Annotated in this window: 91 protein-coding genes and 1 tRNA gene (1 of these 92 running past the window's edge); 44 read left to right on the top strand and 48 right to left on the bottom strand. The window is 40.4% G+C overall.

What is annotated here, in order from left to right; translation table 11 throughout:
* The 4 genes from H6G28_RS20355 to H6G28_RS20340 all read left to right on the top strand — a co-directional run.
* Window positions 1-3,392, top strand: the 3' portion of a protein-coding gene (locus H6G28_RS20355; protein WP_190673589.1) for a non-ribosomal peptide synthetase. It extends 5,602 nt beyond the left edge of the window; 3,392 of the gene's 8,994 nt are visible here — the last part of the coding sequence; the start codon falls outside the window, past its left edge; its stop codon occupies window positions 3,390-3,392.
* A gap of 12 nt (window positions 3,393-3,404) precedes the next feature.
* On the top strand, window positions 3,405-6,596 hold the full coding sequence (locus H6G28_RS20350; RefSeq protein ID WP_190673587.1) for a non-ribosomal peptide synthetase: 3,192 nt from the start codon (window positions 3,405-3,407) through the stop codon (window positions 6,594-6,596).
* Between the two features lie 109 nt (window positions 6,597-6,705).
* Window positions 6,706-11,109 carry a non-ribosomal peptide synthetase family protein gene (locus H6G28_RS20345; RefSeq protein ID WP_190673584.1) on the top strand — a complete coding sequence of 1,468 codons (4,404 nt, stop codon included), beginning with the start codon at window positions 6,706-6,708 and terminating at the stop codon, window positions 11,107-11,109.
* Window position 11,110: 1 nt separating this feature from the next.
* Window positions 11,111-12,403 (top strand): MFS transporter, encoded by a 1,293-nt coding sequence (locus tag H6G28_RS20340; RefSeq protein ID WP_190673581.1) that lies wholly within the window; start codon window positions 11,111-11,113, stop codon window positions 12,401-12,403.
* A 5-nt stretch (window positions 12,404-12,408) separates the two neighbouring features.
* Here H6G28_RS20340 and H6G28_RS20335 read toward each other — a convergent pair whose 3' ends face one another.
* Window positions 12,409-15,012, bottom strand: a complete 2,604-nt coding sequence (locus tag H6G28_RS20335) for a U32 family peptidase (protein ID WP_190673578.1) — start codon at window positions 15,010-15,012, stop codon at window positions 12,409-12,411.
* A 164-nt stretch (window positions 15,013-15,176) separates the two neighbouring features.
* Between H6G28_RS20335 and H6G28_RS20330 the strand changes: the two genes are divergently transcribed.
* Window positions 15,177-15,791 carry a Uma2 family endonuclease gene (locus H6G28_RS20330; RefSeq protein WP_190673575.1) on the top strand — a complete coding sequence of 205 codons (615 nt, stop codon included), beginning with the start codon at window positions 15,177-15,179 and terminating at the stop codon, window positions 15,789-15,791.
* Between the two features lie 43 nt (window positions 15,792-15,834).
* On the opposite strand, the gene H6G28_RS20325 is transcribed toward H6G28_RS20330, so the two are convergent.
* Both H6G28_RS20325 and infC read right to left on the bottom strand, forming a co-directional pair.
* On the bottom strand, window positions 15,835-18,876 hold the full coding sequence (locus H6G28_RS20325) for an MFS transporter (protein ID WP_190673573.1): 3,042 nt from the start codon (window positions 18,874-18,876) through the stop codon (window positions 15,835-15,837).
* A 211-nt stretch (window positions 18,877-19,087) separates the two neighbouring features.
* Window positions 19,088-19,621: a translation initiation factor IF-3 gene (gene infC / locus H6G28_RS20320; RefSeq protein ID WP_015111888.1), complete on the bottom strand. Its 534-nt coding sequence runs from the start codon at window positions 19,619-19,621 to the stop codon at window positions 19,088-19,090.
* A 464-nt stretch (window positions 19,622-20,085) separates the two neighbouring features.
* Between infC and H6G28_RS20315 the strand changes: the two genes are divergently transcribed.
* Window positions 20,086-21,006 carry an alpha/beta fold hydrolase gene (locus H6G28_RS20315; RefSeq protein WP_190590654.1) on the top strand — a complete coding sequence of 307 codons (921 nt, stop codon included), beginning with the start codon at window positions 20,086-20,088 and terminating at the stop codon, window positions 21,004-21,006.
* A 16-nt stretch (window positions 21,007-21,022) separates the two neighbouring features.
* Here the strand turns inward: H6G28_RS20315 and H6G28_RS20310 are convergent, their stop codons facing one another.
* Window positions 21,023-21,385, bottom strand: coding sequence for a BON domain-containing protein (locus H6G28_RS20310; protein ID WP_190590653.1), 363 nt, complete (start codon window positions 21,383-21,385; stop codon window positions 21,023-21,025).
* 276 nt (window positions 21,386-21,661) lie between these two features.
* Between H6G28_RS20310 and ilvN the strand changes: the two genes are divergently transcribed.
* From ilvN to H6G28_RS20285, 5 genes are all read left to right on the top strand, one after another.
* The gene (ilvN, locus tag H6G28_RS20305) at window positions 21,662-22,180 is read left to right on the top strand and encodes an acetolactate synthase small subunit (RefSeq protein WP_190590652.1); all 519 of its coding nucleotides are present in this window, start codon (window positions 21,662-21,664) and stop codon (window positions 22,178-22,180) included.
* A 763-nt stretch (window positions 22,181-22,943) separates the two neighbouring features.
* Window positions 22,944-23,336, top strand: a complete 393-nt coding sequence (locus H6G28_RS20300) for a hypothetical protein (RefSeq protein WP_190590651.1) — start codon at window positions 22,944-22,946, stop codon at window positions 23,334-23,336.
* 70 nt (window positions 23,337-23,406) lie between these two features.
* Window positions 23,407-24,810, top strand: coding sequence for a hypothetical protein (locus tag H6G28_RS20295; RefSeq protein WP_190673570.1), 1,404 nt, complete (start codon window positions 23,407-23,409; stop codon window positions 24,808-24,810).
* A 262-nt stretch (window positions 24,811-25,072) separates the two neighbouring features.
* Window positions 25,073-25,144: transfer RNA gene (locus H6G28_RS20290), tRNA-Gln, on the top strand.
* A gap of 234 nt (window positions 25,145-25,378) precedes the next feature.
* Complete coding sequence (locus tag H6G28_RS20285; protein ID WP_190590649.1) at window positions 25,379-26,482, top strand: hypothetical protein; 1,104 nt, start codon at window positions 25,379-25,381, stop codon at window positions 26,480-26,482.
* Between the two features lie 322 nt (window positions 26,483-26,804).
* Here the strand turns inward: H6G28_RS20285 and H6G28_RS20280 are convergent, their stop codons facing one another.
* From H6G28_RS20280 to petN, 3 genes are all read right to left on the bottom strand, one after another.
* Window positions 26,805-29,909 (bottom strand): GAF domain-containing sensor histidine kinase, encoded by a 3,105-nt coding sequence (locus tag H6G28_RS20280; RefSeq protein ID WP_190673567.1) that lies wholly within the window; start codon window positions 29,907-29,909, stop codon window positions 26,805-26,807.
* Between the two features lie 630 nt (window positions 29,910-30,539).
* Window positions 30,540-30,701 (bottom strand): hypothetical protein, encoded by a 162-nt coding sequence (locus tag H6G28_RS20275; protein ID WP_190590647.1) that lies wholly within the window; start codon window positions 30,699-30,701, stop codon window positions 30,540-30,542.
* A 7-nt stretch (window positions 30,702-30,708) separates the two neighbouring features.
* Complete coding sequence (gene petN, locus H6G28_RS20270; protein WP_083468698.1) at window positions 30,709-30,798, bottom strand: cytochrome b6-f complex subunit PetN; 90 nt, start codon at window positions 30,796-30,798, stop codon at window positions 30,709-30,711.
* A gap of 134 nt (window positions 30,799-30,932) precedes the next feature.
* Between petN and H6G28_RS20265 the strand changes: the two genes are divergently transcribed.
* The 3 genes from H6G28_RS20265 (at window position 30,933) to H6G28_RS20255 (ending at window position 35,584) form a co-directional block, all read left to right on the top strand.
* Entirely contained in the window at window positions 30,933-31,379 is a 447-nt protein-coding gene (locus tag H6G28_RS20265; protein ID WP_190673552.1) for a hypothetical protein, read from the top strand.
* Between the two features lie 712 nt (window positions 31,380-32,091).
* A complete protein-coding gene (locus H6G28_RS20260) occupies window positions 32,092-34,269 on the top strand; it encodes a GumC family protein (RefSeq protein ID WP_190673549.1) in 2,178 nt (725 codons plus the stop codon).
* Between the two features lie 169 nt (window positions 34,270-34,438).
* The gene (locus tag H6G28_RS20255; RefSeq protein ID WP_190673546.1) at window positions 34,439-35,584 is read left to right on the top strand and encodes a SpoIID/LytB domain-containing protein; all 1,146 of its coding nucleotides are present in this window, start codon (window positions 34,439-34,441) and stop codon (window positions 35,582-35,584) included.
* A gap of 131 nt (window positions 35,585-35,715) precedes the next feature.
* On the opposite strand, the gene H6G28_RS20250 is transcribed toward H6G28_RS20255, so the two are convergent.
* Window positions 35,716-37,023 carry a hypothetical protein gene (locus tag H6G28_RS20250; protein WP_190673543.1) on the bottom strand — a complete coding sequence of 436 codons (1,308 nt, stop codon included), beginning with the start codon at window positions 37,021-37,023 and terminating at the stop codon, window positions 35,716-35,718.
* A gap of 215 nt (window positions 37,024-37,238) precedes the next feature.
* Between H6G28_RS20250 and H6G28_RS20245 the strand changes: the two genes are divergently transcribed.
* Window positions 37,239-37,718 (top strand): hypothetical protein, encoded by a 480-nt coding sequence (locus tag H6G28_RS20245; RefSeq protein WP_190590642.1) that lies wholly within the window; start codon window positions 37,239-37,241, stop codon window positions 37,716-37,718.
* Between the two features lie 61 nt (window positions 37,719-37,779).
* On the opposite strand, the gene H6G28_RS20240 is transcribed toward H6G28_RS20245, so the two are convergent.
* The 9 genes from H6G28_RS20240 to H6G28_RS20200 form a co-directional block, all read right to left on the bottom strand.
* The gene (locus H6G28_RS20240; RefSeq protein ID WP_190590641.1) at window positions 37,780-39,999 is read right to left on the bottom strand and encodes a GumC family protein; all 2,220 of its coding nucleotides are present in this window, start codon (window positions 39,997-39,999) and stop codon (window positions 37,780-37,782) included.
* 424 nt (window positions 40,000-40,423) lie between these two features.
* Entirely contained in the window at window positions 40,424-41,665 is a 1,242-nt protein-coding gene (locus H6G28_RS20235; RefSeq protein WP_190673540.1) for a hypothetical protein, read from the bottom strand.
* Between the two features lie 324 nt (window positions 41,666-41,989).
* Window positions 41,990-42,364 carry a hypothetical protein gene (locus H6G28_RS20230; RefSeq protein ID WP_190590639.1) on the bottom strand — a complete coding sequence of 125 codons (375 nt, stop codon included), beginning with the start codon at window positions 42,362-42,364 and terminating at the stop codon, window positions 41,990-41,992.
* A gap of 112 nt (window positions 42,365-42,476) precedes the next feature.
* The gene (locus H6G28_RS20225; protein ID WP_190590722.1) at window positions 42,477-44,201 is read right to left on the bottom strand and encodes an ABC1 kinase family protein; all 1,725 of its coding nucleotides are present in this window, start codon (window positions 44,199-44,201) and stop codon (window positions 42,477-42,479) included.
* 443 nt (window positions 44,202-44,644) lie between these two features.
* Window positions 44,645-44,785, bottom strand: coding sequence for a hypothetical protein (locus H6G28_RS20220; protein ID WP_190590638.1), 141 nt, complete (start codon window positions 44,783-44,785; stop codon window positions 44,645-44,647).
* Window positions 44,769-45,035: a type II toxin-antitoxin system RelE/ParE family toxin gene (locus H6G28_RS20215; RefSeq protein ID WP_190673537.1), complete on the bottom strand. Its 267-nt coding sequence runs from the start codon at window positions 45,033-45,035 to the stop codon at window positions 44,769-44,771. The genes H6G28_RS20220 and H6G28_RS20215 overlap by 17 nt, the downstream gene beginning before the upstream one ends.
* Before the next feature lie 2 nt (window positions 45,036-45,037).
* Window positions 45,038-45,244: a hypothetical protein gene (locus H6G28_RS20210; protein ID WP_190673534.1), complete on the bottom strand. Its 207-nt coding sequence runs from the start codon at window positions 45,242-45,244 to the stop codon at window positions 45,038-45,040.
* Window positions 45,245-45,380: 136 nt separating this feature from the next.
* Complete coding sequence (locus H6G28_RS20205; protein WP_190673531.1) at window positions 45,381-47,987, bottom strand: M1 family metallopeptidase; 2,607 nt, start codon at window positions 47,985-47,987, stop codon at window positions 45,381-45,383.
* Window positions 47,988-48,056: 69 nt separating this feature from the next.
* Window positions 48,057-48,221, bottom strand: coding sequence for a hypothetical protein (locus H6G28_RS20200; protein WP_190590634.1), 165 nt, complete (start codon window positions 48,219-48,221; stop codon window positions 48,057-48,059).
* Between the two features lie 397 nt (window positions 48,222-48,618).
* Between H6G28_RS20200 and H6G28_RS20195 the strand changes: the two genes are divergently transcribed.
* A complete protein-coding gene (locus H6G28_RS20195) occupies window positions 48,619-50,310 on the top strand; it encodes a DUF3352 domain-containing protein (RefSeq protein WP_190673528.1) in 1,692 nt (563 codons plus the stop codon).
* A 214-nt stretch (window positions 50,311-50,524) separates the two neighbouring features.
* Here H6G28_RS20195 and H6G28_RS20190 read toward each other — a convergent pair whose 3' ends face one another.
* A complete protein-coding gene (locus H6G28_RS20190; RefSeq protein ID WP_190673525.1) occupies window positions 50,525-52,702 on the bottom strand; it encodes an ATP-binding protein in 2,178 nt (725 codons plus the stop codon).
* Between the two features lie 219 nt (window positions 52,703-52,921).
* Between H6G28_RS20190 and H6G28_RS20185 the strand changes: the two genes are divergently transcribed.
* Window positions 52,922-53,242 (top strand): YkvA family protein, encoded by a 321-nt coding sequence (locus H6G28_RS20185; RefSeq protein ID WP_190590631.1) that lies wholly within the window; start codon window positions 52,922-52,924, stop codon window positions 53,240-53,242.
* A 77-nt stretch (window positions 53,243-53,319) separates the two neighbouring features.
* Here the strand turns inward: H6G28_RS20185 and H6G28_RS20180 are convergent, their stop codons facing one another.
* On the bottom strand, window positions 53,320-54,324 hold the full coding sequence (locus tag H6G28_RS20180) for a metallophosphoesterase (protein WP_190673522.1): 1,005 nt from the start codon (window positions 54,322-54,324) through the stop codon (window positions 53,320-53,322).
* Window positions 54,325-54,645: 321 nt separating this feature from the next.
* On the opposite strand from H6G28_RS20180, the gene H6G28_RS20175 reads away from it, so the two are divergent.
* The 5 genes from H6G28_RS20175 to H6G28_RS20155 all read left to right on the top strand — a co-directional run bounded on the left by H6G28_RS20175 (window position 54,646) and on the right by H6G28_RS20155 (window position 59,193).
* On the top strand, window positions 54,646-54,867 hold the full coding sequence (locus H6G28_RS20175) for a hypothetical protein (protein WP_190590629.1): 222 nt from the start codon (window positions 54,646-54,648) through the stop codon (window positions 54,865-54,867).
* A 16-nt stretch (window positions 54,868-54,883) separates the two neighbouring features.
* Complete coding sequence (rppA, locus tag H6G28_RS20170; protein WP_190590628.1) at window positions 54,884-55,564, top strand: two-component system response regulator RppA; 681 nt, start codon at window positions 54,884-54,886, stop codon at window positions 55,562-55,564.
* A 19-nt stretch (window positions 55,565-55,583) separates the two neighbouring features.
* A complete protein-coding gene (locus tag H6G28_RS20165; protein ID WP_190673520.1) occupies window positions 55,584-56,861 on the top strand; it encodes a sensor histidine kinase in 1,278 nt (425 codons plus the stop codon).
* A gap of 295 nt (window positions 56,862-57,156) precedes the next feature.
* Window positions 57,157-58,515, top strand: a complete 1,359-nt coding sequence (locus tag H6G28_RS20160) for an APC family permease (RefSeq protein ID WP_190590626.1) — start codon at window positions 57,157-57,159, stop codon at window positions 58,513-58,515.
* 36 nt (window positions 58,516-58,551) lie between these two features.
* Window positions 58,552-59,193 carry an SAM-dependent methyltransferase gene (locus H6G28_RS20155; protein WP_190673516.1) on the top strand — a complete coding sequence of 214 codons (642 nt, stop codon included), beginning with the start codon at window positions 58,552-58,554 and terminating at the stop codon, window positions 59,191-59,193.
* 567 nt (window positions 59,194-59,760) lie between these two features.
* Here the strand turns inward: H6G28_RS20155 and H6G28_RS20150 are convergent.
* Complete coding sequence (locus H6G28_RS20150) at window positions 59,761-60,705, bottom strand: hypothetical protein (RefSeq protein WP_242054624.1); 945 nt, start codon at window positions 60,703-60,705, stop codon at window positions 59,761-59,763.
* A 371-nt stretch (window positions 60,706-61,076) separates the two neighbouring features.
* Between H6G28_RS20150 and H6G28_RS20145 the strand changes: the two genes are divergently transcribed.
* Together H6G28_RS20145 and H6G28_RS20140 are read left to right on the top strand one after the other, a co-directional pair.
* Entirely contained in the window at window positions 61,077-61,946 is an 870-nt protein-coding gene (locus tag H6G28_RS20145; protein ID WP_190673513.1) for a substrate-binding domain-containing protein, read from the top strand.
* A gap of 17 nt (window positions 61,947-61,963) precedes the next feature.
* On the top strand, window positions 61,964-63,952 hold the full coding sequence (locus H6G28_RS20140) for a sensor histidine kinase (RefSeq protein ID WP_190673510.1): 1,989 nt from the start codon (window positions 61,964-61,966) through the stop codon (window positions 63,950-63,952).
* Between the two features lie 24 nt (window positions 63,953-63,976).
* Here H6G28_RS20140 and H6G28_RS20135 read toward each other — a convergent pair whose 3' ends face one another.
* Window positions 63,977-64,441: a DUF4168 domain-containing protein gene (locus H6G28_RS20135; RefSeq protein ID WP_190590721.1), complete on the bottom strand. Its 465-nt coding sequence runs from the start codon at window positions 64,439-64,441 to the stop codon at window positions 63,977-63,979.
* A gap of 99 nt (window positions 64,442-64,540) precedes the next feature.
* Window positions 64,541-65,542: a DNA polymerase III subunit delta gene (holA, locus tag H6G28_RS20130; protein WP_190590621.1), complete on the bottom strand. Its 1,002-nt coding sequence runs from the start codon at window positions 65,540-65,542 to the stop codon at window positions 64,541-64,543.
* A gap of 215 nt (window positions 65,543-65,757) precedes the next feature.
* On the opposite strand from holA, the gene H6G28_RS20125 reads away from it, so the two are divergent.
* Window positions 65,758-66,546, top strand: a complete 789-nt coding sequence (locus H6G28_RS20125; protein WP_190590620.1) for a DUF1868 domain-containing protein — start codon at window positions 65,758-65,760, stop codon at window positions 66,544-66,546.
* A 450-nt stretch (window positions 66,547-66,996) separates the two neighbouring features.
* On the opposite strand, the gene H6G28_RS20120 is transcribed toward H6G28_RS20125, so the two are convergent.
* The 6 genes from H6G28_RS20120 to H6G28_RS20095 all read right to left on the bottom strand — a co-directional run bounded on the left by H6G28_RS20120 (window position 66,997) and on the right by H6G28_RS20095 (window position 71,204).
* Complete coding sequence (locus H6G28_RS20120) at window positions 66,997-67,371, bottom strand: hypothetical protein (protein WP_190590619.1); 375 nt, start codon at window positions 67,369-67,371, stop codon at window positions 66,997-66,999.
* A 560-nt stretch (window positions 67,372-67,931) separates the two neighbouring features.
* Window positions 67,932-68,324: a GFA family protein gene (locus H6G28_RS20115; RefSeq protein ID WP_190590618.1), complete on the bottom strand. Its 393-nt coding sequence runs from the start codon at window positions 68,322-68,324 to the stop codon at window positions 67,932-67,934.
* Window positions 68,325-68,329: 5 nt separating this feature from the next.
* Entirely contained in the window at window positions 68,330-68,677 is a 348-nt protein-coding gene (locus H6G28_RS20110; protein ID WP_190590617.1) for a hypothetical protein, read from the bottom strand.
* A 253-nt stretch (window positions 68,678-68,930) separates the two neighbouring features.
* Window positions 68,931-70,415 (bottom strand): CIA30 family protein, encoded by a 1,485-nt coding sequence (locus tag H6G28_RS20105; RefSeq protein WP_190590616.1) that lies wholly within the window; start codon window positions 70,413-70,415, stop codon window positions 68,931-68,933.
* 104 nt (window positions 70,416-70,519) lie between these two features.
* Window positions 70,520-70,765 (bottom strand): type II toxin-antitoxin system RelB family anti-toxin transcriptional regulator, encoded by a 246-nt coding sequence (gene relB, locus H6G28_RS20100; RefSeq protein WP_242054623.1) that lies wholly within the window; start codon window positions 70,763-70,765, stop codon window positions 70,520-70,522.
* A 31-nt stretch (window positions 70,766-70,796) separates the two neighbouring features.
* Window positions 70,797-71,204, bottom strand: a complete 408-nt coding sequence (locus tag H6G28_RS20095) for a type II toxin-antitoxin system RelE/ParE family toxin (RefSeq protein WP_190673506.1) — start codon at window positions 71,202-71,204, stop codon at window positions 70,797-70,799.
* A 248-nt stretch (window positions 71,205-71,452) separates the two neighbouring features.
* On the opposite strand from H6G28_RS20095, the gene H6G28_RS20090 reads away from it, so the two are divergent.
* Together H6G28_RS20090 and H6G28_RS20085 are read left to right on the top strand one after the other, a co-directional pair.
* Window positions 71,453-71,950: a HugZ family pyridoxamine 5'-phosphate oxidase gene (locus H6G28_RS20090; protein WP_190590613.1), complete on the top strand. Its 498-nt coding sequence runs from the start codon at window positions 71,453-71,455 to the stop codon at window positions 71,948-71,950.
* Between the two features lie 273 nt (window positions 71,951-72,223).
* Window positions 72,224-73,117, top strand: a complete 894-nt coding sequence (locus H6G28_RS20085; protein WP_190673504.1) for an alpha/beta fold hydrolase — start codon at window positions 72,224-72,226, stop codon at window positions 73,115-73,117.
* On the opposite strand, the gene H6G28_RS20080 is transcribed toward H6G28_RS20085, so the two are convergent.
* Both H6G28_RS20080 and H6G28_RS20075 read right to left on the bottom strand, forming a co-directional pair.
* Window positions 73,103-74,395: a hybrid sensor histidine kinase/response regulator gene (locus tag H6G28_RS20080; RefSeq protein ID WP_190673501.1), complete on the bottom strand. Its 1,293-nt coding sequence runs from the start codon at window positions 74,393-74,395 to the stop codon at window positions 73,103-73,105. The two genes, H6G28_RS20085 and H6G28_RS20080, sit on opposite strands and share 15 nt — an antisense overlap.
* The gene (locus H6G28_RS20075; protein ID WP_190673498.1) at window positions 74,392-76,809 is read right to left on the bottom strand and encodes a hybrid sensor histidine kinase/response regulator; all 2,418 of its coding nucleotides are present in this window, start codon (window positions 76,807-76,809) and stop codon (window positions 74,392-74,394) included. The genes H6G28_RS20080 and H6G28_RS20075 overlap by 4 nt, the downstream gene beginning before the upstream one ends.
* A 701-nt stretch (window positions 76,810-77,510) precedes the next feature.
* Between H6G28_RS20075 and H6G28_RS20070 the strand changes: the two genes are divergently transcribed.
* The 6 genes from H6G28_RS20070 to H6G28_RS20050 all read left to right on the top strand — a co-directional run bounded on the left by H6G28_RS20070 (window position 77,511) and on the right by H6G28_RS20050 (window position 82,014).
* Window positions 77,511-78,461, top strand: a complete 951-nt coding sequence (locus tag H6G28_RS20070) for an AAA family ATPase (RefSeq protein ID WP_190673495.1) — start codon at window positions 77,511-77,513, stop codon at window positions 78,459-78,461.
* A 66-nt stretch (window positions 78,462-78,527) separates the two neighbouring features.
* Window positions 78,528-78,800: a DUF2281 domain-containing protein gene (locus H6G28_RS20065; protein WP_190590610.1), complete on the top strand. Its 273-nt coding sequence runs from the start codon at window positions 78,528-78,530 to the stop codon at window positions 78,798-78,800.
* 2 nt (window positions 78,801-78,802) lie between these two features.
* Window positions 78,803-78,922 carry a type II toxin-antitoxin system VapC family toxin gene (locus H6G28_RS37835; RefSeq protein ID WP_397329878.1) on the top strand — a complete coding sequence of 40 codons (120 nt, stop codon included), beginning with the start codon at window positions 78,803-78,805 and terminating at the stop codon, window positions 78,920-78,922.
* A 9-nt stretch (window positions 78,923-78,931) separates the two neighbouring features.
* The gene (locus tag H6G28_RS20060) at window positions 78,932-79,246 is read left to right on the top strand and encodes a type II toxin-antitoxin system VapC family toxin (protein ID WP_242054622.1); all 315 of its coding nucleotides are present in this window, start codon (window positions 78,932-78,934) and stop codon (window positions 79,244-79,246) included.
* A 46-nt stretch (window positions 79,247-79,292) separates the two neighbouring features.
* Window positions 79,293-80,612 (top strand): DUF58 domain-containing protein, encoded by a 1,320-nt coding sequence (locus H6G28_RS20055; protein WP_190673492.1) that lies wholly within the window; start codon window positions 79,293-79,295, stop codon window positions 80,610-80,612.
* A 163-nt stretch (window positions 80,613-80,775) separates the two neighbouring features.
* The gene (locus H6G28_RS20050) at window positions 80,776-82,014 is read left to right on the top strand and encodes a tetratricopeptide repeat protein (protein WP_190673489.1); all 1,239 of its coding nucleotides are present in this window, start codon (window positions 80,776-80,778) and stop codon (window positions 82,012-82,014) included.
* 51 nt (window positions 82,015-82,065) lie between these two features.
* On the opposite strand, the gene H6G28_RS20045 is transcribed toward H6G28_RS20050, so the two are convergent.
* Together H6G28_RS20045 and H6G28_RS20040 are read right to left on the bottom strand one after the other, a co-directional pair.
* Window positions 82,066-82,584 carry a DUF6174 domain-containing protein gene (locus tag H6G28_RS20045; protein ID WP_242054621.1) on the bottom strand — a complete coding sequence of 173 codons (519 nt, stop codon included), beginning with the start codon at window positions 82,582-82,584 and terminating at the stop codon, window positions 82,066-82,068.
* A 290-nt stretch (window positions 82,585-82,874) separates the two neighbouring features.
* Window positions 82,875-83,057, bottom strand: coding sequence for a hypothetical protein (locus tag H6G28_RS20040; RefSeq protein WP_190590605.1), 183 nt, complete (start codon window positions 83,055-83,057; stop codon window positions 82,875-82,877).
* A gap of 250 nt (window positions 83,058-83,307) precedes the next feature.
* Between H6G28_RS20040 and H6G28_RS20035 the strand changes: the two genes are divergently transcribed.
* Together H6G28_RS20035 and H6G28_RS20030 are read left to right on the top strand one after the other, a co-directional pair.
* Entirely contained in the window at window positions 83,308-84,057 is a 750-nt protein-coding gene (locus H6G28_RS20035) for an SDR family NAD(P)-dependent oxidoreductase (RefSeq protein ID WP_190673486.1), read from the top strand.
* A gap of 34 nt (window positions 84,058-84,091) precedes the next feature.
* Complete coding sequence (locus H6G28_RS20030; protein WP_190673483.1) at window positions 84,092-85,312, top strand: glutathione S-transferase family protein; 1,221 nt, start codon at window positions 84,092-84,094, stop codon at window positions 85,310-85,312.
* Between the two features lie 201 nt (window positions 85,313-85,513).
* Here the strand turns inward: H6G28_RS20030 and H6G28_RS20025 are convergent, their stop codons facing one another.
* Complete coding sequence (locus H6G28_RS20025) at window positions 85,514-86,197, bottom strand: glutathione S-transferase family protein (protein ID WP_190673480.1); 684 nt, start codon at window positions 86,195-86,197, stop codon at window positions 85,514-85,516.
* Window positions 86,198-86,639: 442 nt separating this feature from the next.
* On the opposite strand from H6G28_RS20025, the gene H6G28_RS20020 reads away from it, so the two are divergent.
* The 3 genes from H6G28_RS20020 to H6G28_RS20010 all read left to right on the top strand — a co-directional run bounded on the left by H6G28_RS20020 (window position 86,640) and on the right by H6G28_RS20010 (window position 89,102).
* A complete protein-coding gene (locus tag H6G28_RS20020; RefSeq protein ID WP_190673478.1) occupies window positions 86,640-87,470 on the top strand; it encodes a dienelactone hydrolase family protein in 831 nt (276 codons plus the stop codon).
* A 290-nt stretch (window positions 87,471-87,760) separates the two neighbouring features.
* Complete coding sequence (locus H6G28_RS20015) at window positions 87,761-88,450, top strand: SDR family NAD(P)-dependent oxidoreductase (protein WP_190673475.1); 690 nt, start codon at window positions 87,761-87,763, stop codon at window positions 88,448-88,450.
* A 205-nt stretch (window positions 88,451-88,655) separates the two neighbouring features.
* Window positions 88,656-89,102, top strand: a complete 447-nt coding sequence (locus H6G28_RS20010; protein WP_190590598.1) for a DUF1269 domain-containing protein — start codon at window positions 88,656-88,658, stop codon at window positions 89,100-89,102.
* A gap of 293 nt (window positions 89,103-89,395) precedes the next feature.
* Here the strand turns inward: H6G28_RS20010 and H6G28_RS20005 are convergent, their stop codons facing one another.
* The 4 genes from H6G28_RS20005 to H6G28_RS19990 all read right to left on the bottom strand — a co-directional run bounded on the left by H6G28_RS20005 (window position 89,396) and on the right by H6G28_RS19990 (window position 95,674).
* The gene (locus H6G28_RS20005) at window positions 89,396-91,804 is read right to left on the bottom strand and encodes a cytochrome c family protein (protein ID WP_190673472.1); all 2,409 of its coding nucleotides are present in this window, start codon (window positions 91,802-91,804) and stop codon (window positions 89,396-89,398) included.
* A 1,334-nt stretch (window positions 91,805-93,138) separates the two neighbouring features.
* Window positions 93,139-94,491: a magnesium transporter gene (mgtE, locus tag H6G28_RS20000; protein ID WP_190590596.1), complete on the bottom strand. Its 1,353-nt coding sequence runs from the start codon at window positions 94,489-94,491 to the stop codon at window positions 93,139-93,141.
* Between the two features lie 554 nt (window positions 94,492-95,045).
* Window positions 95,046-95,402 (bottom strand): type II toxin-antitoxin system PemK/MazF family toxin, encoded by a 357-nt coding sequence (locus H6G28_RS19995; RefSeq protein WP_190590595.1) that lies wholly within the window; start codon window positions 95,400-95,402, stop codon window positions 95,046-95,048.
* On the bottom strand, window positions 95,402-95,674 hold the full coding sequence (locus tag H6G28_RS19990; protein WP_190590594.1) for a ribbon-helix-helix domain-containing protein: 273 nt from the start codon (window positions 95,672-95,674) through the stop codon (window positions 95,402-95,404). Before H6G28_RS19990 ends, H6G28_RS19995 begins: the two co-directional genes overlap by 1 nt.
* 555 nt (window positions 95,675-96,229) lie before the next feature.
* Here H6G28_RS19990 and H6G28_RS19985 point away from each other — a divergent pair.
* From H6G28_RS19985 to H6G28_RS19970, 4 genes are all read left to right on the top strand, one after another.
* Window positions 96,230-96,457, top strand: a complete 228-nt coding sequence (locus H6G28_RS19985; protein WP_190673469.1) for a hypothetical protein — start codon at window positions 96,230-96,232, stop codon at window positions 96,455-96,457.
* 9 nt (window positions 96,458-96,466) lie between these two features.
* The gene (locus H6G28_RS19980; RefSeq protein WP_190673466.1) at window positions 96,467-96,661 is read left to right on the top strand and encodes a hypothetical protein; all 195 of its coding nucleotides are present in this window, start codon (window positions 96,467-96,469) and stop codon (window positions 96,659-96,661) included.
* An 11-nt stretch (window positions 96,662-96,672) separates the two neighbouring features.
* On the top strand, window positions 96,673-97,038 hold the full coding sequence (locus H6G28_RS19975) for a hypothetical protein (protein ID WP_190590593.1): 366 nt from the start codon (window positions 96,673-96,675) through the stop codon (window positions 97,036-97,038).
* A 376-nt stretch (window positions 97,039-97,414) separates the two neighbouring features.
* Window positions 97,415-100,630, top strand: coding sequence for a glycoside hydrolase family 15 protein (locus H6G28_RS19970; RefSeq protein WP_190673463.1), 3,216 nt, complete (start codon window positions 97,415-97,417; stop codon window positions 100,628-100,630).
* A 216-nt stretch (window positions 100,631-100,846) separates the two neighbouring features.
* Here the strand turns inward: H6G28_RS19970 and H6G28_RS19965 are convergent, their stop codons facing one another.
* The 11 genes from H6G28_RS19965 to H6G28_RS19910 form a co-directional block, all read right to left on the bottom strand.
* Window positions 100,847-101,029 carry a hypothetical protein gene (locus tag H6G28_RS19965; RefSeq protein WP_190673460.1) on the bottom strand — a complete coding sequence of 61 codons (183 nt, stop codon included), beginning with the start codon at window positions 101,027-101,029 and terminating at the stop codon, window positions 100,847-100,849.
* Between the two features lie 155 nt (window positions 101,030-101,184).
* Window positions 101,185-102,678 (bottom strand): pentapeptide repeat-containing protein, encoded by a 1,494-nt coding sequence (locus H6G28_RS19960; RefSeq protein ID WP_190673458.1) that lies wholly within the window; start codon window positions 102,676-102,678, stop codon window positions 101,185-101,187.
* 290 nt (window positions 102,679-102,968) lie between these two features.
* Window positions 102,969-103,916: a F0F1 ATP synthase subunit gamma gene (locus H6G28_RS19955; RefSeq protein WP_190590588.1), complete on the bottom strand. Its 948-nt coding sequence runs from the start codon at window positions 103,914-103,916 to the stop codon at window positions 102,969-102,971.
* Window positions 103,917-103,996: 80 nt separating this feature from the next.
* Entirely contained in the window at window positions 103,997-105,517 is a 1,521-nt protein-coding gene (gene atpA, locus H6G28_RS19950) for a F0F1 ATP synthase subunit alpha (RefSeq protein WP_190590587.1), read from the bottom strand.
* 149 nt (window positions 105,518-105,666) lie between these two features.
* Window positions 105,667-106,221: an ATP synthase F1 subunit delta gene (atpH, locus tag H6G28_RS19945; RefSeq protein WP_190673456.1), complete on the bottom strand. Its 555-nt coding sequence runs from the start codon at window positions 106,219-106,221 to the stop codon at window positions 105,667-105,669.
* Entirely contained in the window at window positions 106,221-106,790 is a 570-nt protein-coding gene (locus H6G28_RS19940) for a F0F1 ATP synthase subunit B (RefSeq protein WP_190590585.1), read from the bottom strand. Before H6G28_RS19940 ends, atpH begins: the two co-directional genes overlap by 1 nt.
* Before the next feature lie 286 nt (window positions 106,791-107,076).
* Window positions 107,077-107,508, bottom strand: a complete 432-nt coding sequence (locus H6G28_RS19935) for a F0F1 ATP synthase subunit B' (RefSeq protein ID WP_190590584.1) — start codon at window positions 107,506-107,508, stop codon at window positions 107,077-107,079.
* Between the two features lie 178 nt (window positions 107,509-107,686).
* Window positions 107,687-107,932 carry an ATP synthase F0 subunit C gene (atpE, locus tag H6G28_RS19930; RefSeq protein WP_015112744.1) on the bottom strand — a complete coding sequence of 82 codons (246 nt, stop codon included), beginning with the start codon at window positions 107,930-107,932 and terminating at the stop codon, window positions 107,687-107,689.
* 150 nt (window positions 107,933-108,082) lie between these two features.
* A complete protein-coding gene (atpB, locus tag H6G28_RS19925; protein WP_190590583.1) occupies window positions 108,083-108,847 on the bottom strand; it encodes a F0F1 ATP synthase subunit A in 765 nt (254 codons plus the stop codon).
* Between the two features lie 247 nt (window positions 108,848-109,094).
* Window positions 109,095-109,580 (bottom strand): ATP synthase subunit I, encoded by a 486-nt coding sequence (locus tag H6G28_RS19920; protein WP_190590582.1) that lies wholly within the window; start codon window positions 109,578-109,580, stop codon window positions 109,095-109,097.
* A gap of 493 nt (window positions 109,581-110,073) precedes the next feature.
* The gene (locus H6G28_RS19910) at window positions 110,074-112,422 is read right to left on the bottom strand and encodes a bifunctional serine/threonine-protein kinase/ABC transporter substrate-binding protein (RefSeq protein ID WP_190673451.1); all 2,349 of its coding nucleotides are present in this window, start codon (window positions 112,420-112,422) and stop codon (window positions 110,074-110,076) included.
* Between the two features lie 559 nt (window positions 112,423-112,981).
* Between H6G28_RS19910 and H6G28_RS19905 the strand changes: the two genes are divergently transcribed.
* Both H6G28_RS19905 and H6G28_RS19900 read left to right on the top strand, forming a co-directional pair.
* Window positions 112,982-113,434: a hypothetical protein gene (locus H6G28_RS19905; protein WP_190673448.1), complete on the top strand. Its 453-nt coding sequence runs from the start codon at window positions 112,982-112,984 to the stop codon at window positions 113,432-113,434.
* A gap of 374 nt (window positions 113,435-113,808) precedes the next feature.
* A partial coding sequence (locus H6G28_RS19900; protein WP_190673446.1) for a S8 family peptidase occupies window positions 113,809-115,343 on the top strand: 1,535 nt, incomplete at its 3' end.

The raw sequence follows: 115,343 nt of genomic DNA, 5'->3' as shown, positions 1-115,343 counted from the left end.
TTCAGGCTGGGGTGATTTTTCACACTCAGTCTTTGCCTGATGAGCCGATGTACCATGATATTTTTCTGTACAATTTGCAAGTTCATCTAGACGTTGCGTTGTTTCAACAAGCTATACAACAGGTTGTAGAGCGTCATGCTATCTTGCGGACATCCTTCGATCTGACTAACTTTAGTGAACCCTTACAGTTAGTACATCAACAAGTTACTGCGCCTTTTCAGGTTGAAGACTTGCGTGATTTATCACCAAAGCAGCAACAACAAGCACTCGCCACCTGGATAAAAGCTGAAAAACGACGAAATTTTGATTGGTCTTCCCCACCATTGATTCGCTTTTTTATTCATCGCCTCACAGAACAGTCTTTTTATCTCACCTTTAGCTGTCACACTTCTATTCTTGACGGTTGGAGCAAAGCTTGTTTGCTGACGGAATTGCTATATCATTATGATGCTCTGCTCAAGGGTACAAGCAATGCTCTTGAACCAGCCCCAACCATAGCTTATCGAGATTTTGTGGCTTTAGAGCGTGCAACATTGCGATCGCCCGATGCTCAAGATTTCTGGCGGCAAAAATTAGCAGGTTGTGTCACTACCAGATTAGCCCGTTGGGTAGGACTTCATCACAGCACAACTACCCCGGAAATTGGCTTTTTAGATGTCCCCATCTCCCGTGAACTTTCTGCGAAATTGCAAAAACTCGCCCGGTTAGCAGAAGTTCCCCTGAAAAACGTCTTGTTGGCTGCACATATCAGAGTCATGGGTTTGGTAAGTGGCGAGAGTGATATCCTCACAGGGTTAGAGTCTAATGGGCGCGTGGAAGCAGGTGACGGCGAAAAAACTTTGGGAATCCATTTAAATACCGTTCCCTTGCGTTTGCAACTGACTGGGGGAACTTGGTTAGAGTTGGTGCAGCAGGTTTTTGCAGCCGAAAAAGAGTTATTGCCCTTTAGACGTTATCCTTACGCAGATTTACATCAACTGGTTGGTCGTCAGGCTCTCCAACCCTTAGTAGAGACTGTGTTTAATTACACTAACTTTCATGTGTATGAGAGTCTGCAAAATCTCCAAGATGTAGAAGTTTTAGGGGCGAGGGGTTTTGGTGAAACTCATTTTACCTTGCGGTCGGAATTTAATCTCAATCATGCCTCAAATTGCATCCAACTCGATTTAGAGTGTGATTTGACACAGATAAGTCATGCCCAGTTAGAGACGATTGGCAGTTATTTTCAAGAAACTCTGACGGCAATGTCTACACAGCCCTTAGCACGTTATGAGTCGCAATGTCTTTTGGGCGATCGCCAACGTCAAATTTTACTGGAAGAATGGAATCAGACTGGCAGTAAATACCCTCAAGATTGTTGTATTCATCAATACTTTGAGGCTGTGGTAGCAGAAAATCCTGATGCGATCGCGATCGTGTTTGCAGATGAACAACTCAGCTACCAACAGCTAAATCAGCGAGCTAATGCTTTAGCTCATTACTTGCAGCGTCTAGGAGTAACTGCCGATGTGCCGGTGGCTCTGTGTGTCGAGCGTTCTTTAGAGATGATTGTGGGAATTTTGGCAATTCTCAAAGCCGGAGGAGCCTACGTACCTTTAGACCCCACCTATCCCCAAGAAAACCTTGCTTTTATCTTGGAAGATGCTCAAGTGCCAGTTTTATTAACTCAAGCGCGGCTAATTGAAAAGCTACCTAGCCACACAGCCAAGATTGTTTGCTTAGACTCAGATTGGCAGACAATAGCGCGGGAAAACGTCGCCAATCCCAGCAGTACAAGCACCTTAGAAAACCTCGCCTACATTATTTACACATCAGGCTCTACAGGCAAGCCAAAGGGGGTACTCGTTACCCAGCAAAACTTAGCCCATTCCACCTTTGCCCGGATTAGTTATTACCCACAACCCGTTACTAATAGTTCACCAACCCAATATTGCTGTGTAGACCCTGCAAGGGAGCAGGGGAGCAGGGGAGCAGGGGGGAATGAAGGTACTCTCTCCCCTGCCCCTCTGCCCCTCTGCCCCTCTGCCAGCCACCACGCAAAGTTATCTTGGCAGACTACTAGTTTCTTATTGATTCCCTCTTTTGCCTTTGATAGTTCAGTCGCCGTGATTTTTTGGGCTTTATGTCAAGGAAGTCAACTGGTGTTATTAACTGAGGGTTTTCAACGAGATATTTGGCAAATAGCCAAGGTAATTACTCAACATCAAGTTTCACATTGGTTGAGTGTTCCTTCACTTTATAAAACTCTACTGGCTACTATAGACCCAGCACAACTTGTTTCATTACAAACAGTTATTGTTGCTGGAGAATCTTGTCCTACAGAATTAGTGGAACGCCATCGTCAACTACTGCCTGATACATCCTTATTTAATGAGTATGGCCCAACAGAAGCCACCGTTTGGAGCAGTGTATACAATTGTCAAAATCAGGATTTAAATCATTCTGTGCCAATTGGTCGTCCAATTACCAATACTCAAATTTATTTACTAGATACTCATCTGCAACCAGTACCAATTGGTGTGGCTGGAGAAATATATATTGGTGGTTTGGGTGTGGCGCAAGGCTATCTGAATCGACCAGAACTAACCGCCCAAAAATTTATTTCTCATCCATTGAAAAATTCAACATCAGAACGTCTTTATAAAACTGGGGATTTAGGGCGTTATTTGCCAGATGGCAATATTGAGTTTTTGGGACGTATCGACCGTCAGGTAAAGATGCGCGGTTATCGGATTGAACTAACAGCGATTGAGGCAATTTTACTCCAACATCCTGTGGTTCAAGAAGCGATCGCCACAGTTATCGAAGACTCAAATGGCAAACGCTTAATTGCCTACATCGTACTACAACAAAAACCAGCACCTACAACTCAGGAATTTCGTAGTTTCTTGCGGCAGAAGTTACCAGAATATATGCTTCCTAGTACTTTTGTCATCTTAGAAGAATTGCCCTTAACTCCAAGTGGCAAAGTTGACTATCGCCGTTTGCCAACATCCACACAGGTACAATCCGATGAGGAAAAAATTGCTTATATCGCACCCCGCACGGTAGTAGAAGAGATACTAGAAGCAATCTGGAGTCAGGTTTTAGGAATTGAGCAGGTAGGTATCTACAACAACTTTTTAGAGTTGGGAGGAGATTCAATTCAAAGTATTCAAATTGCAGCTAAAGCTTACGAAGCAGGATTGAAATTCAGTATTAATCAGCTATTTGAATATCCCACAATTGCAGAATTAGCCACAGTTGTGGAGATAATTTCCCCTCCCCAGGAAGAAGTAGCGCCCATTGCTAATTTATTGTCCAGCGATACATTAAACTTCAAACCTTCCGACTTTCCAGAAGCTGAATTAACTCAAGAAGAACTAAATCAGCTTTTTTTAAACAATAAGTAGAAAATTCAAGCTATGGAAGCGAAAAACATCGAGGATATCTACACACTCTCACCCACTCAACAGGGTATGCTGTTTCACATTCTCTCGGCTCCAGATGGGAGGATGTATGTAGAGCAAACAGTATGTACATTACACGCAAATCTCAACATCTCAGCTTTTGAGCAGGTTTGGCAACAAATAATAGACCGACATCAGAGTTTAAGAACAGCTTTTGTATTGCAAGGTGTAAATCAGCCAGTCCAGATAGTACACAGACAAGTTAAACTGGCGATCGCGCAATATGATTGGCGTGAGCTTTCCACAACTCAACAACAAGCGCAACTACAAAGTTACCTGGAAGTAGACCAAAAAAGCGGCTTCGATTTGGCTCAACCCCCCTTAATGCGGCTGACTTTAATCCAAACAGATGTAGATACTTACCAATTTATTTGGAGTATTTGTCACTTAGTCGTAGATGCGTGGTGTGTTAATACAATTCTCAAAGAGTTCTTGTCCTGTTACGAGGCACTTTGTCAAGGCCAAATTCTCCAGTTACCACCAAGCCGCCCCTATCGAGACTACATCAGTTGGCTAAAACAGCAAGATTTATCAGAGGCGGAGGTTTTTTGGCGAAAATATCTTCAGGGCTTCACAACACCAACCGCTTTGACAACAGATGGAAACAATCAACAAGAAGGTTTCCATCAACAACAAGTCCAACTTTCGCCAGCCACCACACAAGCACTGAAATCTTTAGCACAACAACATCATTTAACTCTCAATACCTTGATACAAGGGGTTTGGGCGTTGCTGTTGAGTTATTACAGCAATGAAGCAGATGTGGTGTATGGAACTGTTGTCTCTGGACGACCACCAACATTATTGGGGGTTGCTTCAATGGTGGGACTTTTTATCAACACCTTACCAGTGCGCGTATTTGTTTCTGGTGAAGCATCATTGATATCTTGGCTGAAATCACTCCATGCTCAACAACTGAGTTTACTTAAATACGAATGTACCCCCTTAGTTCAAATCCAAAGTTGGAGTCAAGTACCTCCTGGCATACCTTTATTTAATAGTATTTTGGTATTTGAAAACGCCTCAGCCAATCTTGCTAATTTACCTACCAAAAACTTAAAAATTGCTCAAGTTCGCTCTTTTATCAACTCTAACTATCCACTGGTTTTATTAGTTAAACCTTGGTCGCAGTTATCTTTGAATATATTTTATGACTTACGTTACTTCAATCAAATGACAGTAGATAGAATGTTAAGTCATTTAGAAATACTGCTGAATAATATAGTTACAAATTCTGACACAACACTAGCAAAATCAACCCGTAGCATTGTTGATATTGAACAACAAAAACTACTTATTGAATTTAATAATACAAAAATAGATAATGTTAATGATAAGTGTATCCACCAATTAATTGAATCACAGGTAAAACTTACCCCAGAAAACATAGCTGTGGTGTTTAAAAATCAACAACTAACTTATAGAGAACTAAACACCAGAGCCAATCAATTAGCACAATATCTTCAAGCTTTGGGAGTTGCACCCGATGTATTGGTGGGGATTTGTATAGAACGTTCTTGGGAAATGCTAGTAGGGATATTAGCCATTCTCAAAGCTGGAGGAGGATATGTACCAATTGATCCTTTGTATCCTCAACAGCGATTGAATTATATTTTGGCAGATTCCCAAGTATCAATCATCTTGACCCAAGAACGGTTAGTGAAAAATTTACCTGATATTGAAGCGAAGGTACTTTGTTTAGATACTCTTTGGGATGTAATTACTCAAGAAAGTGATGAAAATCCTCAAAATCAAGTAAGGACTGAGAACCTAGCTTACTTAATTTATACTTCTGGCTCTACAGGAAAACCCAAAGGAGTGCAAGTTACTCATCAAAATTTAGTTCACTCGACAACTGCTCGGATGCGTTATTATGAACAATCAATAACAGGTTTTTTGTTAACTTCACCTTTTGCTTTTGATAGTTCTGTTGCTGGGATTTTTTGGACACTTTGTCAAGGTGGTTTTGTATTTATTTTACCTGACAACTGGCAATTAAATATTCAACAGATAATAGAGGCGATCGCTCAACAAGAAATCTCTCATTTATTATGTCTACCATCTCTTTACAAGCTGATTTTAGAGCAAGTACAACCACAAAAACTACTCAGCCTCAAAACCGTAATTGTTGCGGGTGAATCTTGTCCCAAGGAACTTGTTAAGCAGCATCGTGAATTATTGCCTAACGTCGCCTTATTTAATGAATATGGCCCTACAGAAGCCACCGTTTGGAGTAGTGTATATAATTGTCAAAATCATGATTTAAATTATTCTGTTCCCATTGGTCGCCCAATTACAAATACTCAAATTTATGTACTAGATGCTCATCTCCAGCCAGTATCAATTGGAGTTGCTGGAGAAATATATATTGGTGGTTTAGGTGTAGCGAAGGGCTATCTGAATCGTCCAGAACTAACTGCTCAAAAGTTTATTCCCAATCCCTTTAGCGATCAACCAAATGCACGTCTTTATAAAACTGGAGATTTAGGGCGTTATCTTCCAGACGGTAACATTGAATTTCTCGGTCGGATTGATCAGCAAGTAAAGATTCGTGGATATCGAATTGAGCTACCTGAAATTGAAGCTGTTTTGCATCAACACCCAGCCGTACAACAAGCGATCGCGATCGCCCCAGAAGATATCAACACTCACCGACGTTTAACAGCATATATTGTCCCCAAACAAGAGCAAGTACCCACAATTGATGATTTACGTAGCTTCTTAAAAAATTACTTGCCAGATTATATGCTGCCTTCAGTGTTTGTAATGCTAAAAACACTTCCACTAACTCCCAATGGCAAAGTAGATCGTCAAGCCCTTCCCATCCCAGACCAAGCAAGACCAAATCTAGAAGCAGTATTTGTCCCGCCCAGCACTCCCATTGAAGTAGCACTAGCAGAGATTTGGTCACAAGTTCTCAGCATAGAAAAAGTGGGCATTCACGACAACTTTTTAAAGTTAGGCGGAGACTCACTTCGCAGCATTCAAGTATTATCCAGAGCTAATAACCGAGGATTAAATTTTTCTTTACAAGAGTTCATTCAACATCCGACAATTTACGAACTTTCCCAAGTTATTAAAACTAATCAGGAACTACAAATACCTGCCATCAAGCCAGTATCTCGTGACCAATACCGATTGAAATAAAAAACCCTTTCCCCCTCTCTTAGCTTTGCGCCCTACCCTGCGGGAAGCCGCTATCGCGTCTATGCGCTCTTTGTGGTTCGTTTCCTAATTCTTCTATTCCTATCTAAGTATGACAGAAAAACTATTTATTTTTCCTACATCTTTTGCCCAGCAAAGACTGTGGTTTTTGCATCAGCTAGAACCAAATAGTTCAGTATATAACCTGCCTTATGGCTTACGAATCACTGGGAATTTGCAAGTAGAAGCTTTACAACAGGCTTTAGAAAGTATCATCAATCGTCACGAAATTTTGCGTACTAACTTTACCACAGTGGATGGAAATCCAGTGCAAATCATTGTCAAAAGCCAAAGTATAGTTATACCTGTAGTGAATCTGACTCAATGTTCAGAAATAGACCGTACAGCCCAAGTCCAGCAACTAATTACCAAGGAAGCAGAATACTTTTTTGATTTGGCACAGGACTCTTTAGTGCGTGTTACCTTGCTCCAATTAAGCGAAAATGAATATCTCCTGTTGCTAACCCTACATCACATCATCTTTGATGGTTGGTCGATGGGAGTTTTCATCCGCGAATTAATAGCCCTCTACACAGCCTTTTCAACTGGGACTGCTGCACCACTTCCCGAACTGCCCATACAATACGCTGACTATGCTATCTGGCAACGAGAGTGGTTGCAAGGGATGGTACTGCAAACTCATTTAGATTACTGGAAACAACAGTTAGCAGGTTCCTTACCCGTCTTAAAACTGCCCACAGACCGCCCTAGGTTAGCAGTCCAGAACTTTCAAGGTGCAACCGAGTCTTTTTCTTTGTCTGCTGATTTATCCCAGACACTCAAACACATTAGCCAGCAGGTAGGAGTTACCTTGTTTATGACTCTGCTGGCAGCATTTAAAACATTACTCTTCCGCTATACAGGAGAAGGGGACATCATCGTAGGTTCACCTACTGCTAACCGCAACCGCCCGGAAATCGAAGGATTAATCGGGTTTTTTGTTAATACGCTTGTCTTACGTACTTACCTTGGGGATAACCCTAGTTTTCGGCAGTTGCTTTTAAGAGTACAAAAAGTCACTTCCGGGGCATTTGACCATCAAGACTTGCCCTTCGAGAAGCTGGTAGAAGAAATACAGCCAGAACGCAGTCTTAGCCATACGCCACTGTTCCAGGTGATGTTTGTCCTGCAAAACGCCCCGATGCCACCCTTGGAGTTGCCAGAACTGATTTTGAATCCTGTGATAGTGGAGAGCAAGACAGCTAAGGTTGATTTGTCTTTATCGATGACAGATACACCGCAAGGACTAATTGGGAATTTAGAATACAACACTGATTTGTTTGAAGCAGCCACAATTAAGCGAATGGTCGGGCATTTGCAAACTTTGTTGGCAAGTATTGTGGTTAATCCTGACCAGAGTCTCAGCGACTTGCCAATTTTGACAGAAACAGAATTGCAGACTTTATTGGTAAAGTGGAACAGCAAAAAAACAGAAAATTTGCCAGATTTGTGTATTCATGAGTTGTTTGAAGCTCAAGTAGCGCAAACACCGGATGCTGTTGCAGTCATCTTTGGAGAGCAGAAATTAACATATCGACAACTAAACGCCAAGGCAAATCAGTTAGCACGTTACTTACATTCCCTTGGTGTGAAACCAGAAGTGCTGGTGGGTATTTGTGTCGAGCGATCGCTTTCCATGATTATCGGGTTATTGGCCATTCTCAAAGCTGGTGGTGCTTATGTACCCTTAGATCCCACCTATCCCCAAGAGCGATTAACTTGGATGTTATCAGATTCACAAGTATCAGTCCTCTTAACTCAGAGTGATTTGTTGGTAAAACAAGAGTTTGCTGGAATGCACATAGTTTGCTTGGATACTGATTGGCAAGTAATTGCGCTTGAAAGTGAAGAGAATTTCATAAGTAGTGCGACACCAAAAAATCTGGCATATATCATCTATACATCAGGTTCTACAGGCAAACCAAAAGGAGTGATGATTCAACATCAGTCTTTAGTGAATTTCACTCTGGCGGCAATTGTTGAATATGGGTTTACCCAGTCTGACAGTATTCTACAGTTTGCCTCTATTAGCTTTGATACAGCAGTCGAAGAAATTTATCCTTGCCTCATCTGTGGTGGCAAACTGGTGCTACGTAATGAACAGATGTTAATTGATATCCCGAATTTTCTCAAACAATGTCAAGAATGGAAAATTAGAGTATTAGATTTACCTACAGCATATTGGCATCATTTGACTTTTGAATTAACGACGGCAAAACTCAAACTACCTGAATCATTGCGTTTAGTCATTATTGGCGGAGAACAGGCACTACTAGAACAAGTAAAAATGTGGCAAGAATATGTGGGTGATTACCCGCAGTTATACAACGGATATGGGCCTACAGAGTCAACTGTAGTGGCAACAATTTACAAGTTACCAAAAGCTCGATTTTTATCAGAAAGTATATTATCAGGAGTGCCTATTGGTAAGCCTATTAATAATGTTCAAATATACGTCCTAGATAACAACTTACATCCTGTTCCCATTGGCATTCAGGGGGAAATTTATATTGGCGGTGCTGGTTTAGCCAGAGGTTACTTAAATCGTCCAGACTTAACTGAAGAAAAATTTATTCCTAACCCTTTTAAAAATTCAAAATTAGCATCAGAAAGTCTATACAAAACTGGAGATTTAGGGCGTTATCTCGCAGACGGTAACATTGAATTTCTCGGTCGGATTGATCAGCAAGTGAAGATTCGCGGCTTTCGCATCGAGCTTGGCGAAATTGAAGTGATGCTGACTCAACATTCAGAAATTAAGGAAGTTGTAGTCATCGCGCAACAAAATGCTACAGGCGACCAATACTTAGTAGCTTATGTAGTTCCCAAGCAAAATTCGGTTCCCAATAGTCGTGAATTACGTCGCTTTCTCAAGGATAAGTTGCCGGAATATATGCTGCCAAAATTCTTTGTCATGTTAGAGTCACTACCACTTACTCCTAACGGCAAAGTAGACCGTAAAGCATTATCAATAGCTAACGAAAATCCATATAATGATGACACAATTTACGTAGCGCCACGTACATCAACTGAGGATAAATTAACGGCAATTTGGTCTGAGTTACTAGTTCGGAAAAAAGTTGGTATTCACGATAACTTTTTTGAATTGGGTGGTCATTCTTTACTGCTGACTCAGATGATTTTCCGAGTGCGAGAAACCTTTCAAGTAGAGTTACCCTTGCGTAGTCTATTTGAAATGCTGACTGTAGCCAGTCTTGCCGAAAGTATTGAGATGCTGCAAACAACAGGTGGTTCTAATACTATTGTTCGGGAAAATGTTGTGGATCTGCAAGCCGAAGCTGTTCTCGATCGCACAATTTTTCCTGAATCTCTCCCCAGAAATTATACAACCGAACCAGCTAGGATTTTATTAACAGGAGCAACAGGTTTTTTAGGAGCTTTTTTACTTGCTGAACTGCTGCAAAAAACTTCAGCAGATATTTATTGTTTGGTACGTTCTAAGGATGCTGAATCAGGTAAAAACAAGCTCTGCCAAAACTTGGAAATATATTCACTTTGGCAGGAAAATTTTAGTTCTAGAATTATTCCGATTGTGGGAGATTTATCTGAGTCATTTTTTGGACTGGCTCAGGAAGAGTTTTTGCTATTGGCAAATAATATAGATGTGATTTATCACAATGGTGCTTTAGTTAATTTTATTCATCCATACGAGCAGCTAAAGGCAGCTAATGTTCTCGGAACCCAGGAAGTTTTGAGATTAGCAAGTCTCATTAAAATTAAACCAGTGCATTATGTTTCTACCCTTTCTGTGTTTCCCTCACAAAGCGATTCTGAAGTGCAAGTATTTCGAGAACAAGACTATTGGGAACAGGGAGAAATCCTCGAAGGTGGCTATGCTCAGAGTAAATGGGTAGCAGAAAAATTAGTAGCGATCGCACTTTCGAGGGGACTACCTGTGACTATCCACAGACTAGGAAGAATCACAGGAAACAGCAAAACAGGCATCTGGAATACAAGTGATTTTATGTTCAATATGATTAAATGCTGTATCCAGCTTGGTAGTGTGCCGGAAATTACTGGTTTCGTGGATATGACTCCTGTAGACTATGTAAGTCAGGCGATCGTTTATTTATCTCAGCAAAAAGAATCAATTGGTGAAGTTTTTCATTTACTTAATCCCCAACCAATTAAACTGCAAGAACTGATCGATTGGGTATGTTCTTATGGCTATCCACTGCGGTTAGTGACTTATGAACAATGGCGACAAGAATTGATCACGGCTGCAAAACATTCTTCAGATCCAACCTTGTATGCCCTTTTACCTTTGTTTCCAGAAAATAGAGTCAACACAAAAATGGTACAGTTCGATTGCCAAAACACCCTTGATAAACTGGCAGATACTTCTATTGTCTGTCCGGCGATCGATGACGAACTTCTGAAAAACTACTTCTCTTACTTTACTCATCAAGGTTTCCTGAATCACCCACATCTCTAGAATGCGAATATTTACCCTGATTTGGTTTGGGCAACTTGTCTCATTGATTGGCTCTGGGCTGACTCAATTTGCTTTAGGTGTTTGGGTATACCAAAATACGGGGTCAGTCACGCAATTTGCTCTGATTTATTTGTTCACAATATTGCCAAGTATTTTGTTGTCACCCTTGGTTGGTGTGCTGGTAGATCGCTGGAATCGGCGTAATTGTATGATATTGAGTGATGCGGGAGCCGGAGCGAGTACCCTAGCGATCGCGCTGTTGCTGGTAATTGGTAAGCTGGAAATTTGGCACATTTACTTAGCTGTAGCAATCAGTTCCATCTTTAACGCCTTTCAGTGGCCTGCTTATGCGGCTGCAACTACAATGCTTGTCCCCAAGCAACATCTTGGTCGAGCCAGTGGTATGGTGCAACTAGCAGAAGCAACTTCACGGCTACTTGCACCGATGTTAGCAGGTGTGTTGGTTGTAACTATTCAGATTCAAGGCGTAATCTTGATTGACTGCGTTACTTTTCTCGTTTCCCTAGTGACGCTTTTAGTTGTTCGATTTCCTGAACCGAAAACAACCACAGACAATGAAGTCAAGAAAAGTTGGCGCTTGCAGGAGTTCACCTATGGGTGGACATACATCACCGCACGTCCTGGACTTCTGGGATTATTGATTTTTTTTGCTGTGATTAATTTCTTAACGGGAGTTGTCAGCGTACTAGTTACACCACTGGTATTAGCATTTGCCACTGCTAATGTATTGGGTACAGTGCTATCTATTGGTGGAAGCGGGATGCTGGTTGGTGGTTTGGTGATGAGCGTTTGGGGAGGCCCGAAAAACCGCATCCTTGGTGTGTTTGGTTTTAGCCTATCAGGTGCATTGTCCATCATACTTGCAGGGCTGAGACCTGCTGTGCCGGTTTTCTTTGCAGCTGCTTTCATCTACTATTTTGGGGTGTCGATGATTAATGGCTGTGACCAGGCCATCTGGCAGAGAAAAGTTGCACCCACTGTCCAGGGACGTGTGTTTGCCGTGCGAAGTATGCTGGCTTTCGCATCACTACCGCTTGCTTATTTAATTGCAGGGCCTTTAGTAGATGGAGTTTTCGAGCCATTACTTGCCCCTCATGGTTTATTAGCTGGAAGTGTTGGCAAGTTGATTGGTGTCGGTCGAGGATATGGTATTGCTTTTTTGTTTGTTGTCGTCGGAATTTTGAATATGATCGCGATCGCTTTTGGTTATTTGTATCAACCTCTACGACGGCTAAACCAGCAACTACCAGATGCAATTGCTGATATTGTATGAGAAAGTTACAACTTCCTACCGCCGCCGACTGGAGATAAACCCAAGGGGCCACGAGTGACACCCAACTGATTTTGTAATTGCAACTCTCGCCAAAGTTGGGAACCGGAAATTTCGCCTTGGAGTAGCTGACGGTAACGCTGTATAGTTTTTGTCACTTGTTCTGGTGTTTCATTGACAAACTCAATGCGGAAGTGGCGTAAACCCAGTTCTATCAGACGCTGTACGTATTCGGCTCCAGTTTGGGCTGTACCATTAAATACGGTGTTTCGACAACCGGCATCAGCTTGGAGGATATGTTCACTACCAACGCGGTCGCGTAATTTGACTTCATGTTGCTCACAAGGTCTGCCACAGTTGGTATAATCAGTACCTTCAGAAAGAAAGGCACAAAAAACACAATGTTCCATGTGAAACATTGGTATACGCTGGTGAATTGTCACCTCAAACCATTGCGGTGGACAACTGCTCAGTAAGTCTTCTAATTGATGAATATTTAAATCGTAGGATGCAGTTAGTCTTTCTAAACCAAAGTGCTGCTGATAATAATCTGCGGTTAAAGGGTTGGCAACGTTGAGTGAGAAATCGCCAACGCATCTATCTGCACCAAAGAATTGTAACTGATCATAATTCCGCACCAAATAACCATCGGCATTTGCCGCCCGCACTTGTTGTAAAATCCAGTTTTCCCCAGGTTTGGTAATGCGGGGAGGTGCAACCCATATTTGAGGGAGTGGGGAGTGGGGAGTGGGGAGTGGGGAGGGCGTGGGGAGTGGGGAAGTTCTGTGTTGATGTACTAGTTCTACGGCCTGGCGGTAGGTGCGGGGATCTTCAAATTCACAGTAGAGAGTTTCCACACCAGTATTCAAGGCGGCTTGGAGTTGCTTGAGGTTGCGGACTAGAACTATGAGTGCGGGAGATGTGGGAGATGGGGGAGAGATAGCCGGAAGTAAGTTTTGTAAAGATACATCCGGACGTAATTTCCAGGGTTTGGGTTGACTGCGTAACTCTTCTAATTGGGCGACAATTTCTCGACGCATCCGGTTTAACTCACTGACGGGAACCATAACAGCACCCTGGAGATGATTAGTTAAAGTTCCCAGAGAAAAGGGGGTGTTTCCCAGACGACCGAACTGTTCTCGCAAACGGTCTGTGTCTAAAGGTTTAGTGTGTGCCTCCACTAGTGCGATCGCAGATTCTACTTGTACGATATTACCAAGTTCATCGCGGGCGATCGCCATCAATAATTGCCCAACTTCGCCATAAATTTCCAACGATATCGGCCGCTGAAATTGTGGGTTTTCACCAGCAAAACTTTGACGCAGTTGTTTATCCAATTCTGGGTCGCTGGTTTTCCACACCTTATCACCGATATGTACCCGCCGGAAGTTAAGGCTATCTTTGCCAAAAGTGAGTATAACTTCCTGACCTTTGGGTGTCACCGTGTAAACCCGACCGCCTTCTTCCTTCGCCTCTGGATGACCGCAGTCAAATACAATTCCATCTCCTGGTTTGACTGGTGCTTCTAACTTAATCGTTACTTGTTCGTTACGAATGCGAGTAACTTCACCCAAATAAACCCCGCGCTTTTTCCCAAACCGCGCATGAACTAATTCCTGATTATTGATTCCCTTAAACCAGCCAGTATATAGTCCACGGGAAAACGCCATTTCTAAGTTGTATTGTTCTTGTGTTTGACCTTTTTCTGAAGTAGTTTTAATTCCCCCTTCCCTAGTATGGAAGGGGGTTAGGGGGTTAGGTCTTTCCAACTCCGCCATCACCTTATCTAAAGCTTCTCGATAAACGCGGGTGACATTTGCAACATATTCCGGGGCTTTCAACCGCCCTTCAATCTTGAGACTAGTTACCCCAGCCTTCACCAAATCTGGTAATACATCTAACCCTGCCAAATCTTGGGGACTGAGTAAATATTTGCGTTCTTGTAAATCAACAATTTCGCCATCAACGATTAAATTGTATGGCATCCGACAAGCTTGGGCGCATTCACCCCGATTTGCCGAACGTCCACCCAAAGCTTCACTCGTCAAACACTGACCAGAATAGGCGACACACAAAGCGCCGTGAACAAAAACTTCTAATGGTAAAGTTGTGGCTTGTTGAATTTTCTGAATTTCTTTAATCGAACATTCCCGCGCCAAGACTACCAACTGACAGCCAAGAGATTTAGCAAATTCCACACCAGCAGCACTGGTAATAGTCATCTGAGTGGAAGCATGGATAGGAAAATCTGGTGAGAGGTGACGAATTAGACGGCAAATACCAACATCCTGGACAATTACTGCATTTACACCAGCCGCAATAATTGTACGGAGATATTGTTGTGCCTCGGCTAATTCTTGCGGAAAGATGAGAGTATTTAAAGTAACATAGCCTTTTACACCCCGCAGGTGCAGAAACTTCATTAATTGCGGTAAATCAGCTTCAGTAAAATTTTGCGCCCGCATTCTGGCGTTAAACCTATCTAAACCAAAATAAATCGCATCAGCCCCATTTTCAACAGCAGCTTTAGCACATTCCCAGTTACCTGCTGGCGCAAGTAGTTCAGGACGTTGAATAGAAGTTTGTGGGTTTTGTGTGCGATCGCTTTTCATCAGGCTGAGATAGATTTAAATATCACCATAGCGATTCTATCAATAAAAACTTGCAGCGATAGATCCCCAGATTTTGCTGTATTTGGAGGGTTAGCTAGTTTTTATCTTGCGGCACCATCTCGCAGTAGCGATGATAAAGTCAAATATATGTGGAAGTGGGAATTATGACTCAAACCCTACCCAAGTTAGCAACTTTTGAACAATTTATTGATTGGTATCCCTCAAACGGGGTGCAATATGAACTACATCAAGGAGTTATTGTTGAAATGCCGCCCCCAACTGGTGAACACGAAAATGTTGTTGGATTTTTGGCAGCACAGATTACTTTTCAGTTTTTACAAATGGGACTTCCGTTTCGCATTCCCAAAACTGCCTTGATCAAAATTGAGGGCAATAACTCAACCTATTCTCCCGACATTTTAGTATTAAATCACGACAATCTTGTTAATGAACCACTGTGGAGCAAGCAATCGACTGTGATTCAAGCTGCATCTGTACCAATTGTTATCGAAGTCGTTAGCACCAATTGGCGAGATGACTACTACGACAAGTTCAGGGACTATGAGGAATTGGGAATTCCTGAGTATTGGATTGTGGACTATGCTGCACTCGGTGGCAAAAGATTTACTGGTAATCCTAAACAACAAACTATCACCATTTGTAATTTAGTTGATGGAGATTATCAAATGACTGTGTTTAGGGGAGATGATGTGATTATCTCGCCTTTATTCCCCCAACTCAAATTGACAGCACAACAAATTTTTGATTCGGCTTTGTAAGCTGGCGCATCATGCAGACTAATTATATTGTCACGCAAATTGCTCAGTTTTTAGTTACAGTCGCATCCTTGTGACTAGTAGAAGGACGACGAGTCGCGTATTTTTTCATTAATTCTTTGACTTGAGTGGCTACTAATGGATGCGTATCTTGTTGTAATTTTGGCAGGAGTTCTAAAAGCACGCGATGGGAAACTACATTTAAATATGCGATCGCAGCTTCGCGCACAAAGCCTGTAGGATGACGTAAAGCTAGTAAAATTTCGTGACTAGTTAAACGGATGCGGCTAACTTGCGCCAGATGCAAACAGCAGGCAAAACACCAATCAGATAGGAAATTATCTAAACTTAGCATTCTCCGCAATCTTTCACTGACTGGCATTGGTTCATATTTTACCAATTCGGCTTCTACGAGATAATGCAGTTTTTCTTGGTGCGATCGCTTATCTAAAATATTCAACAACAAAGATTTGACGGGCAGTGTCACTGTATGCTCTAAAATTTCTAAACCCCTTGCAATATTCACCCCAGAATTAGACCTTAAATTAAAGGCGGCGGCTTGCATTTTTTCTGCTGAATAAAGCAATTTTAACAGCAACAGTAACCGTTCTCGTCCATCAATTTCTAGTTCTAACAACGCTTTTTGTAATAAATCACAAACAATGGCGGCTCTTTGGGATGTGTCATAATTATCGAGAGTTTGTGGTTTTTGTAAGTCCAAATACGCAGCGTAAATTTCTCCTAAAAACTTCAACTCTTGGTCAATTAAAGTTTCGACTCGCGTTTGATAAAAACGGTCTACTCGGCTGTTAGTTTCTGGTTGTTTTTGGACTTTGAGTAAACTACGCAAAATTTGATATCTCGTCGCACCCCAAGATTTTTCTAAATGTAACCAGAGAACTTCTGTTGCTTGTAGGGTGGGAATTTGGGCAATGGTTCGCCACGCATACATCCGTACTATTTCTGGCTTATAAGTATCCGTCGCCAACTGCAACAGCATATCCAAAGCATCATTTTCCAGTTTGGCTAAGGCACGCATCGCCGTGGTGCGAGTTGATTTATAGTAGAGTGCGGCAATTAAAGCAGAATAGTAATCTTCTAAGCGAGTGGCTGCAATCATTTCCAACACAGCACAGCGCACCCGCAAAGATTCATCCTGCAATAAATTCGGGATATGAATCCGCAAGGCTTGGAGGTATATTGTTTCTCTAAGGGCTTTGACTCCATTAATGCGTTCTCTTTCTTGTTTATGGGTCAACATTCTTTGCAGTGTTTTGGTGGCTGCTACCTTTTGAATTGGCGTTCCCTGACGCAAGATTAAAGCGGCTGCGGTGGCGCGAATTAAAGAATGGTGTCGCGCCTGTAAATATTCTTCTAATTGACTCAAGTTAGGATTGTCTTCCGCCAGCCACACATAACGCAACGCCAAAGCCAGCACTTCTGGATCAATTTTTTCTGGGGGTTGTTCAATTACCAACCGCACATCCCCAGCATAAGCAGGATTCGCCCCACCAATAAACATGACTTCCAAACTTTGGCGCTGCAATTCTGGCGGTAACTTTAACAGCAGTGGGGCTAAAACTTCGGCGGCTCCATGTGGATCAATTTGTGCTAAAAGTTCAATACAAGAATGTTTATCTGTGGTACTGCCTTTTTCGCCTAAAGCTTTGACTACCCCTTGTTTAAAGACACGTAAACCAACATTAGAAGCACTGAGTTCGCCTCGTTCTGCACTTAAAACTAACAAATCAACATAACGCGATCGCAGTACCCAAACTACCCTTAAACAAGTAGCAGCCGCCAATACTGTTTCGCCGACAAACACCCATTCTTGTAATCCAGGGGGAACAAATCGATTACATACAAACAAAGTCGCCAAAATCAGTAATCCCGCCCCACCTGTCGCAATTGCTTCGGCTGTTCCACCTGATAAGGCTTGTGCGTGGCTGCGTAGGCGTTCGGGGATGGGTTGGTATAATACTGGCCCACTACTGACAACAAAGGTGTAGCGCAGCAGTTCATCGCAGAATTTTAACCCCACCAATCCCCAAAAAATGCCATAGGAATGCAAAGCCGGGAATAAATTTAATAAAGCGATCGCACTAGGAACAACGAAACCAACACTAATTGGTAACAGTGCGGCGGTGAAAAATACACCAATTCTTTCAATCAGGCGGCTGGAAACAAACCATTGAGTAGCTAACTCACACAAACCGACGATTCCGCCAAATAGACCTAAAAAACTCGCCAAGTCGCGATCGCCTAAATTAGATTTCAGTTCGCGGAGATATTGAAAGTCAACCAACAATCCTATAACTTGCAACAGCCCCACAAAGGCAAATAACTGCCATGTGTAGCGGCGTAGAGGCGCTTGAATCCGCCGATATCGAGAAGCCTGTTCATGGGGAACTTGACGTTGGGGCGCATCAGGAAAGGCGGCGCGATATTGATTACTTAAATAAGCTAAGATAGCTGACCCTAAAACAATCAATGCACAAGCAATCAGGATCACCTTCTCTAGTTTGATGAATTGCAAAATCCACGGCAAACTAAAGCCACTCATCACATCCGCTACTAATAAGCCACTGCTAACTAGCGGGTAAGTACGTTTAATTTCGCGGATGTTGAAAATTTGGTTAGCAACAATAGAGGTGTTGAGGTCGTTGACTACATAAAGTGCATCGACCCACAGTCGCAGGATGAACACCAAAACTACTGCTAGGTATGAAAGATGTAATCCTTCACGCAATAATACCAAGAGCGTTAGTGGCACAACCATACAAGGTGCGATCGCCACTACCACCCAGCGCAAGGGAAAAATCTTTTGTAACCAAGAATAAACAAAAACTAACCCTGCACCCATCGCCGCACTAGCAATGTACATCCAAGGTAACGGCCCCGCACCATATTGATCTAAAAACAGTGCAACCGTACTATCCTCAGCCCATCGCAACCCAATAGATACAGTTGTGTAAAAGGCAAACATGATCAAAGTCCGTTCGCCTTCCTCCGGCCGCAGATTTACCCACTGTAGCAGTCGTGAAACAACACCTTTATTGACAACCAACGAGTAGTTTTTCAGTTCCATGCAGTTTAGTTTTCTGATATCACCCTGCAACAATTCAATTAAAAATTGCACTCAGCTCTCAGCACTTAAAAAGCAAGAGTCCTGAGCAACTGAGTATTATGTTTCCCACTCAGCTCTCAGGACTATCAATTTTTGATAAACTTATTTGACCTTTAGGTCTTTATGCTGTTTTCAGCAGTTAATTGTCCGTTGTGTTTCGCAAAGTCAAAGGTTACTTTTTCGGCGAAATCAGCATCATCATATTTCTCCCCTCTTTTTTCGGTGCTTGTTGCACTTCACCAAAGGGTTCTAGGTCTGTCGCCATACGTTTGAGTAAATCTTCTGCTAAGTCACTGTGTTGAATTTCCCGACCCCGAAACATGACAGTCGCTTTAACTTTATCACCGTCCTTCAAGAAACGCTCTGCTTGTTTCACACGCACGTTGTAGTCGTGTTCCTCAATTTTGTAGCGCATCTTGACTTCCTTGACATCGGCCGTGTGCTGCTTCTTCCGGGCTTCCCGCGCCTTCTTCTCTTGTTCAAACTTGTATTTCCCGTAGTCCATAATTCGGCAAACTGGCGGGTCGGCCTTATCACTGAGCAGCACTAAATCTAGCTCTTTTTCTTCAGCTAATTGCAGTGCTTCCTGAGGAGTGATAATTCCTAATTGGGAGCCATCAGTATCGATGACTCTAATTTTAGGGAAGCGGATTCTTTCGTTGATTTGGGGCAGATCGCGAGTTCTTTTTTTCTCAATCACAGGCATTATGATTTTTGGAAGCTCTCTTTTTAGAATGTGGTTTGGTTTTGCTTGGTATGCCTCAGAAGCACAATACTTAAAATAACTGAGGACTTAACAACGGGTCTTGGGTAGTAACTAACCTATAGCCTAGTTACTAATGGCTGTATTTGTCATTCTACTCATAATGAAGAGAATTTCTCTGCAATAGTTAACTTAAATTACACAATCAAGCGAAGTGTTATCCATTTTAACAATTATTTTTTCGATTATTGACAAATTGGTATAAATATACATTTGCTAGAGTGAGGGAGTAGGGGCTAGGGGCTAGAGGCTAGAGCATGGCTTAATAAATACAGTTGTCCCATCAATCCTTATACCCTCACACCCTCACACCCCTCCACTCCCCACTCCCCACTCCCCACTCCCCACTCCCCACTCCCTACTCCCTACTCCCTATTCCCCACTCCCTAACATCAATGGAGGTAAACTTGACAACAGCGATACACTGGCAGCAACGAGTTGGTAATCAACGAGATTGGGTTTGGCGAGGTTGGCAAACACGTTATACCTACATCCGTCCTCGTGACACTAACCTTAATTCAACGCCTTTGATTTTGCTACATGGATTTGGAGCTTCCATTGGTCATTGGCGACATAACTTAGAAATTTTAGGTGAATCTCATACAGTTTATGCTTTAGATATGCTAGGTTTTGGCGCTTCCGAAAAAGCCCCAGCCAATTACAGCATCGAACTCTGGGTTGAGCAGGTGTATGAGTTTTGGCAAGCATTTATCAGACAACCTGCTGTATTGATAGGTAATTCTAATGGTTCATTAATTTCTTTGGCGGCGGCGGCGGCGCATCCTGATATGGTCAAGGGAATCGTGATGATGAGTTTACCTGATCCATCATTAGAACAAGAAGCCATACCCCCGATTTTGCGGCCAGTTGTCAAAACCATCAAAAATCTTGTGGCTTCCCCATTGATATTGCAACCAGTTTTTAAGTTTGTGCGTCAACCCAGCGTCTTGCGGCGCTGGGCGAGTTTGGCTTATGCAAATCCCGAAGCCATTACCGATGAACTAATCGAAATTTTGGCAGGGCCTCCCCAAGATAGAGGTTCGGCGCGGGCTTTTAGTGCCTTATTTAAAGCGGCGATCGGTGTGAATTTTAGTCCGAGTGTCAAAGCTGTATTGCCAACATTAACAATTCCAATGCTGTTAATTTGGGGACAAAAAGACCGATTTGTACCGCCTATATTGGCTAGTCAATTTGCTCAATACAACGAAAAACTAGAACTACTCAATTTAGAAAATGTCGGGCATTGTCCCCATGATGAGTGTCCCGAACAAGTCAACCAAGTCATTTTAGATTGGATGACTCGCTGTTTTGGCGATCGCCAGCCATAAAATCCAGGCAGCATATTTAGCCAATTTGTACTTGTGTCGTGTCCACGTTTGTGGCTCCATTCACCGCACGAGCTACAGAAACCATTTTATTCAGAATCTCTTGGCTCGGAACTTTGCCTTTGAGAACCACAGTACCACCAGTCTGAGCCACCCAAAGGGTATTGATATCATCAAGCTGCTTGTCTTGATCAAATGCTAAGGCGACACGCTTGGCTAAACCACTTTGGTCATATTCCCCATTCAAACCAATCCGTTCTGGAGGGATAGATTGAGTGGCTGTTGGTGCAGCATTAGCCGCCTGTGGTACTGGCTGCGGCGCTGGATTCACTTGGGCATTTTGTGGTTTTTCTAAGCCAAATAATCTTTGTAACCAACCCATAAATACTAATCTCCGATGAACATTCCATAACATTATGAAGATAAAGGGTTTTGTTCATCATCTTCATCTGTCAAGAAAAAGATTTGTCTTGCTCAGGCTTGCCACTTTGGGTATGATTTGCCGAAAACTTCTGTGTAGAACGTGTAGTGAGTGCAGGTATAAGTTTAAAATAGAAAATCACACTTATCAAAACATTTAATTTAACAGTACGTGTAGGGTAGCCATTAGCTAGTGTTTGCGTTAGTCATAATGCTACCTGAGCCTGTGTTGGCAAAGATGAAACATACCCTTTCTGTTCTGGTAGAAGACGAAGCGGGTGTTCTTTCCCGCATTTCTAGTTTGTTTGCCCGCCGTGGCTATAACATAGAAAGCCTTGCTGTTGGCCAAGCTGAACAGGGAGGAGTCTCCCGCATTACAATGGTTGTCGCTGGTGACGATCGCATAATCGAGCAGATCACCAAGCAACTATATAAGCTGGTCAACGTCCTCAAAGTTCAGGATATTACGGAAACTCCTTGTGTAGAGCGAGAGTTGATGCTTTTGAAGGTGAATGCTAGTAGCAGCAACCGTTCTGAAGTCATTGAACTGGCTCAGATTTTCCGAGCGCGAGTTGTAGATGTCGCCGAAGATTCCCTCACTTTAGAAGTGGTGGGAGACCCTGGAAAAATGGTAGCAATTGTCCAAGTGCTACAAAAATTTGGTCTCAAGGAAATAGCCCGAACTGGTAAAATCTCCCTGACTCGTGAATCTGGTGTGAATACTGAATTACTCAAGTCTTTGGAAGCCAAGGTCTAATTTTCTGCGATCGCATTGCTGTGTACTTGGTAGCTTAAATAATCAAACTACCCCAAAAATTATCGCAGCTATTACCCCGGCAACTTGGCGGGGTTTTTTCATGGTCTAGGTTAAAAGAGGTATGGGTGCAGGAGGGAAAGAATTAAAAGCCAATGAATTTGTATCAAGATTTTCGTGAAATGGTATTACTTATGAATCTTTTTTAATAGTTGCTCACTGATTTTTTTCGTAAATAGCCTTGTGTTTAAGATAACTTTTTTATAAAAAAAATACTTAAGTCAGTATACTTAAATCAATAACAGCTAGTATTAATACTTAAATCAGTCTTAACATAAACACATAAAGTTCACACAATCAATACAAATTCACGGTAGTCATTGATGAAATTTTCACTAAACTCCGTTTGTAAAGACTGTGATGACGAATGAATCTAAAGCAGTTAAACTGTTTCCCAAGAGATTAGAGATTAGGTAAAGAGCTGAAGTTGTAAGATATCAGCTTTTCAAATAGGGTTAGAGTTCAGTAATCTACATAGAAAACCGTAGCAGTTCCCCTACGGTTTTTTTATTATGTGAAATACTGCGTAAAAAGACTTAATTTGGCTTGATTTCAGATGTATCAAAAAGTCAATTTTACTGCTAAAAATAGCGCGGTTTTGCATATAAATAGATTTATATAAGCAAATTTTCCAGTGATTTTACCGCACCAAAAATCAAGTAAATGTGAATAAAAAAGAATATATAGTTCAACAAATTTACAGCCTATGTTTTTAAAGAGCTTTGGTGGCGTTGTAGTAGCAATGACATTGTTAGTAGGTAATACAGCTATTGCTCAAACTACTGATACCCAGTTAGCGTTTCATATACAAGTAGGCTCTGATAATGATGGTAATCCAATTATTTTAGATGCAGGATCAGTGCAAGGAAGTGAATACACGATTTTACAAAAACAAGGTAATGGTGTAACAAAAACTACTTTTCGTGCGTCTTGTGCTGAGGGACGCTTGTTTTCTGAAACTGCGGCTAACTATAGTGCAGACGGTCAGTTAGTTAGTGAAAAACCCACTAAGCAAGAAATTACACCCCAACCTGGAACTCCCGAAGCTAATTCGATGGAGATTGTTTGTCAAAGCGCCAGTAAAGAAGGTAATCAGTAAGCATCCATAATATGAAACTTTTCCGAGATTTCATCAGTCTGAGGTTTCAAATTCTGTAATAAAAATATCAATGTCATCTTCTAATCAGGGTATTCCTGGATTACCTGATCTGACTCATCCAATAGAACTACTCCAGTTTGGCGACCAACTGCTCAAAGCATCAATTTTATTAGTTTTTTTAGTGATAGCTTTGGGTATTGCGATCGCACTTATGAGTTTCGCCTTGCGTCGCCATCAGCAAGAAAATGTAATTTTTCTTGATCAGTGGGTGGTGCATTACTCCCAAATTTTACGGGGATTACAGCACCTCACCTTGGTATTAGTTCTATTGGTAGTCGGATTTTTTCTTTGTTCAACTTTAGGTAATCGCTATCATCACTGGGAACAAGCCAAGGTTGTGCAAGTTGCTCAAACAGTGGATGGGGATAAATTAGAACAAGTTGCACCCCAAATCCGCTATGTAATTCAAGAGCCATTCACCTATAACAACCAAGTCAACGGCAAAATCGTCAAGGTCAATGATACAAGGGAAGTTACCCGGTTTCTGGCCTTGGCAGGCTCGCAGATTCAAGTCAAACTTGAGCAGAACACAGATGTGCAAGGTCGTAGCGCCGTTTATCGCATAGATTACAGTGCAGATTATAAAGTCGTCAATCGACTCAAAGATAATCAAAGTTTTTTCTTTGAAGCACCACCACCCGACGGCTATTCACTGCTGGCTAACTACAAAGTCGAACGTTCTGGGACTCGACTGGAACCGCCTAACCCTGGAGACTACGCCTTTCCCTTTCGTTTGTCACCAGGAGAAACTGCTAACTTTCGTGTTAGCTATCAAGCTCAAAGTGGGCCGCGCTGGGTTTACAATGCTACGGGACAAATGCTGACTAATTTCCGCCTGACAGCAACGGCGAATTTTGCACCTGTGGAATTTGCCAGTGGGATTGTACCTAATGAAATTAAAGCTGATGGTCGTAGCACTCAGTATAGTTGGATATTCAATGACAATGTTTCGGTAAAAAATCCCTTTGGCGTTTTTACCAACACTGCACCTATCCGTAATACGGGGATTATACCCAGGTTGTTATTATTAGCACCAGCAATATTTCTCTGGTGGATCTTGCTGTTATATTTATCAGTACCCATGAGCTTGAAAAATGTGGCGATCGCATCTGGGATGTTCTTTGCCTGCATTTTAACCTTGACTTACCTAGCTCGCTTCATGAATCCTGAACTAGCCTGGACAATGATTTCCCTGATTTTCCTCACGTTAAGTTGGGGATTAGGCTCAAACCGGATCGCTGCTATTGCAGTTATTATCTGTTCGATTGCTGGGGCGGTGTTACCTGTGTTTGGATTGTTAGTTCCATTTAGTGGTTTAACTTTAAGTGGAGCAGCTTTGTTGTCAGCAGTGTGGTTAGCAGTTCGTCACTGGTATAACTGGTACAGTTTTCCTCTAGAAGACAGAGTGAAGTAAGAGGAAATGGGACTTAGTGAACGAAACAGACAAGGGAGACAAGGGAGACAAAGGGGATGGAAGTTTGTGTGTAGGTGGGTGAATAAAAAATATTAAACCCTTACACCCTCCTACGCCGTTCGGCTGATGCTCATAGCGAAGCCCTTACACCCATTCTTAACACGACTATCTTGGTGTGTCAGTCCTGGTTTTTCCAAAATTTCCCAGCAAAACACTTGACACTCACCCACCTCGGACTGCTATATTAACAGAGGTGAAGCGATGGGGCGTCGCCAAGTGGTAAGGCAGCGGGTTTTGGTCCCGCCATCCCTAGGTTCGAATCCTAGCGCCCCAGTAATTGAAAGGGTAGATTTTTCTACCTTTTTTTATGTTTAAGATTACTGACTAATATTATTTAGGCGACAGCTTGTGGCTGGTGTGATTTTTTCCAGAAACTTTAGCTTTCATACTTTTACCATCAACTGCCCACTAGTCTCCTGTATTTTTAGATATTTTTAACTTGATTCAAATCAGTTCTTAAATATCTGCTGTCATCCTGAGTTTGATTGATCATTCAGGGTGAGAATAGATGATTTGGAAAAAAGTTTTGCTGATGGCGATGGGGATGATAGTAGCAATTGCCCTTGGGACTTTAACAGAGTTGAAAGGAATTGCCCAAACTCCCACTGATTTAGATTTAGCGGCTTATCATGCGCCAATTCACTATCAAGATACGGACAGTACCAAATATAGCGGTGACTATATTACGCGGTTTAACTATGACGGAGATTGGCTCGGAACAAATAATTGGGATAATCTGGCGGCTTATCCCTTAAATGCTTATGCTTACTATTCTGTGGCTGAGACTTGTACTCACAGATTTATCACCTATTCTTTTTTCCATCCCCAAGATTGGACTGATACTCCTTTTGATCAAGAACATGAAAATGATTTAGAAGGTTTACTGGCGATCGTGCGTAAGGATGGTTCTACTTATGGCAAACTCGAAGGTGTTGTCACTGTCTTTCATACCGACTTTTATTCCTTTACGCCCAGTGGTAGTCCTTTAACAAATGGTTCCGAAAGTATTGATGGAAGCCTGACGCTAAGTAGTTATAACGGTTCTCTGCATCCGTTGACGACTCAGGAAGCCAAAGGACATGGCTTGAAAGCTTGGCCTTACGCCGGAAATTTTGATGGAAACAGCAGTGCAGATGGCATTATCTACTATCCTTCTAAAACTACTGCGGAAGTACCCGCATCGGGTAACGATCGCAGTGTACTTTATTCCTTAATTGATGTCTTTGCCTCTGGTGGTTTGTGGCAAAATCAGTTAAATCAAGCCTCTAATTCTACAGGGATAACTTATGCCAACTGGGGAACATTCAGAGGAGATTCTAGCGGTGGTTGTGGTGCTGGTTTACCAACTTGTAGCAATAATTCTGCCAATACACCTTGGGGTTGGGATGATTCCAATGATGGCGCAGTTTATAGAGGTGAAATGGCTTTAGATCCGGCTCACCTAACGGATGTATATTTTAATGGTTTGGGTAACTTTGATACTACTTATATTCGTAATCGCTATATTCAAGATTTACGCGATCGCGGGTACAATTCCAGTAATCTTCCTCTAGGCTGGCCTAGCCAAATCAATCTCAATACCTTGATTGGTAAGCTCAAAACTCAATGTTGATTTGACAGTATGAAACCCAACATGATTAAAAATTTGTTGGGTTCCTACATCTGTATTAGGACTTACGCATCAAAACGAAAAATCAAGGGTTTTGGTGAGGGTGTAGGGGTTCAGGGGTATAGGGGAGCCACTGGCGTGGGCGGGTTTCCCGACTTGAGCCAAGTGGCGTGTGTACTTATTCAAAATTCTTACACCCCAAACCCTTACACCCAATCTCCACGAATAATCTTTGTGCATAAGTCCTGTGTATTTCTCAATTACAAATTAATTACCAATGACAAATGAAGACCATAACTATTTAGCCTAATTTGTACCAAAATACTTACAGAGGAATTTCAATTAACATCTCACAACCCTTTCCTGGTGGAGAAACACACTTGATGTTACCACCATGTTTATCTACAACAATTTGGTAGCTGATGGATAAACCTAAACCTGTACCTTGGCCTGGTTGCTTGGTGGTAAAGAATGGTTCAAAAATGCGCGATCGCAAATTATGGGGAATACCACAACCATTGTCCGCAATTTTGATTTGAATAGTATTTTCTTCTATAACTTTTGTCCGAATCCAAATTTTTGGCTTGTCTATAAGTTTGCCGTTTGTCACCGCATCTTCGAGCGCATCAATCGCATTATTGAGAATATTCATAAAGACTTGATTCATCTGCGCTGCATAGCAAACTACACGGGGTAATTCACTATATTCTTTAATAATTTCAATTCCTGAAGAATTTTCATTTGCTTGCAGGCGATGTTGCAGAATCAACAAAGTGCTTTCAATTCCTTCATGCAAATCTACAGGTTTTTTTTCTGCTTCATCCAATCTGGCAAAGGTGCGTAAAGATAAAACCAATTGCGAAATTCTATCTGCTCCCATTGTCATGGAGTTGAGCATTTTTGGCAAATCATTAGTAATAAAATCTACATCTATTTTTTCACCAAATTCTCTAATTTCGGCTTTGGCTCTGGGATAATGTTTCTGATACATCCCCAGCAAGGTGAGTAAGTCTTCAGTATAGTCGTGTAAATAACTAATATTGCCAAAAATAAAACTAATTGGGTTATTAATTTCGTGGGCTATACCTGCAACTAGTTGCCCTAACCCAGCCATTTTTTCACTTTGAATTAACTGGCTTTGAGTTTGCTGTAATTCTTGGAGAGTTTGCCGGAGTTCTTCTTTTTGCCTTTGAGTTTGTTCTAATAATTCTGCTTGCTGGAGTCCGACACCTAATTGATTACCAATTTGTACTAATAAATCGATTTCATCTTCTTTCCAATTGCGGGCGGCTGTGTTGTGATAAGCCGCTAGTAATCCCCAAAGTTTATCACCTTGGAAAATCGGCACAATCATATAAGAACGCGCTTCCATTAACTGACTCAAAGATATATATTTGTGAGCCTCTTGATTGTTATAAATATCTCTGACTACCAGAGTGTGTCCTTTAGCAAAATCTCCGCCTTGGGTTGTTTGTAAGTAATCATTGGCAATCACACTTAAAAGTTTACGGACTGAAGCCCAGCCTGGGGCGGCTGACTCAGCCACAAATTCACCACTCCAATCAGGACGAAAACGATAAATTGTCACCTGATCTACTTCTAACAATCGCTGCACTTCTTTGGTACTGGTGACAAAAATGGTGTTCAAGTCCAGAGATTGCCGAATTTTTTCGACTGTAGTGGCTAAGGCTTTTTCTCTTTGGGCGGCTTTGCGTTCGCGTTCAGCTGCTTTTGCTAGTTGTTCAGCTTGCAACTGCACTTGTTTTAAAGCTTCTGCTTGCTGTAATGCAACGCCTAACTGTATACCAACCTGCGCGAGTAAGTTGATTTCTTCATCTTGCCAATAACGAGGGTGGGAGTTTTGATAAGCTACCAACAATCCCCATAACTTTTCGCCTTGGGATATTGGCACAAACACTTCATGACGAGGATATTTACCAGCTTGGGTTTCTTTTAATAAGACACGTTCTGTCACTGGCTGGGGTTTAACAACTGGTGTCCAACCATCCACAATTGAATCAGCGACAAATTCACCACTCCAGTCAGGGTAAAAGCGATAAATTGCGACTCTTTCCACATCCAAAAGTCTTCTCACTTCTTGGGTAGTGGTTTTAAAAATTGCGTCAATATCTAGGGATTGGCGAATTTTTTCGACGGTATTTGCCAGCGCCCTTTGACGTTCAGCCGCTTTACTCAGTTCTGCTGCTTGCAGCTGCATTTGTTGTAAAAATTCGGCTTGTTGTAAGGCGACACCTAGTTGAGTACTAACTTGGGTGAGTAAGTAGACTTCATCTTCTTGCCAATCGCGGCGATCGGAGTTTTGATAAACTGCCAATAAACCCCACAGTTTTTGACCGTGGTAAATGGCAATAATCACATAAGCTCTGGCTTGATAGCTTTCTAAAACTTTGATGTAACAGTCGGTGAAGCCATAATCATAAATATCACAACAAATACGATAAACTTCACTTCTAGCAAACATCCCCCCTTCTGTATCTTGTAAATACGTATCCATGACGGGGGTTTCAGCTAAATCTTTGACGCTACACTCGCTGACATTTTCTTTTAATTTTGGTTGATTTGACTGTTCATCAATCAGGGAAATCCAACCTTCGGCTACTGATTCAAAGACAAATTCACCACTCCAATCATGATTAAAGCGATAAATAGCGACGCGATCGGCATTTAGTAACTGTCTGATTTCGACTGTGCTGGTGTGGAAAATGCTGTCTAAATCTAGAGATTGACGAATTTTTTCGACGGTGATGGCAATGGTTTTTTGCCATTCTGCTGCTTTTGCCCTGGCTTGTGCTTGTGCTAGTTGTGTTGATTGTATTTTTACTTGTTCAAGATAATTGGCTTGTTGTAAAGCAACGCCTAAATGTGCGGCGATAAGTTGCACAAACTCAATTTCTGATTCTTCCCATTGGCGAGGGTTACTACATTGATGAATACATAACAATCCCCATAAATCTTTGCCTTTCATTAAAGAGGCTACAATGTTAGCCCGGACTTGGAATCGCTCTAAAATCTGGACATGGCAATCGCTCACACTCGCTTGATAGATATCTGCCATTGCATGAATTCGCCCTTCTTGATACAGTCCAGCAAATTCCGCAGCAAAGCAATGATCGCGTAGTTTAGCCGATAGTGCTGAAACCCATTCGGAACCGACATCTTCATAGATGAATTCTCCCTCCCATCCCAACTCAGGATAAAAACGAAACACACCCACACGATCAGTTTTGAGTAATTGTCTGACTTCTGTAACTGTAATTTTAAATATGGTATCTATGTCTAAAGTTTCTCGAATCCTGGCGATGACTCCAGATAAGGCTTTTTGCTTCTCACTCTGAACTGAGGAGAATGGGTTTTCTGATGAATATTCTGTTTGTTTGGAATCTGATTTTATGGTGTAAGAGTTTTCCATTCCTGGTAGGACTTTAAATATTGAAAGTCTTCTATTGTAGAGTTCCCTAATTTCTTAAAAAGATAACAGTCAAAGACTCAAGTTATTGCTAACTTCATTGATGATGATTTACGTGAATTAAAAGTTACTCAGTAAGAATCAAGTTGCTCATTTTAGCTTTGATTATCCAGTCTGAATATTGCTCAGAATTTTTTCGTGCGTTACAAGTTACTACAACACAGCCGAAAATTTAAGGTTTACTTAATAAATCATCTCTAAGTTGAATTTAATGATAGGACTCTGACTTGATTAATCAAAAAATCTGTATTACCAAAAAGTCATCTTTACAAGTCCTTCATCCTAAACTATACGAATAATTTAAACAATCAAAACAGATTTTAAGAGATTTTATGTCAACTTAACAAATTGATTAATAAGTTATGCAGTTAACCAGTAAAAGAGTAGGTTCACTATAAAAATTAAGATTTGTATTAGTTGATTTTGGTGCTAGTAAAGCAGTTTTGATTACTATCGAAATGGTTCAGGAATTTTGTTGGCGATCGCTATTTACATTGAAATACCTGCAAACAAGACAGGAATGCGATCGCTAATATCGCATTCCTGTAAGAAAATAATTCAACTGCGATCGCATTATCGCTTTTTGGGCGATGCGCGGCGTTGTTCGCGTTTTTCGACTTCCCGAAGACGGCGATCGCGCCAGTCTGCCAAGGTTAAGTAGCCAACGCCACCAGTAACTGCGATTAACAGTACTAACGCCAGTAATGCCAGAATACTCAGAAATGGACTTTCCACGATTCCCCTATAGTCCGTTGCGTCCCCAAACTACCATTGCGATCGACCAAGTGAACACAACTAACAGTGATACCCATCCCAATGTCAAAATTCCCATAGTCTTAAATTTGGCAAATCATTACAAAAGGTCTCTAATATTTATCATACCTGGAACTGGATACGAGGAAGTCTGAAGTGTGAAGTCTGAATCAGATTCTCCCTACTCCCCATTCCCCACTCCCCATTGAGACAATGAACAGAATTTCCGATCCACTACTGATGACTGAACGCTTAGAGTCTCTCAAAGCAGGGATAATTGGCGGTTTAACGTTGGGTGTTATCTGCTTGATGACAAGTTTACTCAACACTCTGGTGTTGGCAAGATATTTTGAGATATTGATTAGTTTACAAGTGAAGTGGGATTGGCAGTTGTTGATCAGTTGGACGATCGCCACGTTCTCTGGTTTACTGTTTGGTGTTACTTACCGTTATATCATTCGCCAAGACCAAAATCTGCAACTCAAAGCTGGTGGGGTGATGGCTTTTGGTTTAGTGCGGGGGTTAGCACAGCTAGAACTTGACTGGAGTTTGGCGGGTGTTGTGTTAGCCGGGGAAAGTGTGCTGTGGTTTATTGTAGCTGCGATCGTTTTAGATCAAGCTATTCAATTAGGCTGGGTTAAAGCTTTTCCATCTACGTAAAGATATCCAAGATTTACGAGCCAAATTTTGTTCATACGCGCTACCTCAGCGTTTACCAGGAAGAATCTTGTAAGTTTATAAATTTTTCACTTAACTCATGAGTCACAATAACTAAAAATTAACTCTTTTTAGCGATCGCTCGTAAAAAATAGAATACACGGTTATTAACTAGTTATATTTTTTCGAGATAATTACTATATTTTTCTATACAAATAATTGTAATTTGCAAATGTTAGTAAAAGATATTTTTACAACATTGAACATCGAATATTTTTGTTTTTTACTTAGCCAAACCAAGTCTGATATTAGATATTAAGCTTATTTTACTCATGTTTGAGTGAGATATATAAGTATTGTTATTTACTCGGCTTAACTCAAATTGACAGCAATATATTTTGCTACTGTAATACCAGCATTATTTATCACTACCAGGATATTGTGATTTAAATTATCTTAGTTGTAGCAAAATTTTCATTAGTAGCATCTAATGAAGATTTAGCGAGAGTATTGACTATTGGCTTTGAATTATTTACGCTCAAAAAATATTTTATTGAATCCATAGATTCATAAGTGTCGAAAACTCTACCAAATTAAATTACATAAGTTGATTTTTTGCTTGATGAGAATCAAACGTTTTTGTAATTACTAAAAATATTCCTGGATTTGATTCTGGTGAATTGATTAAATAAGTAAATATTTCGTAGAGGCTAAGATGATTTTTAATCAACAGCAAATTACTCTAAACTTACCATTCCACAAATTTAATATTAAACAAGTATCTGCTATTTTGCGTCGTCGGCGCTATTTAGTATTAGGTGTTTCTTGTGCGGTGATGTCTGTGATTAGTTTAGTTGCGATTAACACTAAAACTAATTACCAAAGTTCTATGCAGTTGCTTGTGACTGCTGATGCAAATGCAGGTAACACAGCTAATAATATTATGAATCTTGCTGGTAGTGATATTGTGGGATTAAACTCACCAGTTGTAGATTACACAGCACAGATGAAAATGCTGTTGAGTCCCCAACTCATTGCAGAAGCTGTATCTTTACTAAAAGCTGAATATCCAGATATTACAATCGAAGATATTAACGGCAAGCAAGCCAAGCTTTCGATCACAAAGTTAGATGAAAAAACAATCTCTAATAATCTGCCCTTACAAATATTAGAAGTGACCTTCAATGATGAAGATCCAGTTAGAAGCCAGAAAGTTTTACAAGCACTACAGCAAGTTTATCAAAATTATCATATCCAACAACAAAAAGAACGTTTAAATAAAGGTCTGGCTTTTATTAATGTTCGTATACCGCAAATGAAAAAAGAGGTGAATCAAGCAGAAAAAAACTTAGAGCATTTTCGCCGAAAACATAATCTACTTGATCCAGAAGTACAAAGCAAAATTTTAATTGAATCTTTGGCGGCGGTACAACAGCAACTACAAATCACCCGCGCCCAAATTCAAGATGTCCAAGCTCGCTATAATAACTTACAACAAGAAGTTGCTACTTCATCGCGCAAAGCGAGAATGGCGGCTCAACTAAATCAATCAAGTAGCTACCAAACACTATTAGATGATTTTAAAAAGACGGAACTTGCTTTAGCTAGAGAGCAGAAACGTTATACAAATGAGTCTCCCATCATCCAACAACTGAAAGAACAACGCCAAAATCAGTTAGTACTCTTAAAAAGAGAGTCAAATCAATTATTAACAGATATCAGACAATCTACTGATAGTTCAGTACAAACAGAAGGTGCTGATCCGCAATTATTACAAGAGTTAATTCAAGTCCAAACTACAGCTTTAGGACTAATAGCTAACGAAAAAAGTTTAGCTGAAACCGAACAAAAACTCAGATTTGAATTTAGTCAATACCCAAGTTTATTAGCGCAATATAACCGTTTATTGCCAGAAGTACAGGCTAAACGTAAACAACTAGAACAATTATTACAAGCTCAACAATCTTTGGGTTTGAAAATTGCCCAAGGTGGTTTGGGATGGGAAGTATTAGAGGAACCGAGTTTAGGCAAACTAACAGGAATTAACAGATTATCACTGTTGTTAGGAGGTGTCGTACTGAGTCCAATTTTAGGAATTGCGATCGCCTTAAGTTGGGGAATGTTTACCCGCACCATTTATTCTACAAAAGAATTACAGCAGTCAACCAATTTACGGTTACTAGGTTCTGTGCCGAAACTAGCACCCAGAGGCTTGACAAAATGGCTACCAAATATTTCAGGTCATAAACAAAATAATATTGCTTCTACTTTTACCGAAACTGACAGTTGGTTGCCTTGTCATGAAACCTTAGATATTCTCTATCAAAATCTGCAAATATCTAAGTCTCCTTTGCCTTTTAAATCTTTGATGTTTACTTCTGCTTTATCAGGGGAAGGAAAAACGACTGTGTTACTCGGATTGGCGGCTAGTGCAGCCAGAATGCACCGACGCATTCTCTTAATTGATGCCAATTTGCGGTATCCCCATTTACATAAAATGCTGCAATTATCCAATGATTGGGGTTTATCTCTATTATTACTGGATGAAACAAGCAACCACATTCATAATTATATCCAGCCTGTTCACCCGTCAATTGATGTGTTGACGGCTGGGCCAAAACCAGATGATACTATCAGATTACTCAATTCTCAACGAATGAAAGAACTGATCAAGGGATTTGAGCAAAGCTATGACTTAGTGTTAGTTGATGCGCCGCCAATTTTGGGTACAGCCGATGCGAGAATTTTAGCTGGATATTGCCATGAAATTGTTATGGTAGGACGAATGGGTCAACTAACTCAAGGTGATTTAATGCAAGCTCAAGAAATTTTGAGCCATTTAAATTTAATTGGTATTATTGCTAATGGCGTAAGAAGCCACCAGCAGGTTTAATTATATTCATTTACCATTAATTTTCTGCTCTGTGCTTTTTTGGTTGCCTACTAAAAATACATTGCATAATTGATAGGAGGCGGCAACCTCCTATGTTGGAGAACTGTCTCATCTTGAGTGGTAGATGCCAAAAGCGTCAAGCAGATACTAGTGTGATTAGATGATCAGCATGAAATTCCAACTGTTTTTAGGCTCTTTATTTTCTCAGTTTAAATTCCGGCATTGGTGGATGGGTATCCTCTTGTGGATTGTTTTGGTTGCTCCTGCTCAAGCATCAGTGATTTTACGAGTGGCGATTGAGAGGGGAGTTAATCAAGTTAAAGTCGGTAGTTCTACGGCTGCCTTGGTAAAGGATAGTACGGGAAAGACTTTAGGACAATTGCCGGCGATGAGTGCTTATTACGCCCAGTCAGTTCCGGGGGGAGTGGCTTTAGATAAGTGGCAATCTGGTTTATTTTGGATTGAGCCAACTGGTAAAGGATTTGTTTATATTGGCGATCGCTGGTATCGTGGAAGAACCTTAGTTGCCCCCACAGAAAAAGGTTTAACGGCAGTTAACTGGGTAGATGCGGAAGAATACCTCTACAGTGTTCTAGGCGGCGAAATGGATAGCAGCTGGCCCCAGGAAGCTTTGAAAGCCCAAGCGATCGCAGCTCGCACCTACGCTCTCTACGAACGGGAAAAACAACGCAATAACCCCATCTACGATTTAGGTGATAGTCCCGATCGCTGGCAAATTTACAAAGGAGTCATGAGTGAATCTCCTTCTACTTACGCAGCTGTTGATGATACGGCGGGACAAGTCCTAACTTATAACAACAAAATTATTCTCTCGGTTTTCCATGCTTGTTCGGGCGGACATACCGAAAATGTGGAAGATGTCTGGGGAAATACTTTGCCTTACCTGCGGGCTGTGCAGGACTACGATCAAGATGTCAAAGAATGCAATTGGGTAAAAACTTTTTCCCCTGCGGAAATTAGCGCCAGAATTTCTGGTGTCGGCAATGTTAAGGAAATCATTCCCGAAAAATTCTCACCTTTCCGCAGTGTCAAAGCTTTAAAAATTGTGGGCGATAAAGGTACAAAAGTCTTAGAAGGTGAGGCGGTACGTACTACACTAAAGCTAAGAAGTACTCGTTTTAATGTCAGTAAAAGTGCAGATGGTAGTTTTGTGCTGCAAGGCTTAGGCTTTGGTCATGGATTAGGAATGAGCCAATGGGGAGCATACAACCTAGCTCGACGCGGCATTACTCACCTGCAAATTTTGGGTCATTATTATCAAGGTGTAGCCCTCACACCGATTAAAGCGAAGTAATGAGGGAGTAGTTAGTGGGGAGTGGGACAGGACTATTGTCTATGAAGATTGGGTGTAAGGGTGCAAGGGTGTGTGGCGTAATATATATACCCCTATTCCCTATTCCCTACTCCCCACTCCCCATCTTAGCCCTACTCCCTATTCCCGACTCCCGACTCCCCATCTTTAGCAGCTTCGATTTGGGCAGAGTTCTGAATTTCCTGTTCTAATAAGTCGGTTTCGGTGGTGTAGACTAAATCTTTGTTTTCAATGATTTTTTCAGTGGCAAACTGTTGAGCAAAGTCAATTTTTTGCTGTAAATTTCCATCTGGATCGGTTAATAGTCTAGCGCGAGATAAGCGATCGCGGTTACGTGCTGTAATTTTTTGATTACGCCACTGAATCCAGAAATAACGTACTAGTGGTACGCCCAAAAATCCTATACCATAAGCCAACAGCAGCCAATAAATTCCTTGGACAAAAGCAACTAATCCGCCTAATTGTGCAGCCGCAATCCCATCTCTGATTAAATTTCCCAGGATTAAAGCACCGACAAAATTGAGGACTCCTAAGCCAGCACTTAGCATAATTTGTCCAGAATCAGCTTGACTAAAACGCCAAGGTGATTCTTCTAAATAAGGTTGTACTGACTGACGATTTTTTTGACTGGCTTGAACTTGTAATTCGGGAAAATAGTAAATTATTTCCCCTTGGGAACTCACTTTTGGTTCCCCGTTAAAGCGCAACAGTACAGGCAGCATATAATCTTCGTACTCTTGTCTATAACTGGGGCCAAGGTCATCTAAATATGGCGCAATTTGTTCTGCTACCACTGCACCACCCTGACGGCGAATGACAGTGGCTATTTCTTGCCAACGGCGTTCTTCTAATTTGGCATTAGGATTACCATCACCAAATAAAAAGGAAAACACCGCTTCAAAGAAATTCATTTCACTACCTCTACCTTGGCGGCTGTTTTGTCGCCTTTGTTGGTAGGAAGTATCGTAGTAGTTGGGACTAAAATACCAAAATAAATCGGGGAAAAAGAAGAAGCCGCCGCCGCGATCGCTACTACCTCGGTTGTCGTTATCGCGATCGGAATTAGCCGCAGTGATAATTATAATGATGCTAATAGTAATTAGCGCGATCGAAACAACTAAAAATATCCCAAAAGAAATGCGAATCAGGTAGAAAAGAACTTTCCAAATTTTTTGCCACCATTCTTGCAAACGTAACTGAAAATATTTATTCCGTAAAATTGCTCTAAAATTTTGTGGAAATAGGTAAACAATATCACCTGTTTCTGCTACTTGCAAATGTCCACCAGCATCAGTAGCTAAAGCCAATAAACCTTGATTGGCTTCTGCAATTTTTAAGCCTGCTTGGGTGGCAACATCACCAATGGTAACTCGATAACCCAGTTGCTCCACAGCATTCATGATCGCTGGATTTGGAGCCATCGCTCTCCCCTCCTGTTTCAATTTATTCTATCTTTCTCTAGTATAAAGTTTTATTTTTGGAGACTTGAAAGAATACTGATTAACTCCTGATTGATTCACCCAACCAACAACAAGAATAATTAATTTTTCAATCTAAAAGATATTAATCGCCACTTTTACCATGTTAAAATTATTTGCCTTGGCTTGGTTAATCAGCAAATTTTCTGTCCTCAAATATGGTTCAGTACACTCTCGCCCAAAGCCCAGAAATTATCCTTTCCGTTCCTGGCAAAGATTCTGCTAAAGCTCGTGATAAAGCAATGGATCAGTTGATGGAACTGATGGATGCGGGTAAACTCCCCACGGAATTAGAAGAAGGATTCGGCCCGCAACAATTAATTGAGGTCAAAGAATCAACCAGTGACCATAACAATAGTGAAGATGCTATTACTCAAGCAGTCCAAGTGTTAAGTAATTTAGCGACACTCAAGTTAAAAGTGCAAGAATCCCGCACGGAAGCCTTAGAACTTCGCAAAGCTGTTGATATTTTGTTCTCTGATAACTCTGTCACCGAAGAAGAAATTACGCGTCTGAAAGAAGGCTTTAAAGTTCTGAAAAATTTCGCTCAAGCAAATCTGCGTTACCAAGAAGCACGAGCTAAAGCAGAACAGGCGAGGCAAGTCTTAGACCAAGCTTTAAAATCGCCAGATGCGTAAATAGTTGCTGAAGTTGTCATTAGTCATGGGTATGGACAAAGGACTAATGACAACCTTTAATTTAGCGTCGTCTGATGCCTCTAAAAACAGAGTTAGCTTGTTCGTCGCTATTTGGTGTTTCTACTTCGACAATTTCAGCACTGGTACTCTTTTTGTAATATTGCTGATAGTAGTCATGGGAAACAGGTGTGGAATCTTTTGATTTGTTGGCTATCATCCCTAACAGGGGTGTACCAGAAATTTGAATTTCTTCTAATACTTGCTTGAGGGCAGTACGTTTCAAATGACCCAAGCCAGCTACCATAACAATACCATTGGTGTTAGATGCTAACAGGTAAGCATCAGCAAATCCTAGCAATGGGGGAGTGTCATAAATTACTAAATCAAAGTTGCTTTGCAGTTCGTTCATTAAATCCTGCATTTTCTTAGAAGCTAGTAATCTGACAGAATCGGGAGGTGTCGGCCCCGCAGTCATCACAAATAGATTATCTTCTATTGGCGATCGCTCAATCACATTTTCCCAATCTAAATCTTGGGCAATGACATCAGTCAAACCTTGAACATTCAATACACCCAGACGCTGGTGCAAACTAGGACAACGCAGGTTAGAGTCTACTAATAACACTCTCTGACCCATTGCCGCAGCGGCCTGTGCTAAATGTACAGCCACCGTAGATTTACCATCTCCCTGGCCAGCAGAGCTAATTACCAACGAGCGAATCGGGTCATCAGAACCCAATAACATGATATTGGTGTAGAGCGATCGGTAAATTTCAAAGAAAGAAGCTCGATTAGTTTGTTGTAAACCTCTAGATAAAGTTGATTGTGGTGCTGATTCTAGTTCTTTTCTTAAAGGTACAATTCCTAGTAATGGCAACTTAGCACTGTTCTTCAACTCTTGAACAGTGTAGAAAATATTACTCAATTTATCAACAATCAAAGCTGCTCCTATACCCAACACCAACCCTAAAATGCCACCAATAGCTAAGTTTAGCTTGGCATTGTTAGAAATTGCACTTGGTTTATCAACTGATGCTAATTTAGGATCAAGTAATCGCCAAGGTTGTTGTTTTTGAGCTTTTTCAATTTCTAGTGCTTGTTGTTTAGTAGTAAATTGCGTCAGAGAACTGTTAGAAATTTCTAATTGTTGCTGAATATTACTATAGGTACGAGTCAGAGTCGCTAAGTATCTGACATCGTTATTCAGAGTTGTGATTTTGTCATACAAAAATTTATCACGGGCGGAAACAGACCGAATTTGGCTTTGCAATTCTTTTTGCAGACGCATTTCCTCACCAGCCAATAAAGGAAGCAAATAAGCTCTCCTATCTGTTAGCGTCACCATAGCTGGGTTATCTGGTGTATATACTGCTGCCTTTTGGGCAATTTCAATATCAACGGCTTGGATTTGATCTAGTATCTTTTGATAACGCCCATTTTCACTCAGTAAAGAATTACCTGCTTTTTCACCAGGGTTTCTGGCTAATTCTCTTTGTAAATCCTGATATCTGGCGACTAATTGTTCTAGTTGTAGGCGATTTTCGATGCGCTGTTGTCGCAACCCAGCCAGTTGACCAGCTAATTCTTGCGCTCTTTGGGCTGGATCAATTAAATTATTTTCTACTTGTAAATTGCGGAGTTGATTTTGCCAATATTTGACTCTCGCTTCTATTGGCTGTCTTTGTTTATCAACAAACTCAATTGCTTGATCAACATCTAACTGACGTTCTTGTAAACTATAAGCTAAATAAGCATCAGCTAGTAGCTTAGAAACATCACTTACTAGTTGTTTGTCTGGGTGCGTATATTGAACAGTTAAAATGTCTGGTGATTCTGAGCCGATAATTAAGCCAGAAACTAGCAAATTATAATTAATGTATGGATATTTGGGCTTAAGCTTTTCCACAATCGGATCAAGTACTCTGGGACTACGTAAGACTTGAATTGTGGTATTACCGTTGCTTCCACCCTTGCCTGATGATACCGAAACACTAGGAGTTGCGTCTTCATCAGAAATTGTTTGAGGCACACTAGCTATTACCTTAGTTTCACCCGTTACCTGCCTCGTTAAAATATCAAACGAGCCGAGATATACTGGAGGGTCGGTTTCGGCCTTTAACACTGCTGCTGTAGCTACTAAAGCAGTTATTCCAGAAATTAACAGCAATCGACGACGCAAAATGGCAAAAATCTGACCTATATGCAACTCGTCATCATCATTGTTGTTAAACTGAGCAGATTTAGCTTGTGACAGGTAAGGGTGTTTTTCTGACTTCAGCATAGTGTTTGTAAATTAAACGACTGGGTTTTGATGCAGTAAAAACTATTTTCGCAATTGTGGTAAAGATGCTGGGAATGCTTATAAGTTACCTTGTCTGTTGCTATGCCCTGGCAAATTTTGGACTTGACTAACTAACTAATACGTTAGTCAATTTTCAGTACACAGGTATTGTGAAGAACTTAGTTCATACACTTACTATTGTGGTTAAAGTTTTACAAATACAGTTTAGTCAAGGATAACGCAATACAAATACAGTAACATTGCGTAGCATAAATTTGTTAACTTTGGTGAACATTCCTGTTGAGCTATACAAAACTTTTACTGAAACAGCACGAAATTTTTAACTTTCGACTCTATAGAAGTTATCTACGCTTCAAAGTAGAGACTTTGTATACAAAATCTCTACTTCGGCTAAAATTTGGGATTAATTAAACCAAGCTGCGAACTGGAAGAATTGCCCTCGGAACACTTCTAACAACCGCAACCAAGTATTTGTATCTGTGAGTTTACCTAACTCTAAATAAGGTGCAGGGGCAGTTCCTTGCACCCATAAAACTAAATCAAAGGTTTGCGGCTGAGTAAAGACCTTGTTGAGATTAATACCTCTAACTTCGCGTTTTCTCCAGAGTGGGACTAGTTTTTGACCTGTTAATAACGCATCAGTCTCATTTAAAAAATTCAGCCACTCATCAATCATGGGTTTAGTAACGACTGCATTGGGAATTACCCCTTTTTGTTGAGGATTGGGTAGCCATTCCCGGTCATTATCAGTTTCGGCTAAAATCAAATCCCAAGATTGACGACTTAAGGCTGTGACTGTGCGTAAATTTTCCATTGCAGTGGTTAAACGTTCTGGTTCAGCCACGGGAAAATTCATTAAATGAACAAACGCAACGATGTCGGTAATAATATCAAAGTCAAAACTACCAGATGGGCTTCTACCCTCAACCAGAAAGGGATAGGGGGTTTTTGGTTGAGCAAAAATTAGATGAGCCGTGGCATCAAAAAGTTTACTTTCATCGTAAGCTAAAACGATCTGAGCGATCGCAGATAGTAAATTGCAGTATCCCCTTAGCCAAATTACATCACCCGCATCAAAAGCGATCGCTAAATTTTGGGCAGCTTTTTCGCTGGCTGGTATCCCTGTCAATAAGCTAAAAGTCTTCCAGAAAGACTCATCCTCTACTAACTTACCATCTCCGTTGATATCCAACCTTGTTAAACCCAGCCTTAGCGGTAGCTTAACTTGATTATCTTTGATTGGTTCCAGGGTATTCTTGACTTGAGTTAAATCATTGAGTAAGTTCTGTAAAACATTTCTTGTATCTTGATAAGTGACTGGCTCTGGTTTAGGATTTATCGGTACAGGCAGACGTAAAATTGGGAAAAACTGAGTAACAAAATTTTGCTGCACACCATAACGGTAAAGCGACTGGGTTAACCTTTGAGTTGCACCCATCAACTGCACAACGCCCAACTTAAATCGCGTCAAGTCATCATTGTTGTTTTCTTGAAGTTTAGCTGTAAAAGCTGCTTCTCCCTCCTGAAATTGAGCATTTATCAGATATTCCTCAATATCAGAAGAAGGTGTCGCCGATTTTACCAGTGGCGTAAATGAGAATAATAGGCTGAGGACTAGTAAAAGAGAACAAACAAAAAGGCGCATAAGCTTTCACCTCATAAATACATTTGTTTGCGCTACTTTAACCTAAATCATCCTCAAGTCTGCTAAAGAATAGCTAAAAGTCTAGTTTAGACTTCTTCCTAAACTTCCACTGCACCGCAGGCAGAGTGCTTTTTGGATAGGGGCAATGGAGTTTTGGGCTGATTTAGCTCATGATTTAATGCGTTACTTAATGCACAGAAAAAAACGGTGTGTTACGACTAATTTTTACTATCTTAAGTACTGAGTCTTTACATAGCCGTAACACATCTTAAGTGGCAAATATGGTTTACCAACTAATTAATTCTGAATTCTGAGCCAATGTTTCTAAGATAAAGAATCTAAATCAAGGGATTGCATTCCTTGAGTTTTGGCAAAGGTGAGCATACTGCTTAATTGCAACCATACTAATAAGCCAGTCAACAAACTTATTGGTAAACCAACTCCTAATGCCAGAATAGGAGGAAAGCCAAAGATAGCTAAACCTGAATAAAGAAAAAGACTAATACCAAAAGTAATACCGATAAATGGTACTAATAATTGTTGAGAATAAACACGAGATTCGGATTTCTCTGTACTATTTTTTTGCCATTTCTGCACAATAATTTTAAGTGTGCCAGATAAACCAACACCAGAAGTTACAGCAATAAATAAGCCAATAGCTAGAAGAAAATAAGGTGGTTGTTCTGGGAAGTAGTACATGAAAACTCCGAATTATATTAAAAGGTCAGAAAATTTACTGTTTGTAATAATGCGCTATCAAAGTGATAGGAGGTAATTTTACCTCCTGTTATCAGATGGGAGTTTGCAGGTTTTAGTGCGTGATACCTGATGCCGAATCTCCTAAATTAACAAAAGCTGTAGCTCTTGGTAAAATAGCGGCTACTCCTTCTCTAGAAAATTCGGTTAATAAGCGAATGGCGACATCTATTAAACGATTGGGTTTGATGTCATCTTTGACTAAATCCCACAGGCGTTGTACTTCTTCTGTATGCAGACGGTCATCTTCTGTGAGGGCTAATACTAATTGTCGCCGCAGAAATTTACCTTCTTCTGATAACAAAAATTGCAATCCCATTTGGGCTGTAGGTAATACATCAAAGTTACCATCTGTGCGGGCGATCGCAATTAAGTTTTCCAATCGCTGCCACTGGAATTTACCATCTTTAAACAGCACGTTCAGCAACCGTCGCCGCAATTGGGGAGACTCGCCTGTAAGTAAGCGTCGGGCAATGTAAGGATAACCAACCTCCACAATTTTAAAATTGGGGTTAAGGCTGAGGGCAATTCCTTCTTGTGTGACTAATGAGCGAATAATTAACGCAAACTTAGCCGGAACTCGAAAGGGATATTCATACATTAATTCCGAAAATTCATCGGTAATGGTTTTGAAGTTAAAATCCCCAACGTTCTTACCAATTGCATCGCCTAACACAGTTTCTAATGCTGGTACAATTGGCACAATATTTGTGTCGGCAGTCAAAAAACCCAAATTGACAAAATCTGTGGCTAAGTCCAGATAGTCTTTGTTGACCAAATGTACTAAAGCATCAACTAAATTTTCTTTGCTGGTTTCTTCTAACTGATCCATCATGCCAAAGTCGATGTAAGCCATACGACCATCGGGCATAGCAAATAAGTTACCAGGATGGGGGTCAGCGTGGAAGAAGCCGAACTCTAGCAGTTGACGCAAACCAGAAGTGACAGCAATTTGGATAATAGTTTCAGGATCTAAACCAGCAGCACGGATACTTTTTGTATCTGTTAGCTTCAAGCCGTTGATCCATTCTAGGGTTAATACCCGACTGCTAGTGTAACGCCAGTAAATTGCCGGGACTTTTACCTGGGGGTCGTTGCGGAAGTTGTTGGCAAATTTTTCGGCGTTGCGACTTTCGTTGATGTAGTCAATTTCTTCAAATAATTTTGTCCCGAACTCGTCCACAATTAAGGTCAAATCGTGACCGAGATTTAGGGGTAGCAAAGGTGCAAGCCAACTCGCAGCCCAACGCATTAAATAAAGGTCTAAGGTGAGAAGTGGTCGGAGGTTGGGGCGTTGTACTTTGACTGCGACTTCTTCACCACTAATCAAACGTCCCCGATAAACTTGACCTAAACTTGCTGCCGCTACAGGTTCTGGTGATAATTCACTGTAAACTGCTGATATGGGACAATCAAGTTCTTTTTCAATAATTGTGTATGCGATCGCACTATCGAAAGCTGGCAGTTGGTCTTGTAATTTTACCAACTCTTCTAAGAAATCTTTGCGAATCAGGTCAGGCCGGGTGGAGAGGGCTTGACCAACTTTAATGAAGGTGGGGCCTAGGCTTGTTAGTAGTTGACGCAACTGGGTAGCTCGCTTTCCCCGATTCTGCTCTACTTGATTTTGCCATTCATCCCACTTTAGACTCAAAACGAATCCAGCAAAAGACCAAATAATTCTCAGCAAGCGTCCCCATGCTAACCAGGGGCGGTAACGATAGTGACGAGCGATCGCTTCTGGATTATACCGCTTTAGCTGAGCAGGTTGATACTGACCCACGCTTTTTGTTGCCTCTTCAACTGGGAAATCTACACTGTTGTTTTTGTTTTTTGGCATCCCCAAGTACAAGCTGATTGCTCGTTAGGATAACCTTAGCTTTTTATAAAAAACTATTAAACTTTACCTTTTTTCGGGTACACACGCAGCCATAAAAGCTTACCGTGCTTGCCTCTTTTTTTTATCTTTTTCTTAATTATACTTTATAAAAGTACAAATAATCCGCGAAAATCGGTCAAAAACCAATCCGCAATGGTTAAAGAATTGTTAAGAAAAAGCTTTTTCTGGATATATTGTTACTGAGCTTGGATGTGATTATGTTTATCTGCTACAAGTTATCAAGTTTGGCGGATGACTTGTAGCGATCGCACTTGCTCACTAGTGGTTTTTGTCGTCTTTAGATCGGGCTTGGCTGACAAGTTAACAACTGTTCTGCGCTTCTTGTTCTAGTCTGCAAACATCGCGTCTAAGTCGCAGTTACAAGACTTGGTATGGTCTTTAGGGTTTTTATGAATTTCCTCTAGAATGTTATCTGGCAACATGGCTACATCTTCTAATAGTTCGTGCTGCTCAATAAACCTCGTCATAGCTACCGATATCTACAAATACAGCTTTGCCGTCTTCTGTAAAGTAGAACAGTACTCTTTCATCGTAATCTACACTAAAACTCCAAAATTCTTGAAGCTTTCCCGATAGTTTGTGCGTTTTCAAGCTTGGATCAAATGGATCTATAGTGAACTGTTCCAGTTTTTGCCAAAACTTTGCTTCTAAATCTATGTTGCCTTTGATGCGCTTTTTAAAAGCACGTTTAAATGCGGAACTGAAACTAACTTCCACGATTACTCCTCTATCAGTTGTTTTAGTTCATTGATGTTGGAGGAAAACTTCAGTTCACCTTTTTGCTGTTCCATTTTTGCCGACTGAAAATTGTCGTATATTTCTTCACGGCGCTCTTCACGGAGGTATTGCTGCAACAAAAGTTGAAGTTCAAGCTTCTCATCTACGGAGAGACTTTTGATTACTTCGACCACATCATTAAAAGTCATCGATTGCAAGACCTCATTCTACTCACTAATCATTCTAGCTGGCGAGAAACCAAGCTCTCAATATTCAAAAGGTGCGTGACATTTCATTCACGCACCCTACAGGTATAACTAACCGCTAACCCCCAGCCTCTAGCCTCTACTTAGATTTCGCCTCTAAGTTTTCTAAGCGGCTTTTGAGTTCTTGGTTTTGTTTTTTGAGTTGGTCGAGTTCTTCGCGCAATTGACGCAGGGCGGTTTCTGTACCGATATGTTTTTGGACATTGGCAATTTCTTCGTCAGCATAGCGACGCACGCGACCATCGGGGGTTTGTTCAGCAAGCGATCGCAAAATGTCAATTGCTTTGGGTGTTTCCATTTTACCCAAGGCTGTAACTACTGCTACTTGGGTTAAGAAGAAGGTTTCTTTGGCGAGTTCGGCTAATCTATCTAAAATCCGTTCTAAGTTAACTGGTGTTTGACCAACGGAAATTTTACCTAAAGCCTTGATTGTCGCTAACCGCAAGGCTTGGGGAACTCCTTGTTTGGTGTATTCCAGCAACAGATTTAAAGCGGCTTCGGAAGTTTTGAGTTCTGCTAAACCGTTAACTGCACCACTACGAACTACTTCATTCCAACCAGCTTTTTCTTCTAAAACTGATTTCAGTAGCTTGATGACCTTTTCTTCCTTGGGCTTTTCATCCAGATTAGCAGCTGCGATCGCGCCGATGGCTGTAGCGGCTGCGGCTTCTACATAATAACTGCGATCGCCATCTTGCACTCTCTCTTTCACAGCCTTATAACTATCATAGGTTTTGATGGTCGCCAGTGCATTCACAACCGCACGCCGCACATAAGGACTTTTATCTTTTAATCCCACCACTAAACCATCAAAGGCTTGATCTAACTTGACTTCTGCTAGTTGTTTGGCAACTTCCACCCGCACCCCCCAAAATGGTTCTTTTATCAATGCTTTAGATAATGCTTTGGTTGCTTCCAAACCGCCTTTTTTCGCTAAAGCTGTCGCTGCATAAATGCGGGAAATTGGGTCAGGGTCAGATTCTAACTGCGCTTTCAACTCAGGAAGGGGATATTCCAAAGTGACAGTTTTTAAGAAATGATTGCCGACATCAAAGCTAATAAAATCTGGCTTGGCTGATAGTGGGAAGTAGAAGCTTTGTTCTGCTTCATTTACTCGGACTGTAAAAGTGCTGAGTGCTGAGTGCTGAGTGCTGAGTTTTTCTGTGGAGTCTTTTTGGACGTAGCCGAAACCGATGGGGATTTTTAAGTCAAATAAATTTTTACTGCTATTTTTATCAGCTTGAGTTTGGGTAACTGTGACCTTGGCTAAATTTGCATCACCATCCCAAGAGTAAGCCACTTTAAAATCAGGATGACCGCCACGATAAACATATTGGTCAAAGAGGAAAGCTAAATTTCTACCTGTTGCTTTATCAATGGCGCGGAGTAAGTCTACTGTTTCAACAGTTTTATGGGCATTATCCTGCACAAAGGTTTGAATGGCGTGCCAAAATAATTCTTCACCCAATTCCGCCCGAATCATGTGATAAACACAAGACCCTTTTTCGTAGATGTGGCGGTCATACAGTTCAATGGCTTCGCGGTAAACATGAGTCACCATTGGGCGGCGGTAACGGCTGCGATCTTCGCTTAAATAACTCCGCGCTTCTATTAACCGATAGTATGCAGCTTCTTCAGCACTATATTCATGTTCTGTCCACATAACTTCAGAGTAAGAAGCCATACCTTCTTTAATCCAAGCATGAGACCAATGCTTAATTACTAGCAAATCACCAAACCATTGATGCGCCAGTTCATGAACAACTAAACTTTCGGTGTTGCGGTTATCTAAAGCAGCGCGTTCATCTAAAAGACAACGGTCTGTTAATAAGGTGGTGGAAGTATTTTCCATCCCCCCAAAGATAAAGTCATCAACGCAAACTTGGGCATATTTGGGAAAAGGATATGGATAACCATACTTTTCACTCAAAAATTCGACCATACGGGGAGTTTTGCCCATGCTGCGTTTAGCATCTGCTTCCCGGCCTTTTTCCACGTAGTAAGTCACTGGTTTACCTTGCCATTCATCTCGAATTTCGGTAAAGTCAGCCACAGCTAGAGTCATTAGATATGTAGGATGAACTTGCTGCTGTGACCAATGATAAATTTTTTCGGAACCTTCCTCGATGGTTTCGATTAATTCACCGTTAGAAATCGCTACTAATGCTTTGGGAACCCGCACACGAATTTCTGAGGTGGAGAGTTGTCCGGGATAGTCAAAGCAGGGAAACCAAAAACGGGAGTCTTCGTCTTCTCCCTGAGTCCAGACTTGAGTAGGTTTGTGGGGATAGTGTTTGTCTGGTTGGATAAAGTATATACCGCGTTGGGGTTTTTCGGCGGAGTAGGCGATCGCAATTAAAATTCTTTTCCCTTGTTCTGTCGGTTGGTCAAGCTTAATAGCAAGCTGTTCACCGTCGTAGTCAAATTTTTGCACCACCTCATCTACTTGTACAGACTGGATATTTAAGTTGACTGCATCCAGTACTAAACGGTCAATTCCACTACGAATGGGTAATAGGCGAATACTACAGCTACCGTGATAACTTTGCTTGGGGATATCTAAGTGCAGGTCAAGAAAAATATGCTCTACCTGTCCAGGACGATCTGGATTATAGTGTGGTCTGGCTCCCGGTAACTCAAAAGATTTGCGTCCGTTATTTTCTGTATCAAAATATGAATGCGACATTGATGCTGACTGACCCTTTAATCTTAAAAAATTTAAGTAAATTTTCGAGAATCCTGCTATTTGTGATGTTTACTCATCCGAATAGCGGATAGAAAATATGCCATCTTTGCAATTTTGGGGAGATTCCCATGAACCTTTCTCTGCTGCTGTGGGGATGTTCTTGATAATTTTTCCTTGAGTACCAAGACTCGGCAAATTTGCTGATGAGATTAGGATAGCTTGCAAATTTACCACAGGCTATCTCTCAAGATGAATAACCATTTACGGATTTTGCTTTGATTTCATTGAAGTATTTCTTTGGTGTTTTTTTTACTGCTTGTGTGTAGATTTACTAATTTTAACAGTGAAACCCTAAGAAATCGTGAAGTTTATTTAATGGAATTCAGGAGTCTGGAGTCAAAATCCAGTATATAAGCACCTAGTAAATTTCCGTGGCGTGTTTTGTACTAAGCCGCATATAAGTAAATGGGTGAAGTACCATACTCCATCGGATATCTGAAGTAGGCTGCAAAAGGGTGGTGAGGAATTTTCTCCTCATTGATTCTGAATTCTTCTTGAATAATTCCGAGAACTCAACAATGACGTTTTTACTACCCTCGGTAAAAATCTGAGGAAAATGAGGAAAGTAACAATGCCTGAAAGTAAATTAAAGTTTTTAGTACCTGCAATTGGCGCAGTTGTGGCGGTGACAGGAGGTGTAGCAGTCTATACCTATTTGTTCAAAGGGCCATCTGGAGATATTTCCGGGGCTATTGGTAGTGCTAAATTAGTTCCTGAATCAGCCCTGATGACTACTTACATTTCTACTGATGACCAAGTTTGGGCAAAATTACAGCAGTTCGGTACACCAGAAGCCCAAAAATTACTGGTGAAAAGTTTAGAGGATTTCAATAAAAATACTTTTAAAGGTAGTGATATTTCTTACGATAAAGATATTAAACCTTGGATTAGTGGCGTGATGATTGCTGTTTTACCACCAAGTAAAACTCAACCTGCTCAGTTAAAATTTCCCACCAATCGAGCCAATCCACCATTAAAAGTGCAACAAAGCACAAACATGCTAATGGTGATTGGGATCAAAGATAAATTAACTGCTTTGAATTTTGCCAGTAAATTAAAAAATCAAAAAGGAGTGAAAAGTCAAGAAATTGACTATAAAGGTGAGAAGATTACAGAAACTACTGAGGAAAAGGGTAGACCAACATATAGTGTAGTTGTTAATAATAGTCATTTAATTTTATCTCCTGACAAACAAGCTGTAGAAAAAGCAATTGATACCTATAAAGGTCAACCTTCTTTTGCTAGTAAGGAAGGTGCTAATCGTTTACTCAGCCAAAATGTAAATCTGCAAAATACCCTTGTACAAGTTTATGTACCAGACTATTCTGGGATGGTAGAACAATGGGCAATAAACAACACCCAAGGTAAAGCCTTGCCGCCCCAAACCTTGTCACAGTTGAAGCAGGTAAAATCAATGGTGGCTGGTGTGGGTATTGATGATCAGGGAGTGCGGGTAAAAGCGATCGCTAATTTAGATCCGCAACTCAGCAAGTTTCAGTATCAAAACACACCAGCTAAAATATTGTCCCAGTTTCCTGGCGATACCTTTGCATTAATTAGTGGTAACGGTATCAGCCGTGGTTGGCAAACCTTCACAGAACAATCAAAAGATTATCCTGAAGTTCAGCAAACACTCCAACAAATCCGCACTCAGCTAAAATCTGCCGAGATTGACTTAGATAAAGAAGTTTTTGGCTGGATGGATGGCGAATTTGGGATTGGTGCAGTTCCATCTAATCAAGGTGTATTAGCAAGTGTGGGTTTTGGTGGGGCGCTGGTGTTTGATACAAGCGATCGCAAAACCGCAGAAGCCACCTTCACAAAACTTGACAACATAGCCAAAGCCCAAGGAGTTAACATCGCCACCCGCAACATCGGTGGTAAAGATGTCACAGAGTGGCAAATACCTAAACAAGGAGCATTATTATCTCATGCTTGGTTAGACCAAGATACCGTCTTTTTAGCAGTTGGTGAACCTGTAGCCGAGGCCTTAGCTGCTGCTAAAAGCCCATCCCTCGATCAAAGCGATACCTTTAAAAATGTCACAGGTTCATTGCAACAACCGAACGGTGGTTATTTCTATGTAGATATGGATAAAACTGTGACTTTAGTCAACCGCCTTGCAGGTCAAGGTAGACCAATTCCACCTGATGTTAATGCTCTTTTAAGTTCTATTCGTGGTTTTGCTGCTACCGCTACTAGTCCAGATAAATCAACCAGTCAGCTAGAAGTTTTGTTAGCACTGAAGCCGAGTCAGAAGTAGGGATTGGGGAGTGGGTGTGAGGGTATAAGGGTGTAGGGGTGTAAGGGAAATGTCACTAAGAAAATCTGAAACCCTTGTCAGGACTAAGTTTAGAGATATAGGGGGGTGGGGTGTAGGGGAAGAGTACTAATTTATAACTATGTAATGCTCGTTTTTATTCTTTCCCTTATACCCCTACCCACTCACAACTCCCTACTCCCTACTCCCTACTTAACTACTGTTTTACCGGAATTTGAATTTTAAACTCAGTTCCTTCACCGGGAGTAGAGACACAATCTAACTTACCGTGATGCTTTTCGGTAATAATTTGATAACTAATTGCCATACCCATTCCTGTACCTTTACCAACAGGTTTAGTTGTAAAGAAAGGGTCGAAGATGCGATGTTTGACTTGTTCAGACATTCCAGGGCCATTATCTGCGATCGCAATTTCGATCCATTGAGTATCAAAGGCACAAGTGCGGATAGTAATTTGTGGTTTTGCGGCTGTGGAGTTTTGACTATTCAAGAATGACTCTTCTAAAGCATCCATCGCATTGACTAATATATTCATCAACACTTGATTTAGTTGTCCAGCAAAACATTCGACCAAGGGTAAATTACCATAGTCACGAATAACTTCAACTCCTGGATAGTCTGGTTTTTCTTTAAGACGGTATTGCAAAATTAATAATGTACTTTCAATCCCTTCATGAATATCAACTGTTTTAAAATCAGCTTCATCCATGCGGGAAAAGTTTCGCAGTGATAAGACAATATTGCGAATTCTTTCAGTTCCCATTTTCATAGAAGGCAGAATCTTATCTAAATCTGCAATCATAAAATCTAAATCAATTTCTTCAGCTAATGCTTGAATTTCTGGGTCTTCATCAAGATAGCGTTCTTGGTAAAGATGAAGTATTTGCATCAGACTTTGAATATATTCGCTTAGGTGGGTAATATTACCATGAATAAAATTGACAGGATTATTAATTTCATGGGCGACTCCTGCTACTAGTTGACCAAGACTAGACATTTTTTCATTTTGAATAACTTGCGCCTGGGTGCGTTGTAATTCAATTAATGTTGTTTTTAATTCAGCAGTACGTTCTTCTACTCGGTCTTCTAATTCTGTCTTACTCGCTTCTAAAGCACTAAAAGATTGACGCAGTTGTTCAGCCATATAATTAAAAGACTGAGCTAATGTATTGAGTTCTTCTATTTTGCTAATATTTAAAGTTTGTTCTAAATCACCTGATGCCATTGCCTGACTAGCGCGATTGATTCGCAAAATTGGTTGAATGACCCAACCGGAAGTCAAATAACCAATAAGAGTTGCCACTATTAATGCAGCTAAACAGAGAAGAACTGTAATTTGAGTGTTCGTAATAATCTTAGCCATAAAGGCTTTTTCTGGCACACTCATAACTACTAACCAATCTAGTCCATATTGATCACGCCAAGGTGTGACATATACAAACTTCGTCTCTTTTGGCAGTTGCAACTGAATTTTTTTTTGTTCAGTAATTGACTGAAAGCCATTAAATTTATTTTCAATATATTTGGCAATATTTTTAATTACTGGATCTGGACTTTCTGTAGCTTTGATTCGTTGGGCTTCATCCTTAACTATTGCAAAAGTATCTTGCTTAGTAGAACTGGCAATTAACAGACCATTACGTTCGACAATAAACACCTGTCCAAAATTGCTAATATCTAAACGCCGCAAAAATTCACTCAACTTCAACAAATGAATGTCTGCGCCAACCATACCCAATAATCGCTGATTTGCGTCATATATAGGACGACCAGCAGAGGCAGTTATATAAGCACTATCAAGAGAATTCCAGGCGTAAATCCGCGACCAAATTGGTTTACCAGCTTTGATTGGTTCGGTATACCAACTTTCTTTAAAGTTATTGTATTCAAAAGTGTAGTTGGTGCGGATGCGATCGCCATGCGAATCAGTGGTGTAGTTCAGTCCATTGTTGGGTAATTTAGCATTCCAATCATCAATAGTAACTGTTTTACCATCGTAGCGGGCGGCTCCAACTCCCTCACCTGTGGTTAATCCCATACCAATGTAAGTGAGGTCATAAGCCTGCATTTCCTTCCAGAAAAACTTACCAATGGTTTTGCGATCGCGCACATCTAACAATCCCATTGCGATCGCATCTGCATTAATCTGATTTACCTTGTGGGGAATGGATAAATAAGCATCTAAATGCTGTTGTACTATGCTATTCGTTCGATTCATTAACTGATCTGCCAAGTCATTAACTGCTTGTCGTCCATTTTTAAATGACAAGTAGCCGACTAAACCCACCGCACCAAAAATTTGTAATGCAAAAGGAATAATCAACACTAGTTGCAATGGAAAAGCTTTAACTTTGGGAGAGTCAGTCTTACTCATTCAATTTCTTTCTTCCAACCTTGGATAGAGGTAAATTTATACTTTGTGACCTAGTATTCCCACAGGTGATGACTAACTCAACATTTAGGGGCAAAAATTTAGTTTTGTAAATTACGGATGAGAAGATGTAGCATCTTCCAGAATCATCTAGGACGGTTATTCCCACCAGAAATTATCAACAGGATTTGTCAGAATGAAAGGTAATTTGAGGGCTAAAAAATGAAATTTTCCATTGACTCTGTGTACAACTGGTATCGCAATTTAATTCGTAATCCGAAGTATCGCTGGTGGGTAATTTTAGGAACACTAGTTTATTTCATCAGCCCTATTGATATTGTTCCTGATATTTTTCCTATCGTTGGCGAACTTGATGATGTTTTACTGATGACACTATTAGTAACTGAAGTATCTGGGTTAGTCATTGATGGTTGGAAAGCACGTAAAGGTGTAGAGACTACTACTACCAATCCTACCGACAGTTCCAATGATGTTGATTCCTCTGCAAAAACAGTTGATGTTGATGCTGTGTCAGTTAAATAAGTTTTTACAAATAAATAAATCCTCTGTTTGTTCAAGCAAACAGAGGATATTTTTTTACCCTATATCCCGCATTAGAGCTAAATTCCCAAATCCTTCATTACTTGCAACCATTTATCTGGTGTTTGTAGAGTTTGCTGGAGAAATTTGGTTGTCAAATTACTGGCATTAGCTTGATATAGCAGTGTGGCATAAGTAAAACGACTAGCTGGTTTTTTGAAATTATCTTTGCCATAAATAGAAATTAATTCTGCCAGCTTTTCTTCTACTTTTAAGATTGCTTGCGGCGCGAGGTCAAGTAAATTTTGTATCCACTGTTCTTTATGGGCAATAAAAGCTGATAATTCTGGATTTGAGGACTTTCTAAACTCATCACAAATCGCCTGAATTTTTTCCCATTTATAACTACTCCAAGGTTTAGCCATCATCACAGGCAATTGCCATTTAACTATTTCTTCTTGCCAATAGTCTTTCGGTGCTGGCACTTGTACAATTTCAAAATTAGGTAAAATTAGGGCGGTCAATTGTCCACCATGACAAGCGCCTGTGTCGATACCATAAGCTTTTTGTGCAATTATGAGTGGGGAATCGCCAACCACACGATGACCAAAAATTATTGGTTTAATGCCAGTATACAATTGACTCCAGGATATATCTCTATATTTTTTTTCTAGATGCTTTTCACCTGCGGTACAACCACATAAAACTTCTTGTTTTTGTTCTTCAATGGGTATACCATCTTCTACCGCCGCATGAACAAAAATTGCCTGATCTGTTTCGTAATAGTAAGGTAAATTACTAATCCATTCTAAAAATTCGCCATAGCGATCGCCAAATTGTAATTTAACAATTTCCTGGGAGTAAGAAAGAGTTTGCTTCAAATGTTTGCGTTCGTGATTTCCCATTAACACCACTGTGTTGGGGCGATTTCTGAGAAAGTCATATACTTTGACCGAATCAACTCCCCGATCAACAATATCTCCTAAACTGATTAAACAATCTTCCTCTGTAATTTCTACTTTGCTTAATAGCTGAAGCAGTTCTTCATAGCAACCATGAATGTCACCGACTGCAATTGTTCGCATTGTCCCAAATTCAATCGAATAATTTCATTATACTACAAGTATAACTTTTGTAGTATGTAGTCGCATAGGATTTAGAACAGTGGAAGAGTGATACCATTTTGGATTTTAGATTTTGCGAAAAGTTGCGTGGGCGGGTTCCCCGACTTGAGCAAACTTTTCAAGACAGATTTTGGATTGGGTAAGGGTTGATCGGTAAGCTTTTGAGCCATCAATCTGTCGCAATCATTTTTTAATTTGGTATGAGGTTTGAATTTTGACTTCCCAGTAGGAGTGTATCTATCTAAAACCCTTATACCATTTCACTTTAAAAATGATACGGATATGCAAGTAGCGCCTCGACTTCTCCTGACGGAGACGCTGCGCGAACGCTCGGCGACCAGAAGCAGAGTTACAGAGGAAGCGATTTCTATCAGTAATTTCGTGAAATGGTATTACACCCATTCTTTTCAATCCCGACATTGGCTGATGCTCAATTTGGTTAAAAATCTCACTGATGGCAGAAGTTTTACTGAGTCAACTTCTCTAAAATCAGTTATGCAATAACTGAAACTAGCTAACAATGCGAATACTTCTGGTAGAAGATGACACCGCCCAATTAGAACCCTTACAAACAGCATTGTCTCAAGCTGGACATATTGTAGATGGTGTAGAAAATGGTGCGATCGCTCAATGGGCAATTACCCAGCGAGATTATGACTTATTGATATTAGACTGGATGCTACCAGAAATCAGTGGTTTGGATTTATGTCGGCAATATCGCAAAGCAGGTAAAACCGCACCTGTATTGATGTTGACAGCAAAAGATACCACTGGCGAAAAAGTCACAGGTTTAGATGCTGGTGCAGATGATTATTTAGTCAAACCTACAGATTTATTTGAATTATTAGCTAGAGTACGGGCTTTAGGTAGGCGATCGCCTGTTTGGCAAGGTGATAAACTCCAACTGGCGGATCTGCAACTGCACATTTCCACACAGATTGTAGAACGAGGTGCAGCCCAGGTGGAATTATCTACCCGCGAATTTCAACTATTAGAATATTTAATGCGTCACCCTTGTCAAATTTTAAGTCGTAATCAAATTGAACAAGCTTTATGGGAATGGGGTAGTGAACCGGAAAGTAATGCTACAACTACTTTAGTACGCCGTTTGCGCCAGCGTTTACAGTTACTAAATGCAGCAGATTGGCTAGAAACCGTTTATGGTATGGGTTATCGTCTCAATCCTGAACGGCAAAAATAAAGTTTAATTTTTCTGAGTTATGTTCAACCGTAGCCGCCGTAACTTGGCTAGTTGGTTTACTCTCTCAATGGGTAGTATTCTGGTAATTTTTGCTGGGATTCTTTATTATCAAGAATCAGTCCAGCAGCTAGAAGTTGTAGATTTGATTCTCTACAATAAATCTAAAGTAATTACATCTAGTATCAAGTACAAAGATTATCAAGGCGAAAAACAAGTATTTCTGAAAAATTTACCAGTTTTAGGAAATAACCCACCACCAGAAGATAGTGATATTATTTATGCTCGGTGGTATGACACTCAAGGTAATCTCAAGCGTTACTTTGGGCAAATTAACCAGAAAAAATTAACCCAAAGATATGCTTATCGTACATTAAAAATTACCCATAAATCTGATTTAACATCACCAGAAATTTGGGTAAGAGAAATTACTTTACCAGTAGAGTATCAAGATAAGTTAATTGGCTATTTGCAAATGGCAATACCAATGACTCGTGTCCAAGAATTACTTCATAGATTTTTAATTCTACTCATATCCACAGTATTCATTGCTTTAGCAATCACAGGTTTAACAGGATGGTTTCTTAGTGGTATAGCAATGCAACCTATCCAGCTAAGTTACAGACAACTCGAACGTTTTACTGCCCATGCTTCCCATGAATTACGTACTCCCTTAGCGGCAATTTTGAGTAATGCTCAAGTTGGTTTACTCGCGCCAATAGAAGATAGTAATAGTAAACATTTACGCCTAGAAAAAGTCGCGGAAGTTGCCAAATCAATGAATACATTGATTGGCAATTTACTATTTCTGGCACGCCGGACAGGGCGATTAACTCCAGAGTCTTTAAAAGAAGTTGACTTGAGAAACTTACTAGCGGAATTATTCAATTCTCCTTCTGTAAAGACTACCGCTAAAGATTTAAATCTCAAGAGTGATTTACCAAAATCGCCAATTATGGTAAAAGTAGATGCTGATTTAATATGTTTAGCTGTGATGAATTTGCTGGGTAATGCTTGTAAATATACTCCGGCTGGTGGGATGGTAGAGTTACGTTTATTTAGTAGATATAATCAGGCATTCATTGAAGTAGAAGATAATGGAATTGGAATTGCTGCCGCACATTTACCGCATATCTTTGAGCAATTTTATCGGGTAGAACAACATCAGACAAATTCGGCGAGTGGCTTTGGACTGGGATTAGCGATCGCACAACAAATCATTGAAGCACATGGCGGACATCTCAGTGTGAAAAGTGAACAAGGCAAAGGTTCAATCTTTCAAATTAAACTGCCACTTTAAAAGTAAATATAAATCGATAATTTTAGATCCCCGACTTCTTGAAGAAGTCGGGGATCTTTTCATTCACAAAAGATGAACAATGATGATGTTTGTCACTTTTATGTCACATTTATCCTGAATCATAAATAAGTAATTGGTAAGAATTCAGCACTCAGGAGTCAGAATTGAAAAGCAATCTAAAATAATTGAGGCTTCTATTTATCAATTTTTTCTGATTTATCTAGCATTCTGACTTCTGAATTCTTCTTCAATACCCAACATTGCTCATTACACTCAAGACTAAGCAGGAGTCGATGTGAGTAGACATGAAAAGTACAAGTTACTGGAAGGTTTAGCAACTACAGAAACCGCACCTAAGCAATCACTGACATTATCAGATGCTGTGGCGTTGATTGTCGGTATTGTAATTGGTGCAGGCATTTTTGAAACTCCCGCTTTAGTAGCAACCCAAGCAGGTAGTAGTCAAGCAGTATTGCTATTTTGGTTCATCGGTGGTGTGGTTTCTTTGGTGGGTGCATTGTGCTACGCCGAGTTAGCCACGACATATCCCGATGTAGGTGGAGTTTATTATTATCTTAAACGTGCCTTTGGGCGAGAAATTGCCTTTTTATTTGCTTGGGCGCGGATGAGTGTAATTCAAACAGGTTCTATTACCTTGTTGGCATTTGTATTTGGTGATTATGCTTCGCAGATTTGGCAGCTAGGCAACTTTTCACCTTCAATTTATGCCGCAATGGCGATCGCATTTTTAACAGCTTTAAATATTATTGGCTTGCAACAAGGTAAGTGGACACAAAACTTACTCACGGTGGCGAAAGTCCTGGGTTTGTTGCTAGTGGTGTTAATTGGCTTAACCACCACCGCTAATACTCCCACCCCTGTGGAATCTACTTCTACCGGAACTTGGGGACTCGCAATGGTGTTTGTTTTGTTGTCTTATGGCGGTTGGAATGAAGCCGCTTATATTTCCGCCGAAATCCAAAATCGTCAACGCAACATAGTGCGATCGCTTTTGTGGAGTATTGGCACAATTACGGTAATTTACTTACTGATCAATCTGGCTTATCTGCGGGGATTGGGGTTAACAAACATGGCTAATTCCCAAGCTGTCGCCGCCGATTTAATGCGGACATTTTGGGGCGAACCGGGCGCTTTATTCATCAGCTTGTTAATTGCGGTTTCGACTTTGGGCGCACTGAACGCCACTATTTTTACTGGGGCGCGGACGAATTACGCTTTAGGACAAGATTTTGCCATCTTTGGTTTTATGGGAAAGTGGCGGCAACGTCCCAGTACACCTAGCTATGCTTTAGTATTGCAAGCTGCGATCGCCTTAGCATTGGTTTTATTAGGTACGTTCACCCGCAAAGGCTTTGAAACAATGGTGGACTATACCGCCCCCATATTTTGGTTTTTCTTTTTACTTTCAGGCGCATCGCTACTAGTGCTACGTAATCGAGAACCACAAATTCCGCGACCATTCCGCGTGCCATTTTATCCCTTGATACCATTGCTGTTTTGTTCAGTTTGCGGTTATTTGCTTTATTCCAGCTTGGTATATACCGGCGTGGGCGCGGTTGTTGGCGTTGTAGTTGTCGCCGCAGGTATTCCGCTACTGCTGTGGAATCGTTACCGCCAAGTTCCCAGAGGTTAGGGATTTTTTCACCATCTTTGCTTTAGGAGTAGATTCATGTTTCAAAAAATGTTGCTTTTATTAATTACAGGCGTTAGTGTCACCACTTTAGGAATTGCTGGATGCACCGCCCAACAACAAGACTCAGCCGCAGAAGTAAAACCACCTGTTTTAACTGCTCAAACTGAAACACCAACTACCACGACAACTCAACCGCAAGAACGCCCTGGTGATGTTCCTTATGTACCCACACCACAGCCTGTAGTTGATGCAATGTTGCAAGTAGCCAAGGTAGGTAAAAATGATGTACTTTATGACCTTGGTAGTGGTGATGGACGAATCGTAGTCACAGCCGCCCAAAAATATGGTACACGCGGCGTAGGTATAGATATTAGCCCTGAACGTATTCAAGAAGCGAACGCCAACGCCCAAACAGCCGGAGTTACAGACCGTGTAGAATTTCGTCAGCAAGACTTATTCAAAACGGATTTAAGTCAAGCTACTGTAATTACACTTTACCTATTGCCGGAAGTCAACCTCAGACTCCGCCCCGAATTATTAAAACTCAAACCCGGTACAAGAATTGTTTCCCACGCTTTTGATATGGGCGACTGGAAACCACAACAAACACTGCAAGTAGATGGAAAAACTATTTACTATTGGGTAGTTCCACAAGAAATACCAGCAAATTTGCGATAGTATTTAGCACTTAAATAATCAAGGGGTTTTGGGTATGAGAGTGTAAGCATGAAAAACCTTACACCCTCATACCCTTTCATATACCAAGCATGTTGCTTTGGAAACCGAAACTATAGCGACTAACTTAGAAAACCCGCTATTTCAAACAATACCTTTGCCAATTTACAACGCTCAGTCCTGAGTGCTGAGTGCTGAGTGCTGAGTAAGAAGAAAGAGGAAGGAAGTACTTCTGCACTATGGTAAAAGCCCCGCCCGATGTTAAGCGGAATCCTATTACCGAGAGAAGGTTGATACCCCACCCCTTGCGATGCCCTGAGCTTGTCGTTCGCGTAGCGTCTCCGGTAGGAGAAGGGTCGAAGTGTGGGTGGTCTTTTTAACTCAGCACTCAGCACTTTTAACTCAGCACTTTTTATGAAGGTGAGTTTATCTATAAACTCCCATTTCTCCAAGGCTGGGCAAAAACAATAAGTCCTAAAAATTCTTTCAAGGTTTCCCGTAAGCATTTTTTCATATATTGCACGCAGTCTCAAGGGTTTGAGCTTCCTAGCTACTTTGTAAGCTAAACGCTTATGTATGAGTCATTTTGCCGTTTTTGCCAAAATTTTTGTAGGCTCTTATTTTGACAAAGGTATTGTTCAAATACTGGTTATTACAATATTCCAGAGTTTCTTTAACAGCCACAACTTCTACTGTAACTGGTTTGTTGTTAGTACCGTTGATGAGAAATTCACTAGCACCAACATGAGGCTTTTTTGGATTTCCCCAATCGTATGTATAACCTAAACCAGTCCAAGGATAGTATTCTTGTTTGTCATTCTCAAAAGAGTTTTTATAGATGTCGTGCAGCAGAGAATTACTTTTAGGTACAGGAACAGGTAAAACATTACAAGTCGAATCGTTGATTTCTGGGTCAATACATGGTCTACTTAAGTCCTCTGCTTTGACCCACATTTCTACAAAGTGAGTTTTATTAGCACTTTTATTTAAAATTAAACCTAAATACTGCTGTAATCTTAGAGCTAACATTACATTCCCAGGCAAATTAATGCCTGTTCCTTTGCAGTTTTGGCAAAATTCTTGGACTTGGGGAAATGCGGTTAACCAAGTTTGGCGGCTGATTTGTTTTGTACCTACAGGCCAGTCTGTATTGGGATTTGATGAATATAGCCAACTCACCATCAAAAATTCTGTTTTACCGTCCCGTTCTCGTGTTTTAATTTTGGGGTTAGTGACGGATAATGCCCAAAGGTTATTAATAACTTTATCTTGACTTGGCTTTTTGGCATCTTGAATAGATGCGTTTAGTTGCTTTTTCAAAAATTCGTAACTTTCACGTTTATTTTCATCTAAATATTTATATACATAAGGAATAGTTTGGGACTGTGCCAATAATTGCTTTGGTGAATTAGTCGCTTGCTGAAGATTATTTTCAGTGGCGAATAAGCTCGAATAACTGACAGATAAACCAACGGTAGTCAAAGTTAACAATATAGATTTATTAATTTTTCTCATAGCAAATTTCCTGCTATTAAATAGCAATATTGGCATCCACATAAAGATTGAGTCTGATTTTATAGTGGGTTTGGAGAATGCGCCACTAAATTCAAACTTTGTAATTTTATTTACTGGTATAAAAATTTTGCAGTTTGCGGGTAGTGTTCCTGAGAGTTGGGTGAACTACGAAATAGCGATCGCCTGCAAAAATAGATTAGCAAAATCTGAGTATTGAGGATGATACAAAACTTATCAATATTTACAAGTGCTGCTGTTGCAATCACGAATTGTTTACACCGTAATTTCACGATTATTGACTGTTACTTGGCTTAAGTATTTGGGTAATCTAAAATGACAATTATTCTGAACAAAGCATTGGCTGACTCACCATGAAAATTATTACTACTCGAATTCTCTTAGGACTAGTCGTGTTAGGACTTTGTAGTTGTAATTCCGTCAAATCACCTAGTACGACAAATAACAGTCAAATTACTAGTCAAAATAATCCCCAAACCCAGCCACCAATCAAACTAGCTCCTTCTAGTTCATCTGTCACCCTTTTAAAAGTACTCACAGAAGCGTATCAAGCCAATAACAAAACGGACACATTTGAGTTTGTTTCCCAAAGTCAATCAGAAGGAGTGATCGCCGCCCTGAAAAATGGTATTGTCGATATTGCTGGTAGTAGCCACAAACTCAAGCCAGAAGAAGACGACGGTAAAATTCAATATCGAGAAATTGCACAAGATTTGCTTGTCGTTGCTACCCACAACAGCGTTAAAGGTGTAACAAATTTAACAACTGATCAGTTAAAGTCCATTTACGCTGGCAAAATTACTAATTGGAAAGAATTAGGCGGGCCAAATGCTAAAATTGTGGTCTTGGATAGACCAGAAGATGAATCTGCGAAAAAACTACTCAGAAAATACTATCTAGGTCAAGATAAAACTACAACTCAAGCTGTGATTCTCAATAAAGAAGGAGAGTTAATTGATACTATCCAAAGTACTCCTTATTCCATTGGTGCTTTTTCTCTAGCTTATTCCTTAATTAATCAATTACCAGTCAATCACCTCAAGCTGAATGGTAATGCACCAAATAAAGAAAATTTCAATAGTGGTAAATACCAAATGGTACGTCATCTCGGACTAATTTGGCAGAAAACACCTACATCTAATACCCAAAGATTTATCGATTTTGTCTTTAGTTCAGAGGGTACTAAACTACTGCAAGATAAAGGCTTTATTACCAAGAATTAAATAGATTTATAACTGTCATGCGAAGAAATTTTCGCTTTCGTCTTAATCTCAGCCAGAAAATAGTTTTCTCATTTCTGGCTGTATTTTTGAGCATATTTATATTTTGTTTGTTGATTATTGGACATTGGTTTACTAATAGTCTGGAACAGAATCTTCGCCAAGAAGTTGCAATTTTTGCAGCCAGAGTCCATACAGATTTTCTGCATGAACAGGAAGATTTAGAAACTCAAGTGAATTTAATAGCCGGACGTGAAACAATTCACTTAGCTATTGAACAAAAAGATACAGCAAAGCTACTACAAGATTTACTACCAATCAGGACTGCCTTAGAAATTGATTGGATCAAAGTAGTTGATCCTAATAGTGATACCTTAGTTGAAATCAAACATGCAAGTTTGAATAATTCTAAGTTATTGGATAAAGCTATTACTAATCTTGCCAGTAGTGGCTCTATTTTAAATGATTTTGTTGATGTAGAAGGTAGTTCACAAGTATTACAAGTAACCATTTTGCCAATTAAATCTGCTAAAAAAATTATTGGCGGAATTATTATTGGTAATTTAGTAGATGAGTCATTGTTAGAACAAATTGCTATTGGTTCTACTAAACAAATAGTCAGCACAAAAAATGACATAATTATTGCATCAACTATACCCGAAATTAAGCTGGTAACATGGCAACCGCCTTCTCCTGACTCATCCACCAGCAAAGTAGTTATTAATCAACAAGAATATTTCGCTAAAAGTATCTTATTCAAAGGAGGTAGTCAGTCTTTAACTACCACTGTACTTTATCCAATCTTGAAATTAGAAACAACCCAAGATGCGCTGTGGATACGCTTAGAAATTTTGTTTTTCTTAGGAGGAACACTTGTTACATTGATAGGCTATTTCATTAGCCAAAAAATCACTCGTCCTTTGCAGGCTGTGACCAAAATTGCCAAAAAAGTCACAGAAGATGCAGATTTTGACTTACAAGCACCAGTCACTACTCAAGATGAAGTAGGTGTTCTAGCGATTTCTTTAAATCAGCTAATTCAACAAGTCAAGCAGCTTTTAACAGAACAGTATGCCGCTAAGGATAAATTAGAAGCATATAGCCAAAATTTAGAAGAGAAAATCAAAGAACGGACACAAGAAGTTGAACGCAAAAATCGTGATTTAAAAAATACTTTAAATGCGTTAAAGCAAACTCAGGCTCAACTCATTCAAACTGAGAAAATGTCATCTTTAGGACAATTGGTTGCTGGTGTTGCCCATGAAATTAATAATCCCGTGACTTTTATTTATGGTAATGTGGGACACGCGGAAAATTATGTTAACGATATCTTGAACTTAATTCAACTTTATCAGCAATCCTATCCCTACCCAGAGGCTCATATTCAAGATGTCATGGAAGAGGTTGATATTGAATATATCCTCCAAGATTTACCCAAAATCCTAACTTCCATGAAAGTAGGCGCAGAACGTATTCATCAAATCGTTCTTTCTTTGCGAATTTTTTCACGTTTAGATGAAGCTGAATTTAAAAGTGCAAATGTGCATGATGGTATAGATAGCACTTTGTTAATTTTACGCCATCGCCTGAAAGCCCAATCTCATCGTCCCGAAATTCAAGTCATTAAAGATTATTGTGAAATGCCTGAGATTAAATGTTTTGCTGGGCAATTAAATCAGGTATTTATGAATATCTTAGCCAATGCCATTGATGCTGTAGAAGAAGCTTGGGAAAAAAGTCTCTGTTCACAGCCAATAATTCGCATTTCTTCTGAATGTGATCAGGAAAATATTAGGATTCATATTGCTGATAATGGGACAGGAATTCCCCAGGAAATACAAAGACGTTTATTTGATCCCTTTTTTACTACTAAGCCAATTGGCAAGGGAACTGGTTTAGGCTTATCGATTAGTTACCAGATAGTGAATGAAAAGCATCGTGGGTCATTACAATGTATTTCATTACCAGGCACAGGTACAGAATTTGTGATTACAATTCCCATCCGCTAAATTTTGATTTTGCAATTATCAAAATTATTTTTTTTGCAGACGAATCAAGGTGTTGTAAATTTGCCTTTTTAAGTTATCGTCGTTTTGAATTTCTATAGTAATCTTATTAAACTGCTCAATGGTTAAACCATTTTCTTCCACGATTTTTTGGGAGCGATTACAGTAGTTGATGGCAATATTTCTGGCTTTGCGTGGTAGATTGTTAATGCTTTTAGGGTCGTTACAAACAATCTGGGGAATTTCCCCGCCACCGATTAATTTTTTGATTTCGCTAAAGGCTTGTTGACGCGATGGTTCCATTGCTAAGACAGCTTGGGCGTAGCTGACAATTTCATTATTATTGACGGTGGGAGTTTGAGCGTCGGCTTTGGCTGTAAATGTTAATGTGCTGGCTAACAAACTTGCACTAGCCATAACTGTGAAACAAAAGTTTTTAGGTAATAAATTTGCCAGTGTATCTCGGAAAAACAAGTTAGTGATGTTGTTCATCATGTCTGTGACACAGGACTCAATCGTAGGGGTGCTTTATTGATTGTGAATTATTTTGGGAGTGAGAAGTTCCAATCAAGATTTCAGTGTACCGAAATTTTATATGTATTTTCCGTTGCCTTTACATATTTGACAAAGTTCAATTACTTTAGTTTGGAGTGTGGATATTTCTCCAGATCCTTGCTTAAGGCTGACTTCTAACTCCAAGAGTAACGGTAAACACGAAATTAGTTGCTGCACAGACAGAAATTTGACTTCTTGTTGTAAAAAGTAGATACGTTTAGGGTTGTTGACATCAGCAGCTTGAGCGATCGCCTGCGGGTTACGCTCACCGCTATCTGTGACAATTTTGACCCATAACCAAGTGCGAAATTGACCAATTAATGTTGCCACTATCCGCAATCCTGGTTCTGCCGCATTCAGCAAGTCAGTCAACACAGTTAAAGCTTTGCCTGTATCGCCTGTTCTAATTGCTGCTGCTAATTGTAAACTATTTTGCGTAGTATTTCTGACTAATTTACTAACAGTCTCGACATCTAAAGGCTTTTTGTTATCAAGATGATACAGCCGCAATTTTTCTAACTCGTTGTAAAGCAGCCTTGTATCATTACCCACAGCTTCGGCTAACAGTTCGGCAGTTTTCGGCGCGAGTTGCACTCCTACTGTTTGCGCTGCTTGCTGTACAGCTTGCACAATTAATTCGGTTTTCCACGGGGGAATCAGCGAAAATTCCCGAAACTCTGTGGCGGATTGTTTCAGCAATTTGGTAGATTTCAGCCGTTCATCTGGTTTATTGCGACTGGTAAGCAGTAAATAGGAATTTTCGGGAATGACTGGTAAGGTGCGCGTTAACTCCGCCAATACATTTTCAGGACATTGTTGACAAAGGTTAGTATTCATCAGCCAAACCAAACGTCCACCAGCGCCAAAAGCCGGAGTCATGGCTTGATTTAAAGCCGAAATCGCCGCATCAGATTGATCAGGCGCAAAATAAGAATAGTTAAAATCTGTCCACAGGGGATCTAAAATGCGATCGCGCAACGAATTAACCGCTTTTTCCATAACAAAGTCATCTTCACCCCAGTAAACCAAAACCGGCATATATTAACCTCGTATCTGTGAAGGGAATGGGGAGTAGGCAAAAATGAAGAACAGAGCCAAAAATTAGTCCCACTTTCACCCTACACCCTCACACCCATCTCAATATTTTCTCCCCACTCCCTTTCCCAAATCCTCAATACTTTTTAAGTCAACTTAGTCACAACTGGATAATTTTCCCTAAAATCTATCAAGTAAGAACGTGAGGCTATTGAAGATTGGACGACAACTACCAAACTTACCTGAACCGGGTAGCAAGAATGATGCTACCAGAATCATATAAAACCCAAGTTCAGCATATCCAGGAGTCTTCTAAATTCCTACCTGCTTCTGGAACAAGACAAGCAGCGCCTTTTCCTGGTTATACATTAATTACCCCAACCGCAGAGGAAGCGGCGGAAAACGCTGCTTTCTATGCAACCTTAACAACTTACCAACAGCAACTTTTACAGTTACCTGTCAACCAGGATTTGATTGTTCCTGTACCACCTGCCAGCTTTCATTTAACTTTGGCAGATTTAATTTGGGATCATGCTTATCTTGATGCTTGTGAGAAAAATCCCAAGTTTGAGGAAGAATTACACCGTTACATCGGGGAAACATTTCAACAATATCAACAAACCATAACATCAGGAACTAACCCAATTTCCTGGCAAATGTTGGGATTAGTTCTCATGCCAAGAGCTTTGGCGGTTTGTTTAGTCCCCAAAGATGAAAGTTCTTATGAACAGATAATTCAATTCCGCCGCACAATTTATCAAAATCCCCAATTGATTGCATTGGGAATTGAACAACATTATCACCTCACAGCCCATATTACATTGAGCTATTTTGGTGATATAGCGCCAGATTTAGACCGCAATAAATTCAGTGATTTACTTGCGGAGTTAAATCAACAGTGGCTAGGAAATTCGCCAGAGTTTCTGGTTAACCGAGTTGAATTGCGGAAGTTTGATGATATGACACGTTATTATCGTGAACCAGACTGGCCGAGTTTAAATTTTTAAATCAGTTATCAGTTTTTTATGAAGAAGAATTCAGAAATCAGGAGTCAGAATCCAGTATGAATTCTGTATGAAACTTCTCCTGCCGGAGATGCTACGTGAACGGCAAGCTCAGTGCATCGCTGGGTGATGAATATGGGTGGAAAACCTCGTTCCTCGTGGGCGAAATCAAAATAAAACTTTCTTCTTGATTTCAAATCTATTCCTTTATGGTTGGAGTATTCACTAATTCTGAATTCTGAATTCTGTCTTCTGACTCCTTTTTATTGATGACTGTTCACTGTTAAATTTGTATTTCTTAGACTGGAGTTTAAGGCTACACAAACAGCGACTTACTAGCGTCTTAGTGGGTTTTGCCTGTGTAGCCAAGCCAGTATTTTTTTAGTAACTGGCCTGTGACTTCAGTCTTTTAATGGAAGATTTGAGTTTATACACTCCTTGATTGATTAGGAGTCAACGCTCAGATGATTCTTCTCCGAAAAAGATATCATTGACACTGATTACCCAAGGAACGCCTTGGTTAACTGGAGAACTAATACTGATTTTGGCTTGGTTAGCAAATTGCTTTAACTTTTCGGCTAAATGCGGCACAGTCATCATAATGTTCTGATAACTTTCGATATCATGGCAAACCATAATTAATATGAGAATACCGCTATTGATTTTGAAATACCAATGACAACTAGATAATAAAAGACGGACGGTGCGATCGCAAACTGCAAAAAACCTTTGTTTGATTGTCTCTTCTAACTGACTAAGTAATACTTCACTAATTAGTGTTGTTTTATGAGAAGGTAAATCATCGGGAGAAAGATATGGTTGATTCATAGAAATTTTCCCTAATTCTAAAGGGTTAATAACTGATACAAACTGAATAATTTTCCTATACTTGCTTGATGAGATTCCCTTTATTCAGATATATCAGCTTGTAAAACAGGCTAATCAGATATCCATTCACTCCTCGTACAACTTTTATATAATCTCATTTGCCTGTGGTTGGAGTTTCATCATCTTTCTTTAGCAATTGCTCTACAAAAATATATATTTTGTGTTTTTTCTTCAAACAACAATAAATCGCAGATAACTTCTCTGCTCTACTCTAGAGCATACATTAATACTATAGCAGTTATAAATAATTTGTGAAAAATTAGCTCCCCACTTTTTGAATAAATTAGGAATTTAAGCTGATTATTATTTACGTTTCGCAACAATTCAGTAGATATTTATTTCCTATTCCATCTGTTATATTTCTCCGAAATATTCAGGAAGCTGATTTAAATTACAAACACCCATGTAATTACTTACAGCGTTTTTCGGTTGAGTGCAGTACGAAAATTTATTTTCGCGTTCATTTAGTAACAAGTAATAAGTAAATACTCATATTAATGTTAATTAATCAACTTATGAATATTTTCTTCCCAATTCATCCCATCAAAAGGCACAATTTCAAAATTGGAGATAACATCGCCATCTAAGCATCGGACATTAACATCTATGCAATCAGGATGGCTGCGGGGAATATAAAAAGAATGTATTCCGCAAGTCTTACAGAATTTATGTTGAGCAACGCCTGTATTAAACTTGTAAGTTGTTAACTCGGTTTCACCTTGTAATAAAGTAAATTGTTCTCGTGGGACTATTAAATGTAAAAAACCCTTCTTTCGGCAAATCGAACAGTTACAATCATCAACTTTGTGGTTGTTAACAACAACTCGAAAACGTACCGCGCCACAATGACAACCACCCTCGTATGTCATTGCATCTGAAATATTTGCTGTCATATTAATTAACGGGATTCTAACTTAGTAATACGTTGTTCTAGAGTATTTACTTGTTGTTTTAATTCAACCACTAAAGTCGCTAAACGGTCAAACATTTTATCCCGTTCTGCTTGTGATAAATTCCGTCGAGTTGACTGTGGGACGGTAATCGTTGTACGCGAGTTAGGAGACTGGCGAGTGTTTCCGAGTTGAGATTCTATTTGGTTTAACCGCGACTCTATGCGATTAAAATCGGCTTGTAAGTTATTCAGACGAGATTCGACTTGCTGTGATGATGCAGTGTTAGAGAATAAACTAGCCCAGAGGATAATGGCTAAAACCACCGCAATTCCTAATGTTTGAGTGCTTTTCATTGTAAGTTGTTTCACGCTCAGTAACCGGATACTTCGACTACGCTCAGTAACCGGATACTTCGACTACGCTCAGTAACCGGAGGCGTAGAGAGTAAAAAAGGTTGGTTAGGTGGTGCGATCGCACCACCTAACAAAGTATGCTGATATATTGATCAATCTATATAGCAGCCCTAAATGAATTACAAACAAATCTACTCCCTACTCCCAGCTTCAACCAATAATTTAAAAATCAAATAGGATTGCTACAGTTGATTTATTTATCAGGTTGTAAACCAGAAAATAGCGTCTCCCAATTACGAGAGTTAACTTTATTTTCTGTTGCTTTGATTTCAAAAGTGACATTATGCACTTGACTTTGTTCTAACGCTTGTACGCAAAGTTCTGCCACATCCTCACGGCTGATTTTGCCCCGAATGTTATCACCTTGTTCTAAAATTAACTCCTGTCCACCACTTTCTTCAGTTAAGGCACAAGGTCTAATAATTGTGTAAGGAATACCACTAGCTCTTAAACTATCCTCGCCTTTTAATTTCCAGGTTAAAATACCACCTAACTGGTCATTTAATCTGACTGCGGGAGGTTCTTCATCTAAATTAATTCCTGGTCTTCCGGGACGGGTGACACCTGCGGAACTAACCAGCACAAATTTTGGTAAAGTCTTCTCTCCATAAGCTTTAATAGATTCCACCTGCAAACAAAAACCACCAGGGCTAAATTTGGGATTTAACGCCCCATCATATTCAAATTTGCTCAACATCAGTTGAAATGAGCTAATTTTACTATTATTTAATGGTGGAGCATCTTTAACAGTTTTGGCGCGAAATACAGGTGTTAATTCTGTAAAAGGAATGCGAATATTTATCCAAGTATTAGCTACCGTATCAAAAGAATAGCTGTAACCTAAACCATCCCAAGTTGCATCAGGGCGGAGAAAGAGTTTATAACGTTGTCCATCACCTTTAACTCGTAGTTCTACACCTGTGTAACCAGATAAATTAAACGGTGGGTCAAAGTTTTTAGTTCTCACAGATGCAAAACCGCCGGAGTTGGCTGTAGAAACATTACCAGCAAACAAAGCAGCATTGTCTATGAGTTGAATATTACTAGAACTCACTCCACCCATCACCACATCATCTAACGCACCCCAAATATTTTTTAATTCAGCAGAGGGATGAGTAAAATCAAAAATTAGTTTTTCATTTGCGGCGGGGAGATATGTGGCGGCTGCGGCGACTAAGTTTTTCACACCTTGATATTCGACATTTTCGGGAGTGTCGCCAACAATTTCCGGCTGGTAAAATTTCACACCTTGATAATATTTGTCTCTATTGGCGGTGTCGCCTTCCACGGGTTGGACACGCACTGCTGTACAACAAATCACGGCTTGAATATTCGCCATGACTAATGCGGTTAAAGTTTCAGGTTTGGTGATGTCTGCAACTACTAAGTCAACATCATTACCCAAAATTGACCGTGCTTGATCAATATCACGTACTAAACCGCGCACTTGATAACCTCGTTCTCTCAGTCGCCTGACGACTCGCTTACCAAGTCCACCCGTTGCACCTGCTACTAGTATTACACCCACGCTTTTTTCTCCATTAGGTCTATGTTGTGTTTCTTGGGAACGACCTTGGATAAGTTTTTTGATGCAGTTGAGAAAAGGAATAACCTCGAAGTAAGACAGGGTATTGATAAACCTGCCTAAGTCCCATTGATAACGATTTTTGTCATTCACAATTACGTCCTCATTAAAATTTTTTTGAGTGACTAGAGGTGAATAATAGTTTACAAGTTAAATTATAGAAATAACCCGTAAGGAAGTTTTACGAGCCAAAAATTTTAATACAAAACACTGTTTAATCCACGGTTTTTTACTAAGTGCAGTAGCTTAAGAGATGCTCCACTAGGCTTTTTTTGTCCTATTTCCCATTTTTGAACTGTTGAAGGACTTATATTCAAAATACGTGCAAAAACAGCTTGGCTGACTTGAGATGATTCCCGTATTTCTTTAATTTGATTAGGTTCTAGTGGCTCAATAGGAGGTATACATAAGTGTTCAAAGTCGCGCAATGTAGTTTGATTCATTAGTCCAGCTTTGTGTAGGTCTTTTGCTGTCTCATGAACTGCTTCCAGAATTGCTGATTTTTTCTTCCGCATTACAAATCACCTCTATTAACGCATTACTATTTTTTGCCTGTTCAAGCTCTTCTAGTGTATAAGCAAGTAATTGCTTAGATAACATTTTCAGAGCTTCTTCTTCATCTTTGTCAATGTTACTGCGTTCGTTTTTTGAAAAGCCAAAAATAAAAAACCAACGATCTTCATTATTAGTAGCTACTAGTGTCCGAAATCCACCACGTTTACCTTTCCCTGGTTTTGCTATGCGTTTTTTAAACAACCCACCTCCTAAATCAGCATCATAAAGCCCTGCGGCCATTTCGTTTGCAGCGTTACAGAGACTAAGGTTGTTTAACTCTTCCTTCCGCGCCCAACGGTCAAAAGTACGGTTTTTGTAAATTTTCATTTGATAGTCTCTTTGGTTAAAGTATAGCACTAGGTACTATATTTTAGGATGGATATCGTGTAGGCACATCTATGGAATAATGGTTTTTTCAATCTTGCTAATCACTGATAGGATTTTGGCGATGTCTGTAGCTAATTCCGATTTGGTCTTCAAGATGAGGAAGTAGGTACAATAAATTGGTATTTTTGCGATCGCTCAAAACGCTAAAATACTTACCTAAATGTTGTTAATCATACAAAAACTTACTTATGAGCCAACTAGAAAACGCTCAAGCTGAATACGCAAATTTTCTGCAAGAGTTTCAAAGTGTCATTATTAGTACTGTTAATCCAGAGGGTATACCTAATAGTAGTTATGCACCTTTCGTCAGTGATGCAGCCAAAAATATTTATATTTATATCAGTGACTTGGCAGCCCACACCCAAAATATTTATGCTAATCCCCGTGTGAGTATTTTATTTATTGAAGATGAAACAAAAAGTAATAACATTTTTGCTCGTCGTCGTTTAACTTTTGATTGTACTGCGACTTTAATAGAACGAGATACAGAGACTTGGAATAAAATTGTTGACCAACTGCAAGAACGCTTTGGTGAAATGATTGAAGTCTTAAAAAGCTTAGGGGACTTTCGCATTTTTCAACTTATTCCCAGTTCCGGCCGTTTTGTCCTTGGTTTTGGCAATGCTTATAAAATTAGCGGCGACAATTTAAATGAATTAACTCATATTACGAGGGATAATCGTTAGGTTTTTGATCATTTTGTTGGAAGATGAGGATGACAAGGGGGACAAGGGGGACGCGGGGGACAAGGGGGACAAGGGAGACAAGGGGGACAAGGGAGAGAGATGTTTGTAAATTATTTAGGACTATAGGAATCATATTTGATTTTTGAAAAAAATCAGTACACCCATATCAGGCTTCTTTCCTACTCCCCATTCCCTATTCCCTATTCCCTATTCCCTATTCCCTACCTACACCAATAAATTCAGAAATCAAACCGGATTCTTATACTTCATATTATGCTTCAATTTCAACCTCCTGGCTTTGGGCAGAAAGTGATTCATACTTCCTTGGGAGCGATGGTGTATTATACTCAGACATCTGCACCTTGGTTGAATGCTGACAGTGAAGATTTACCGCCACTATTATTTCTGCATAATTTTGGGGGTGGGGCTTCGGCTTATGAATGGTCGAAGGTGTACCCAGCATTCGCGGATAAATATCGCATTTTAGCGCCTGATTTAATTGGTTGGGGTGATTCTGCACACCCGGTACGCGATTATCAAATTAAAGATTATTTGACGACGCTGGCTGAATTTATTACTCAAACTTGTCGCCAACCTGTACAAGTTATTGCATCATCACTGACGGCTGCTTTAACTATTCGTTTGGCTATTACTCAGCCGCAATTATTCCAATCATTATATTTAGTTTGTCCTTCGGGGTTTGATGATTTTGGGCAAGGTGCTGGACGCAGGCTACCACTTTCTGTGATCAATACACCCCTAGTAGATAGTTTAATTTATGGGTTGGGTGCAGAAAATGAATTGGCAGTGCGGAATTTTTTACAAAGTTTTTTGTTTGCTAAACCCGGACGTGTTTCGCCAGAAATGGTCGCTGCTTATTTAACTTCAGCACAACAACCTAATGCGAGGTTTGCCGCCTTGGCATTTTTGCGGGGTGATTTATATTTTGATTTGAGTTTGTATCTGCAACAGTTAACTATCCCAACTGTATTTTTTTGGGGTGAGGAAGCACAATTTACGAGTATTAAATTAGGGCGGAGGTTAGCAAATTTAAATTTAAATGCTGTATCTCAATTTTATGCGATCGCTGATGCTGGAGTCCTCCCTCATTTAGAATTACCCGAAGTCATCATTGGTTTATTACAGCAGCATTTATCTAATAGGTAGCTCAATGACAAACTCTAAACCTTCGCCTAGCTTGGAATTATAATATAATTTGCCATGATGATTGTTAACTACGATTTGGTAAGAAATTGATAGACCCAAACCTGTGCCTTTACCTATGGGTTTTGTGGTGTAGAAAGCATCAAAAATTTTATTTTGTTCAGCTTCACTAATACCTGAGCCATTATCGGCAACTTTGAGAAAAACTTTATCATCAATTGCATCTGTTGTAATATGAATCACACCAGGGTTTTGGGCAATTTCTGGAAAGGTTTTATTTTTTTGATTTTCCTCAATCGCATCGATAGCGTTACAAATCAAATTCATAAAAACCTGATTGATTTCACCAGGGTAGCAATCAACTAATGGTAAATCTCCGTAATCTTTGATTAATTGAATTGCGGGACGATGATTATTTGCTTTCAGTCGATGACCAAGAATTAAGAGTGTACTTTCTAAACCTTCATGGAGATTTGCTGGTTTTTTTCCTGCTTCTCGGTGGCGGGAAAACTTATTTAAGGATGATACAATTTCTGTCACGCGCTCTGTACCAACCTGCATAGATTGGAGAATTTTCGATAAATCATTTAGTAAATAGCTCAGATTAGTTGATTTAATTGCACATTGAATTTCATTGGGCGGTTCAGGCAGATACTTTTGATAAAGTTGGAGTAAAGTAACTATCTCTTGAATATACTGTTCGACAAAACTTAAGTTACCAGCAATAAAATTAATCGGATTATTCACTTCATGGGCAATTCCGGCTGCTAATTGACCTAAAGTTGCTACCTTTTCGGCTTGAATAAGTTGTGTTTGAGTTTTTTGCAGTTCGGCATTTTTGGTCATCAAAGTTTTGGTCAAATTGCGTAATTTTAAATGATGTTCAATCCGCACTAATACTTCTTCATGTTGAAAAGGTTTGGTAATGTAGTCTACAGCGCCTAATCGCAATCCTTTGACTTTATCGGCAGTTTCAGAAAGGGCCGTCATAAAAATTACAGGAATATCCTCGGAACGAGGATCATTTTTCAGATGTTGACAGGTTTCAAAGCCGTCCATACCTGGCATCATCACATCTAGTAAAATTAAATCGGGTAAATTATTATTACTTAATTTTTTTAGGGCTTTCTCGCCACTACGAACTGCCCAAACTTCAAAGCTAGATTCATCCAAAAAGCTAGATAAAACTTGTAAGTTGTTAGGATTATCATCAACAACTAATACAATTCCGCGTGGATGGCGATCGCAAACATATTTCTGTTCTGATATTGTGACTGTCATTTTGACTCTACCTCATATTGATGCAAAAAACTCATCAGGATATCTTCATCAAATTGCCTTGCTAGTTGTCGCAGTTGATTAGCAAAGTTAGCAAACTTTTTATCAGAAGTCTCTAGCTGATCAGCCAACTTGAGAATTCCATTAAAATTGCCTTTATTTGCCAATATGATCAGTTCTTGCAACACTTCCGCAGAGGGAGGAATTAAGACATCGGTTTGATGATTGGCTGTAGCTAAGTTATTAGTTATTGCTGCTTGTGTCTGAGGCAGTTGGTAAATCCATGTCAAACTTAAAAGATGTTCTAATTGATTGAGTAATTCATCTACTTGTACAGGTTTACTGAGAAAATCGTTACCACCAGCTTCGAGGCTGCGATGTTGGTCAGTTTCAAAGACACTGGCAGAAGAAACAATAATTTTGACATCTTGAATCTCTGGGGTTTGGCGCAGGTGTTGAATCAATTCAAACCCGTCCATTTCTGGCATCAGTAAATCTGTAATTACTAAATCTGGTTTTAGTGCAATGGCTTTTGCTAAACCTTCTTTGCCATTAGTGGCTTCGACTACATTAAAACCCAGTGGTTGCAGCAAGTTGGTAATGACTGTGCGGTTTTCCCAGCGATCGTCTACCATCAAAATTGTGCGCGGACTGTTTTCAAAACCAATGATTTGTCCGGCTGATGCAGTTGTCGCTGATTGTACCCATTCATCGGCTTCGGGGATTTCCAACTCAAACCAGAAGGTGCTACCTTCTCCAAGCTGACTTTTAACCTGGATATCCCCACCCATCATCTGTACTAACTGACGAGTAATGGCTAAACCCAGTCCTGTGCCTTCAGTTTGACGCTTTTTCTCGCCTACTTGCTCAAACGGCAGGAAAATTTTGTTAAGTTCGGCTGGTGCTATGCCAATTCCTGTATCTTGAATCCAAAAGCGAACGCAGTAGTTTTTTGTTTGTTGATGATGAGCGATCGCTTCTACTTTAAAACTAACTTGACCTGCATCGGTAAATTTGAGGGCGTTTCCCACCAAATTCAACAATACCTGACGCAACCTTTTAACATCGATATGCACCCCTGTAGGTAAATTAATCGCAGGTTCATAAACAAACAAAATATTTTTTTGTTCGGCTCGAATCTGGCAAATTTCGGCAATTCCTTGAAGAAAAGAAGGAAAATAAACATCATCAGGATGTAGTTCTAGTTTTCTCGCTTCAATTTTTGACAAGTCTAAAATGTCATTAATTAAGGTCAACAAATGGGAACCACATTGTTCAATAATGTTGACGTGATGTTGCTCTTTTTCTGGTAAACCTTTGGAACGTAACAAAATTTGAGCGCAACCTAAAATTCCATTTAAAGGTGTCCGCAGTTCATGACTCATGTTGGCTAAAAATTCGCTTTTAGCCAGGTTTGCTGTCTCCGCCGCCGCTTGAGATTTTTTCAGTTGTGCTTGTTCAAAGGCTTGCACCCGCCACAAAACAGTAATCATCGTGATAGTTAATCCCGCCACAATCAAAGCAATTACATCTAAAAGACGTAAGCGAGATTCAATATTTTCGCGGGGAATCACCAAAGCCAAAGACCAATTAGCTTCATGTAAGGGAAGATATGCAACATATTTTTGAGTACCATCAATTTCTAATAACTCAATTCCCTGTTGTTTGTTAACCATCTGCTTGGCGATCGCACTTAAATTAGGATTTTGCAGCAGACTGGGAGCGGGTTTTTCGACTGTTGACATTAACGCCGCATCAGGATGCACAATTGCTTGTCCTTGGGAATTGATGGCGAAAGCATAGCTATTCTGTCCATAGCGCAGCGAGTTGACAATATTATTAATGCGATCAACTTTGACATTGCCATGAAACACCCCAATTGGTGAATGATTAGCCTGAAAACTGGTATAGATGGGAGTGGCGATCGCAATTAAAGGAATCCCTGTGGAACGGCTAATAAAGGGATCGGAAATATTAGTTTGCCCTGCTATTGCTTTTTGAAAGAAATCTCTATCCTTAATATTCTTGGTTGAGCGACCAACTTTTGTATTAGCAAAAGAACCATCGGGACTAACTATTTGAAAGAAAAAAAATTCATGAATTCGCTGCACTTCTGCTTGTAAATACGGTTCTGCCACAGACCAATCTAGGGAGCGAACCGTTGAAGTATTAGCGATTGTTTGGACTTCGACTTTGCGGACGTGTAACCACTCTTCAATTTCATCAACGCCTCTTTGGACTGTTTGGAAAGCACTTTGTTTTAAATCTGTTAATGCGATATTGCGAGCCGCTATATAGGTGTAATAAGCGCAAATGCTGACCAAAATGGTAGTACTGCCGAGAATAAAGCGGATTATTAAATTGCTGTTAACCGCATATTTCAATGGAATTGAGTCAAACCTTCTCCAACGTTGCATACTTCCAGTAAATATTAGAAAGTTATTTTTAGATTGCCCAATTCATCATTGAGAATCACAGGTATTTTTAACTTAAAAATAAAAAGTCAGTAGAGGGGAGAATATCAAGAAATATTGAGAGAGTTTTGTAAAGTATTCATAATATTTCGGCTGTGTAATTGCTGAAATCATAAACTTGATAACGATTACTTCACAATTAACTTCGCCAGAAGACAAATTGTTAATTTGTAATAATTGACTACACCTCAAATATCCCCTTCTCTTTGTATTCCCACATTGATAGGTAGTTTCGCTACGCAACATCACTTATTTTTTTGGCTAGTTTACGGTTCTTTACCATCCCTTTGATATTTAGACCCTTGTCCGATATTCTTTGGTTCTCAGAGGTTGTTTAAAAAGTACTATTGTTCACATCAAAATCTTAAAAACCTAACCCCCTAGCCCTCTTTACCTACGCTATCCATGAAGCCAAGCATTTCATCAACCTACTGAGAAGCCAATTGTGAAGAAAGATGTTTATAATAGTTAGTTTAAAAAGGGGGCTCATTTTCAGGTTATGCAACTAAAATTTGACGAATTAAAATACTCATCATTTCCCCAGAGTTGACTATAGGTAATACTAGACTCTAGTCACTAACACTTGCATAACCTTGTTATGCTAAATTTTGACTGATAAATTCTGATTTCTATTCATAAAAATTATGAGCCAAAACCATTCTGTCTTAATTACCCTGGAACAAAAACTCAATCAAATTGTAGTGGGACAATCTAGCCTCATCCAGCAGTTGCTAATAGCCTTGTTAGGAGGTGGACACGTAATTTTAGAAGGTGTACCCGGAACAGGTAAAACACTTCTAGTCAAAGTTTTAGCCCAGTTAATTCAAGGTGATTTTCGCCGCATTCAACTTACACCAGATGTTTTACCCTCAGATATTACCGGAACAAATATTTTTGACTTAAATAGTCGCAGTTTTACCCTCAAAAAAGGGCCAGTCTTTACCGAAGTGTTACTAGCAGATGAAATTAACCGCACTCCTCCTAAAACTCAAGCGGCACTGTTAGAAGCAATGGAAGAAATGCAAGTTACTTTAGATGGTGAAAGTTTACCTTTGCCGGATTTATTTTGGGTAATTGCAACACAAAACCCTTTGGAATTTGAAGGGACTTATCCTTTACCAGAAGCGCAGTTAGATAGGTTCTTATTCAAATTATTAGTAGATTATCCTGACCAAGCCGCAGAAAAACAAATGTTACTCAATCGTCAAGCCGGATTTGCCGCGCGACGGATAGATATTTTTAGTTTACAACCAGTAGCAACAGTCGCAGAAATTTTACAAGCACGCCAAGAAGTGAAACAAGTGCAAATATCTGAAAAAATTATCGATTATCTTTTAGCTTTAGTGAGAGCATCACGCCAATTTCCTGATTTAGCTTTGGGTGCGTCACCCCGTGCGGCTGGTGCTTGGTTGCAAACATCTCAAGCCGCCGCATGGTTAGCCGGACGCGATTTTGTCACACCAGATGATGTGAAAGCTGTAGCTTCACCTTTGTTACGTCATCGTTTGCTACTTAAACCAGAAGCTATGTTAGATGGTTTACAAATTGATGCAATTATTGGGTCGGTAATTAATCAAGTTAAAGTCCCCCGATGAAATGTCAATGATAAAAATTGATAAGCTAATCAATATCTTACAATTGGATAAATGATTGAGGTAAAAATGAAAATCAAAGAACAGATTAACCAAGAACTAGAGAAATTGCCTGAACCTTTATTACAGGAAATTTTAGATTTTATTCAGTTTTTGCAAGCCAAACACCAGCTAGAAAATATATCAGTAAATAACCAAGTTTCTCAACCACTCAAAGCAGAACATAATGTTACTAATTCTACTGCCGAAGATTTATTAGAATTTGTCGGGAGTTGGGAAGGTTCAGATATCAGAGAATGTCTGCAATTAGTTCATGAAAATCGAATACAACTTGAATTTTAATCATGTATCTTCTTGATACCAATCATTGTTCCTTCTTGATGGAGGGTGTACCTGGTGTTGCCAATCACCTGCGATCGCTTGGTCAAATACAACTGTCTACTAGTGTTATTGTTGCAGGATAATTACGCTTTATGGCGCAAAATTCCCAACAGAAAGCTGCTAACTTAATCAAAGTTAATGCGGTATTGCAGCGAATTAACTTATATGGAATCGATAAAGAAACTACAGAAATTTACGGTGACTTTAAATCTGAATTAATCAAGCATTTTGGCCCCAAAGAAAAAACTAAACGTAGCACAACTCAATTAAATACTATCGGGATTAGTGAAAATGACCTCTGGATAGCTGCGACAGCCTTACGCCATTCATTGATTATCGTTTCATGCGATAGTGATTTTGAGCGAATGCAGCAAGTAAGAGAAATTGCTTGGGAAAGTTGGGTTTAGATTTCTAAAAAATACTTACAAAAATTAGCAAAAAACTAAATAAAACATGGTTGCTTCTCAAAGAGTTTATTTTTTATTAGGATTAGGAATTGCGATCGCTCCCATCCTATCCTTATTCTTATCCATTCCCGTTAGCATCGCCATCACCTTATTATTTGATGCAGCTGTTCTGGTATTAATGATTGTGGATGGTTTGCGAGTCCGTCCTTTGCGGGTGCGAGTTAAGCGCGAATTACCGCAACGCTTATCGATTGGACGAGATAATCCCGTGATGCTGGCGGTGACAGCAGCCAAGACGGACGCAATTATTCAACTTCGTGATTACTATCCCGCCGAATTTGGCGTATCTACCCCGACACTCACCGCCACTATTCCCGCTAACACTACCCAAGAATTAACCTACACCGCCAACCCCACACAACGAGGGGAATTTCCTTGGGGAAATATTCAAGTGCGACAGTTGGGAACTTGGGGGTTAGCTTGGCATAATTGGCAAATACCGCAAAATGTTGCAGTCAAAGTTTATCCTGATTTAATTGGGTTGCGATCGCTCTCGATTCGCCTCACCTTACAATCATCAGGTTCCATCCGCCAATCTCGCCGCATGGGTATCGGTACAGAGTTTGCAGAACTGCGGAACTATCACACTGGTGATGATTTACGTTTTATTGATTGGAAAGCCACCGCCAGGAGAACTACTGGGAATACTCCACCTTTGGTCAGGGTGTTAGAACCAGAACAAGAACAAACCTTGATTATTTTATTAGACCGTGGTCGGCTAATGACAGCACAAGTCAAAGGCTTACAGCGATTTGATTGGGGTTTAAATGCGACTTTATCATTAGCGTTAGCCGGATTACATCGGGGCGATCGCGTCGGGGTGGGTGTATTCGACCGCCAAATGCACACATGGGTTTCCCCAGAACGCGGACAATCTCATCTGGGTAAATTAATTGATTATCTCACTCCCATTCAGCCAGTTTTACTCGAATCTGATTATTTAGGGGCTGTGACCAATGTAGTACAACGGCAAACTCGCCGCGCCTTAGTAGTTGTCATCACCGATTTAGTTGATGTCACTGCTTCTACTGAATTATTAGCCGCACTTTCCCGGTTAGCGCCCCGTTATTTACCCTTCTGCGTCACTTTGCGAGATCCGCAAGTTGATCATCTAGCGCACACATTTACTCAAGAAGTTACAGCAGCTTACAGTCGTGCTGTGGCTTTAGATTTATTAGCACAACGTCAAGTAGCCTTTGCTCAATTAAAGCAAAAAGGAGTCTTGGTACTCGATGCACCAGCAAATCAAATTACTGACCAGTTGCTTGAAAGATATCTACAACTTAAAGCCAGAAATCAGTTATGAATGGTCATTTGTTATTTGTCATTTGTCATTTGTTGGCGTTTTTCACAACTCAGATAGGATTGCTATATATCGTTTCTTACTCTAGTAAGGTAAACAGAAGAATAATTAACCGCAGATGTAGACGCAAGCCTAACCAATAATTACTGATTGAGACTGAAAAATTATGGGGAGTTCAAATAATCAGGGAATTTGCTGGTGGTTTCTCGCACAGTTTACCCGCTACAGTTTAACTTTATTCCTAAGTGCGGTAATGCTTGCTGATGTTGTGGCGGCGACACCGAAAAACCAAGGGTTGCAGATAGAACAGCAAACCACTCAACAAGATACCACTCGCGCTACTGCGAAACGCCTTTTTCAAGAGGGAATGCAGTTTTATCAACAAGGAACAGCAGAATCACTGCGACAAGCAATTAGTAAATACCAAGCAGCTTTGAAGCTTTGGCAAAAACTTGATGAGCAAAGCCGGGAAGCCGAAACTCTCAATCAACTTGGCTTAATCTACGACGATTTGGGAGAAACACAAGAAGTACTCAAATATTACAACCAAGCTCTACCAATACTCCTTGCAGTGGAGGATAGAACAGGGGAAGCCACCACCCTCAACAATATTGGCAAAGTCTACCTCTCATTAGGAGAAAGGGAAGAAGCACTAAAACACTTCAACCGAGCTTTACTGATCAGCCGTGCAGTGGGGGACAAAAAAGTGGAAGGCCTGACTCTCAACTATCTTGGTGTTATCTACAACTCATTAGAAGAACCGCAACAAGCTCTCAAATACTATAACCAAGCTTTACCAATACTTCGTGCAGTCGGGGATAGAGAACAGGAAGCCAGCACCCTGAAAAATATTAGCTTAGTCTACGCCGCTTTAGGAGAAAAGCAAGCAGCAATCAAATACCTCAACCAAGCTTTATCCATAGGCCGTGCAGTGAAAGACAAAAGAATTGAAGCCCGTACCCTCAATGATATTGGCTTTGTCTACGCCTCATTGGGAGAACCGCAAGAAGCTCTCAAATATTTTGACCAAGCTTTACCCGTACTCCGTGCAGTAGGCGAGAAAAGAAGGGAAGCCACTATCCTCCACAATATTGGCGGTATCCACAAATCATTAGGAGAACAGGAAGAAGCCCTCAAATATTACAACCAAGCTTTATCTATACGTCGTGCAGTGGGGGACAGAAAAGGGGAAATCCTCACCCTCTCTAACATGGCTTCCCTAGAATACAGACGGGGTAATTTACAACCAGCCCAAACACACATTCAAGCAGCTATTGAAATAATTGAAGAGTTACGCGCCAAAATCACTAATGCAGAACTACGTGATGCTTATTCTGCATCAGTGAGAGGCTATTACGAGTTCAACACCTATCTATTGATGGAACTGCAAAAAAAGGATTTATAAATTAGCAGTGAAAGTTAGCGATCGCTCCTATCTTCTCATCAAACGACTTGGTTAAAGTGTTTGGAAATTCTCAATTGTCAAGAACAGTTCCTCGTCAGCTATTTGAAAGCTGTAGTCGATGCTAATTTGGGTGGGATAACCACGCTGACCGTTGTACGTTACCTCAACATTATCTGCTCGACGAGCGATCGCATCTGCAATCACATTAAACAGTTTGGGAATTGTTTTGTATCTTTCAAAAAATTCTGGGTTACTAACTGGCTGACCTGTAGTTGTGGTGATGGATGCTGTAATCCCATTTCTAACAGTAATAATTACAGGCCCTCTAGCTTCAGGCACACAAAAACAACTTTTACTGAGTGTATAGCGATAATTGCGGATATTTTGTTGATTCCACAAACTGCGATTACGTCTTAATTGTTGTAAATCGCTAACTGCTGGTCTTTGTGCTATCTCTACAGTTGATTGAGATATTGCTGGTGTATTGAAACTTAAAGGCATTAATAATGCTGTGCTGATCATAATTGGCCAGCGCAACTGCATCAAGTGAGTTTTGAAATTCCTCGGCATTGGATTATTCCCTGGTGTATTTGCGGTTACAGTGCTTTATATAGCGGCTCTTACTTGCTTGTAATACAGTAGGAACCCCACCCCGCATTTGCTTACGCAAACGCTCCCCTCCCCGCTTGCGGAGAGAAGTTGCGTGCGGGGGTTCCCCCCGTTGAGCAAACTTCGGGGGAGGGGTTGGGGGTGGGGTTGAAATGTACCTCATCCAACCGAGAACCGCTATGTAACACTTAAAAATTTAGGGCTTAATCCTTGACTTGTCAAGTTACTCAGACTACATATCAACTCTTAATTTAGGGCTTTTTCGACACATCCCAAATATCTTGTTTAATTTGCTCTTTTGCAATTAGCAACTGAACTTTAATCGGTAATTTTAAAGCTGGTCGTATAGACCATAATTCTTCATCTAATAATTCTCTTTCTAAATTTATATAAATCATTAATTTATCCTTGATATCGCCAAAATTAGCAAGCAAACATAAAGTCTGCTTTTTGGTAGATGAGTTTTATCAAAAGCCGATAAAACATTTAATAAATACAGCTTATCTATTTATAAAAAATAACTTTGATAATTTATTTTTTATAAAAAACTATAAATCGATAGACAAACCGTATATTATTTAAATAATCTCTCATAGACTGTTCTAAAAATCAAGCTATTAGCAAGACAAGGCAACAATTTATTGATGAGCAATGTAGCCGTGAACTGTTAATTGGGATAAATATATGGCAGGTAAATTAGAAGGAAAAGTAGCAATTATTACTGGGGCTTCTGCGGGGATAGGTGAAGCAACTGCGATCGCCTTAGCCGCAGAGGGAGCGCAAGTAGTAATTGCAGCCAGGCGTTCTGACCGACTAGATGCAGTAGCGCAAAAGATTACTGAAAATGGCGGCAAAGCATTACCGATAGTTACAGATGTTACCGATGAAGCCCAAGTCAAAAATTTGGTAGATAAAGCGATCGCTGCCTGGGGAAGAGTTGATATTTTAGTCAACAATGCCGGGATTGCCGTTATTGGCGAGATTGATGGTGGTAACACCGCAAATTGGCGACGGATGATTGATATCAACGTTTTAGGTGTGCTGTATGCAACACACTCTGTTTTGCCAATTTTGAAAGCCCAAAATTCTGGACATATCGTCAATATCTCCTCTGTGGCAGGTCGTACAGCTAGAGCCGGGATTGGGATCTACAACGCCACAAAATGGGGTGTTAATGGTTTTTCGGAAGCGTTACGTCAAGAAGTTTACCAGCATAACATCCGCGTCACGATCATCGAACCCGGTTTAGTGGATACAGAAATCAACGACTTGATTGACGACCCCATCGCCAAGCAACGTAGTGAAGAACGACGTAAAACCGTCACCCCACTAGAAAGCGAAGATATAGCCGCAGCTATTGTCTATGCAGTCACTCAACCGCCACGGGTGAATGTCAATGAAATTCTCATCCGTCCCACACAACAGGGATGGTAATCAATTCTGCAACATTATTGGAAATTACAAAAATATGACAACTCCAACTACAGCATCTACCTGGGAACAGTTATCGGAAATTGCTCAAAAACACACCCCAGCGCGGCGGGTACGCCGACCAGGACAGTCTCCATCTACTGCACCTATTCCTAGCAGTCTGCATAAACTACCGCCAGACACCACACCACCCGTATTGCTTTACCGCGATACAAACTCTTGGTGTCCTTTTTGTGAAAGAGTGTGGTTTGCTTTAGAAGAAAAACAAATTCCCTTTGAAACAGAGTTTATTGACTTAAGCAATAAACCCAAATGGTATACGGATTTAGTTCCCACAACCCTTGTCCCAGCCGCCAAAATCGAGGGTGAGTTAGTCTACGAATCTAAAGATATTCTCTTAGCTTTAGAAGCGAGATTTCCTAGTCCGTCACTACTTCCTGAAGACCCAGAAGAAAACGCTGTAGCTAGACAGTGGGTAGAAGATGCAGAAACTAATGGTTTTCGCAATCTTGCTTATAAATTCTTGCGGGAAACTCCGACAGATGCGGATGAGTTAGCTAACTTACAAGCTACCTTTGAAACCAGTCTAGATGAGCTTGAGCAAACTTTAGGCAAATATCCAGGCCCCTACTTTTTATCAACTTTTAGCTTAGTTGATATTATGTATAGCCCCCATTTAGATAGACTGGCGGCGAATTTACCTGTGTATCGGGGCTATCAAATCAAAGGAAATCCCCGCTTCCCACGGATTAATGCTTGGTTTGCAGCGTTGAATGAACGTCCTGCTTATCATCGAGTCAAATCAGACGACACCACTAATAATTTACTGCTGCGGAGGAGGTTTGGTATTGAACCAACAGGAAACGCCTTACCTTTAAATACAGCAGATAGTAATGCTATTCAATATCGTGCCGAAGCAGCAGAAAGACTTAGCGATAACCATGAAGTTGCGATCGCAGATATTATCAAAAATTCTGGTGTGCAAGCATTGGCTATAGATGGTGATATTACCACAGTTAAAGAAGCGGTGGATTTGCATTTAAGACTGTTGGCAGAATACCTGATTCATGGTGATAGCGCCCCCTTACCAGGAGGTCGGACTGGTGGCAAAAATAGTATAGAAACAACAGTATCAGCAGTTGGCGCGATCGCTCTTGCCTACGTCAGAAATCGCGTCTGTGCGCCGCGTGATATGAGTGCTGGTGCAGCCACCGCATTCCGCGCCGCAGTTGATCAGGTTTTGGCTTCTCTGTATTAAGCTGATCAAAGGGAACAGGGAACAGTGGAGATTTTACTTGGTTTTAAACCTTGCTTCGGGGCTAGTTTTTTCCCTGTTCTCGCCCCCAAAGGCTTAATAAAAATGGGAAGCAGAAATTTCTACTTCCCAAATCACCGAACCGCAAATTTAATCACTTACTCAGAATTATGAAGAGTGAGAGTAGGTGAAAAAAGCTAAATATTACTTTTGAGCAACTGCAACACCATTAGGTTCACCAAGAACTTTAGCGAATCTTTCTAAATAGAAATTCACAGGATTTGCCACTGCTTGAATAGACTCACGACTTTCTACTGCATTCCACCATTGCAGCAAACGGGGTGTTTCTGCTGGTAAGGTGAACTTACGGAAGTGTTCGAGGACGGGTAAACGCTCAAACCAAGGATAAAAGCTGATATCAACTAAACTAAACTGTTCACCCAACCAATAAGGGCCGTTACCAGATAGCTTACCTAATCCTTCTTGTTCAATATACAAAAGTGCCTCGATAAATTCTTGCCGCCCTTGTTCTTGTTCTTGAGCATCTTTACCACGCAAGAATTTGTTAAATGCGGGGACAAAACGACTATTGGCGTAGTCAATCCAAATCCGCGCGATCGCTTTTTTGGTAGGATCATGAGGTAACAAAGCTGGCTCTGGAAAGACTTCTTCTAGATACTCATTAATCACCGCAGACTCATAAATTTCTACATCCCCATGCTTAATTGCTGGCACTTTACCATAACGGGAAACCTGCGTGAAATCTGATGGCTTGTTCTGTAAGTCAATTTCAACTGGGGTAAAGTCAATTTTCTTTTCTAGCAGAACCACGCGGGTTCTTTGAGAAAAGGTAGAGGCTTTGGCGAAGTAAAGTTGTAGGTTACTCATGAATTTTTCCTTGTATGGTAGTTTGAATGCACCTCAAAGTCTAAGCAAACAAAAGTCTACTTATCCTCTAAAGTACGATAAACCTATAGAATTACCGTAGAATACCAAGAGTATTACATATCCTTTGGGAAAATACAACACTACTTTCCACAAGTCTCTTTTGTTCATCTATACAAATAGAACTAGTAGTGTACCAACCCAGAATTGCTGTGTAGACGCAGCAAGGGAGCAGAGGAGCAGGGGAGCAGGGGGGAATGAAGGTACTTTCTCCCCAGCCCCTCTGCCCCTCTGCTATCCACCATGCAAAGTTGTCTTGGCAGACTACTAGAACGGCTAGATATGTAATACTTAGTAATAATGATTGTTAGTAAATCTAACTATCTCTAGTCTGTTAGGTCACTTTACACCACAAAACATCAGACCAAGACCAAATATCAAGACAATGAAAGAAATATCACGTCGCCAATTTATCACCACAGCCACCCTGACAACAGGCTTTGTTTTAGCAGTACAGCCTGTATTTGCTAAAGTAATTACCACCGATAGCAAGGGCTTAACGGCGGGTGCAGTGAAAATTCCGGTTAAAGATGGCGAAATTCCTGCTTATCGAGCCGTACCTAAAACGGGAAAAAATTTCCCAGTGGTTTTGGTAATTCAAGAAATTTTTGGTGTGCATGAGCATATTCAAGATGTTTGTCGTCGCTTTGCCAAGTTGGGGTATTTAGCGATCGCACCAGAATTATTTGTGCGTCAAGGTGATGTGTCAAAATTAAGCAACATAGACGAAATCCGTCCGATTGTTAGCAAAGTTCCTGATGCACAGGTACTATCTGACCTAGATGCAACAGTCAACTGGGCAGCAAAATCAGCCAAGGGAAATGCCAAGAGAGTTGGAATTACAGGCTTTTGCTGGGGTGGAAGAATTACTTGGCTATATGCTGCACATAATCCCCAAGTCAAAGCAGGTGTAGCGTGGTATGGCAGACTTGTGGGTAACTCTACAGAACTCACACCCAAACATCCCGTTGATATTGCTGCAAACTTAAAAGTACCTGTCTTGGGACTATACGGCGGTAAAGATACAGGTATACCTGTGGATACTGTAGAACAAATGCGCGATCGCCTCAAGTCCAGTAGCAGCAAATCAGAAATTATCGTTTACCCAGATGCACCCCACGCCTTTTTTGCAGATTATCGCCCATCTTACCGTGAGCAAGAAGCCAAAGAAGGCTGGCAAAAACTCCAAGCATGGTTTAAACAACATGGGGTGTAATCACAATTTTTAGGTTCACGCAGAGGCGCGGAGAGTTATTTAACGCGATGTGCAACTTATTCTTGAAACCCCTCTCCAAACCTCTCCCCTGCAAGGAGAGAGGCTTTGAATCTTGCCCCCCTTCCCTGTCTGCGACACGCTGCGCGAACGTAGGGAAGGGGTTGGGGGTTAGGTTTGAGAGAAAGTTGCACACCACGTTATTTAGAAGTGAATCATATCGAAAATAGCTGAATTAGCGAGATAAACACTAGTAAATTAAACTTGCACTGTGAATTGGAGAAATAAACTCAATGACAACCACTGCATTAATTGTTGGTGCTGGTAATGGACTGAGTGCATCCTTAGCGCGTTTGTTCGCGGCTGAGGGGATGAGCGTTGCTTTAGCCGCACGGCAGATTGATAAACTGAGTACATTGTCTCAAGAGATTGGCGCGGTTAGTTTTGCCTGTGATGCTTCTCAACCAAACGATGTCAACCAACTGTTCAACGATGTAGAACAAAAGTTAGGAGCGCCAACCGTTGTAGTTTACAATCCAAGTTTCCGAGTTACAGGTAAGTTAATTGACCTTGACCCTAGCGAAGTGGCAAAATCGCTGGAAATTACTGCTTATGGTGGCTTTTTGGTAGCTCAAGCCGCAGCTAAACGAATGTTGAAATTAGGCGAAGGGGCAATTTTCTTTACAGGTGCGTCGGCTAGTGTCAAAGGTTATCCACGTTCTGCGCCCTTTGCAATGGGTAAATTTGCTTTGCGGGGTTTAGTTCAAAGTATTGCGCGGGAACTAGCACCGCAGAATATTCACATAGCACACTTTATTATTGATGGTGGGATTCGTTCAGCAACACGTCAAGAAGCTACCGATAAACCTGATAGTTTACTAGATCCTGATGCGATCGCTCAAACTTACCTTAACATTCTCCGTCAACCCCGCAGTGCTTGGACATGGGAAGTAGAATTACGCCCTTGGGTGGAAACATTTTAGTATGGTGAATGGACAGTTATCAGCCGCATCTACATAAAAAATTCGCGCTTGCAGAGTTCAAATTTTCACAGTTGGTTACTGACTCATTCACTCCATTACCGTCATAAATATTTCTGTTTTGTATCCTACACACCTTAACAACAAGTAATTTCTAGGGTAAAAGTGGATACAGCTAAGAAGTATAAAAAATCATCGTAGAAATAGTATGAGTGAATTAGCGGTAATCAGCTTTAATGATAAATATAAAGCAGATGAAATGCTTCTAGAACTACTAAAACTGGAACAAGAGCATTTAGCTGATTTAGAAGATGCAGTTGTCATTACAAAAAATGCACAGGGTAGGATCAGGGTTAAACCCTATCATGATTTAGTTAAACCTGGTGATCTGAGTAATGAGCTTTGGGGTGGGATCATTAGCGCAACTTTTTTTCATCGCTCTCTTACCATTAAAGAAAGTGTGTTTAACAGTAGTTTTTTAACCGAAGTTGAAGCAGCTTTAACCCCTAATTCATCGGCTATATTTGTTTTGATTAACTATGCCGATACCGAAAAAATCATTGCAGAATTTCATCGGTTTGAAGGTAAGTTAATTAGAACAACTCTATCTAAAGAGCAAATTGATTATCTAAAGAAAACTCCTCAAAAAGTCTAACTAATTCTACTGGGAAAGACTAGTACAGTTCGGCGTAAATAAACCGACCATAAGAAATTGCTAGAAAGCTTGTGTTATGAATATTCTTTCTTTTTCCTTTTGATCTTTTACTTTTGCCTTGTTGTACTAGTAGTCCAGTAAACCAATTATCAAAGCTCACACATCCCCGACTTTTCAAAAAGCCGGGGATTTTAATACTTGCAACCCCTTAAAGACAAAAAAGAAGGGACGTTTTGAAAACGTCCCTGTAATTCAATCTTCAAACACTCAATGTCAGATCAAACAAAGAGGCCTTACAACTGTCTCAAGAAAGCGATAATTGCTCTTTGATCATCGCGTGTGAGAGAACGGAAGCGAGCCATAACTTCTCGTGCTTCACTTCGGTGAGTGTTGGAAAGCGCACTGTTATATGGTGGGCAAATGACATCTTGAGGTCTTGCACCGTAGTCAATCACAATCTTGTCACTGCTGGTCAGACTGCCATCATAACTAATTTGGTTAGAGTATTTACCACCTACATTTGGAGGTACAGGACATCCGCCACCTGGCAGAGTAGAAGTCCTAGCATCATCAGGTGCAGGTAAATCATGTAATTCAATTGCAGCCAGCAGTGCTTCGTCTACGTTGCGAACAACCAAAGGTTCATTAGTCACGTCTCTGTTGGTTGTTACAGTACCCGCAGGTGTAGTGTCACGGTTAAGTGCGCTCAAGAAGATACGCGCATCGTGCATGAATGGAGGGCCAACTCTACCAATACCAGCCAGAGGAGGTGTACGGAACTGATCACCAAGAGCAGTACCTTGTTGGTTAGTGAAGGAATCACTAGCAAAGTTCCGCATCAAATCATAGGTCATGAAGGTAGCAACGTTACCACCAGATGTTTGACCAAAAGCCTCAGCACGGCTAACCAGGAATGGATCGCGTGGAATTGGGGAGAATCTTTCAGCGTCAATGACTGGGCCTCTGTGGATGTTGATATCAGAGAATAGAGGAGCCCAACGGTAGCTGAGAGCATCCACAAGTGCTTGGGCATCTGGCCCCAAGGATGGGTCGCCATTAGCAGGAGATAAACCAGTTCTTTGAATGGGAGTGTGGCAGTTAACGCAACCAACCATGCGATCGCTCTGGTTAATCGCATTCGGATCTAAACCATCGCTGCCGCTTCTAGGCATCTTACCGGGAATCGTCCGGTTAGCAAAGGCAACTAAGTCGATACCAAACAATTGCGCCCCTCTTTGGACTCTAGCAGCTGGATTGTTACCAGGTAAAGGTCTAGAAGGATCTTTAGCTCTCAGGACAGCCAACAAGTCTCTACCAAATTCTGGGGGAGCTGTTGAACGGATAAAGTTACGTTCGTTAAATGGTGTGGCAACAGATAGCTCAAACTGATCAGGTGCAGGCCCATCAGCTACTTCATTTCGACAGTTGCGATTGTAAGGAGCAATAGCTGGGTCAGCAATAACTTGTTCTAGAGGAGAGAACACGTTAGTCATGCTCAAACTACCGAACATACCACCCAAAATAAACTGCAACATCTCGGAACCATTCGCCCGTAGACCAAAACGACCTACCCCTGTAGCGAGAAGTTCGTTTTGTCTTTGTTGCTGTTGTGCCGCAGGTATATTGCTAGGAATTGTATTGACCTGACCTGTAACGCAATCACCGGTACATTGGAATAAAGCGGTTTTCAGTGAGGATCTGTCGCCTCTGGCATCGGTGGGGTCAGAAGCGGCTGTAATATCTACGTTGGGAATCGCTTCTATCAACCCACGACCAATATATGGAGGCCCTGCGAACTCACTAATAGCACGTCTAAAGCCACTTGCACTTTGTTGTGTAGTCCGGTTGAAGTTAGCGAGGTTTCTATCTTCCGAAACACTAGGAATAGCATCTGGGAAGCAATCTATCCCAAATCTTGCTCTTAGTTGTTCCGTTGCTGGGCGGACGTGTTGCAAGAAACCACTATAGTTCTGACCAAACCCTGTTACACGGTTGATATTTCCATTCAGGGGGTCGAAAACGTTCGCTGATGCGGAATAGTCACCAAATACCGTAAAGGCTGCGGTTCTTCCTGTGTTGTTGACTGCATCTAACTCGCCACTAGAGGCTAGACTTAGACGACTTAAGTCAACAGAACCATCAGGCTCAACCGGATCTAAACGGCTTCCAGGCGCTCTACCACCTGTTTGGGTATTACCTGATACGATACTGAACCGAGTGGGAGTTGTTCTGCCAGCTCTACTAACGTTAGAAGTACCAGTCAATAGTCCTTCGTTGGGTACTGCTTCAACGTTATTTAAGTGACAACCCGCACATCGAGTTTGCATAGAGGTTGATCCAAAACCATCCTCAACTCGGTTGGGAGTAGTAAAGAAGGTAGAACCTTCTACAATTCTTTCCCGAATTGATGTTGGGATGGACGGATAAACCAATCTATCCAACTCTTCCAAAGTATCTACTGGGTCAAGCCCTACATCGCCAAAGGTATCACGACGTACACGTTCTACTGGACGCAGAGTACGAGTAGGAGGTTGAACTACGAAGTTTGATGCAACTTCTTGTCTGCGCCGTGCAATTAAAGTTGCATCATCGGGCAGAGCAATCTGACCAAAGACTTTTTGTGGGTTGATATAGCCTATCAGTACCGACAGACCTAACGATAAACCCACTATTAATAAAAGGAATCTTCGTTGTTTTCGCATTAACTAAGTTCCAAGCTTATTTAATATTTGAGTAATACAAACTCAAGGCTATCTATTTCGCATTAGGAGTAATACAATTCCAGAGCTACAGATTCCGCAGAGGAACTGTAACTTTTTCGTCACCAAGTACGAAGAAATCAAGCAAAGTATTGATCCCAATACTTTAGAACTTAAGTTCGCAAATAGTTGAGTAACTAATTACACTGTATATTACTACAACTTCAAAGCAAAAGGAAATTTTTATTAAGTATATACTGTTAAATATTTCTACATAAACTGTCTCAAATAAATCAAGACACTATGAAGTTAATGTGACGCTAAAGCCTAGTTTATGTAATCTTTAAAATTCAGTTATTTTCATCATGAAGTTAAAAAAAAGTTTAAAGAAAGCCTCATTAAGAAAGAGTTATGCAGCTATAGAGTAAATGCTTATGTGCTTGACATTTACTCTGGGCATTAGGCTATGATGCTTCAAAATCAAGGCTCTGAGCTAATATGCCTTGCCTTTATATAACTTAATTGGGCCAACTATATGACCTGCCAGACAATAGTTTTATCAAAATTAAATGAATTACCTCAGTACATAACATAACAGAGATAAAGACACTTTATCCCTAATTGTTGGTGAATTTCTTCAAGCAATATAAGCACACAATAAAGCTCATATACTCAGCTTCAATATTTAAACTTTGTATATCTTTAGGTTGACTTGTCATCAATATTATGTGTTATCAAATTTGATACATTTTGCTGATCTAGAATTAATTTGCTCAACAGCACATAACTTTCTATTAGTAAATAGATTTAACAAAATTTCACTACTAAATATTTAGTAATAGTTAATATTAGGAAGGATTCTCAAGAAGTAATTTGAGGAAAAGCTAGTAGTGAAGAAGTTCAATCTTTTCTAGATTGCGCTTGTAAAGATAGAGATTTAAAACCAAGCTGCATATATTCTCAATCAAATCTCTGTTGTATGAGACGGCGATGTTCTCACACTGTTGAGAGATTTAAACTTGAATGTTTGCGTTAATACTATTGATGTAGCAAATTTGGGGTGTTCAATATTTGCTATTTACCCCAAAACGATAGATGCCAGAGTCATCAATATATTTACAATCAGGACTTATATGCAGAGTGCGAAAACCTTAGATGCGCTAGAGGCTTCGCTTACTCTACAGGAATACCCAATAACTGGGGTTTGATCAAAGACACAGAGGCAACGGAGGGAATAGAGTTGAAAAAGCTGTTTACTTAAGTCCTAACGATAAAATATCATACCAAACTTCTTGGGTGATGAAATTAAACTTTACATTAAGTTAAGATGTGTTCGATCACTGGGGTAAGTGAAAAACATGCAAAGCTACAGAAATTAACGTCAGGAAAGTTAAAAAGCCGATAGTATCTAGCATAGTTGTAACTAACGGCCCACTCACTAATGCAGGGTCAAGCTTCAGGCGTTTTAAACCCATTGGTAAAAGAGTACCGAGAGTCACAGCCACTAGTGTATTAGTCGCCATGACTGTACCTGCAACCACACCAACCCAGCGTTCTTGAGGTTTCGCCCAAATCATTGATAGTGCCATCATGGTGATAGCTAAAACGACTGCTGTGCCTAAACCTGCCAGCACTTCTTTACGGAGAATTTTGAAAGTATCTCTGGGTGTGACTTCGCCGACACCCAAGCCTCTAATTGTCACAGTTAAGGCTTGAATACCCACAGTCCCGCCTGTGTTGGAGAAAATTGGCATAATGACAGCTAAGACTGGTACAGCCGCGATTACCGATTGGAAAGGAGCGATCGCACTTGCCGCACCAATGTATAATCCCATAATTGCCAATAACCACGGTAGGCGCTTACGAATGGTAACTAAGGGCGCAGATAAAGCTTCTTCATCACCACTCACCCCGGCTAATTTCTGGATGTCTTCGGTGGCTTCTTCTTCTAAAATATCAATCACATCATCAATGGTGATGATGCCGACTAACCGATCTTCCCTGTCAACTACTGGGATAGCGATTAAGTCGTAACGCTTCATGATTTGGGCGACTTCTTCTTGGGGCGTTTCGGTTTTAACTTTGATGACGCGATCGCTAGATATATCACGAATATAAACATCAGGAAAAGTAAACAATAACTGACGCAACGAAACGACTCTGACAAGTTTGCGGTTATTGTCTGTAACGTAGGCGTAGTAAATTGTTTCCTTATCTTCGTCTTGACGGCGAATTTTGCTTAAGGCTTCACCAACAGTTAAACCTTCTTGCAAACGCACATATTCTGTAGTCATCACCCGCCCAGCCGTACCTTCGGGATAACCCAGAATTGTAGCGGTTGCTTGTCTTTGTTCGGGACTGAGTTGTTGTATTAGGCGTTTAACTACCCCAGCCGGCAATTCATCAAATAATTCCGCCCGTTCATCAGGACTCATCGCCTCCATAATTTGCGCTACCTGGACATTATGCAGAGAGTTAATTAGTTCTTCCTGCACTTCTGTGGGTAGATATTCAAACACGTCAATTGCCTGGGCTTTATTTAACAGCCGAAAAGCGATCGCCCTCTGTTCTTCTGGTAATTTTGTAATATATTCACCGACATCTACGGGTTGTAACCCATTTAAGTCGCATTTCAACTGATTTAAATCAGAGACATTGAACAGTGAATCACGAATGTCCTGTGTAAGCATGAATACCTCCTATGTGCCTCCCCCGCGCCGAGAGACACGCTCACTAGCTTAGAGGAGGTTCGTACTGCCGTCTTGTGGACTTTTGTCCATAAAATTTCAACAACTCAATATCGATTGCCAAATCAAGGCATCGCTAACTGATCATCCTAACTTGGAATAGTGCGATCTGAATCAATTTTCAGTAACCACGTACTAAGTTTGTGATATTCAGTACAGGTACACTATTGATTACCCTGATTTTTCGTTAACTAGTGTCGATTGTACTATTGCTAAAATTTGTGTCAAGCAAATGTAGAGGTTTGCTGGCAAACTTCACAAAGTCAAAATATTTACATCGACTCATTAGTGTTTGTTTGAAGACTCAGGGTAGAGTGATCATAGAAGGCAGGAGGCAGGAGGCAGAAGGATCAAGCCATTTCTGTAGGTTGAGTGAAACGCAGTGTAACCCAACACAGCACATTTTAAGTATTTTTACAACAGTTGGGTGACGGCGCAATCATAGATTTACCTTGTTACCAATATCTTTTGTGCGCCTCCACCCAACCTACTCTTTATTATTCTTCTTCTGGGATAGGTAAATCTAAGGCTATCAACAAAGCCTGAGATAAATGAGCCATTACCGAATGCGAAACTGCACCTCTTAAACGCAAAAAGCGGGTTTTAGATAGTACCCGCACTTGATCTGCCATTGCGATCGAATCTCGCTTGAGTCCGCCATCGGGTGCTAAAATTAACACCTGGGTTGGATAAACTCGCTTACCTGATTGATACGTAGTGCAGGGAACGGCTAAAACAACTGGACTCGACGAATTAATTGCATCACGACTGACAATAATTACTGGGCGAGTCCCTCCTTGCTCTGAACCTTCAGTTGATTCTAGGCGAGCATCATAGACCTCACCCCTTCTCATTACAAGGATTCCTCTAACAGAAAAGCCTCCCACTGAGCAGCAGCAAACTCAGACTCTAGTTTGAGTACTTCTGCTTGATAGTCAGGATCGCAGGCCATTTCTGTTAAAGCAGCGTCAATTGCGGCTCGTTTTTGTGCTGCTAATTCTCGACGTAACGCTTGCACCATAAAATCATTACGACTTCTTGCTTTGCCTTCTAAAACTGCCTTGTCAGTTGCTTCTAAAAGTTCTCGTGGTATTGCCAGTGTAGTGCGAACGGATTCGGCTTTCATGTAGTGATGATTATTTTGATGTCTTCAGTGACGACTTCTATGATATCACTCTTAATCGCACTCCGACCCTTGGAGTTCTACCGAAGACCATGTAGCAACCAAAATTTTGCGCCCACAGTAGTACCGAATCAGTAATAGAAAAGACTTTTTGTCTCCGCAAAGGTATGTTCACATTACACATTGATTTACAAAATTCAGCCATAACTAAAAGTCCCGATTCCATAGCTATCTTAGGCATCTGGACGAGAAATCCACTTCTATGTACTACTTAAGTAGAAAGAGTTATTTGTAGGTGATAGTCAGTAATTCGGCAGAAAATAAAATTTTTTTTGTGACTTTGCCTGAAACACTCACTTTTTTGGGTGAACCATCGGCATAAAGTTCAAGGCGTACTAAATTTAATATTACTAGATAAATGGTATTTTCTTATACCGTAATTTGGTTTACATAATTTATGAAAGTCGAAAGTTCAATTGACAGATCAATGATGCCAGGGTTTTGAAGAAGTTTTTTTAACTGACAAGCATTTAACTAGAACTTACAGAGAATTGGCAAATGGCAAACAGAGACTGGGAAACGGATGAGGACAGACAAATTAATAGACTGGAAGCCCATCGAGATTTCATCACCTGGGTTATCAACAGGTTACAAGCAGAGGGTATTCGTTGTGAGAGAACAAGGGGAAATGATTCTAGAGGCGATATTCTTTATTACAACACTGAGGATGAACCAAGAGTGAAGAAAATTGTTCGCCAGATTAACGCTGAGTACAATAAATCTTAGGACATCTAAATGCCATACATTGAAATTAAAACTCGTAAACAGATCGATTCGGCTTTAGCACAAAAGATTATTAATAAGGGATGTGTATCTGCTGTATTAACCACAGGGATAATTACGAAGCCAGCAAAGAAACTTTTTGATGAGCATAATTTAGCATACGCAGAGAATGTCCCTGAGACATTATTTTTGGAATCTGAAGCTTAGGAGGAAGGCTAATGCTAGATGTCACATTCTACTCACAAGCCAAAGAAACAATTGATACAGTGGATGTTTCAGACGATTTTTACGAATGGCTGCAAAAATCAGGCTTTGCCAACATTGCTAAATCTCAAGAAATAGAGATGAAACCTGACGGAGAAACTGTGAAAGTTTCTGCCATTGTTCTTGAGGGTGGAAACCGGAGAAAGTTTAGTGACTTCTTGCGAGACGCAATTGTTCAAGAAAGTGATGATGTGCTGAATACGTTGGGTAATTCACCGTCGAAGGAAGAATACATAAACACCACCTATAAACTCAAAACCTTACAGAGTTTGCGTAAGTTTGTGGAGGATGAAAAATGTAAATATCTAGAATGGGAGTAAATAGAGGGGCTTAAATGGTGGTAGTTGGAATAAGACTGGCGATTCATATCGACTTACTTACAACATCGAGTTGCGATCGCAGTATAATAAAATTGTCGTGTAAACAGTGTAAATCGGCAAAACTTGATTCTGTCTTACCACAATTTCTTTCTAGAACCTAAGATTTTAAGTCTTTCCCTTCATTTTCACCAGATGCCTTACCAGTGAAAAACATTTTGATTCAGTGAGAATTCATTCACAACTGTGTAACTAAATGGCTACTAACGCGAGATAATAAGTAGTCTCTGCTACTCTTGGCTGTAAATCCCCACGTCCATTACAAAACCCTTCTCTTCACAGCTATAGGTTGGAATTCTGCAAGCATCCCTTAATGAGTATGAAAACAGCTACCGAATTACAAACTCGACTAGAGCATTACTACCAGCAAATCAAGACAATTATCTTAGTGCGGCAAAATCCGATTACTGGTTTGCTACCTGCGAGTACAGCCATTACGGCTCACGGTGATTATACAGATGCTTGGGTGAGAGACAATGTTTACAGCATTTTAGCGGTTTGGGGTTTGGCGCTGGCGTATCGCAAAGTTGATGAAGACAAAGGACACACTTACGAATTAGAACACAGCGTGATTAAGCTAATGCGTGGGTTGCTGTTTGCAATGATGCGACAGGCGCATAAAGTCGAACGCTTTAAACATACCCAGTCACCTTTAGATGGGTTACACGCCAAATACAACACGGCGACTGGTGATATTGTAGTCGGTGATGATGAGTGGGGACATTTGCAACTGGATGCCACATCTATATTTATATTGATGCTGGCGCAAATGACAGCTTCGGGATTGCAGATTATTTATACGATTGATGAAGTAAACTTTGTGCAGAACTTGGTTTACTATATAGGACGCGCTTACCGCACACCAGATTATGGTATTTGGGAACGGGGAAATAAAATCAATCATGGTAGTGCAGAGTTAAACGCTAGTTCTGTGGGAATGGCGAAAGCTGCACTAGAGGCGATTAATGAACTCGATTTATTTGGGTTGCGGGGAAGTCAAGCATCGGTAATTCATGTGCTACCTGATGAAATTGCCCGCGCCCGCAGTACTTTAGAATCGTTATTACCGCGAGAATCGGCTTCTAAAGAAATTGATGCGGCGCTGTTGAGTATTATTAGCTATCCGGCGTTTGCGGTGGAGGATATTAATCTGCGCGATCGCACTTTTAACGATATCATCAACAAACTCCAAGGTAAATACGGCTGTAAACGCTTTTTACGTGACGGACATCAAACTGTTTTAGAAGATAACCAGCGTCTACACTACGAACCTTGGGAACTAAAGCAATTTGAAGATATTGAATGCGAATGGCCGTTATTTTTCACTTATTTATTACTTGATGGCCTATTTCGTAATGATCAAAAGCAAGTCCAAGAATATCAAGAACTTCTGGAATCATTATTAGTAGAACGGGACGGTTATCATTTATTACCAGAACTATATTATGTGCCTGCGGAAAACATCGAAGCCGAAAAAATCACGCCCCAAAGTCAAAAGCGTTTACCCAATGAAAACATCCCCTTAGTCTGGGCGCAAAGTTTATATTTTCTGGGGTTAATGTTAAGTGAAGGTTTGCTGGCGGTTGGGGATATTGACCCATTAGGGAGATATTTAACTATTGGTAAAAGCCGGGAAGCTCTTGTCCAAATTGCTTTGTTAGCCGAAGATGATGACTTACAAGCAAAACTAGAAGTGCATGGCATTGAAACTCAAACCCCCAAGCAAATAGAACCAATTCAAGTTAGAAAAGCTGAAGAACTATCAACTATTTACACCCAAATTGGTCGCAATGATAAACTAGGTTTGACAGGAAGACCAGCCAGAAGATTGCGGAGTTTAAACACATCGCGGATATTTAGAATTTGTGGTGAAACCGTAGTATTTTTGCCATCATTTTTAGATGCTCAACAGTTTTATTTAACTCTTGATTACCATTTTTTAGTTGATCAAATCAGAAGCGAACTTGCTTATATTCAAAAATATTGGAGTGATTTAGGTCGTCCAATTTTAACTTTAATGTTGACTCACACCATGTTAGAAATTGGTGCGGAAGCATTACTCGAATTGATGCAAGAACTCAAAGATGGTGTTTGCAATGGTGTACGTGTCAAACTAGGCAGACTGAATCAATTAATGCTGACAGGTGCTATTCAAAGAATTGATTTTCTGCAAGATGCAGAGTTTTATCAGTCAGCAATGCACGATGCTGCACCCCATTGCTGTTACTTGGCTTATCATCCTGGAAAGAGTGGGCGCTTAGAACATACCCAAGAATTTCAAATGGAGTGTGAAACCAATTTGGGATTATTGCTTTCTTCGCTGCGGGGTTCAGAAAATCTTTATGAACAAATTGAGTTATTGCAGACTTTAACCCGTTTGCAAGGATTAGACTTTGATACAGGATTTGGCGGCCCTAATACTCGCGTCACAGTCGGAGATTTGCTAAATGAAGTGTATATCAAAGCCGGTGATTTAGGTATCTGGGCAATTGTCCGTCGGGCTGCGGGTTTATTGCAAATGGTGGATATTGCTTTATCAGATGCAGTCACCAGCATTTTGATTCGGGGTAAGCAAGCAGCTGTGGGGAGGGCGTACAGCGAAGCATCATTAATTACTGTACCAATGCCTCCCAATGAAATTGCCGAGAAAATTAATAACTTCTGTCGTGAGGATATCCGCGATCGCGTACTGACACAAGAAATCATACTGTATCTGGGGACTTTGATTCGCTCAGAGTCGGAATTATTTCAAGGACTGTTAACTTTACGTGTCGGCTATCTCATCTTATTAATTACCAGCGAACTAGCACGAGAATTACGTGTCACCCAAGATGAAGCCTACGAACAGTTAATGGAAATTTCGCCCTTTGAAATTAAAATGCGCTTGCGTCAGGTGTTAACGGGTTACACAGGGATGAGTAACTTGTTACACCAGCAAGAATCATTACACGTCAAGCAAAAAGAAAGTGATATTGAATGGGTAGTGCAACCAACCATTACTGAAGAAATCGACGAAGTTCCGGTGGGTGGTTGGCGACGCTTCCGCAAAGCCGAAGGGGCTATTAACCGCGTCCCGAAAAACTTCTTTCAGCAAGTTTGGCTATTAATGCAACATTGTAAAGGCTTAGTCATTGGTGACAAACTAGAACGCCGTAATCGTTTAGATAGCGAATTGATGTTATCGGAAATGACGGCTGGTGAAAAGAACTTTGCTTTGCGAGTGGAACATTTATTAAATAAAATCGAAGCGCCAGAATATCGCCAAGTTAATATTGAAGCATTAATGGAACTAGGTGCGATCGCTGCTAAAAACCCCAACTTGCAAATCGAAGAATATATTGTCTTAGATGTGTTAATTGGTCATGCTGTGCGTTTAGCATGGTTGGATGCACATCCCGAACGCGGCGATCGCTATGATGAAGATAAAGCAAATGCGTGGCGGTCTTTTTACAATACTTCACCACAAGATTGCGCGACTTATATTCTCAAAGCCTTTAGATTCTTAACACAATTTGGCGAAGTTAAAGCTAGTTAATTAATAATACAGCAAACCCAACAAATACTCTGAAAAAAACCGCAAAACTTTCAACCACGAAAATATCTCAATTCAATAAATAAAATTCATACCGCAATTATTTCACTTGTTGAAATATCCTCCAAAAATATGATGATTTTGTGTTGGGTTATGGCGCGATTTATATTTATCATGTTGCTGCCAATATCTTTTGTGCGCCTCCACCCAACCTACTCATTACTCAGCACTGTAGTTTGCTTTTAACGATTGAGTGGTGCGATCGCTGATTTTATATAAAATATTGTATAAATACGGGATAAATTTTCTCACGCAGAGGCGCAAAGGTGCAGAGAGCATCAGGAGTTTTTTAATTATTGTGTAGGTTGGGTGAGACGCACGAGAAATCTTGAGAATAAACATACAATTTTATTTTGCGTCGTAACTCAACATCAATGATTTGAGTAAACAAGAAATTATTGTATAGAAGTTTGAAGATGGTAAATTAAGTACAAAATAATATTGGTTTTCACTGCATTCCAGCCAACATACAAAAAATAGCGATCGTACTGATGAATTTACTCTGAATTTTCTGGTGGTAAACCTAACTTTTCACAAAAATCTTTATCGTATTCCGCCTTTTTCCAGTTTGTTGCTTTTTTTATCTGCTCAGGTTCTATAGTCTTATTATTAGTAAAATCGGCTTCTTCAAGGTTAGCTCTTGTAAGGTTAGCTCCTGAAAGATTAGCTTCTGTAAGGTTAGCTCCTGAAAGATTAGCTTCTGTAAGGTTAGCCTCTGTCAGATTAGTTTCTGTAAGATTGGCTCCCAAAAGGAGTGATCCTATTAAGACAGCTTTTGTGAGGTCGGCTTCTGAAAGATTAGCGTATATTAAGTCTGATCTTGAGATATTTGCTAGTGCAAGGTGGGCTTTTGTAAAGTTCACTTCTGTGAAACAAGCTTCTGCAAGTTTAGCCATTGTAAGGTTAGCCTCTGTCAGATTAGCTCCTCTGAGGTAAGCTTTTGTAAAGTTGGCTCCAACGAGGTCTGCTCTTGTAAGATTAGCTTCAGAGAAACGAGCCTCTTCAAAGTTGGCTCCAAAGAGATTAGCTACTGAGAGGTTAGCATTTGAAAGATCAGCTTTTGAAAAGTTAACTCCCAAGCAATTAGCTCCAGAGAGGTCAGCATTTGAAAGATTAGCTCCTAAGAAGTTTGCACGGGAGAGGTTGATTTCCTTTAATAAAGCTCCACAAAGGTCAGCTTGAATGAGATTAATATTAGATAAGTTTAAGTTCTTACGTTGATTATTATCAGGATTATTTCGTGCAATTACAATAATAGTTTCTTGAATATCAAGATGTACCTTGTGTAATTCTTTTTTTTGTGTTTTATTATCTAGATATTCATCTATAAATATTTTTGCACTCTGTACATTACTGTCTTCTATTAATTTTGCATTTTCACGAACAAAGGCTGTAAGCACTTCCATGATTGTCCAATGATCGCTAGGGGAATCTTTAGCAATTCTTTCGAGGGTATATATGCCACCCAATCTAACTTCAATTTTGTCACTTGCCAATAGCTCTACTGCTTTGGAGAACCTTTCGGTAATTTGTTTATCTTCTGCTATTTGAGTATTTCGAGAAGCTATTTCAGCATTTTTATTAGCGACCTCGGCTGTTTTGTTGGCAGCAATAGCACTATTCTCCATCGCAACTGCTCTTATATATCCAAGGTAAAGACCAAAAAAGGCTAAAATTCCACCCGTAATTAAACCTATTGTTTTTAAAGTTTCGACTCTTATTTTATTTTTTATGACATCTTGTTCTGTCCATTGCTCAATAAATAAAATTGGGTGAACCACGAAAAATAAAATGTAAAACAACATAAATAGAAGAAAGACTACACTAAATATAAGAGTGTTTCTCTCTATATTGATGTTATTATATTTATCTAAATTTAATATTCCCTTATGTATATATTCTTCTAGCTTATCTAGTTGTTCTGAAGAAAAATTACGCTCTTGTATTTTGGAGCTTTTATCAAGAATTCTTTTAATTTTTTCTTCTGTCATTTTAAGTTGTTCTTATTTCTCTTGAAAAATGTTAATAATTATTTTTTTGTTAAGTAAATAATAAATAGTTTCTTATTTTTATTATATCTGGTCTATTTCATTCACTAGGCGCGATCAAAACTCTCTAGCAAATTTCTCAATTTAAATCCTTGTTTTTCAGTCTTTACTCCAATTTCGTCATCAATAAAATTCTCGACTTCTGAGCATCATCAAAAGCAAAAATAGCTAATCGCTAGGTTTGAAATTTACCAGCAATTAGCTATTAATTATAGTTAACAATTGAGTTCTTCCTAGGTCAGTGCTTCTGCACCGCCGACAACCTCTAGGAGTTCTTGAGTAATTGCGGCTTGTCGGGCTTTGTTGTAAGACAGCGATAGGTTTTTAATTAGTTCACCAGCGTTATCACTGGCGTTACTCATAGCTGTCATCCGCGCTGCTAGTTCACTGGCAGCAGATTCTTGTAATGCCCGTAGTAATTGGTTGCCCAAGTACAGGGGTAGCAAGGCATCCAGAATTTGCACTGGGTCTTGCTCAAAAATCATGTCGCTGGCTAAAGGCTGAACTTGAGAAGTGACTTTCTGCCGTTCGACTTCAAATTGACCACCACGAGTTGTCAACCGGAAGATTTCGTCGTCTGCTGCTTCTAAACCTTGGGTATCAAGAGGTAACAAGGTTTGAACAACCGGACGAGAACTCACCAAGGAGACGAAACGAGTGTAGATTAATTCGATGCGGTCTACTTTTTCGGAAAGGAACAAAGACAGCAACTCGTCAGCAATTCTATTTGCTTCCTCGGCGGTGGGAATTTGTTCTAAGCCACTGTAGGTAGCATCAATAGGCTGGTTGCGGCGTTGGAAGTATTGGGTAGCTTTACGACCAACCAATACAAATGTGTAGTCGATACCTTCTGCCTTGAGTTCCTTGGCGCGGTTTTCTGCACGACGGATGACGTTGGTGTTGTAACCACCACACAAACCTCTGTCGCCAGAAATTACTAACAAGCCTACTGATTTGACTTCGCGTTTTCTCAGTAGAGGTAGGTTTGCGTCTTCAAACCGCAGGCGGGTTTGCAAACCATATAAAACTTGCGCTAGTCTGTCAGCGAAGGGGCGAGTTGCCAGCACTTGTTCTTGCGCCCGACGTACCCGCGCTGCTGCTACTAGCCGCATGGCTTCGGTGATTTTTTTGGTGTTTTTGACCGACTGAATGCGATCGCGTATTGATTTAAGATTAGGCATATTTTTGTCCTTTGTCCTTAGTCATTTGTCCTTTGTCATCAGTCATTAGAGATTACCAATGACCAATGACTAATGACTAATTACACTGATGCTTTGAAGGTCTTTTTGTAATCGTCTAAAGCAGCCTTCAATGCGGCTTCTTCATCATCACCTAGTACTTTCTTGCTTTGTACTGCTCCGTAATAAGTAGACTTACCAGTCTTCAAGTATTCGCGGAAGCCTTTGGTGAAGGTGGTTACTTTATCTACAGGGATATCATCTAAGTAACCGTTAATACCAGCGTAAAGAATTGCCACTTGTTCAGCTACAGACAAAGGCTCGTTTTGAGACTGCTTGAGCAGTTCCCGCAGGCGTTGACCCCGTGCCAATTGGTCTTGGGTAGCTTTATCTAAGTCAGAAGCGAATTGCGCGAAAGCTTGGAGGTCATCAAACTGTGCGAGTTCCAGCTTAATCTTACCCGCAACTTTTTTCATTGCCTTGGTTTGTGCCGCAGAACCCACGCGGGATACGGAAATACCAGGGTTTACAGCTGGACGGATACCAGCGTTGAACAAGTCAGAAGATAAGAAAATCTGACCGTCGGTGATGGAAATTACGTTGGTGGGAATGTAAGCGGATACGTCACCTGCTTGGGTTTCGATGATGGGTAGCGCAGTCATGCTACCAGTACCCAACTCATCACTGAGTTTAGCGGCTCTTTCTAACAAGCGAGAGTGAATGTAGAATACGTCTCCGGGGTAAGCTTCCCGTCCGGGTGGACGACGGAGTAGCAAGGACATTTGGCGATAAGCTTGTGCTTGCTTGGACAAGTCGTCGTAGATTACCAATGTAGCTTTGCCTTTGTACATAAAGTACTCAGCAATGGTAGCTCCGGTGTAAGGAGCCAAGAATTGTAGGGTAGCTGGGTCACTGGCGTTAGCTGCAACTACTACTGTGTAGTCGAGTGCGCCTTTTTCTTGTAAGGTTTGAACTACGTTAGCTACGGTAGAAGCCTTTTGACCAATGGCTACGTAGACGCAAACTACATCTTCACCTTTTTGGTTAATGATGGTGTCAATTGCGATCGCAGTTTTACCTGTTTGACGGTCGCCGATGATTAACTCGCGCTGACCCCGACCGATGGGAATCATGGAGTCAATAGCGGTAATCCCGGTTTGCATAGGTTCGTGTACAGAACGCCGCGCAATGATACCGGGTGCAGGTGATTCAATCAAGCGGCTTTCGCTAGATTTGATGTCGCCTTTGCCGTCGATGGGACGACCTAAAGCATCAACAACCCGTCCAATTAAGGCTTCACCGACACCGATTTGGGCGATTCTACCAGTAGCTCTCACAGAACTACCTTCTTGGATACTATTACCTGTACCCATGAGTACCGCACCCACGTTATCTTCTTCTAAGTTTTGGGCGATACCAATGGTGCCATCTTCAAATTCCAAAAGTTCCCCAGCCATAGCCTTTTCCAGACCATAAATCCGGGCAATACCGTCACCTACTTGCAGAACGGTACCAACGTTAGCAACTTTAACCTCTTGGTCGTATTGCTCGATCTGCTGTTGAATAATGCTGCTAATTTCGTCAGGTCTAATTGATATGCTCATGGTGTATGTTTTTCTTTTGCAACACGGAAGAAATAGTAATCAATATCGAAATGCTGAGTGAATCAATTTTGGATTTTAAATTTTTGATTTTAGATTTAGAACAATCTTCAATCTAAAATCGGCAATCTAAAATCTAAAATTTTCTGCCCCTAGCCGTTAGTCAAACGCAAAGACAAGCGACGTAGTTGACCACGTAAACTAGCGTCGATTACCTGTGAGCCGACTTTGATGATCACACCACCAATCAATTCGCTGTCTACTCTAGTTTCAAGTTCTACTTGACGCGCATTGGTGATAGCAATGACTTTCTGTTTAATGGCTTCTTCTTGCTCTGGTGAGAGTGCAACAGCAGAAGTTACTTCTGCTAACACAGTTTGATTCAGCTGCCGTAGCAATGCCAAGTACTGTTTTAAAATCTGGTCTAAGAAGAAGATGCGTCGTTTGTCTACTAAAAGTAGCAAAAAGTTGCGTAAATAAGGATTACCACCTTCACCCGTTACTTGGCTGATCACCGCTTTTTTGGTTTCAGGCACAATGAAGGGGTTATCAATAAAGTTCCGCAGTTGTTGAGAATTTTGCAACAAGTCTAGTAAGGCACGCGCATCGTTACCGAACTCTTCTGCCAGATTTTTAGACTGTGCTACTGACATCAGTGCCTGTGCGTAAGGCTGGGCGATTTCGGCTGTTTCTATGTTACTTTTCATTACCGTCCTCCCACCTGAGCGATGCTACGGTCAATTAGTGCCTGTTGAACATCGTCACTTACACCAGAGCGCAGCTGTGATTCAACTTGCTGTAGTGCCAAAGCGGCTACTCGCTGCCGCAATTCGGTTAACGCCCGCTCTCTTTCGGTATTCAAGTCTGCTGCTGCTGTTTGTTTCAAGCGTTCTACGTCTTGTGCTGCTTTATCTAACAGAGCTTGCTTAGTTGCCTGGGCGCTGTCTGTGGCTGCTTGGCGAATGCGCTGTGCCTCAGCTTGAGCCTGGGTCAACTGTTCTTGTGCTTGTGAAAGAGAAGCTTGTGCTTCTTTTAAGCGTTGTTCTGCTTCCTGAATGGCAGTTGCGATATTGGATCTGCGATCGTTCAGGATATTGCTTAAAACTTTGCGTCCAAAGTAGAATAGTATGCCAATCAGAATCACTAGGTTTATGAGATTGGTTTCTAAAATGTCTAGGTTTAGACCGAAACCACCTTCTGCTGCGCCTTCTGCCAATTCAGAGTGAACAGCTTGAGCTTCTGTGGCAAGTAAGAAGAAAATGCCCATGATAGCCATTTACAGGTGCGCTGCTCGCTTACTAATTAAGTTTTGTCTTCCCGTAGGAAAAAAGTGCTACGAATTTTAGATTTTAGATTTTAAATTTTAGATTTTTTGGTTTATCCCCACCTAAATTTTAGGTTTTCATTTTTGATTGAGTAATTTATCAATCTGCAACCTAAAAATTGGCACTGTAAATCCAAAATCAGCAATCTAAAATCCAAAATTGGCTGACACTTAAATTAGGCGCTCTGGGACAAATGCCCAGTTGCGCGTAGATTTTGCCAGACCAGTCATTTTTAGCTTATCTAGCTAAACTCGGCCCTAATAGTTTTTCTAGGATCTGCCTGCTGAGAGCATCAACTTGTTGTTCTAAGGAACGCATAGCTTCCTGCTTTTGTTGCTCTATTTCAATAGAAGCTTTTTCTCGTTGAGCTTGAGCTTCTTGTTGCGCCTCAGCAATTTTCTGGGCAGTAATTTTCTTAGCTTCAGCCTGAGCCGCTTCTAAAGTCGCTTGCGATTGTCTGCGAGCTTCTGCTAGTTGTTGCTCATATTCTTGAGTTAGGCGTTCGGCTTTGGCTAAACGTTCCTTGGCTTCAAGGGTATTGGTGCGGATGTAATTATCGCGCTCATCCAGTACCTTGGTCAGTGGCTTATAGAAAATTACATTCAACAAGGCTGCCAACAGCAGGAACTGCAATGCCATAAAGGGCAAAGTAGCATCGAAATCAAACATTTCTCTCCTCTTTGGCTGGAGTAGCAGTTTTCATGGCTAGCAACGTTATCCAACCTTTCGTATTTTAGAGACCCATAGCCACAAGGGTCAGCCTACATCAGAACCAATTAATCCCCAAAATGTTGTGCTTGTAGAGACGTGATAGCTCACGTCTCTACAAAACAAAAACTTTCAGGTCTTATGCGAAGGGGTTAGCGAACAATAGTACTAACGCGATTACTAGACCGTAGATGGTCAAAGATTCCATGAACGCCAAGGTTAATAGCAGAGTACCGCGAATTTTACCTTCTGCTTCTGGTTGACGAGCAATACCTTCTACTGCCTGACCAGCAGCGTTACCTTGTCCAATACCAGGGCCGATCGCAGCCAAACCAATTGCTAAAGCAGCAGCCAGAACTGAAGCAGCAGAAACTAATGGATCCATTTTGATTTTCCTTGCTTTAAGTACAGAACTACAAAAGTAAATTAACTAGTAAAGACGTGTTTTTTCACGCTGCACCGAGTTCTCGCAAATCGCAGTTTGCGACGTTTTGAGCTTTGATGCTCGTCAGAACTGTGCTAACAACTGAGGGCTTTAATGATGCTCCTCATGCTCTTCGCCGCCGTGTCCTTCCATTGCCTCATGAATGTATGCCCCTGCTAGGGTAGCAAACACTAGAGCTTGAATGGCACTGGTAAATAAACCCAAGGCCATTACAGGCAGAGGTACAAATAAAGGCACGAGCAGCACTAATACCGCCACAACTAATTCATCCGCCAAGATGTTACCGAAAAGACGGAAGCTTAGGGAGAGGGGCTTAGTGAAATCTTCGAGAATGGCGATCGGCAACAATACGGGTGTTGGCTCTATATATTTCTTGAAGTAGCCCAAACCACGTTTGCTGAAACCTGCATAAAAGTAAGCAAGAGAAGTCAGCAGTGCCAATGCTACCGTCGTATTAATGTCATTGGTAGGAGCCGCTAATTCACCAGATGGCAGCTTGATGAGCTTCCAGGGAATTAAAGCACCTGACCAGTTCGATACGAAGATAAACAAGAACAATGTACCAATAAATGGTACCCAAGGGCGGTACTCTTTCTCACCAAGTTGGTTTTTTGCTAGATCACGAATAAATTCCAGAGCGTATTCCATTAAATTTTGGATACCACTGGGAACTTTTTGTATGTTCCGAGTAGCAGCTAATGAAGCTATTACCAGAACGCCAATCACGAACCAGGAGGTGAGAAAAACCTGCCCATGAATTTTGAGGTTGCCTAATTGCCAGTAGAAATGTTGACCTACTTCTAATTCGGCGAGGGGAAAAGAATTAAAGGCGTTTAAAACACTAAGCATTTGCATTCTTCAAGCATTTTCCCCAACGAGCGAGGATGGGTGTATTGTCTTTAGTGAGCCTGACTGTTAAGCAGTTATCAGTTGTCAGTTATCAGTTGTCAGTTTTGTCTGTTGGGTTAAAGTCCCTTACATCATTTGTGTGCGCTTCTACACACACCACAACCCTGTTCACTGTTCACCCTTACGGGTTCGCCAGTCGCTCATGAGGGAGACCCCCAAGACCGCGCTGGCTCACTGTTCACTGTTCACTGTTTTAAGAATCAGGAAGGAACGCAGTTTGCACCGTATAGACGAGGAGCGTGGCCTTGTATGTAAGAAATCCCAAAAAAATGGGCATTACGTGTAGATCGTTCCATTGAGTTGCTAGTATAATCAACCCAATAAATAAAGCAAAACGATTTTTGCTTAGACGATTTTTCTCAGCACCCAATCGCTCAACGTCGTTAGCCAGCATCTTTAAGTAAACCACACCTGTACACGCCCCAATTAAATAATTCAGGGCAATGTTTAGTGAATAAAAAATCCACACAGAGATAAATATAATCCCCGTCAAAACAAGTGTGATTACCAACAACTTCTGATAGAGTTGATAGAACTCCTGCATAGAAGTGTTGACTGGTTCTGTGTCCTCAAAACCAGATGGAGCATCTTGTTGTGTTGTCGGAGGGGGCGCAATTGGTTCTTCTGACAAGCTCACGGGACTTGAAACCAGTACAGCTAACTTATTATGACTGCACATTCAGTCAGCTGAATCATATCACGATCTGGTAACAATACTTTAGAAAAAAACAATTAACTTCTTGTTTTTTACCCAAACGCAACACAAACAAACTCTCAGCACACGCAAAGAGTGAATTTAGGAACTAGGCCAAGTGAGGATGTCATACGATCGCCTAAAAAATCCCTAATTATTGCAGAATTGCCTTTCCTTCAGATAATTAAGTGACCTCCAGAAGCGTTGTGTAATCACCTATTGAATGTTTCGGAAAAGCTGGCGTTGAGAAAATTAGTTGGTGCTTGAAGAGCGTAGACGCAGAACGTCTTGTCGTTAGACATCACACCAAAGCTGAATTTAGCTAAACTCCAGCCTATTGAGTTTGTACTACCCACTGAAGAGGGCATTGCTGTGTACATTCTTAATTTACATTAGATTGGCCAAAATTGCTTGCTTGCTCATTCCGCTTCGCCGATGAAAGTAAACGTGACTTCTTTAATTCTCTATGTACATAGGATTACTGGCATTTTAGAGGACGATCGCCTGGGACAAAAACAAAATCACTAGAATTGCACTTGCGCCGGATAGAAAGTATTGTGACTGTAGCATTTTGGCGATCGCTCCCCTCAAATTGAATTATGCCAGTCGCCCCCGTAACCGCAAAATTCTTGTCTGCCAAAATTTGCTGAATACCTAACCGAGTCGGTTTTTGAGCTATGGCTTTACTGATTACCATGACTGCATCGTAGTTAGTTGCAGTTCGCCAAGTGATTTTTGTATTACTGGAGAAGGTTTTGTCATCGATTCGCCAGATGGTTTTAGCTTGCTGTGCAAACGGGGAGTTAATGTTATTTATGGGATGCCAGGCGATCGACCATACTGTTTGTTCGATTGCTGGTGAAGATATAACTTTACTTGGTGTCAGTAAGTCTGATCTGTTGAGACTATCACCTACAACAATTTGCAATCCGTTGACATTTGCTTCAATTACTTGTATCGCATGGGGAATTGCATTATACAATCCGACCCCAGCATCAGGAATTAATAAAATGGCGGTTGCACCTTGGTTTTGGGCTTGATTTAAAGCTTTTTCGGCATCAAAACTATCCGTTGCGAGATTAAAGCTGGATTGGTGGTCAAGAACTTTACCTTGAAGAGATTTTACCTCTTCTCGAAAAGCTTTTGATAGAGATTGGGTATACTCGCTCTCTTCACTCAGAAAAATTGCTACTTTCGGTTGTTTGAATTGCGAGAACAAAAAGCCGGCAATTTTTTGGGCGCTAATGCGATCGCTAGGGATAGTACGGAAAAAAAAAGGACTTTTGAGATTAGTGGAAGTACTACTACCAGAGATTAAAACTATTTGTGCTAGGCCGTAAATAGGTAAAGCTTGTTTAGTTGTGTCGCTACTGTAATGACCTAAAACTCCCAATAAGTCTTCGTATTTTACTAAATTTTGGGCAACTTTGCGAGCATTATTCCCGGCTTTGCTGTTATCTCGATTACTGTCATCAGCAATGATAATTCTTAAAGGTAGGGAGGGTTGTTTATTTAGTAGCTCAGTCTGAGCTTGAGCTATACCTCTCAGTATTTCTAAACCAACATTAGTACTACGTTCTAAGGGGACTACTGCTGCGATGGTGTGAATTTTACTGCCTGGAAATTGTGTTTGAATTTTGGCATTATTCCAGTAAATGAGAGTTTCTGGATCGGTTTCTTTATTGAAGGCAATTTCAAATAAACGCGCTGCTTCTGCAAAATTTTTGCTCCGATATTCATCAATGGCTAATTGCTTGGTTGCTGGAGGTTGATTAGATTGCCAAAAACTTTGAGGAATTAAGCTTTCTTCCCCACAACTAAGATGATCGCCTTCGATATAGTCGCAAGTCCGCAGTGTAGTAACTGCCTTATAAAGCCATTTTGTTCCCAGAATGACTAAAGCGCCACAAGCACCAATTAGTAAAATTTTTCGCCATTGAATTTGTGAATTTGTCTCAATTTGACTAATTTTATTAAGAATAACTTGAGTTGTTGCCGGACGACGATGAGGATGAGAATTTGTCATCGTCTGAATTAACTCGATTAATCTTTTTGGGGTTTGTTTGTCTTTGATATTGTTATACCAATTGTGTGATTTATGATCAGCCTTAGTTGGGTTATTACCTGTTAGTAAATAAACGCAAGTTTGTCCCAATGCGTAGAAATCTGACTGAAGTACAGCATGACCTTCGCATTGTTCAGGTGCAGTATAACCCGGAGAAATAATTACGGTTATTTCCTGATTATTAATCACAGTTTGTGTTAATTGACGGGCAGTGCCAAAATCAATTAAAACCAGTTTACCGTTGGGACAAAGCATAATATTTGCAGGCTTGATATCCCGATGAAAAAATTGGTTATCATGAACGAATTGGAGAATTTGTGTTAATTGCTTCAGCCAATTAATGACAGTTTTATAAGATTTTACATAATGATTGCGAGATAACCAGTTTTGCAAATTCTCTCCAGGTATTTTTTCCATTACTAAACAGCGTAATTGACGACCTGTATTTAAAACTAAGGGAAATAAAATTTCTCCAACAGGTAAGCCAGGATGCCGCAAACTTATTAGTATTGATGCTTCTTGTTCAAATAGGCGTAATAATTTTGGCGTAACTTGCTTTAAAGATTTCAGAATCTTAAGTTTATTATTATCAAGTAAATCTTCAATTTCAAATATTTCTGTATAGCGATATTTGTCAACCTGCAACGGCTGTTTAATTATGTAGCGATTTTGCAGGATGAGCGGCGTTTTACAGTTTTGACATACCGCACAATTATCAGGATTTTCTCGCTGTGAACAATCGGGGTTAATGCAGTACAACATAAATTTAGGTGAGAAGCAAATAATTAGATATAGACCGAATTTAAATACGGGTTATCCAGAAACCTTGTAGAGATGGAGCGTTGCTTGATCTCTACATTATTTTTCGGAAATTTCTAATGCTATTGATCTTCTAAAATCCCATAATCATTGTTGCCTGTAAATTAAAACACTTAAAATATTTGAGTTTAAGTAAGTCGGCACAGTAAAAATAAACTGCGTGAAGAAAAGTAAACAAGACTCAAAACCTTGCTACCTCAGCTAAGAAACTCCCTGTTCTTTGCTTTATTTCAATGATAATTATTCACACCGACCTGACTTGAAAAATGGGTGTAGGGGTGTAGATATGTAAGGGAAAGACTTTTTCATGTTTTCTTGTGTACGCAGTTCATGATGGCTACTTATCTAAAGCACATATTATTTAGCTTTTGTCAAGTTCAGATTTAGTCCAGTGAGAAGAAGAACCGAAATTGAACTGGCTTGACTGAAGTTGAATACCTTCTAATTGGGTTATTCCAAGTTCGATGTGAAATATGAGCCAACTCACCAAAAAGTCGCTTTCATGGCAGATTGCGATCTTAGTCTTTCGCATTTTCGCCAAAGCTGGGCTAGATTTTGTCAAAAAATATCAATGAAATATTTCATCTCAATATCTCTTCTTTTGAAAGCTATGTCAAAACGTAAAATGGCTGCGGGCGTATTGTTTCCTCTGCTGTTATTAGAGTCTGTTTTTATTGCTCCAGTCAATGCTTTAAATGCAAAAAAGTTATACCAACTATGTTCTAGTTTTCCCTTAAATTCTCGATGTCAGGGTTACGAAGTACCTATATCTTTGGATGATCGCTCAGGAAAAAAAGGTGACTGTATTTTAAATAAAAATGACCTAGAAAAACGAGGAAATTGCAAAGTTAACGTGAATGAAATAGGAGTTACAATCTACCAAGAAATGGGCGAGAAACTAGAAATAATCAATGATAAAAAATCTACTCAAATAATACAGATTTCCCCCAAATAAATTAGCCGAATTGAATATCGTGAAGATGAAAAAGATAATACTGATGCAAGGGTTGTCAATACACTTTTATTTGGAATTACTGGGTTCCTATTAACTCCAAATAAAAAAAATTCGGAAATTCAAATTAATTACGCATCAGCTACTCCCGAAGATACGAGCCAGGAACAACGAAGTATGGATTACTTAAGGATATTTGTTGGGCGAGGTACTGGTAGAGAAATGCGATCGCAGTTAGAAAAAATTACTGGTCTTCAAGCAGAAACTCCACAAGCCACGAAACTTGCCAATTAAACAACATTTAGTAACGCACATCAGATAAAACTCAATAGGCTTTAGCCCAATTCAAGCATTTTTACTATTAACACAACAAATCTATGACTACTATTCCTTCCGATCCCTTATTTCCAAATCAATGGTATTTATATAACCAAGGTCAATCTGGTGGTACTCCTGGTATTGATCTCAACGTGGTTGATGTTTGGGATGACTATACGGGGCGTGGTGTTGTTGTTGGTGTGATTGATGATGGATTTGATTACACACACTACGATTTAGATAATAATTACGATACGACTAGAGATTATGACACTATTGAGCAAAACTTCGATCCTTTCGGAAATACAAGCGATAGTCACGGCACATCAGTAGCAGGTATCATTGCATCCGAAGCAAATGGAGTTGGCACTGTGGGTGTGGCTTTTAATGCAACGATTAGTGGTATTAGAGCTATTGGTTTTGGGGGTGATGTAGTTGGTGCTTTGTGGCGTGCTGAAAGTTTTGATGTTGTCAATAATAGTTGGGGTATTCCCGGTTTTTTTGCCGATAATTTTTATACTATTCCACAAGCAGGACAAGCGATCGCTAATGCTGTTACCAATGGACGGAATGGATTAGGAACGGCGATCGTATTTGCCGCCGGAAATAGCCGTCAAGAAGGAGATAATACTAACTATCACAACTTTCAAAACTCCCGTCAGGTAATTACTGTAGCTGCACTTGATCATAATGGCTTTGCCAGTCCCTATAGTACTCCTGGTGCTTCTATTCTGGTTTCTGCTTTTGGTAGTGGTATACCTGGCAGTATTGTCACGACAGATCGCCAAGGCTCGCCTGGTTATAATTCTGGAGACTATGAGTATAGTTTTAACGGCACTTCCGCAGCCGCACCTCAAGTTTCTGGGGTAGTGGCTCTGTTACTAGAAGCCAATCGCAATTTAGGTTATCGAGACATCCAAGAAATTCTCGCCTATTCTGCTCGTCAAAACGATTTTTATAACCAAGGTGGAAATTATATTTGGCAAATTAACGGCGCTAACAACTTCAATGGTGGTGGTTTACACGTCAGCCACGACTATGGATTTGGTTTAGTAGATGCTCATGCTGCTGTGCGTTTGGCAGAAACTTGGCAAAAGCAGAGTGTGTTTAGCAACGAGCAGTCTCTTTCTTACAGCTCTGGTAATTTAGGCTTGGTTATCCCAGATAGCAATACAGGCGGAATTAGTAGCACCTTTACTGTTGCTGCTGGTTTAGATGTTGATTGGGTGGAAGTAGAACTTAATCTGACTCATTCTTATCGAGGTGATTTGGTTGTTGATTTGATTTCTCCTAGTGGAACCATCAGCCGTTTGATCAATCAACCTGGTAATGGCTTGGACTCTGGAGACAATATTGTGTTTAAACTCTCTAGCGCACAACATTGGGGAGAAAGCAGTGCTGGTAACTGGACACTGAGAATTCAGGATTTATTCCCCTCAGATACTGGTATCCTCAATAGTTGGAATTTGCGTTTATATGGGGATACAGATACTGCTAACGACACTTATTTTTACACCAATGAGTATGGTTTTTATGGCACGACTACACTGAGTGATAATACTGGTACAGATACAATTAATGCTGCGGCGATTAC

The organism is Nostoc sp. FACHB-190, from assembly GCF_014696905.1.
Lineage (GTDB): Bacteria > Cyanobacteriota > Cyanobacteriia > Cyanobacteriales > Nostocaceae > Nostoc_B.
Note: the sequence above shows the minus strand (reverse complement) of the source record. Positions and strands in the feature narration are given on the sequence as shown.

Coding starts and splice junctions, on each gene's coding strand:
- H6G28_RS20070 (WP_190673495.1), top strand. CDS start 77,511: ATGAGCCAAAACCATTCTGTCTTAATTACCCTGGAACAAAAACTCAAT.
- H6G28_RS20230 (WP_190590639.1), bottom strand. CDS start 42,364: ATGTACTACTTCCCAGAACAACCACCTTATTTTCTTCTAGCTATTGGC.
- mgtE (WP_190590596.1), bottom strand. CDS start 94,491: ATGCTTACACAGGACATTCGTGATTCACTGTTCAATGTCTCTGATTTA.
- H6G28_RS19905 (WP_190673448.1), top strand. CDS start 112,982: ATGGCAGATTGCGATCTTAGTCTTTCGCATTTTCGCCAAAGCTGGGCT.
- H6G28_RS19975 (WP_190590593.1), top strand. CDS start 96,673: ATGCTAGATGTCACATTCTACTCACAAGCCAAAGAAACAATTGATACA.
- H6G28_RS20265 (WP_190673552.1), top strand. CDS start 30,933: ATGAACAGAATTTCCGATCCACTACTGATGACTGAACGCTTAGAGTCT.
- atpH (WP_190673456.1), bottom strand. CDS start 106,221: ATGAAAAGTAACATAGAAACAGCCGAAATCGCCCAGCCTTACGCACAG.
- H6G28_RS19955 (WP_190590588.1), bottom strand. CDS start 103,916: ATGCCTAATCTTAAATCAATACGCGATCGCATTCAGTCGGTCAAAAAC.
- H6G28_RS20045 (WP_242054621.1), bottom strand. CDS start 82,584: ATGCCGAGGAATTTCAAAACTCACTTGATGCAGTTGCGCTGGCCAATT.
- H6G28_RS20345 (WP_190673584.1), top strand. CDS start 6,706: ATGACAGAAAAACTATTTATTTTTCCTACATCTTTTGCCCAGCAAAGA.
- H6G28_RS20085 (WP_190673504.1), top strand. CDS start 72,224: ATGCTTCAATTTCAACCTCCTGGCTTTGGGCAGAAAGTGATTCATACT.
- H6G28_RS20190 (WP_190673525.1), bottom strand. CDS start 52,702: ATGAGTAAGACTGACTCTCCCAAAGTTAAAGCTTTTCCATTGCAACTA.
- H6G28_RS20310 (WP_190590653.1), bottom strand. CDS start 21,385: ATGGGTTGGTTACAAAGATTATTTGGCTTAGAAAAACCACAAAATGCC.
- H6G28_RS20060 (WP_242054622.1), top strand. CDS start 78,932: ATGGCGCAAAATTCCCAACAGAAAGCTGCTAACTTAATCAAAGTTAAT.
- ilvN (WP_190590652.1), top strand. CDS start 21,662: ATGAAACATACCCTTTCTGTTCTGGTAGAAGACGAAGCGGGTGTTCTT.
- H6G28_RS20300 (WP_190590651.1), top strand. CDS start 22,944: ATGTTTTTAAAGAGCTTTGGTGGCGTTGTAGTAGCAATGACATTGTTA.
- H6G28_RS20050 (WP_190673489.1), top strand. CDS start 80,776: ATGGGGAGTTCAAATAATCAGGGAATTTGCTGGTGGTTTCTCGCACAG.
- rppA (WP_190590628.1), top strand. CDS start 54,884: ATGCGAATACTTCTGGTAGAAGATGACACCGCCCAATTAGAACCCTTA.
- atpB (WP_190590583.1), bottom strand. CDS start 108,847: ATGCAAATGCTTAGTGTTTTAAACGCCTTTAATTCTTTTCCCCTCGCC.
- H6G28_RS20285 (WP_190590649.1), top strand. CDS start 25,379: ATGATTTGGAAAAAAGTTTTGCTGATGGCGATGGGGATGATAGTAGCA.
- H6G28_RS20015 (WP_190673475.1), top strand. CDS start 87,761: ATGACAACCACTGCATTAATTGTTGGTGCTGGTAATGGACTGAGTGCA.
- infC (WP_015111888.1), bottom strand. CDS start 19,621: ATGCCTGTGATTGAGAAAAAAAGAACTCGCGATCTGCCCCAAATCAAC.
- H6G28_RS20020 (WP_190673478.1), top strand. CDS start 86,640: ATGAAAGAAATATCACGTCGCCAATTTATCACCACAGCCACCCTGACA.
- H6G28_RS19970 (WP_190673463.1), top strand. CDS start 97,415: ATGAAAACAGCTACCGAATTACAAACTCGACTAGAGCATTACTACCAG.
- H6G28_RS37835 (WP_397329878.1), top strand. CDS start 78,803: ATGTATCTTCTTGATACCAATCATTGTTCCTTCTTGATGGAGGGTGTA.
- holA (WP_190590621.1), bottom strand. CDS start 65,542: ATGCCGGTTTTGGTTTACTGGGGTGAAGATGACTTTGTTATGGAAAAA.
- H6G28_RS20150 (WP_242054624.1), bottom strand. CDS start 60,705: ATGAGAAAAATTAATAAATCTATATTGTTAACTTTGACTACCGTTGGT.
- petN (WP_083468698.1), bottom strand. CDS start 30,798: ATGGGAATTTTGACATTGGGATGGGTATCACTGTTAGTTGTGTTCACT.
- H6G28_RS20250 (WP_190673543.1), bottom strand. CDS start 37,023: ATGGCTCCAAATCCAGCGATCATGAATGCTGTGGAGCAACTGGGTTAT.
- H6G28_RS20165 (WP_190673520.1), top strand. CDS start 55,584: ATGTTCAACCGTAGCCGCCGTAACTTGGCTAGTTGGTTTACTCTCTCA.
- H6G28_RS20210 (WP_190673534.1), bottom strand. CDS start 45,244: ATGACTTTTAATGATGTGGTCGAAGTAATCAAAAGTCTCTCCGTAGAT.
- H6G28_RS20350 (WP_190673587.1), top strand. CDS start 3,405: ATGGAAGCGAAAAACATCGAGGATATCTACACACTCTCACCCACTCAA.
- H6G28_RS20080 (WP_190673501.1), bottom strand. CDS start 74,395: ATGACAGTCACAATATCAGAACAGAAATATGTTTGCGATCGCCATCCA.
- H6G28_RS20055 (WP_190673492.1), top strand. CDS start 79,293: ATGGTTGCTTCTCAAAGAGTTTATTTTTTATTAGGATTAGGAATTGCG.
- H6G28_RS20185 (WP_190590631.1), top strand. CDS start 52,922: ATGAAATTTTCCATTGACTCTGTGTACAACTGGTATCGCAATTTAATT.
- H6G28_RS19920 (WP_190590582.1), bottom strand. CDS start 109,580: ATGTGCAGTCATAATAAGTTAGCTGTACTGGTTTCAAGTCCCGTGAGC.
- H6G28_RS20095 (WP_190673506.1), bottom strand. CDS start 71,204: ATGAAAATTTACAAAAACCGTACTTTTGACCGTTGGGCGCGGAAGGAA.
- H6G28_RS20180 (WP_190673522.1), bottom strand. CDS start 54,324: ATGCGAACAATTGCAGTCGGTGACATTCATGGTTGCTATGAAGAACTG.
- H6G28_RS19980 (WP_190673466.1), top strand. CDS start 96,467: ATGCCATACATTGAAATTAAAACTCGTAAACAGATCGATTCGGCTTTA.
- H6G28_RS20280 (WP_190673567.1), bottom strand. CDS start 29,909: ATGGAAAACTCTTACACCATAAAATCAGATTCCAAACAAACAGAATAT.
- H6G28_RS20155 (WP_190673516.1), top strand. CDS start 58,552: ATGTTTCAAAAAATGTTGCTTTTATTAATTACAGGCGTTAGTGTCACC.
- H6G28_RS19910 (WP_190673451.1), bottom strand. CDS start 112,422: ATGTTGTACTGCATTAACCCCGATTGTTCACAGCGAGAAAATCCTGAT.
- H6G28_RS20295 (WP_190673570.1), top strand. CDS start 23,407: ATGTCATCTTCTAATCAGGGTATTCCTGGATTACCTGATCTGACTCAT.
- H6G28_RS20110 (WP_190590617.1), bottom strand. CDS start 68,677: ATGAAAAGCACTCAAACATTAGGAATTGCGGTGGTTTTAGCCATTATC.
- H6G28_RS20140 (WP_190673510.1), top strand. CDS start 61,964: ATGCGAAGAAATTTTCGCTTTCGTCTTAATCTCAGCCAGAAAATAGTT.
- H6G28_RS20005 (WP_190673472.1), bottom strand. CDS start 91,804: ATGCGAAAACAACGAAGATTCCTTTTATTAATAGTGGGTTTATCGTTA.
- H6G28_RS20115 (WP_190590618.1), bottom strand. CDS start 68,324: ATGACAGCAAATATTTCAGATGCAATGACATACGAGGGTGGTTGTCAT.
- atpE (WP_015112744.1), bottom strand. CDS start 107,932: ATGGATCCATTAGTTTCTGCTGCTTCAGTTCTGGCTGCTGCTTTAGCA.
- H6G28_RS19985 (WP_190673469.1), top strand. CDS start 96,230: ATGGCAAACAGAGACTGGGAAACGGATGAGGACAGACAAATTAATAGA.
- H6G28_RS20025 (WP_190673480.1), bottom strand. CDS start 86,197: ATGAGTAACCTACAACTTTACTTCGCCAAAGCCTCTACCTTTTCTCAA.
- atpA (WP_190590587.1), bottom strand. CDS start 105,517: ATGAGCATATCAATTAGACCTGACGAAATTAGCAGCATTATTCAACAG.
- H6G28_RS20260 (WP_190673549.1), top strand. CDS start 32,092: ATGATTTTTAATCAACAGCAAATTACTCTAAACTTACCATTCCACAAA.
- H6G28_RS20135 (WP_190590721.1), bottom strand. CDS start 64,441: ATGAACAACATCACTAACTTGTTTTTCCGAGATACACTGGCAAATTTA.
- H6G28_RS20120 (WP_190590619.1), bottom strand. CDS start 67,371: ATGAATCAACCATATCTTTCTCCCGATGATTTACCTTCTCATAAAACA.
- H6G28_RS20065 (WP_190590610.1), top strand. CDS start 78,528: ATGAAAATCAAAGAACAGATTAACCAAGAACTAGAGAAATTGCCTGAA.
- H6G28_RS20035 (WP_190673486.1), top strand. CDS start 83,308: ATGGCAGGTAAATTAGAAGGAAAAGTAGCAATTATTACTGGGGCTTCT.
- H6G28_RS20195 (WP_190673528.1), top strand. CDS start 48,619: ATGCCTGAAAGTAAATTAAAGTTTTTAGTACCTGCAATTGGCGCAGTT.
- H6G28_RS19965 (WP_190673460.1), bottom strand. CDS start 101,029: ATGTTTATTCTCAAGATTTCTCGTGCGTCTCACCCAACCTACACAATA.
- H6G28_RS19960 (WP_190673458.1), bottom strand. CDS start 102,678: ATGACAGAAGAAAAAATTAAAAGAATTCTTGATAAAAGCTCCAAAATA.
- relB (WP_242054623.1), bottom strand. CDS start 70,765: ATGAATCAAACTACATTGCGCGACTTTGAACACTTATGTATACCTCCT.
- H6G28_RS20010 (WP_190590598.1), top strand. CDS start 88,656: ATGAGTGAATTAGCGGTAATCAGCTTTAATGATAAATATAAAGCAGAT.
- H6G28_RS20175 (WP_190590629.1), top strand. CDS start 54,646: ATGCAAGTAGCGCCTCGACTTCTCCTGACGGAGACGCTGCGCGAACGC.
- H6G28_RS20145 (WP_190673513.1), top strand. CDS start 61,077: ATGAAAATTATTACTACTCGAATTCTCTTAGGACTAGTCGTGTTAGGA.
- H6G28_RS19935 (WP_190590584.1), bottom strand. CDS start 107,508: ATGTTTGATTTCGATGCTACTTTGCCCTTTATGGCATTGCAGTTCCTG.
- H6G28_RS19990 (WP_190590594.1), bottom strand. CDS start 95,674: ATGAAAGCCGAATCCGTTCGCACTACACTGGCAATACCACGAGAACTT.
- H6G28_RS19940 (WP_190590585.1), bottom strand. CDS start 106,790: ATGGCTATCATGGGCATTTTCTTCTTACTTGCCACAGAAGCTCAAGCT.
- H6G28_RS19995 (WP_190590595.1), bottom strand. CDS start 95,402: ATGAGAAGGGGTGAGGTCTATGATGCTCGCCTAGAATCAACTGAAGGT.
- H6G28_RS20240 (WP_190590641.1), bottom strand. CDS start 39,999: ATGCTGAAGTCAGAAAAACACCCTTACCTGTCACAAGCTAAATCTGCT.
- H6G28_RS20075 (WP_190673498.1), bottom strand. CDS start 76,809: ATGCAACGTTGGAGAAGGTTTGACTCAATTCCATTGAAATATGCGGTT.
- H6G28_RS20255 (WP_190673546.1), top strand. CDS start 34,439: ATGAAATTCCAACTGTTTTTAGGCTCTTTATTTTCTCAGTTTAAATTC.
- H6G28_RS20245 (WP_190590642.1), top strand. CDS start 37,239: ATGGTTCAGTACACTCTCGCCCAAAGCCCAGAAATTATCCTTTCCGTT.
- H6G28_RS20220 (WP_190590638.1), bottom strand. CDS start 44,785: ATGACGAGGTTTATTGAGCAGCACGAACTATTAGAAGATGTAGCCATG.
- H6G28_RS20030 (WP_190673483.1), top strand. CDS start 84,092: ATGACAACTCCAACTACAGCATCTACCTGGGAACAGTTATCGGAAATT.
- H6G28_RS20205 (WP_190673531.1), bottom strand. CDS start 47,987: ATGTCGCATTCATATTTTGATACAGAAAATAACGGACGCAAATCTTTT.
- H6G28_RS20235 (WP_190673540.1), bottom strand. CDS start 41,665: ATGCGCCTTTTTGTTTGTTCTCTTTTACTAGTCCTCAGCCTATTATTC.
- H6G28_RS20090 (WP_190590613.1), top strand. CDS start 71,453: ATGAGCCAACTAGAAAACGCTCAAGCTGAATACGCAAATTTTCTGCAA.
- H6G28_RS20335 (WP_190673578.1), bottom strand. CDS start 15,012: ATGAAAAGCGATCGCACACAAAACCCACAAACTTCTATTCAACGTCCT.
- H6G28_RS20340 (WP_190673581.1), top strand. CDS start 11,111: ATGCGAATATTTACCCTGATTTGGTTTGGGCAACTTGTCTCATTGATT.
- H6G28_RS20330 (WP_190673575.1), top strand. CDS start 15,177: ATGACTCAAACCCTACCCAAGTTAGCAACTTTTGAACAATTTATTGAT.
- H6G28_RS20325 (WP_190673573.1), bottom strand. CDS start 18,876: ATGGAACTGAAAAACTACTCGTTGGTTGTCAATAAAGGTGTTGTTTCA.